Origin of the sequence: Roseivivax marinus, from assembly GCF_900109705.1 — a bacterium.
In the GTDB taxonomy this organism is placed as follows: domain Bacteria; phylum Pseudomonadota; class Alphaproteobacteria; order Rhodobacterales; family Rhodobacteraceae; genus Roseivivax; species Roseivivax marinus.
This window is the reverse complement of the sequence record NZ_FOAI01000016.1, coordinates 1-94,559: the sequence shown is the minus strand read 5'-3', so window position 1 is coordinate 94,559 and position 94,559 is coordinate 1. Positions and strand designations below refer to the sequence as shown.

97 protein-coding genes and 2 tRNA genes are annotated in these 94,559 nt (G+C 68.7%); 53 read left to right on the top strand and 46 right to left on the bottom strand.

Annotated features, from left to right (window positions below; all coding sequences use genetic code 11):
* The first annotated feature begins 309 nt into the window (after positions 1 to 309).
* The gene (locus BMX29_RS16710) at positions 310 to 1,071 is read left to right on the top strand and encodes an NAD kinase (protein ID WP_092815091.1); all 762 of its coding nucleotides are present in this window, start codon (positions 310 to 312) and stop codon (positions 1,069 to 1,071) included.
* 55 nt (positions 1,072 to 1,126) lie between these two features.
* Here the strand turns inward: BMX29_RS16710 and BMX29_RS16705 are convergent, their stop codons facing one another.
* A complete protein-coding gene (locus BMX29_RS16705; RefSeq protein WP_092815088.1) occupies positions 1,127 to 2,587 on the bottom strand; it encodes a calcium-binding protein in 1,461 nt (486 codons plus the stop codon).
* A gap of 327 nt (positions 2,588 to 2,914) precedes the next feature.
* Here BMX29_RS16705 and BMX29_RS16700 point away from each other — a divergent pair, with 327 nt between their 5' ends.
* On the top strand, positions 2,915 to 3,412 hold the full coding sequence (locus tag BMX29_RS16700) for a DUF421 domain-containing protein (RefSeq protein WP_175471222.1): 498 nt from the start codon (positions 2,915 to 2,917) through the stop codon (positions 3,410 to 3,412).
* A 241-nt stretch (positions 3,413 to 3,653) separates the two neighbouring features.
* Here BMX29_RS16700 and BMX29_RS16695 read toward each other — a convergent pair whose 3' ends face one another.
* The 4 genes from BMX29_RS16695 to BMX29_RS16680 all read right to left on the bottom strand — a co-directional run bounded on the left by BMX29_RS16695 (position 3,654) and on the right by BMX29_RS16680 (position 8,622).
* A complete protein-coding gene (locus tag BMX29_RS16695) occupies positions 3,654 to 5,546 on the bottom strand; it encodes a propionyl-CoA synthetase (protein ID WP_092815082.1) in 1,893 nt (630 codons plus the stop codon).
* 176 nt (positions 5,547 to 5,722) lie between these two features.
* Positions 5,723 to 8,002 (bottom strand): NADP-dependent malic enzyme, encoded by a 2,280-nt coding sequence (locus BMX29_RS16690; protein ID WP_092815079.1) that lies wholly within the window; start codon positions 8,000 to 8,002, stop codon positions 5,723 to 5,725.
* Between the two features lie 103 nt (positions 8,003 to 8,105).
* Positions 8,106 to 8,300: a DUF3072 domain-containing protein gene (locus BMX29_RS16685; RefSeq protein WP_043846847.1), complete on the bottom strand. Its 195-nt coding sequence runs from the start codon at positions 8,298 to 8,300 to the stop codon at positions 8,106 to 8,108.
* Between the two features lie 64 nt (positions 8,301 to 8,364).
* Positions 8,365 to 8,622, bottom strand: a complete 258-nt coding sequence (locus BMX29_RS16680) for a DUF3072 domain-containing protein (protein WP_092815076.1) — start codon at positions 8,620 to 8,622, stop codon at positions 8,365 to 8,367.
* Between the two features lie 130 nt (positions 8,623 to 8,752).
* On the opposite strand from BMX29_RS16680, the gene BMX29_RS16675 reads away from it, so the two are divergent.
* The 6 genes from BMX29_RS16675 to BMX29_RS16650 all read left to right on the top strand — a co-directional run bounded on the left by BMX29_RS16675 (position 8,753) and on the right by BMX29_RS16650 (position 14,572).
* A complete protein-coding gene (locus tag BMX29_RS16675) occupies positions 8,753 to 9,154 on the top strand; it encodes a cytidine deaminase (RefSeq protein WP_092815073.1) in 402 nt (133 codons plus the stop codon).
* The gene (locus tag BMX29_RS16670; protein ID WP_092815070.1) at positions 9,151 to 10,458 is read left to right on the top strand and encodes a thymidine phosphorylase; all 1,308 of its coding nucleotides are present in this window, start codon (positions 9,151 to 9,153) and stop codon (positions 10,456 to 10,458) included. Before BMX29_RS16675 ends, BMX29_RS16670 begins: the two co-directional genes overlap by 4 nt.
* A 115-nt stretch (positions 10,459 to 10,573) precedes the next feature.
* Complete coding sequence (locus tag BMX29_RS16665) at positions 10,574 to 11,800, top strand: phosphopentomutase (RefSeq protein ID WP_092815067.1); 1,227 nt, start codon at positions 10,574 to 10,576, stop codon at positions 11,798 to 11,800.
* On the top strand, positions 11,800 to 12,828 hold the full coding sequence (locus tag BMX29_RS16660) for an adenosine deaminase (protein ID WP_425314281.1): 1,029 nt from the start codon (positions 11,800 to 11,802) through the stop codon (positions 12,826 to 12,828). The genes BMX29_RS16665 and BMX29_RS16660 overlap by 1 nt, the downstream gene beginning before the upstream one ends.
* Positions 12,813 to 13,445, top strand: a complete 633-nt coding sequence (gene upp / locus BMX29_RS16655; protein ID WP_043846839.1) for a uracil phosphoribosyltransferase — start codon at positions 12,813 to 12,815, stop codon at positions 13,443 to 13,445. Before BMX29_RS16660 ends, upp begins: the two co-directional genes overlap by 16 nt.
* Before the next feature lie 68 nt (positions 13,446 to 13,513).
* Positions 13,514 to 14,572 carry an SPOR domain-containing protein gene (locus BMX29_RS16650; protein ID WP_139197071.1) on the top strand — a complete coding sequence of 353 codons (1,059 nt, stop codon included), beginning with the start codon at positions 13,514 to 13,516 and terminating at the stop codon, positions 14,570 to 14,572.
* Positions 14,573 to 14,802: 230 nt separating this feature from the next.
* Here BMX29_RS16650 and BMX29_RS19345 read toward each other — a convergent pair whose 3' ends face one another.
* The 7 genes from BMX29_RS19345 to BMX29_RS16625 form a co-directional block, all read right to left on the bottom strand.
* Complete coding sequence (locus BMX29_RS19345) at positions 14,803 to 14,949, bottom strand: hypothetical protein (RefSeq protein ID WP_175471220.1); 147 nt, start codon at positions 14,947 to 14,949, stop codon at positions 14,803 to 14,805.
* Between the two features lie 83 nt (positions 14,950 to 15,032).
* Complete coding sequence (locus BMX29_RS16645; RefSeq protein WP_092815061.1) at positions 15,033 to 16,067, bottom strand: serine/threonine-protein kinase; 1,035 nt, start codon at positions 16,065 to 16,067, stop codon at positions 15,033 to 15,035.
* Between the two features lie 135 nt (positions 16,068 to 16,202).
* Positions 16,203 to 16,364: a hypothetical protein gene (locus BMX29_RS19340; protein WP_157835916.1), complete on the bottom strand. Its 162-nt coding sequence runs from the start codon at positions 16,362 to 16,364 to the stop codon at positions 16,203 to 16,205.
* Positions 16,365 to 16,768: 404 nt separating this feature from the next.
* On the bottom strand, positions 16,769 to 17,392 hold the full coding sequence (locus tag BMX29_RS16640; RefSeq protein WP_092815058.1) for a nucleoside/nucleotide kinase family protein: 624 nt from the start codon (positions 17,390 to 17,392) through the stop codon (positions 16,769 to 16,771).
* Between the two features lie 13 nt (positions 17,393 to 17,405).
* Complete coding sequence (locus BMX29_RS16635) at positions 17,406 to 18,185, bottom strand: ATP-binding cassette domain-containing protein (protein WP_092815057.1); 780 nt, start codon at positions 18,183 to 18,185, stop codon at positions 17,406 to 17,408.
* Positions 18,182 to 19,258 carry an ABC transporter permease gene (locus tag BMX29_RS16630; protein ID WP_043846835.1) on the bottom strand — a complete coding sequence of 359 codons (1,077 nt, stop codon included), beginning with the start codon at positions 19,256 to 19,258 and terminating at the stop codon, positions 18,182 to 18,184. The genes BMX29_RS16635 and BMX29_RS16630 overlap by 4 nt, the downstream gene beginning before the upstream one ends.
* Before the next feature lie 67 nt (positions 19,259 to 19,325).
* Complete coding sequence (locus tag BMX29_RS16625; RefSeq protein ID WP_043846833.1) at positions 19,326 to 20,348, bottom strand: sugar ABC transporter substrate-binding protein; 1,023 nt, start codon at positions 20,346 to 20,348, stop codon at positions 19,326 to 19,328.
* A 194-nt stretch (positions 20,349 to 20,542) separates the two neighbouring features.
* Between BMX29_RS16625 and BMX29_RS16620 the strand changes: the two genes are divergently transcribed.
* Together BMX29_RS16620 and BMX29_RS16615 are read left to right on the top strand one after the other, a co-directional pair.
* Complete coding sequence (locus BMX29_RS16620; RefSeq protein WP_342342398.1) at positions 20,543 to 21,775, top strand: ROK family transcriptional regulator; 1,233 nt, start codon at positions 20,543 to 20,545, stop codon at positions 21,773 to 21,775.
* Positions 21,776 to 21,970: 195 nt separating this feature from the next.
* Positions 21,971 to 22,624 (top strand): sulfotransferase family 2 domain-containing protein, encoded by a 654-nt coding sequence (locus BMX29_RS16615; RefSeq protein WP_092815051.1) that lies wholly within the window; start codon positions 21,971 to 21,973, stop codon positions 22,622 to 22,624.
* 7 nt (positions 22,625 to 22,631) lie between these two features.
* Here BMX29_RS16615 and BMX29_RS16610 read toward each other — a convergent pair whose 3' ends face one another.
* Positions 22,632 to 23,063 carry a hypothetical protein gene (locus BMX29_RS16610; RefSeq protein ID WP_051487917.1) on the bottom strand — a complete coding sequence of 144 codons (432 nt, stop codon included), beginning with the start codon at positions 23,061 to 23,063 and terminating at the stop codon, positions 22,632 to 22,634.
* Entirely contained in the window at positions 23,060 to 24,130 is a 1,071-nt protein-coding gene (locus BMX29_RS16605) for an alkane 1-monooxygenase (RefSeq protein WP_092815048.1), read from the bottom strand. The genes BMX29_RS16610 and BMX29_RS16605 overlap by 4 nt, the downstream gene beginning before the upstream one ends.
* A 260-nt stretch (positions 24,131 to 24,390) precedes the next feature.
* Between BMX29_RS16605 and BMX29_RS16600 the strand changes: the two genes are divergently transcribed.
* Positions 24,391 to 26,079, top strand: coding sequence for an NAD(P)H-dependent oxidoreductase subunit E (locus tag BMX29_RS16600; protein ID WP_092815045.1), 1,689 nt, complete (start codon positions 24,391 to 24,393; stop codon positions 26,077 to 26,079).
* Positions 26,080 to 26,181: 102 nt separating this feature from the next.
* Here BMX29_RS16600 and BMX29_RS16595 read toward each other — a convergent pair whose 3' ends face one another.
* The gene (locus BMX29_RS16595) at positions 26,182 to 26,712 is read right to left on the bottom strand and encodes an adenine phosphoribosyltransferase (RefSeq protein ID WP_092815042.1); all 531 of its coding nucleotides are present in this window, start codon (positions 26,710 to 26,712) and stop codon (positions 26,182 to 26,184) included.
* A 246-nt stretch (positions 26,713 to 26,958) separates the two neighbouring features.
* Here BMX29_RS16595 and BMX29_RS16590 point away from each other — a divergent pair, with 246 nt between their 5' ends.
* Positions 26,959 to 27,699 carry a hypothetical protein gene (locus BMX29_RS16590; RefSeq protein WP_092815039.1) on the top strand — a complete coding sequence of 247 codons (741 nt, stop codon included), beginning with the start codon at positions 26,959 to 26,961 and terminating at the stop codon, positions 27,697 to 27,699.
* On the opposite strand, the gene BMX29_RS16585 is transcribed toward BMX29_RS16590, so the two are convergent.
* Positions 27,696 to 28,556 carry an S-methyl-5'-thioadenosine phosphorylase gene (locus BMX29_RS16585; protein WP_043846823.1) on the bottom strand — a complete coding sequence of 287 codons (861 nt, stop codon included), beginning with the start codon at positions 28,554 to 28,556 and terminating at the stop codon, positions 27,696 to 27,698. The two genes, BMX29_RS16590 and BMX29_RS16585, sit on opposite strands and share 4 nt — an antisense overlap.
* 329 nt (positions 28,557 to 28,885) lie before the next feature.
* Here BMX29_RS16585 and BMX29_RS16580 point away from each other — a divergent pair, with 329 nt between their 5' ends.
* Entirely contained in the window at positions 28,886 to 30,517 is a 1,632-nt protein-coding gene (locus BMX29_RS16580) for a SulP family inorganic anion transporter (protein WP_043846821.1), read from the top strand.
* 506 nt (positions 30,518 to 31,023) lie between these two features.
* Here the strand turns inward: BMX29_RS16580 and BMX29_RS16575 are convergent.
* Positions 31,024 to 31,677 carry a CatB-related O-acetyltransferase gene (locus BMX29_RS16575; RefSeq protein WP_092815036.1) on the bottom strand — a complete coding sequence of 218 codons (654 nt, stop codon included), beginning with the start codon at positions 31,675 to 31,677 and terminating at the stop codon, positions 31,024 to 31,026.
* A gap of 352 nt (positions 31,678 to 32,029) precedes the next feature.
* Positions 32,030 to 32,635 (bottom strand): flavin reductase family protein, encoded by a 606-nt coding sequence (locus tag BMX29_RS16570; RefSeq protein WP_043846817.1) that lies wholly within the window; start codon positions 32,633 to 32,635, stop codon positions 32,030 to 32,032.
* Positions 32,636 to 32,770: 135 nt separating this feature from the next.
* On the opposite strand from BMX29_RS16570, the gene BMX29_RS16565 reads away from it, so the two are divergent.
* Both BMX29_RS16565 and BMX29_RS16560 read left to right on the top strand, forming a co-directional pair.
* Positions 32,771 to 33,280 (top strand): GNAT family N-acetyltransferase, encoded by a 510-nt coding sequence (locus BMX29_RS16565; protein ID WP_043846816.1) that lies wholly within the window; start codon positions 32,771 to 32,773, stop codon positions 33,278 to 33,280.
* 38 nt (positions 33,281 to 33,318) lie between these two features.
* On the top strand, positions 33,319 to 34,080 hold the full coding sequence (locus BMX29_RS16560; RefSeq protein ID WP_092815103.1) for an EcsC family protein: 762 nt from the start codon (positions 33,319 to 33,321) through the stop codon (positions 34,078 to 34,080).
* Positions 34,081 to 34,453: 373 nt separating this feature from the next.
* On the opposite strand, the gene ptsP is transcribed toward BMX29_RS16560, so the two are convergent.
* The 8 genes from ptsP to BMX29_RS16520 form a co-directional block, all read right to left on the bottom strand.
* Positions 34,454 to 36,691, bottom strand: coding sequence for a phosphoenolpyruvate--protein phosphotransferase (gene ptsP / locus BMX29_RS16555; protein WP_043846814.1), 2,238 nt, complete (start codon positions 36,689 to 36,691; stop codon positions 34,454 to 34,456).
* A gap of 119 nt (positions 36,692 to 36,810) precedes the next feature.
* Complete coding sequence (locus BMX29_RS16550; protein ID WP_043846813.1) at positions 36,811 to 38,067, bottom strand: aspartate kinase; 1,257 nt, start codon at positions 38,065 to 38,067, stop codon at positions 36,811 to 36,813.
* 98 nt (positions 38,068 to 38,165) lie between these two features.
* The gene (locus tag BMX29_RS16545) at positions 38,166 to 38,624 is read right to left on the bottom strand and encodes an SgcJ/EcaC family oxidoreductase (protein WP_244889266.1); all 459 of its coding nucleotides are present in this window, start codon (positions 38,622 to 38,624) and stop codon (positions 38,166 to 38,168) included.
* Positions 38,625 to 38,628: 4 nt separating this feature from the next.
* On the bottom strand, positions 38,629 to 39,276 hold the full coding sequence (locus BMX29_RS16540; protein ID WP_043846810.1) for an SDR family NAD(P)-dependent oxidoreductase: 648 nt from the start codon (positions 39,274 to 39,276) through the stop codon (positions 38,629 to 38,631).
* Between the two features lie 58 nt (positions 39,277 to 39,334).
* Complete coding sequence (locus tag BMX29_RS16535; RefSeq protein ID WP_092815030.1) at positions 39,335 to 39,757, bottom strand: DUF1178 family protein; 423 nt, start codon at positions 39,755 to 39,757, stop codon at positions 39,335 to 39,337.
* Between the two features lie 53 nt (positions 39,758 to 39,810).
* Positions 39,811 to 41,058 (bottom strand): 3-deoxy-D-manno-octulosonic acid transferase, encoded by a 1,248-nt coding sequence (locus tag BMX29_RS16530; protein ID WP_092815027.1) that lies wholly within the window; start codon positions 41,056 to 41,058, stop codon positions 39,811 to 39,813.
* A 215-nt stretch (positions 41,059 to 41,273) separates the two neighbouring features.
* Positions 41,274 to 42,419 (bottom strand): glycosyltransferase, encoded by a 1,146-nt coding sequence (locus tag BMX29_RS16525; RefSeq protein ID WP_092815024.1) that lies wholly within the window; start codon positions 42,417 to 42,419, stop codon positions 41,274 to 41,276.
* Positions 42,420 to 42,846: 427 nt separating this feature from the next.
* A tRNA-Thr gene (locus BMX29_RS16520) sits at positions 42,847 to 42,921 on the bottom strand.
* Between the two features lie 98 nt (positions 42,922 to 43,019).
* Between BMX29_RS16520 and BMX29_RS19335 the strand changes: the two genes are divergently transcribed.
* From BMX29_RS19335 to BMX29_RS16455, 14 genes are all read left to right on the top strand, one after another.
* A complete protein-coding gene (locus tag BMX29_RS19335; RefSeq protein WP_164490716.1) occupies positions 43,020 to 43,166 on the top strand; it encodes a hypothetical protein in 147 nt (48 codons plus the stop codon).
* 1 nt (position 43,167) lies between these two features.
* Positions 43,168 to 44,436: a UDP-N-acetylglucosamine 1-carboxyvinyltransferase gene (gene murA / locus BMX29_RS16515; protein ID WP_092815021.1), complete on the top strand. Its 1,269-nt coding sequence runs from the start codon at positions 43,168 to 43,170 to the stop codon at positions 44,434 to 44,436.
* Positions 44,436 to 44,900, top strand: a complete 465-nt coding sequence (locus BMX29_RS16510) for a DUF2948 family protein (protein WP_092815018.1) — start codon at positions 44,436 to 44,438, stop codon at positions 44,898 to 44,900. The genes murA and BMX29_RS16510 overlap by 1 nt, the downstream gene beginning before the upstream one ends.
* 101 nt (positions 44,901 to 45,001) lie before the next feature.
* Complete coding sequence (hisD, locus tag BMX29_RS16505; RefSeq protein ID WP_092815015.1) at positions 45,002 to 46,309, top strand: histidinol dehydrogenase; 1,308 nt, start codon at positions 45,002 to 45,004, stop codon at positions 46,307 to 46,309.
* 118 nt (positions 46,310 to 46,427) lie between these two features.
* Positions 46,428 to 46,907, top strand: a complete 480-nt coding sequence (locus BMX29_RS16500) for a UPF0262 family protein (protein ID WP_043846740.1) — start codon at positions 46,428 to 46,430, stop codon at positions 46,905 to 46,907.
* Positions 46,908 to 46,911: 4 nt separating this feature from the next.
* On the top strand, positions 46,912 to 47,361 hold the full coding sequence (locus tag BMX29_RS16495; protein WP_092815012.1) for an arsenate-mycothiol transferase ArsC: 450 nt from the start codon (positions 46,912 to 46,914) through the stop codon (positions 47,359 to 47,361).
* Positions 47,358 to 47,756 carry a ketosteroid isomerase-related protein gene (locus tag BMX29_RS16490; RefSeq protein ID WP_092815100.1) on the top strand — a complete coding sequence of 133 codons (399 nt, stop codon included), beginning with the start codon at positions 47,358 to 47,360 and terminating at the stop codon, positions 47,754 to 47,756. Before BMX29_RS16495 ends, BMX29_RS16490 begins: the two co-directional genes overlap by 4 nt.
* Positions 47,753 to 48,334 carry a GNAT family N-acetyltransferase gene (locus tag BMX29_RS16485; protein WP_092815009.1) on the top strand — a complete coding sequence of 194 codons (582 nt, stop codon included), beginning with the start codon at positions 47,753 to 47,755 and terminating at the stop codon, positions 48,332 to 48,334. The genes BMX29_RS16490 and BMX29_RS16485 overlap by 4 nt, the downstream gene beginning before the upstream one ends.
* Before the next feature lie 124 nt (positions 48,335 to 48,458).
* Positions 48,459 to 49,343: a carbon-nitrogen hydrolase family protein gene (locus tag BMX29_RS16480; RefSeq protein WP_092815006.1), complete on the top strand. Its 885-nt coding sequence runs from the start codon at positions 48,459 to 48,461 to the stop codon at positions 49,341 to 49,343.
* Positions 49,344 to 49,443: 100 nt separating this feature from the next.
* The gene (infA, locus tag BMX29_RS16475; protein ID WP_005978431.1) at positions 49,444 to 49,662 is read left to right on the top strand and encodes a translation initiation factor IF-1; all 219 of its coding nucleotides are present in this window, start codon (positions 49,444 to 49,446) and stop codon (positions 49,660 to 49,662) included.
* Between the two features lie 61 nt (positions 49,663 to 49,723).
* Positions 49,724 to 50,302: a Maf family protein gene (locus BMX29_RS16470; RefSeq protein ID WP_092815003.1), complete on the top strand. Its 579-nt coding sequence runs from the start codon at positions 49,724 to 49,726 to the stop codon at positions 50,300 to 50,302.
* Positions 50,299 to 51,327: a ribonuclease E/G gene (locus BMX29_RS16465; protein WP_092815000.1), complete on the top strand. Its 1,029-nt coding sequence runs from the start codon at positions 50,299 to 50,301 to the stop codon at positions 51,325 to 51,327. The genes BMX29_RS16470 and BMX29_RS16465 overlap by 4 nt, the downstream gene beginning before the upstream one ends.
* Entirely contained in the window at positions 51,324 to 51,515 is a 192-nt protein-coding gene (locus BMX29_RS16460; RefSeq protein ID WP_092814998.1) for a DNA gyrase inhibitor YacG, read from the top strand. The genes BMX29_RS16465 and BMX29_RS16460 overlap by 4 nt, the downstream gene beginning before the upstream one ends.
* Positions 51,516 to 51,541: 26 nt before the next feature.
* Positions 51,542 to 52,780, top strand: coding sequence for an aminotransferase class V-fold PLP-dependent enzyme (locus BMX29_RS16455; protein ID WP_092815097.1), 1,239 nt, complete (start codon positions 51,542 to 51,544; stop codon positions 52,778 to 52,780).
* A gap of 4 nt (positions 52,781 to 52,784) precedes the next feature.
* Here the strand turns inward: BMX29_RS16455 and BMX29_RS16450 are convergent, their stop codons facing one another.
* The 3 genes from BMX29_RS16450 to BMX29_RS16440 all read right to left on the bottom strand — a co-directional run bounded on the left by BMX29_RS16450 (position 52,785) and on the right by BMX29_RS16440 (position 54,960).
* Positions 52,785 to 53,411, bottom strand: coding sequence for a ferric reductase-like transmembrane domain-containing protein (locus BMX29_RS16450; protein ID WP_092814996.1), 627 nt, complete (start codon positions 53,409 to 53,411; stop codon positions 52,785 to 52,787).
* A gap of 12 nt (positions 53,412 to 53,423) precedes the next feature.
* Positions 53,424 to 53,918 carry a peptidase associated/transthyretin-like domain-containing protein gene (locus BMX29_RS16445; RefSeq protein ID WP_043846727.1) on the bottom strand — a complete coding sequence of 165 codons (495 nt, stop codon included), beginning with the start codon at positions 53,916 to 53,918 and terminating at the stop codon, positions 53,424 to 53,426.
* A 136-nt stretch (positions 53,919 to 54,054) separates the two neighbouring features.
* Positions 54,055 to 54,960, bottom strand: coding sequence for a lytic transglycosylase domain-containing protein (locus tag BMX29_RS16440; RefSeq protein WP_092814993.1), 906 nt, complete (start codon positions 54,958 to 54,960; stop codon positions 54,055 to 54,057).
* 106 nt (positions 54,961 to 55,066) lie between these two features.
* On the opposite strand from BMX29_RS16440, the gene ftsY reads away from it, so the two are divergent.
* Positions 55,067 to 56,416: a signal recognition particle-docking protein FtsY gene (gene ftsY, locus BMX29_RS16435; RefSeq protein ID WP_092814990.1), complete on the top strand. Its 1,350-nt coding sequence runs from the start codon at positions 55,067 to 55,069 to the stop codon at positions 56,414 to 56,416.
* Positions 56,413 to 56,808 carry a GNAT family N-acetyltransferase gene (locus BMX29_RS16430; RefSeq protein ID WP_043846723.1) on the top strand — a complete coding sequence of 132 codons (396 nt, stop codon included), beginning with the start codon at positions 56,413 to 56,415 and terminating at the stop codon, positions 56,806 to 56,808. The genes ftsY and BMX29_RS16430 overlap by 4 nt, the downstream gene beginning before the upstream one ends.
* Positions 56,809 to 56,823: 15 nt before the next feature.
* Here the strand turns inward: BMX29_RS16430 and BMX29_RS16425 are convergent, their stop codons facing one another.
* Positions 56,824 to 57,315, bottom strand: coding sequence for an MgtC/SapB family protein (locus tag BMX29_RS16425; RefSeq protein ID WP_043846722.1), 492 nt, complete (start codon positions 57,313 to 57,315; stop codon positions 56,824 to 56,826).
* Between the two features lie 120 nt (positions 57,316 to 57,435).
* On the opposite strand from BMX29_RS16425, the gene BMX29_RS16420 reads away from it, so the two are divergent.
* Complete coding sequence (locus BMX29_RS16420) at positions 57,436 to 58,341, top strand: EamA family transporter (RefSeq protein WP_092814987.1); 906 nt, start codon at positions 57,436 to 57,438, stop codon at positions 58,339 to 58,341.
* Positions 58,342 to 58,357: 16 nt separating this feature from the next.
* Positions 58,358 to 58,966: an inner membrane-spanning protein YciB gene (locus BMX29_RS16415; protein WP_092814984.1), complete on the top strand. Its 609-nt coding sequence runs from the start codon at positions 58,358 to 58,360 to the stop codon at positions 58,964 to 58,966.
* A gap of 211 nt (positions 58,967 to 59,177) precedes the next feature.
* On the opposite strand, the gene BMX29_RS16410 is transcribed toward BMX29_RS16415, so the two are convergent.
* Positions 59,178 to 59,615 carry an Lrp/AsnC family transcriptional regulator gene (locus BMX29_RS16410; protein ID WP_092814981.1) on the bottom strand — a complete coding sequence of 146 codons (438 nt, stop codon included), beginning with the start codon at positions 59,613 to 59,615 and terminating at the stop codon, positions 59,178 to 59,180.
* 102 nt (positions 59,616 to 59,717) lie between these two features.
* On the opposite strand from BMX29_RS16410, the gene BMX29_RS16405 reads away from it, so the two are divergent.
* The 5 genes from BMX29_RS16405 (at position 59,718) to BMX29_RS16385 (ending at position 66,058) form a co-directional block, all read left to right on the top strand.
* Positions 59,718 to 60,848, top strand: coding sequence for a type III PLP-dependent enzyme domain-containing protein (locus BMX29_RS16405; RefSeq protein ID WP_092814978.1), 1,131 nt, complete (start codon positions 59,718 to 59,720; stop codon positions 60,846 to 60,848).
* Between the two features lie 120 nt (positions 60,849 to 60,968).
* A complete protein-coding gene (locus BMX29_RS16400) occupies positions 60,969 to 63,266 on the top strand; it encodes a xanthine dehydrogenase family protein molybdopterin-binding subunit (protein WP_092814975.1) in 2,298 nt (765 codons plus the stop codon).
* A 262-nt stretch (positions 63,267 to 63,528) separates the two neighbouring features.
* Positions 63,529 to 64,254, top strand: coding sequence for a carboxyltransferase domain-containing protein (locus BMX29_RS16395; RefSeq protein WP_092814972.1), 726 nt, complete (start codon positions 63,529 to 63,531; stop codon positions 64,252 to 64,254).
* Positions 64,251 to 65,261 carry a 5-oxoprolinase subunit C family protein gene (locus BMX29_RS16390; protein ID WP_092814969.1) on the top strand — a complete coding sequence of 337 codons (1,011 nt, stop codon included), beginning with the start codon at positions 64,251 to 64,253 and terminating at the stop codon, positions 65,259 to 65,261. The genes BMX29_RS16395 and BMX29_RS16390 overlap by 4 nt, the downstream gene beginning before the upstream one ends.
* A 26-nt stretch (positions 65,262 to 65,287) precedes the next feature.
* Complete coding sequence (locus tag BMX29_RS16385; protein ID WP_092814966.1) at positions 65,288 to 66,058, top strand: LamB/YcsF family protein; 771 nt, start codon at positions 65,288 to 65,290, stop codon at positions 66,056 to 66,058.
* Between the two features lie 299 nt (positions 66,059 to 66,357).
* On the opposite strand, the gene BMX29_RS16380 is transcribed toward BMX29_RS16385, so the two are convergent.
* Together BMX29_RS16380 and BMX29_RS16375 are read right to left on the bottom strand one after the other, a co-directional pair.
* Positions 66,358 to 67,608: a glycerate kinase type-2 family protein gene (locus BMX29_RS16380; protein WP_092814963.1), complete on the bottom strand. Its 1,251-nt coding sequence runs from the start codon at positions 67,606 to 67,608 to the stop codon at positions 66,358 to 66,360.
* Between the two features lie 93 nt (positions 67,609 to 67,701).
* The gene (locus BMX29_RS16375; protein ID WP_043846709.1) at positions 67,702 to 68,091 is read right to left on the bottom strand and encodes a hypothetical protein; all 390 of its coding nucleotides are present in this window, start codon (positions 68,089 to 68,091) and stop codon (positions 67,702 to 67,704) included.
* On the opposite strand from BMX29_RS16375, the gene BMX29_RS16370 reads away from it, so the two are divergent.
* Positions 68,090 to 68,458, top strand: coding sequence for an I78 family peptidase inhibitor (locus BMX29_RS16370; protein ID WP_175471219.1), 369 nt, complete (start codon positions 68,090 to 68,092; stop codon positions 68,456 to 68,458). The genes BMX29_RS16375 and BMX29_RS16370 overlap by 2 nt on opposite strands.
* Before the next feature lie 75 nt (positions 68,459 to 68,533).
* Entirely contained in the window at positions 68,534 to 68,941 is a 408-nt protein-coding gene (locus tag BMX29_RS16365) for a universal stress protein (RefSeq protein ID WP_043846706.1), read from the top strand.
* A gap of 69 nt (positions 68,942 to 69,010) precedes the next feature.
* On the opposite strand, the gene BMX29_RS16360 is transcribed toward BMX29_RS16365, so the two are convergent.
* The 4 genes from BMX29_RS16360 to BMX29_RS16350 form a co-directional block, all read right to left on the bottom strand.
* A complete protein-coding gene (locus BMX29_RS16360) occupies positions 69,011 to 69,199 on the bottom strand; it encodes a PLDc N-terminal domain-containing protein (RefSeq protein WP_092814957.1) in 189 nt (62 codons plus the stop codon).
* 135 nt (positions 69,200 to 69,334) lie between these two features.
* The gene (locus tag BMX29_RS18950) at positions 69,335 to 69,952 is read right to left on the bottom strand and encodes a hypothetical protein (RefSeq protein ID WP_139197069.1); all 618 of its coding nucleotides are present in this window, start codon (positions 69,950 to 69,952) and stop codon (positions 69,335 to 69,337) included.
* A gap of 4 nt (positions 69,953 to 69,956) precedes the next feature.
* The gene (gene uvrB / locus BMX29_RS16355; RefSeq protein ID WP_092814954.1) at positions 69,957 to 72,158 is read right to left on the bottom strand and encodes an excinuclease ABC subunit UvrB; all 2,202 of its coding nucleotides are present in this window, start codon (positions 72,156 to 72,158) and stop codon (positions 69,957 to 69,959) included.
* Positions 72,159 to 72,253: 95 nt separating this feature from the next.
* A tRNA-Arg gene (locus tag BMX29_RS16350) sits at positions 72,254 to 72,330 on the bottom strand.
* A 192-nt stretch (positions 72,331 to 72,522) separates the two neighbouring features.
* Between BMX29_RS16350 and katG the strand changes: the two genes are divergently transcribed.
* Positions 72,523 to 74,838, top strand: coding sequence for a catalase/peroxidase HPI (katG, locus tag BMX29_RS16345; RefSeq protein ID WP_092814951.1), 2,316 nt, complete (start codon positions 72,523 to 72,525; stop codon positions 74,836 to 74,838).
* Positions 74,839 to 75,090: 252 nt separating this feature from the next.
* On the opposite strand, the gene BMX29_RS16340 is transcribed toward katG, so the two are convergent.
* The 4 genes from BMX29_RS16340 to BMX29_RS16325 all read right to left on the bottom strand — a co-directional run bounded on the left by BMX29_RS16340 (position 75,091) and on the right by BMX29_RS16325 (position 79,020).
* A complete protein-coding gene (locus tag BMX29_RS16340; RefSeq protein WP_092814948.1) occupies positions 75,091 to 76,035 on the bottom strand; it encodes an MYG1 family protein in 945 nt (314 codons plus the stop codon).
* 194 nt (positions 76,036 to 76,229) lie between these two features.
* Positions 76,230 to 76,886: an alpha/beta family hydrolase gene (locus BMX29_RS16335; RefSeq protein ID WP_092814945.1), complete on the bottom strand. Its 657-nt coding sequence runs from the start codon at positions 76,884 to 76,886 to the stop codon at positions 76,230 to 76,232.
* A gap of 188 nt (positions 76,887 to 77,074) precedes the next feature.
* Positions 77,075 to 78,361 carry an O-acetylhomoserine aminocarboxypropyltransferase/cysteine synthase family protein gene (locus BMX29_RS16330; protein WP_092814942.1) on the bottom strand — a complete coding sequence of 429 codons (1,287 nt, stop codon included), beginning with the start codon at positions 78,359 to 78,361 and terminating at the stop codon, positions 77,075 to 77,077.
* Positions 78,362 to 78,708: 347 nt separating this feature from the next.
* Complete coding sequence (locus tag BMX29_RS16325) at positions 78,709 to 79,020, bottom strand: ETC complex I subunit (protein ID WP_043846695.1); 312 nt, start codon at positions 79,018 to 79,020, stop codon at positions 78,709 to 78,711.
* A 148-nt stretch (positions 79,021 to 79,168) separates the two neighbouring features.
* Here BMX29_RS16325 and BMX29_RS16320 point away from each other — a divergent pair, with 148 nt between their 5' ends.
* Genes BMX29_RS16320 through BMX29_RS16305 form a run of 4 tightly spaced genes read left to right on the top strand, consistent with a single transcriptional unit; the run spans position 79,169 to position 81,628 of the window.
* Positions 79,169 to 79,357, top strand: coding sequence for a DUF6494 family protein (locus BMX29_RS16320; RefSeq protein ID WP_043846694.1), 189 nt, complete (start codon positions 79,169 to 79,171; stop codon positions 79,355 to 79,357).
* A gap of 2 nt (positions 79,358 to 79,359) precedes the next feature.
* A complete protein-coding gene (locus BMX29_RS16315) occupies positions 79,360 to 80,433 on the top strand; it encodes an Mrp/NBP35 family ATP-binding protein (RefSeq protein ID WP_092814939.1) in 1,074 nt (357 codons plus the stop codon).
* The gene (locus BMX29_RS16310) at positions 80,430 to 81,146 is read left to right on the top strand and encodes a biotin/lipoate--protein ligase family protein (RefSeq protein ID WP_092814936.1); all 717 of its coding nucleotides are present in this window, start codon (positions 80,430 to 80,432) and stop codon (positions 81,144 to 81,146) included. Before BMX29_RS16315 ends, BMX29_RS16310 begins: the two co-directional genes overlap by 4 nt.
* Entirely contained in the window at positions 81,143 to 81,628 is a 486-nt protein-coding gene (locus BMX29_RS16305) for a DUF6505 family protein (protein ID WP_043846688.1), read from the top strand. Before BMX29_RS16310 ends, BMX29_RS16305 begins: the two co-directional genes overlap by 4 nt.
* A 33-nt stretch (positions 81,629 to 81,661) precedes the next feature.
* Here BMX29_RS16305 and BMX29_RS16300 read toward each other — a convergent pair whose 3' ends face one another.
* On the bottom strand, positions 81,662 to 83,266 hold the full coding sequence (locus tag BMX29_RS16300; protein WP_092814933.1) for an AfsR/SARP family transcriptional regulator: 1,605 nt from the start codon (positions 83,264 to 83,266) through the stop codon (positions 81,662 to 81,664).
* A 336-nt stretch (positions 83,267 to 83,602) separates the two neighbouring features.
* Here BMX29_RS16300 and BMX29_RS16295 point away from each other — a divergent pair, with 336 nt between their 5' ends.
* Positions 83,603 to 84,790 (top strand): hypothetical protein, encoded by a 1,188-nt coding sequence (locus BMX29_RS16295; RefSeq protein ID WP_092814930.1) that lies wholly within the window; start codon positions 83,603 to 83,605, stop codon positions 84,788 to 84,790.
* 103 nt (positions 84,791 to 84,893) lie between these two features.
* Positions 84,894 to 85,139: a CsbD family protein gene (locus BMX29_RS16290; RefSeq protein ID WP_092814928.1), complete on the top strand. Its 246-nt coding sequence runs from the start codon at positions 84,894 to 84,896 to the stop codon at positions 85,137 to 85,139.
* Between the two features lie 34 nt (positions 85,140 to 85,173).
* Here the strand turns inward: BMX29_RS16290 and BMX29_RS16285 are convergent, their stop codons facing one another.
* A complete protein-coding gene (locus tag BMX29_RS16285) occupies positions 85,174 to 85,881 on the bottom strand; it encodes a hypothetical protein (protein ID WP_043846683.1) in 708 nt (235 codons plus the stop codon).
* A gap of 135 nt (positions 85,882 to 86,016) precedes the next feature.
* Between BMX29_RS16285 and BMX29_RS16280 the strand changes: the two genes are divergently transcribed.
* Positions 86,017 to 86,355 (top strand): hypothetical protein, encoded by a 339-nt coding sequence (locus BMX29_RS16280; RefSeq protein ID WP_092814926.1) that lies wholly within the window; start codon positions 86,017 to 86,019, stop codon positions 86,353 to 86,355.
* 13 nt (positions 86,356 to 86,368) lie between these two features.
* Here BMX29_RS16280 and BMX29_RS16275 read toward each other — a convergent pair whose 3' ends face one another.
* Positions 86,369 to 86,575 carry a hypothetical protein gene (locus tag BMX29_RS16275; protein WP_043846682.1) on the bottom strand — a complete coding sequence of 69 codons (207 nt, stop codon included), beginning with the start codon at positions 86,573 to 86,575 and terminating at the stop codon, positions 86,369 to 86,371.
* A gap of 143 nt (positions 86,576 to 86,718) precedes the next feature.
* On the bottom strand, positions 86,719 to 88,677 hold the full coding sequence (gene parE, locus BMX29_RS16270) for a DNA topoisomerase IV subunit B (protein WP_092814923.1): 1,959 nt from the start codon (positions 88,675 to 88,677) through the stop codon (positions 86,719 to 86,721).
* Between the two features lie 457 nt (positions 88,678 to 89,134).
* Between parE and BMX29_RS16265 the strand changes: the two genes are divergently transcribed.
* Positions 89,135 to 90,034: a DMT family transporter gene (locus BMX29_RS16265; protein WP_092814921.1), complete on the top strand. Its 900-nt coding sequence runs from the start codon at positions 89,135 to 89,137 to the stop codon at positions 90,032 to 90,034.
* Here BMX29_RS16265 and BMX29_RS16260 read toward each other — a convergent pair.
* Positions 90,031 to 90,840 carry a glycosyltransferase gene (locus BMX29_RS16260; RefSeq protein WP_092814918.1) on the bottom strand — a complete coding sequence of 270 codons (810 nt, stop codon included), beginning with the start codon at positions 90,838 to 90,840 and terminating at the stop codon, positions 90,031 to 90,033. The genes BMX29_RS16265 and BMX29_RS16260 overlap by 4 nt on opposite strands.
* Before the next feature lie 452 nt (positions 90,841 to 91,292).
* Between BMX29_RS16260 and rpsL the strand changes: the two genes are divergently transcribed.
* The 4 genes from rpsL to BMX29_RS16240 all read left to right on the top strand — a co-directional run.
* A complete protein-coding gene (gene rpsL, locus BMX29_RS16255; protein WP_043846677.1) occupies positions 91,293 to 91,664 on the top strand; it encodes a 30S ribosomal protein S12 in 372 nt (123 codons plus the stop codon).
* A gap of 12 nt (positions 91,665 to 91,676) precedes the next feature.
* Positions 91,677 to 92,147 carry a 30S ribosomal protein S7 gene (rpsG, locus tag BMX29_RS16250; protein WP_043846675.1) on the top strand — a complete coding sequence of 157 codons (471 nt, stop codon included), beginning with the start codon at positions 91,677 to 91,679 and terminating at the stop codon, positions 92,145 to 92,147.
* Between the two features lie 28 nt (positions 92,148 to 92,175).
* The gene (gene fusA / locus BMX29_RS16245) at positions 92,176 to 94,317 is read left to right on the top strand and encodes an elongation factor G (protein ID WP_092814915.1); all 2,142 of its coding nucleotides are present in this window, start codon (positions 92,176 to 92,178) and stop codon (positions 94,315 to 94,317) included.
* Positions 94,318 to 94,407: 90 nt separating this feature from the next.
* The coding region (locus tag BMX29_RS16240; protein ID WP_244889267.1) for a GTP-binding protein at positions 94,408 to 94,559 on the top strand (152 nt) is incomplete at its 3' end.

Here is a 94,559-nt window from a genome sequence, read left to right as displayed (position 1 = left end):
CGCCCTCCATCGCCGCGAAAAGCTCGGGATCGCGGGACGAAAGGCTCTCGGTGAAAAAGCCGTCGTCGCGGTGCGGTGCGTTCATGGGATCCTCCGGGATCTGGGGCCCCCGACGGGGCGCGTGTTTCCGATCGGAAACTAGACGATGCTCGCGCGGCGTAAATCGCCGCGTGCGACGGGACTAGCGCAGAAAGCGGCACGGTGCGAGGCCGCGTGGTGCCGCACCGCTTTCGCCACCCCGAAACTTGTGCTTGTTTCGGCAGCAGTTCGACGCCGACCGGAAACGGAATCCACCGACATGACCCAACGATGACCCTCCGCATCGCCTTCGCCGCGTCGAACGCCCCCATCGCGCAGGCCGCGCACGCCGCGCTGACCCGGGCGTATGGCGACCATGCCGAGGAAGGCGCCGATGTCATCGTGGCCCTCGGGGGCGACGGCTTCATGCTGCAGACCCTGCATCGCACGCAGGCGCTCGAGGCGCCGGTCTACGGCATGAACCGCGGCACCGTCGGTTTCCTGATGAACGAGTATTCCGAGCACAATCTCGCGGAGCGACTGGCCGAGGCGGAGGAGGCCGTGCTCAACCCGCTCTCGATGGTCGCCCGCACGGTGGACGGCAGCACCCACCACGAGCTTGCGATCAACGAGGTGTCGCTGCTGCGGCAGGGCCCGCAAGCGGCGCGGTTGCGGATCGTGGTGGACGGTCGCGTGCGAATGTCCGAACTGGTCTGCGACGGCGCGCTGGTGGCGACGCCCGCGGGATCGACCGCCTACAACTACTCGGCGCACGGCCCGATCCTGCCGATCGGTGCGGATGTGCTGGCGCTGACCGCGATGTCCGCGTTCCGGCCCCGGCGCTGGCGCGGCGCGCTGCTGCCCAAGGATGCCGAGGTGCGGTTCGAGGTGCTCGACGGCGACAAGCGCCCGGTCATGGCCGAGGCCGACAGCCGCGCGGTGCGTGACGTGGTCGGCGTCGATATCCAATCCGAGCCGAAGGTGGCGCACCATGTCCTGTTCGATCCGGGCCACGGGCTCGAGGAACGGCTGATCCGAGAACAGTTCGTCTGACGCGCCCGCCCGTGGCGCGGTGGCCCGGCCCCCGACGGGGCCGGACCGGGACCGATCAGACGAAGACGAAGTCGTCGAGGCCGAGCTCTGCCGCCGAGACACCCGCGACGAAGATCGTCTGCCCGTCGTAGTCCAGCGTCGTTCCGGCGACGCCGTCCAGCGTGACGTCGGTGATGTCGAGCGACGCGAGCTTGCCCGCCAGACCGGTGCCCGGTGCGTTCTGGACGCCCGCAAGCCGGACCATGTCGAGGCCGACCTCGAAGTCGGTGATCACGTCGACCGCTCCGGCTTCGCCCGAGGTCCAGACGAACACGTCCGCCCCTGCGCCGCCTGTCAGGACGTCGTCGCCGTCACCGCCGTTGAGCGTGTCCGCGCCGGTGCCGCCGTCGATGGTGTCGTTGCGTCCGCCGCCTGCGAGGAAGTCGCTTCCCGTGCCGCCGCGGATCAGGTCGTCGCCTTCGCCGCCGCCGACGGAATCGTTGCCGTCGCCCGCGTCGATGGTGTCGCGCCCGGTGCCGCCGCCGATGTCGTCGTCCCCGAGGCCCCCGGCCACAAGGTCGTTGCCGTAAGAGGCGCCGATCACGTCGCCGCCCGCACCGCCGTCGATGCGGTCGTTGCCGGCGCCGCCTGCGACCACGTCGTCGCCGTCGCCGCCCGCGATGGTGTCGTCACCGAAGCCGCCGCCGATGGTGTCGTCGCCGGTTCCGCCGCCCATCAGGTCGTCGCCCTGGCCGCCGCCGAGCCGGTCGTCATCCGCGCTACCGTCGAGCGTGTCGTCGCCATCGCCCGCCGCGAGCACGTCCTCGCCGGCTCCGCCGAGCAGCGAGTCGTTCCCGTTGCCGCCGATCAGGCCGTCATCGCCCGCGCCGCCGACCAGCACGTCCTGCCCGTCGAGCCCCTCGAGCCGGTCGTCGCCGCCCGCGCCGCGCAGGGTGTCGTCGTCCGCGGTGCCGGTGAGGGTCTCGGCCTCGGGTGTGCCGGTCAGCTCGATGCCGGGGACCGGAACCGGCGCAGGCTCCGGGGTCGGCTCGGGCTCGGGCTGCGGGGCCGGGGTGGTGTCGTCGATCGACACGAGGCCCGCGACCTCGGTCAGGTCGAGCGGCGACGCGTCGAGGTTGCCGATCCCCTCGAGGCTGTCCTGCAGGGCGAAGTAGTCGGCGACCGTGTCGACCTCCGGCAGCGGTGCGCCGCCGAGTTGGATGATGTAGTCGGCGACATCGTTCAATTCGAGAAGGAGCACCTCGCTGCGGGCGCCGCCTTCGAAATAGAGTTCGGCGAAATACGGGTCGATGCCCCTGGCCGCCACCTCGGTGCCGTCGATCAGGACGCTCTCGGGGATCGTGTAGATCTCGGCATTGCCGTCATAGCTGTCGAAGCTGCCGACGATGTCGTAATACAGCGCCTCGGTGTCGTCGGCGAAGGTCAGGGTGATCTCGCTGTCGCCCACGGCGATGACGTCATTCATGTCGCTCTGGCCGTAGCGGACCTCGAGCGCCGAGAAGGTGTAGGCTCTCATATTCGGAAATTCCTGCATGTATTCAAAGTCTTCCGGCACAATGTACCGGAAGCTCACAAAGACGCGTGCCGCGGCCCCCGTCAACCGTGAAGCGACATCGTCCGGAACGGTGCGTTTCCGCGCGGGAAACTTGGCTTGGGCGCGGCGGCCCGGAACCCGAATATCGAATGTGACGTTCGCCCGGAATGAAGCCTCGCCGCGCGGTCATTCGCGGCGCGGGGCGCCGGCCCCGCGATGCGGGTGTTCCGGCCGAAACGATGGCTCCGGCGCGCTAGAGGATCACGCGCCCTTGCCCGGGACCGATCCTCTGGCGCACGAGGAACACACATGACCTGGGCGGACGCTTTCGACATCTTCATCCGCATTGCGATCCTGATGGCGGTCATCATCGCGTTCAGTCGCGTTTTCGGCCTGCGCTCGTTCTCCAAGCTCTCGGGCTTCGATTTCGCGGTAACCGTTGCCCTGGGCTCGGTTCTGGCCAACGGGATCACCGCCCTGGACAAGAGCCTCTGGGTGCCCATCCTCGCTATCGCCGCGCTGTTCGTGTGGCAGATGGTGGTGGCGCCGATCCGCACGCGCTGGACGTGGTTCGAGAACACCCTCGACAACCGTCCCCTGGTCGTCGTCGAGAACGGCGAGATCCTCGAAGCCAACCTGCATCAGGCCGACATGACCCGCGCGGACCTCTGGGCCAAGTTGCGCGACGCGAATGTCGGCGGCCTCGCGCAGGTGCAGGCGGCGGTGGTCGAGACTACCGGTGTCTTCACCGTGCTGCACGGGCACGACAGGATCTCTCCGGAGCTTCTGGAGGACGTGCGCCGCTAGCCGCCGTTGGTGCCGAACCCGGTCTCCGCCAGGCGCTCGAACGCAACCGGCCGCAGCGCGCCGGGGGCCGAGACGGCGAAATTGGCGGACATCACCAGCCCGGTGAACCCGCCATGAGCGCTGAGCAGCGCGATGGTGCCAGCACGAAGGTGGCGGCGATCAGCAAGGGGGCGAGCACCATGTCGTCGGTTTCCGAGCACGGCGCGCCGGGCGGACCGTCCGCCCCGCCGGCCGGCCCGCTTCAGGCGCGCGGGTAGCCCATCGCCGCCACGTCGTCGCGCACCTCGTCGAGGATCGCCGGATCGTCGATCGTGGCAGGTGTCTTGAACTCGTCGCCATCGGCGATCGCCGCCATCACCCGCCGCAGGATCTTGCCCGAGCGCGTCTTGGGTAGGCGCTCGACGACCTTGCACAGCTTGAACGCCGCCACCGGCCCGATGCGGTCGCGCACGAGCTTCACGCACTCGGCCTCGATCTCCTCCGCAGGGCGGTTCACGCCCTTGGTCAGGCAGACGAACCCCATGGGCAGCTGGCCCTTCAGCTCGTCGCGCACGCCGATCACCGCGCATTCGGCCACGTCGGGATGCGAGGCCAGCACCTCTTCCATGCCGCCGGTGGACAGCCGGTGCCCGGCGACGTTGATGACGTCGTCGGTGCGCGCCATGATCCAGAGATAGCCGTCCTCGTCCTTCATGCCGGCATCGCCGGTCTCGTAGTAGCCGGGGAAGGTCGTCAGGTAGGACTTCCGGAACCGGTCCTCGGCATTCCAGAGAGTCGGCAGCGTGCCCGGCGGCAGCGGCAGCTTGATCGCGATGGCGCCCAGCTCGCCCGCGGGCTTCTCGGTGCCGTCCTCGGCGAGGATGCGGATGTCGTAGCCCGGCATCGCCACCGTGGGCGAGCCGATCTTGACCGGCAGAGGTTCGAGCCCCGCGGGGTTGCCGGCGATGGTCCAGCCGGTCTCGGTCTGCCACCAGTGATCGTAGACCGGCTTGCCGGTCATCTTCTGCGTCCACTCGATGGTGTCGGGGTCGGCGCGTTCACCGGCAAGGTAGATCGCGCGCAGGCCCGACAGGTCGTACTTGCGAATGAACTCGCCGTCGGGATCCTCGCGCTTGACCGCCCGGAACGCGGTTGGCGCGGTGAAGAAGCTTTTCACGTCGTGGTCCGCGATGACCCGCCAGAAGGTGCCCGCGTCGGGCGTGCCCACCGGCTTGCCCTCGAACACCACCGTGGTGTTGCCGTGGATCAGCGGCGCGTAGCAGATGTAGCTGTGGCCCACGACCCAGCCCACGTCGGAGGCGGCCCAGAAGACCTCTCCGGGGTTCACGTCGTAGATGTTCTTCATGGTCCAGTTCAGCGCCACGAGGTGCCCGCCCGTGGGCCGCACCACGCCCTTGGGCGCGCCGGTCGTCCCCGAGGTGTAAAGCACGTAGGCCGGGTGATCACCCTCGACGGGGACGCAGTCGGCCGGCTCCACCCCGAACTGGAAGCCGTGCCAGTTCACGTCGCGCCCCTCGATCAGCTGCGCGACCTCGGCCTCGCGCTGGAAGATCACGCAGAAGTCCGGCTTGTGCCGTGCCTGGTCGATGGCGGCGTCCAGCAGCGGCTTGTAGTGCACGGTGCGGCCGGGCTCGATCCCGCAGCTTGCCGCGATGATCGCCTTGGGCTTGGCGTCGTCGATCCGCACCGCCAGCTCGTTCGCCGCGAAGCCGCCGAAGACTACCGAGTGGATCGCGCCAAGCCGGGCGCAGGCCAGCATCGCCTCCAGCGTCTCGGGGATCATCGGCATGTAGATGACGACCCGGTCGCCCTTTTCGACGCCCTTGGCGCGCAGCGCGCCGGCCAGCGTGGCCACCCGGTTGCGCAGCTCGTGAAACGAGATGCGGCGCACGGTGCCGGTCACCGGGCTGTCGTAGATGATAGCGATCTGCTCGCCGCGGCCGGCCTCGACGTGGCGGTCCACCGCGTTCCAGCAGGTGTTGACCATGCCGTCCGCGAACCACGAATAGCGCCCGTCCTCCTCCTCGAAGAGCGCCTTCGACGGGGCGCGATCCCAGTCGATGGCCTCGGCCTGCTGCATCCAGAAGGCCTCGGGATCGGCCTTCCACGCGCCGTAGGTGTCGCTGTAGGACATGAACGGGCTCCTCCTCCGCGTTACGTCGCAAGAGTGTTACGGAACCGGAGGCCGCCGGGGCAAGACCGCAGACGAAGCACAGGGCACAGGCCGAAAAGAAATTTTCCGCCGCGCGCCGGGGGAGTGGAGGACTTTTCAGCCCCCGGCGCCCCGCGACGGGCGCCGGGGCAGGGGCGTCAGCCGTATTCGGCGACCGGGGTGCCCGCGATCGCGGCCATGTTCAGAAGGCCCCGCGCGGTGATCGACGATGTGACGATGTGCGCGCGGTTGCCCATGCCCATGAGGATCGGGCCGACCTCGAGACCGCCGGCCTTGGCCTTGAGGATGTTGCGCACCCCCGAGGCCGCGTCGGCCGTGCCGAAGACCAGCACGTTCGCCGCGCCCTCCATGCGGTTGCCGGGGAACAGGCGGTCGCGCAGACCGGCGTCGAGCGCGGCCTCCACGTTCATCTCGCCCTCGTAGCAGAAGTCCCGCGGGCTGCCGTCGAGGATCGAGATTGCCTGCCGCACCCGCTCGGCCGGGCCGCTGTCCTGCGTGCCGAACTGCGACTGCGAGCACAGCGCCACGTTCGGCGTCAGTCCGAAGCGGCGCACGTGCCGCGCGGCGCCGATGGCCGCCAGCGCGATCTGCTCGGGCGTGGGTTCGACGTGGACATGGGTGTCGGCGATGAACAGCGGACCGTCCTCGAGGATCATCAGCGACAGCGCCCCGTGCGGTCTGAGCGACGGGGTGCCGAGGACCTGCGTGATGTAGTTGAGGTGCCAGCGATACTCGCCGAACGTGCCGCAGATCAGCGCGTCGGCCTCCTCGCGATGGACCATCACCGCGCCGATGGCGGTGGTGTTGGTGCGCATGATCGCACGGGCGAGGTCGGGCGTGACGCCGCGCCGCGCCATGAGCTGGTGGTAGGTCTCCCAGTAGTCGCGGTAACGCGGGTCGTTCTCGGGGTTCACGATGTTGAAGTCGCGCTCGGGCCGGATCTCGAGGCCCATGCGCTCGCAGCGCATGGCGATAACCTCGGGGCGGCCGATAAGGATCGGCTGTTCGGTGGTCTCCTCGATGATCGCCTGCGCGGCGCGCAGCACGCGCTCGTCCTCGCCCTCGGCAAAGACGATCCGGCGCGCGGCGGTGGCGGCGGATTCGAAGACCGGACGCATGAGCAGCGCCGACTTGTAGACGTTGGCGTTGAGCCGGTCGCGATAGGCGTCGAGAGCCTCGAGCGGCCGGGTCGCCACGCCCGAGTCCATCGCCGCCTTCGCCACGGCCACCGACACCGTCGCCGACAGCCGCGGGTCGAAGGGCTTCGGGATCAGGTAGTCGGCGCCGAAGGTCAGCTGCTCGCCGCGATAGGCGGCCGCGGCCTCGGCGCTGGTGGTCGCGCGCGCCAGCGCGGCGATCCCCTCGACGCAGGCGATCTGCATCTCGTCGTTGATGTCGGTCGCGCCCACGTCCAGCGCGCCGCGGAAGATGAACGGAAAGCAAAGGACGTTGTTGACCTGGTTCGGGTAGTCCGACCGCCCCGTCGCGATGATCGCCGTCGGGTCGGCCTCGCGGGCGACGTCGGGCATGATCTCGGGGTTGGGGTTGGCCAGCGCGAAGATCACCGGACGATCGGCCATCTTCTTGACGTGCTCGGGCTTTAGCACGTTCGGCCCGGACAGTCCGAGGAACAGGTCCGCGCCCTCGATCACGTCATCCAGCGTGCGCGCGCCACCGGGCTGGGCGTACTCCGCCTTCTGCGGGGTCATGTCCTTCTCGCGGCCTTCGTGGACGAGCCCCTCCAGGTCGCACAGCCAGACATTCTCGCGACGGACGCCGAGCTTCAGCAGCATGTTGAGACAGGCGATGCCCGCCGCGCCGCCCCCGGTCGAGACGATCTTGATGTCCTCGAATTTCTTTCCGGCCACGCGCAGCGCGTTGGTCGCCGCCGCGCCGACGACAATGGCGGTGCCGTGCTGGTCGTCGTGAAAGACGGGGATGTTCATCCGCTCGCGGCAGAGCTTCTCGACGATGAAGCAGTCCGGGGCCTTGATGTCCTCGAGGTTGATCGCGCCGAAGGTCGGCTCCAGCGCGCACACGATGTCGGCCAGCTTTTCGGGGTCGGGTTCGTTCAGCTCGATGTCGAAGCAGTCGATGCCCGAGAATTTCTTGAAGAGGACCGCCTTGCCTTCCATCACCGGCTTCGACGCCAGCGCGCCGATGTTGCCGAGACCCAGAACCGCGGACCCGTTCGAAACTACGGCCACGAGGTTTCCGCGCGCGGTGTAGTCGCGCGCCGTCTGTTCGTCGTCCCGTATCTCGAGGCAGGCCTCGGCGACACCGGGCGAGTAGGCCCGCGCGAGGTCGCGGCCGTTCGCCATCGGCTTGGTCGCCCGGATTTCGAGCTTACCGGGTTGAGGGTTGCGATGGTAATCGAGTGCCTGCTGCCGCAGCGTCTCGTTGCCCTGATCCGACATGTGGTGTCCCCCGCGCGAGTGTCACCGCAGGGCTAGCCCAAATGTCGCGGGGGCGGAACCCGGCATGCGCGCCATCGGCGGCAAAGCCGGGTGTCGGAGCGGTCTACTGGCCCGCGCGCTCGCGCAGCTCTTCGAGATAACGCTCGGCCTCGCGCTGGGTCATGTTGAGCGTGACGTCGGACCCGGTGGCGTCGGCCAGCCGGCGGATCTCGGCGGCCTGCGCGTCGGTCATCGGCTCGCGCGGGTCGTCCGGCAGATCGTGGGCCGGGTCGTTGGCATCCTTCTGCGTATCGGTCATGTCAGCATCTCCTTGGGTCGTGCCGGGAACGCCCCCGGACCGGGGCGGTTCCGGCGGGGCGGGCTCAGCCGCGCCCGGTGGCCGATTGCAGCGCGTCGATGCGGCGCGAGGCGTCGGCCTTGGTCATCTCGGGGTCGAACTGCTCGCCCGCCTCCTCGCAGAGCGTCTTGAGGTAGGAGGCCTGCGCGCCGGTCATCGGCTCGTCGCCCGTGGTCCAGGACGACACCGGCTTGTCGGCATTGCCCGGCGCGTCCTGCTTGGGCGTCGTCGTGTCGGTCGCCTCGTCGGCGGTGTCGGGCGTCTGGTCGGTCTGATCGGTCATGGTTCGTGTTCCCATATTGTTCGCCTCCGGAACGCGGGCCGCCGCCAGCCGGTTCCCGGCCTGCTTGCACCCACCCGGCGCCCATGTGCACGATATGGCCAACCTGTCCCCGCCCCGAGGAGCGCCCCCCATGACCGATCTGCGCGAGGCCGCGCTCGCGGTGCGTGAAAACGCCTACGTGCCCTATTCCCGCTTTCGCGTCGGCGCCGCCCTGCGCGATGCGACCGGCGCCACCCATTCCGGCTGCAACGTCGAGAACGTGGCCTACCCCGAGGGCACCTGCGCCGAGGCCGGCGCCATCGCCGCGATGATCGCGACCGCCGGGCCCGGCGCCCGCATCGCGGAGATCTACGTCGTCGCCGATGCCGACAGTCCGGTGCCGCCCTGCGGCGGCTGCCGTCAGAAGATCGCCGAGTTCGCCGATGCGGGCGTATCGGTGACGCTCGCCACCGTGGACGGCACCGAGCGACGCACGACCGTCGCCGAGCTTCTGCCCGGCGCGTTCGGAGCCGATCACATGGACCGCGCGTGAGCGTCGTCCGCGAGGTCCTGTCGGCCCTGCGCGCGGGCACCGCGCCGCCGCCCGATGCGCTGGCGCGGTTCGCCACCGGGATCGGCCGGGGCGAGGTCGGCGACGCGCAGGCCGGAGCCTTCGCCATGGGGGTGTGCCGCACGGGCCTCGGGCCAGCCGGCCGCGCGGCGCTGACGCTTGCCATGCGCGACAGCGGCGCGCGGCTCGACTGGGGCGACGGGGCGCCGGCGCTCGACAAGCACTCGACCGGCGGGGTGGGGGACTGCACCAGCCTCGTGCTGGCCCCGGCGCTGGCCGCCTGCGGCGTGAGGGTGCCGATGATCTCGGGCCGCGGGCTGGGTCACACCGGCGGCACGCTCGACAAGCTCGAGGCGATCCCGGGCGTGTCCACCGATCTCGACGCGACGCGCCTGCGCTCGGTGGTCGACTCGTGCGGCTGCGTGATCGCCGGAGCGACCGCCGACCTCGCGCCGGCGGACCGCAAGCTCTACGCCGTGCGCGACGCCACATCGACGGTCGAGAGCGTCGATCTCATCGTGGCCTCGATCCTGTCCAAGAAGCTTGCCGCCGGGATCGGCGGGCTGATCCTCGACGTGAAGGTCGGCTCGGGCGCGTTCATGAAGACCGAGGCCGCCGCGCGGGACCTGGCCGAGGCGCTCGTCTCGACCGCGCGCGAGGCCGGCTGCACCGCCACCGCGATCATCACCGACATGGACCAGCCGCTTGCGCCCGCGCTGGGCAACGCGGTCGAGGTGCGCGCCGCGCTGGACGTCCTGACGGGCCGCGCTCGCGGCCGCCTGCGCGACTGCACGGTGGCTCTGGGCGCGCGGCTCCTCGCGGCAGCCGGGCTGGCGGCGGACGAGGCGCAGGCCGCCACGCGGCTCGAGACGGCGCTCGACGACGGGTCCGCCGCCGAGCGCTTCGGACGCATGATCCACGCCATGGGCGGCCCGGCCGACCTCGCGGAGCGCGGCGCGGACCTGCTGCCCCGCGCGCCGGTCGAGATGTCGGTCGCAGCGGAAACGGACGGCCACGTGACCGCCATCGACGGCGAGGCGCTGGGCCACGCCGTCGTGGATCTCGGCGGCGGCAGGGTCCGCGAGGGCGCGTCCATCGACCCCTCCGTGGGCCTCACCGACGTCGCCCCGCCGGGAACGCGGGTCGCGCGCGGCGATCCGCTGGCCGTGGTCCATGCCGCGGACGAGGCCTCGGCGGCCCGCGCGGTGGAGGCTGTGCGCGCGGCGGTGACGCTCGGCGCCCGGCCGGTCGAACCGGCGCCGCTGGTGCGGGGGCACGTGGGATGAGCGCGCCGCGCGGATGCCCGGCCGGGGAGGGGGCGCTGCCCCCGTCGCCTGCGGCGACTCCCCTGGAGTATTTTGACCGAGAAGAAGCCGGGCCCTGTGCCCGGGAGGGGCAAGCATGAGCCGGGCATTTCTGGTGGTGATGGATTCCGTGGGGATCGGCGGCGCGCCGGACGCGGACGCGTTCTTCAACGACGGCGTGCCGGACACCGGCGCCAACACGGTCGGTCACATCGCGCGGGCCTGCGCCGAGGGGCAGGCCGAGGACGGGCGATCAGGTCCGCTGCGCATGCCGGTGCTCGACCGGCTGGGACTGGGCGCGGCGCTCGAACTTGCCTCGGGCGCGGCCGCGCCGGGGCTCGACGCCACGCCGGACGGGCTCTGGGGGGCGGCGACGGAGGTGTCGCGCGGCAAGGATACGCCCTCGGGCCACTGGGAACTGGCCGGCCTGCCGGTGCCGTGGGACTGGCACACCTTCCCGGTCGCCACACCGGCCTTCCCCGAGGATATCCGCGCACGGGTCTGCGAGCTGGCCGGCACCGGGGGCATCCTCGGCGATTGCCACGGATCGGGCACGGTGATGCTCGACCGGTTCGGGGCCGAGCACGTCCGCACCGGCTGGCCGATCTGCTACACCTCGGCGGATTCGGTGTTCCAGATTGCCGCGCACGAGGACCCGGAGATTTTCGGACTCGACCGGCTTCTGGCGCTCTGCGAGGGCCTCGCGCCGATGCTGCACGCGCGCCGCGTCGGCCGGGTGATCGCGCGGCCCTTCATCGGTGCGCCGGGCGATTTCCGCCGCACGGGCAACCGGCGCGACTACGCCATCCGCCCGCCGGAGCCGGTGCTGACCAACTGGGTGCAGGACGCCGGGCGGCCGGTGATCGGGGTCGGCAAGATCGGCGACATCTTCTCGATGGAGGGAATCGACCGGGTCGAGAAGGGCGACGATGCGACGCTCATGACGCATCTCGGCGACCTCGTGGACACCGCCCCCGACGGCGCGCTGGTCTTCGCCAACTTCGTGGAGTTCGACAGCCTCTGGGGGCACCGCCGGGACGTGTCGGGCTATGCACGGGCGCTGGAATGGTTCGATGCCGAGATCGGGCGCCTGCTGCCACGGCTGCGGGGCGGGGACCTCTTGTGCCTGACCGCCGATCACGGCAATGACCCCACCTGGCACGGCACCGACCACACCCGCGAGCGGGTGCCGGTGCTGATCGCCGGGCGTGGCGCGGGGACCATCGGGCAGGTGGCCTTCGCCGACGTCGCCGCCTCGGTGGCGGCGCATCTGGGCGTGCCGGCGCAGGGACCGGGGCGCAGCTTCTTGCAGGACGGGGACTGATGGACGAGGCGATGAACGAGGAGCGGCTGGAGGCCATCGCGGCCCTGCCCAAGGTCGAGCTGCACCTGCACATCGAGGGGGCGGCCCCGCCGTCCTTCGTGCGCGGGCTCGCCTCCGAGAAGCGCACCGACCTGTCGCGCATCTTCCGGCCCGACGGCTCCTACGATTTCCGCGGCTTCGTGCCCTTCCTCGAGACCTACGAGGCCGCCACCAGCGTCATCAAGGGGCCCGAGGATTACGCCCGCCTGACCCGGGCCGTGCTCGAAGAACAGGCCGCAAACGGCGTGCTCTACACGGAAACCTTCATCAGCCCCGATTTCTGTGGCGGCGGGGATGTGGATGCCTGGACGGACCACGTGGCCGCGATCCGAGAAACCGCTGACGCCGCGGAACGCGACCTCGGCGTCACCTTGCGCGGGATCGTCACCTGCGTGCGCCATTTCGGGCCCGACCGTGCCCGCAAGTCCGCCCGCTGCGCCGCCGAGACGGCCGGCGACTGGATCGTCGGCTTCGGCATGGGCGGGGACGAAAATGCGGGCGAACAGAAGGACTTCGCCTGGGCCTTCGACTGCGCGCGCGAGGCCGGGCTGCGGCTGACCACCCATGCCGGCGAGTGGCGCGGCCCCGCTGAGGTGCGCGCCGCCATCGAGGACCTCGGCGTCGAGCGCATCGGCCACGGCGTCCGCGCCATCGAGGATCCCGCGCTTGTGGACAAGTTGGTGGATAAGGGCATCGTTCTGGAGGTCTGCCCCGGCTCGAACGTCGCTCTGGGCGTCTATTCCGACCTCGCGCGGCACCCGGTCGAGCGGCTGCGCGCGGCGGGCGTGACCGTCACCGTCTCGACCGACGACCCGCCTTTCTTCCACACCACCATGCGCGACGAGTACCGTGCCCTCGCCCGCACCCACGGCTGGGACGAGGCGGCCTTCGCGGACCTCGCCCGCACCTCGCTCGACGCCGCGTTCTGCGACGCCGCCACCAAGGACCGCATCGCCAAGACACTGGAGGACACATGCCCCCGCACCTGACCGTCGTCGAACACCCGCTGATCCAGCACAAGCTGACCATCATGCGCCAGAAGGACACCTCGACTGCGTCCTTCCGCCAGCTGCTACGCGAGATCAGCCAGCTGCTGGCCTACGAGATCACCCGCGATCTGCCGATGACGCAGCGCACCATCGACACGCCGATGCAGGAGATGGAAGCGCCGGTCCTCGCCGGGAAGAAGCTCGCGCTGATCTCGATCCTGCGCGCGGGCAACGGGCTTCTGGACGGCGTGCTCGAGCTGATCCCCTCGGCGCGCGTGGGCTTCGTCGGACTCTACCGCGACGAGGAAACGCTGCAGCCCGTGCAGTACTACTTCAAGGTGCCCGACAGCCTGCAGGACCGCCGCGTCATCGCCGTGGACCCGATGCTGGCGACCGGCAACTCCTCGGCGGCGGCGATCGACCTGCTGAAAGAGGCGGGCGCCACCGACATCCGCTTCCTCTGCCTGCTGGCCGCCCCCGAGGGCGTCGCGAAGATGAAGGAGGCGCATCCCGACGTGCCGATCGTCACCGCGGCTCTGGATAGCCGTCTCAACGAGAAGGGCTATATCGTGCCCGGCCTGGGCGATGCGGGGGACCGCATGTTCGGCACTAAATAGGCGGGGCGCGCGCTTTACAGGCGCAATCCCTTGCGGCACTCTGGAAGGACCTGTGGGGGATCGAGATGATGCTACGACGACTTTCCGTGCTCGGGGCCGCGCTTGTGGCGCTCGGGATGGCCGGAACGGCGGGGGCGCAGCAGCGCTCCACCGACATCCCGGCAGAGTTCCCGCCGTCGAGCTACGAGGGCCGGCAATATGTTGACAGCCGCGGCTGCGTCTACGTGCGCGCCGGCATCGACGGCACGGTGAACTGGGTGCCCCGCGTGTCCCGCTCGCGCGAGCAGGTCTGCGGCCAGCGGCCCACCTTCGCCAACGGCACGGGCACCTCGGCCGGCGCGGCGCGCGTCGCCGAGGCGCAGCAAATCCGCCCGCCCGAGCCCGAACCCGCCGCGGCACCGCAGCCGGCTGCCCGTCCGGCCACCGCACCGGCGGCCCAGCCGCAACGCGTCGTGCGCAGCGCGCCGGAACCCGCGCCGCAGGCCCAGCCGCAGCGCGTCGTGCGCCGCGCCCCCGCGCCGCAGCCGCAGCCGCAGGCCGAGCCCGTGCGCCGTCAGGTTGTCAAGACCGCCCCGCGCGTCGTGCGTTCGGTCCCCGAGGCAGCCGCCGCGCCGCAGCCGCGCGAGGTGCCCGCGCCCCGCACCATGGTCGTGCGCAAGGGCAAGGGGCAGCCCGCCTGCCAGGGCGGCTCGGCGATCTCGAACCGCTACATCAACGACGGCTCGCGCTACCCCGTGCGCTGCGGCCCGCAGGAGACCAGCCCGGTCACCGTGATCCGCCGCGGCGAGGCGCCCGGACCGGGCAAGAACGTCTACTACCTCAAGCCCTATCAGGACAGCCGCGCGGCACCCGAGACCGAGCCGAAGGCCCGCGCGGTCGCCACCACGCTGCCGCCCGAGACGCGGATCCTGCCGCGCCATGTCTGGCTCGACCAGAGCGACGACACCGTGCACATCCCCGCGGGCTACCGGGCGGCATGGGACGACGGACGGCTCAACCGCCATCGCGCGAACATGTCGATCCGGGGCTACTACCAGACCCGCGAGGTCTTCACCGACACCGTGCCGCGCCGCGCGCTGGGCCGCCGCTCGGTCCCGGTGGAGCCGCCGCGCATCGTCCAGCGCTGAGGGCCCGAGCGATCCGCATGACCGAGGCCGGTCCCCGCGGGGCCGGCCTTTCTGCGTGACGCTTCGAGCACCCGCGATCCGCGTCGGCCGGAGGCGTGCCGAACATGAGGCGCTGCGAAGTCTGCCTCCTGGAATGACACCCGGGACGATGGGCGCGCAGGCCCGGTGGCCAACTCCCGGCACATGACCGACCGCTTCAGCAGAAGGCTGCGCGCCGAAGCCCGCTAATTTCAGACGCCGCCAAGCCGGAGCCGGCGGATATCCATACGTCTGTCTGCCACCCGGCGCATGAGCGGACCCGTGCGCGCGTCCTTCACCATCAGAACGTATTCGGACCCCGGCGTCACGCCCGAGGGGGCGACGACACTGGTCCCCATTTGAAGGCTCCCGTTGACGCGGTGACAACCAGCGTCGCCCGGGCGAAACCGACAGCCCGTGGCCGAAGTCGGTGGGCCCGGTCTCAACCGCCGCAGATGGACTGCAGGCGCACCCAGTCGGCGTCGGTCAGGACCTGCCGGCTGCCCGAGGCGCGGCGGGGGTCCGCTTCGATCAGGGGCAGCGTGCTCTCGCCGGTGACATCGAGCCAGTAGGCGTAGGGCTCCGAGCGCAGCTCGGCTCGCGAGAAGGCGGCCAGAAGCGTGTCGTGGGCCACCGGCTCGGCGCGGGCGCCGGTCAGCAGGCTTTCGGCGTAGTCGTCGAGCGCCCCCTTCGGCAGCTCGCCGGTGGTCAACAGTTGCAGCGATGCGCCGAGGCCCGCGTGCCGCAGAAGGTCCTCGAGCGGGTCGGTCTGCGCCGCGCGCACCGCCTCGGCCAGCACGAAGCCCGCGGGCACGTCCGGGTCCTCGGGGTCCTCGATCAGCGACCGGCTCAGCAGGATGCGTCCGCCAGGCAGGTGCGCGGTGTCCGTGAGCCCCTGCGGCAGCACCACCAGCGCGTCGCGCCGGCCCTCGCCCAGCACCCGCTCGGCCAGGCGGCGGAGCGGCTGGCGGGCCTCCTGCGCCGAGCAGGGCTGCCCGGTGACGCGGGTGATCCGCTCGGTCAGGGCGGTGCCGATCTCGGCGCGCTTCACGGCGGGGACGATGTGGGTGGCGTAGGCGATGAGCGCGCCCGGCAGCCAGAACACGGCCAGAAAGATCACCACGGCGGCGATCGAGCCCGACAGCCAGACCCGCAGCTTGCCGGGGCGGGGACGGCGGCGATCGACGGCGCGCAGGATCCGCTCTAGCGCCTCGATCATCGCATCCGCCTCGGCATTGCTCAGCTCGAGCGTCTCCTCGGGGTCGCCGTCGGGGTGGTAGAGCGCGGGGTCGTGCCCCGCGGACGTGGCCCGCGTGATCGCTGCCAGCGACCAGTGCGCGAGGACCCGGTCCTGCATGTCCTTGATGGTCAGCGTGGCATTGCCGAGGGCGACGACGACTTCACGACGCTGCGCACCCGTCTCGGGCCGCCAGAGGCCGGTGGCCTCGAGCCGCTGGTATTCGTCGAGTGCTGTCATCCCCTGGGCTGCTCTGCCTTTTGTCACAAGACCGTAGCACGCCCGTCCGGGGGCGTCCATCGCGTGCGACAGGGCGCGGGGACCGCGTGTCGGACTGCCCGGCGCGGACTGAAAACAGCGCGCCGGGCGGGACGATCAGGCCAGCAAATCCTCGTAGAGCCAGGCGTAGCGGCGATGCTCGGACTGGTCGTAGCGCGTGGTCTGGCGGCCGCGGATGTCCTCGGACGTGCGGGTGTGGGCCGAGACGTCGGGACGCGCCTCTTCGGGTTGCGGGGTGGCAGGGGCGTTCGGGGTCATCGCGTGAACTCCTCTCGTGACGGCCCCGCGGGGATACGCCGGGCCGGACTGGCGGAAAGGGTAGGGGGGCCATTCCGCCGGACGAGACCGGCGCGATGACATTGCCGCGACCGTCGCGAGGGGGCAGGTCGGCTCCGGGCCCGGACACGCAGCGGCCGGTGGTCATCGCGGGGTGGCCGGAGGGAACCCCTCGAAGCCGGTCGCGGCAGATTTGCCAGAGCGTGCAAGCCGCGATCACCGCGCGGGCGATCACGACGCGGAGCTGCGTTGGCTGCGCAGCGTCCGCTCCACAGGGGGCACGACGAAGGGCCGGCCGACGCAGATCCCGCTACGGCGATCTTTCCGGACGCCGAACCGGTCGCAGAGCCCGCCCTAGCGCCGATGCCTCGACCGCCCCGCGCCTTTCAGCGCAGCTCGTCCAGCGTGCTCACCCCGGGCAGGCGCCGTGCGAGGATGCGTCGCGCGTTCGGCAGGTCGTTCTCCTCGGCGCGGCGCCGGGCCTGCGCGTCGTCGAGCCCGTGGTCGCGCCAGCGCGCGATCAGCCGCTCGGCCAGCACCGGCTCGGGCACGTCGAGGAACACCGCGAACTGCCACAGCGGGGCCAGCGTATCCCAAGGCGCCTCGTCGAAGGTCAGGTAGTTGCCTTCCACCACGGCCACCTCGGTCTCGGGGCCGACGGCGATGCTGCCGGCGATGGCGATGTCGCGCGCGCGGTCGAAGCTCGGCAGCACGACCTCCTCCTCGGTGCCGAGCCGCCGCATGGCGTGGACGAAGCCCGCGGCGTCGAACGTTTCGGGCGCGCCCTTGCGGGCGAGAAGTCCGCGCGCCTCGATCACCGGGTTGTTGAGGTGGAAGCCGTCCATCGGCACGTGCCGCGCGGGGCGGCCGAGCGCGCTGATCCGCGCCGCGACCTCGGCGGCGAGGGTGGTCTTGCCCGAGGCCGGCGGCCCCGCGATGGCGACCAGTAGGCGCGGGCGGACCGCGGGCAGTGCCGCGATCCGCGAGGCGAGACGATCGGCGTCGGTCATGGCGGGCGCGGGCTCAGGCAGCTTCGGCCTCGCCCGGCTCCTTGGCCCCGGTCATGAACGCCACGGCGTCGTTCATCGAGTGCGACTTCGGGTCGATGACGCACAGCCGCTTGCCCAGCCGGTGCACGTGGATGCGGTCGGCGACCTCGAAGACGTGCGGCATGTTGTGCGAGATCAGCACGATGGGCATACCGCGCTCCTTCAGGCCCTTGATGAGTTCGAGCACGCGGCGGCTCTCCTTCACGCCGAGTGCGGCGGTGGGCTCGTCCATGATCACGACCTTCGACCCGAACGCCGCGGCGCGCGCCACCGCGACGCCCTGGCGCTGACCGCCGGACAGGGTCTCGACCGGCTGGTTGATGTTCTGGATCGTCATCAGTCCCAGCTCGGACAGCTTCTCGCGGGCCATCGCCTCCATGCGCTTGTGGTCGAGCATCCGGAAGGTGCGGCCCAGCACGCCGTCCTTCACGATCTCGCGCCCGACGAACATGTTGTCCACGATCGACAGTGCAGGGGACAGCGCGAGGGTCTGGTAGACCGTCTCGATCCCGGCGTCGCGCGCCTCCAGCGGCGAGCGGAACGAGATCGGCTTGCCCTCGAGCCTGATCTCGCCCGCGTCGATCTGGACCGCGCCCGAGATCGCCTTGATGAGAGAGGACTTGCCTGCGCCGTTGTCGCCGATCACGGCAAGCACTTCGCCCGGGTAGAGATCGAAGTCGCAGTTATCGAGGGCGGTGACGCGGCCGTAGCGCTTGACGAGGCCGCGCGCGGTGAGAACGGGTTCCTGTGTCATACCGAGACCTTCCTGATCCACTGGTCGATGGCGACCGCGATGATGATGAGCCAGCCGATGGCGAAGACCTGCCACAGCACGTCCACCCCGGCGAGACGCAGGCCCGACTGGAAGACGCCCACGATCAGCGCCCCGAACAGCGCGCCGAGGATCGAGCCGCGGCCGCCGAAGAGCGAGATGCCCCCAATCACAACGGCGGTGATGGATTGCAGGTTGCCCTCGTAGAATGCCTGCGGAGAGATCGAGCCGACGCGGCCGATCGAGGCCCAGGCGGCGATGCCGCAGACGAGGCCCGCCAGCGCGTAGACCGAGATCAGCATCCGGTCGGTGCGGATGCCGGCCAGCTCGGCCGCCTCCTTGTCGTCGCCCACGGCGTAGACATGGCGGCCCCAGGCGGTCTTGTTCAGCATGTACCACAGCGCCACGAAGACCAGCACCATCAGGATCACGCCGAAGGTGATGCGGGCGCCGCCGATCTCGATGACGTTGCCGAAGAACTTGAGGAACGGCGCGGACTCGTCGATGTCCGAGGACCGGATCGACTGCGCGCCCGAAAGCCACAGGTTCAGCGCGTAGAAGATCGACCAGGTGCCGAGCGTGGTGATGAAGGGCGGCAGCTTGGCCTTGGTGACCAGAAGGCCGTTCATCAGGCCCGCCGCCGCTCCGCCGGCCAGCGCCACCAGCACCGAAATCGGTGCCGGCACGCCCAGGTCCACCGACAGCTTGCCCGCGATCACCGCCATCAGCACCATGATCGCGGCCACCGACAGGTCGATGCCCGCCGACAGGATGATGAGTGTCTGCGCCGCGGCGAGGATGCCGATGATCGACACCTGCTGCATGATGAGCGTGAGGTTGAAGGCCGAGAAGAACCGCTCGCCCGCGACCAGCCCGAAGATGATGGTCGCGGCGATCAGCACGATCACCGGCACCAGCGTCGGGTTGCCGTGCAGGACGTGCTGCAGCGTCTCGATCGGCGTGTGGGTCCGGGCGAAGCTGGCGACGCTCTTGTCGCTCTCGGCGAGGCTGGATTCGTAGTCCTGCCCGCCCCGGTTGGCGCTGTCGTCGGTCATGGCATCCTCTCACGTCGCGGGGGAAAGACGGGCGGAGCGCCGCGCGCTCCGCCCCGCGGGGCAGGTGTCAGCCCCAGCACTGCTCCAGCGCTTCTTCCGAGGTGATCGACTCGATCCCGTCCACCGGCTGGTCGGTGACGAGGGTCACGCCGGTGTTGAGGAAGTCGAGCCCCTCGGTCGGCTCGGGCACCGTGCCGTCCTTGGCGTACTGGACGATCGCGTCGATCCCCATCGAGGCCATCTTGAGCGGGAACTGCATGGAGGTCGCGCCGATCACGCCGGCCTGCACGTCCTCCACGCCGGGGCAGCCGCCGTCCACGGACACGATGGTCGCCTGGTCGGCCATGCCGAACGAGGACAGCGCCTCGTAGGCGCCGGCGGCGGCGGGTTCGTTGATCGTGTAGACGACGTTGATGCCGCTATCGACCTGCAGGAGGTTCTCCATCGCCTGCTGGCCGCCCTGCTCGTTGCCGTCGGTGACGTCGTGTCCGACGATGCGCGGATCCTCTTCGTCACCGATGTCGGTGGGATCCTTGATGTCGATGCCGAAGCCGCTGAGGAAGCCCTGGTCGCGCAGGTAGTCGACCGACACCTCGGAGGGGTTGAGGTCCAGCAGCGCGATCTTGGCGTTCTCGGGATCGTCGATGGTCGCGGCGGCCCACTGGCCGATCAGCTCGCCCGCCTTGAAGTTGTCGGTGGCGAAGGTCGCGTCAGCCACCGAGGCCGGCTCGAACGGGGTGTCGAGCGCGATCACGAGGACGTCGTTCTCCTTGGCCTGCTCGATCACCGGCACCAGCGCACGGCTGTCCGACGGCGTGATGAGGATGCCGGAGGCCCCGGCGGCGATGCAGCTCTCGACCGCGGCGACCTGGGTCTCGACGTCGCCGTCCAGCTTGCCGGCAAAGGTGTTGAGCGTGATGCCCTGGGCCTCGGCGGCCTCGGACGCGCCCTCCTTCATCTTCACGAAGAACGGGTTGGTGTCCGTCTTGGTGATGAGGCAGGCGGTGATGTCGTCCTGCGCGGCGGCGCCGCCGGCACCGAGGGCGAGGGCGAGCGCGGACGCGCCCGAAAGAGCGAAGAAGCGGGTCATGGAAGTCCTCCCTGTGCGCCCCTCCTCAAGGGCGCGGATCATCAGAATCGGCAAGGCCGGGTGCTGCATAGCCCGCGTGCCTCAACCACAAGCTGACCGATCCGGCGGCCTCCTGTCAATAAATAAATAAGAGTGATTTAAGATTGACGGACAGGCTCCGCCCGGCAAGGATCGAAGGCGAGGAGGAGCGTGCAGTGAGCCGACAGTCGATGGAACAGGAGGCAGGGCAGGGCGTGCTGACGTCGGTCCTGCGCGGCGCGACCCAGAGCGGTCTGCGCGCACAGAACGAGCGGCTGGTGCTGACGCTCCTGCGCCGGCACGGCTCGCTCGCCAAGGCCGAGATCGCCCGGCTCACCGGGCTCTCGGCGCAGACCGTGTCGGTCATCATGCGCGCGCTCGAGGCCGAGGGCCTGATCGCCCGCGGGGAACCGCGCCGCGGCAAGATCGGCCAGCCCTCGGTGCCCATGCACCTCGCGCCGGGCGGGGCCTGCTTCCTCGGGCTCAAGGTGGGGCGCCGCAGCCTCGAACTGGTGGCCATCGACTTCACCGGGCAGGTTCTGGCCGAACGGCAGGTGACGCACGCCTTCCCGACGCCGGGCGGCACGATGGATTTCGTGCGCCAGGCCCTGCCCGAGGTCATCGCGGCGCTCCCGAAGTCCCTGCGCGCGCGCATCGCGGGCATGGGGATCGGCCTGCCGTTCCACCTGTGGGACTGGGCCGGATCGCTCGGCCTGCCCGAGGATGCCATGGCCGAGTGGCGGCAGACCGACCTGCGGGCCGAGATCGCCGCCGAAGTGCCCTTCGAGGTCCACCTGGAGAACGACGCCTCCGCCGCCTGCAACGCCGAGATCGTGCTCGGGGACCGGCAGGGCGCCGAGGGACTGCGCGACTTCGCCTACGCCTATATCGGGTTCTACGCCGGGGGCGGGCTGGTGCTGAACGGCACGCTGATGCGCGGCCGCACGGGCAATGCCGGCGCACTGGGCTCGGTGCCGGTGCCCGACGGCTCGGGCGGCTCTGCGCAGCTCTTGCAGGTCGCCTCGCTCTCGACGCTCGAGGCCGCGCTGATGGGAAAGGGCCACGACGCCACGGGCCTGTGGGAAAGCGCGAGCGACTGGAACATCGACGCGGACATCCTCGAGGCCTGGATCGTCCGCACCGCCTCCGCCCTCGCGCAGGCCGCGGCGGCGGCCGGCGCGCTTCTCGATCTCGAGGCGCTGGTGATCGACGGCTGGCTGCCCGCCCCGGTGCGCGCCCGCATCGTCGAGGCCACCCGCCGCGCGCTCGACCGCATCGACCTGTCGGGCACCACGCCGCCCGCCATCCTTCCTGGCACCATCGGCCCCCGCGCCCGGTCCCTCGGCTCGGCCTCGCTGCCGCTGTCGCAGCGCTTCATGGTGGAGCCGAGCGCGGACGTGCTGGCCTGAGGGCGGGGGGCGCACGCCGCTGTGCCGTGATCTGCCGCCCCCGTAGACGGTCCGCGCCGGACGGCACCGCGTCCGGGCAGGCCGTGTCTCCCGGAGATCGAGGCTCGCGCGCGGCTGTCAATCGAAAGGGCCGTCCCGTCCGGATCACTTCCGTTCCCGGTTCCGCCGTCCCGGCCCCCACGCTATGACCGAAACATGATCCTCTCGCCCGGCCGACGCTACGTCTTCGTCCACATCCCCAAGACCGGCGGCACCTCCATGGCGCTGGCGCTCGAGGCGCGCGCGATGGCCGACGACATCCTGATCGGCGACACCCCCAAGGCGCAGCGGCGCAAGCGGCGGCTGGAGGGGCTGACCCCGCGCGGGCGGCTCTGGAAGCATTCCACGCTGGCCGACATCGAGGGCGTGCTGCCCGACGACGTGCTCGCGGGGCTGCTCCCGTTTACGCTCGTCCGCAACCCGTGGGACCGGATCGTGAGCTACTACCACTGGCTCCGGGCGCAGGCCTTCGACCACCCCGCGGTGCGGCTCGCGCAGGATCATGGCTTTGCCGAGTTCGTCGCCCATCCGCATACGGACCAGAGCCTGTCGCGCGCGAGCTACGGCAGCTACCTGCGCGGGTCGGACGGGCAGGAGCGGCGGGCCCTCTTCCTGCGGCTGGAGCACCTCGCGACCGACATGGCGCCGCTGTCCGCGTATCTGGGGTTCACGCCCGAAGTCGGACGGACGAACGCCTCGGACCGTCGGGCCGACTGGCGCGGCTACTACGACGACGCCACCGCCGAGCGCGTCGCCCGCATCGCCGCCGAGGACATCGCGCGCTTCGGCTACGCCTTCGACCCGGACTGAGCCTGTCTCAGACGCCCAGGTCCGGCCCCTGGCAGATCATCGGTTCCTCGTCCTGCTGCGCCTCGTAGAGCGTCGTCGCCTGCGGATCGTTCTCGAACACCGCGCGAAGACCGCTTTCGGCGCGGTAGAAGCTCCAGCATTGCGGCACGGGGTTGTCCTCGTAGACGAAGCAGATCTGCCCCCGGTCCTCGAACCAGCGGCCGTCCTTGCATTCGCCGTCGAGGAACGACCACTGCACGCGCCTGTCCTCGAGGTAGCGCTCGACCCCGTAGGCGGTACCGTCCTGCCCGAAATAGAGCGTCTTGCCGGTGACGTAGGCCTCGAACTCGCTGGCGGTCAGCGCGCCCTGCGATTGCTGCGCGGCGGCGGGGGCAAGGGCCACGAGAGCGGCGGCGAAGGCGAGCCAGAGCGAGGTGGCGAGTCGGCGAAGCTGTGTCATGGGCCGATCGTGGCAGAGCCCGGCGCCACAGGGAAGCGCCCGGGCCCGCCGGTGCCGGAGGCGTGAGGCGCCGACCATGCCCGCACGCGCCGGTCCATCACCCGGCGCCAGAGCGGTGGGACCAGCGCGATCACCGCCATCACCGGCAGCGCGTGGGGCAGCATCGGCATCATCTCTCGGTCGAGCCGCAGGCCCGGATAGGCGCGGCCGGGATGGGCATGGTGGTCGGAATGGCGCGGCGCGTTCAGCATCAGCCCCGAGGTGAAGCCATGCGGCGCGTTCCAGCTGTGCGCGGGCCCCACCGGCGCCCAGCCCCCGTCCGCCCTGCGGGTGCGGCGCAGGCCGTAATGCTGCACGTAGTCCGACAGCAGAAGCTGCAGCTGCGCGTAGACGCAAAGCCCGACATACCACGCCAGCGCCGTCCCGCCCCCGATCGCCCAGACGCAGGCAAGGCTCGCCACGCTGCCCGCGGCGTAGACCCGGTAGGGATGCACGCCCCGCCCGCGCCGCAGCGCCGTCTCGGCCCGCCGCCCGGCCAGGTAGGACCCCCACCACGCCCGCGGCGCGAAATGCCAGAAGCCCTCGCCTGGTCGCGCCGAGTTCGGATCGCGGTCGGTGGCCGCCCAGACATGATGCACCCGCCGGTGCGCCGAGACGTGGTGCCCGAAAAGCAGCGTCACGTAGACCGCCACCCCGAGCGCCCGCAGCCGCCGGTCGCCGCGGTGGATCAGCTCGTGCGCGTTGGAGTTCGAGACCTGCCCGAGAAACAGCGCCAGCGCCACGAACAGCGCCAGCGCGTCGGCCGACACCGGCCGCGCGGCCAGCGCCAGCGCGCCGCCGTAGAGCAACGGGACATGCACCATGCCCAGAAGCGCCGACAGCCCGGTGCCCGCGGGAAACTCGGCCCCGGCGGGCGCGTCGGGCGCGGCCAGCGCCGCGATCTGGTCCATCCCGGCGGCGAACAGTGTCACGAAGGCCAGCGCCGCCCATGCCGCCGCCGCCCCGCCGGTGACGACGGCGAGGCCCAGCAGGGCGGCAAGGCTGAGGGTGATCGCGGCGAAGCGCATGGGCGGGTCATCCGATTGGCTGTCTTGGGCCGGGGCCCGCGTCGATGATACGCATGCCATGGCATTCCGTCACCGATGGGGCCGGACCGCGGCGCGGAGGTGCCGTGCTCCGGTCGCGATGGGTCGCTTTTCCCTTACCGCCTCCGGGCCCCGCGGGATAGGACGGATGGACGGGCGCGGGCCGCGGGGCGCCGCGCCGGAGGAGACAGGCGCGGGGCCGCACGGCATCCCGCGCGCGAGGCAGGTGAAAAGGGGCGCCGATGGCACTCGACGACGGCGATCGCAAGATCTGGAAATCCGGGCGCGGCAAGGGCCGCGGCACGCCCAAGGGCCGGCAGCTGGACGAGGCCGCCTGGGCCGAGGTCCGCGCGCTTCTCGGCGACCGACCGCGGCGGCGCGACCTGCTGATCGAGTTCCTGCACCTGATCCAGGACGCGTACGGCCACCTCTCGGCCTCGCATCTGAGGGCGCTCGCCGAGGAAATGAAGCTCGCCATGGCCGAGGTCTACGAGGTCGCGACCTTCTACGCCCATTTCGACGTGGTGCGCGAGGACGACACCCCTCCGCCCGCACTGACCATCCGGGTCTGCGATTCGCTGTCGTGCGAACTGGCGGGCGCCGAAGCGCTGCGCGCGGCGCTCGAGGACGGCACCGACCCCGCGCAGGTCCGCGTGGTGCGTGCTCCCTGCATGGGCCGCTGCGACACCGCGCCTGTCTGCGAGGTCGGCCACGCCCACGTGGACCACGCCACCCCCGAGGCCGTGGACGCGGTGATCGCCAGCGGCCACCTGCACCCGCACATCCCCGATTACGAGACCTACGACGCCTACGTCGCCGGCGGCGGCTATGCCGCGCTCGCCGACCTGCGCGCCAACGGCAACTGGGAGAAGGTGCAGGAGACCATCCTCGACGCCGGCGTGCGCGGCCTCGGCGGCGCGGGCTTCCCCTCGGGGAAGAAGTGGGGCTTCGTGCGCGCCGAGGAGGGGCCGCGCTACCTCGCCGTGAACGGCGACGAGGGCGAGCCGGGCACCTTCAAGGACCGCTACTACCTCGAGCGCATCCCGCATCTCTTCCTCGAGGGCACGCTGATCGCCGCCTGGGCGGTCGAGGCGGACCGCGTCTATCTCTACATGCGCGACGAATACCCGGCGGTGCTCGAGATCCTGCGCCGCGAGATCGCCGCGCTCGAGACGGCGGGGATCGTCGAGCCGGGCTACATCGAGCTGCGGCGCGGCGCCGGCGCCTATATCTGCGGCGAGGAAAGCGCGATGATCGAATCGCTCGAGGGCAAGCGCGGCATCCCGCGCCACCGCCCGCCCTACGTCGCGCAGGTGGGCGTGTTCGGACGCCCCACGCTGGTCCACAACGTCGAGACTCTGCACTGGGTCGCGCGGGTCTGCCGCGAGGGGCCGGGCATCCTCAAGGACGTGGAGAAGAACGGCCGCAAGGGCCTGCGCTCCTACTCGGTCTCGGGCCGGGTGAACGCGCCGGGCGTCTACCTGCTGCCGGCGGGCTCGACGATCCGCGACGTGATCGCGGCGGCGGGCGGCATGCCCGAGGGACATACGCTCAAGGCGTTCCAGCCGGGCGGGCCGTCCTCGGGGCTGCTGCCCGCATCGCTGGATCACATCGCGCTCGACTTCGACGTGCTTCAGGATCACGGCTCGTTCATCGGCTCGGCGGCGGTGGTCGTCCTGTCCGACCGCGACAGCGCGCGGGACGCGGCGCTCAACATGCTGCGCTTCTTCGAGGACGAGAGCTGCGGCCAGTGCACGCCGTGCCGGGTGGGCTGCGAGAAGGCGGTCAAGCTGATGCAGTCCGACCGCTGGGACCGCGACCTGCTGGAGGAGCTGAGCCAGATGATGGTCGACGCCTCGATCTGCGGCCTCGGCCAGGCCGCGCCGAACCCGATCCGGCTGGTGATGAAACACTTCCCCGACGAGGTCTGAGGCCGGGGCAGGGCGAAAAATCTTAGATAAGATTTTTCGGGCCGGGCGCGGCGGGCGCAAATTCTTAGTTAAGAATTTGCCGCCCCTCCCGGCCGCCGCGCGTCAGTCGCCCTCGAAGGCGCACAGCGCGTGGACATCCATGCCGAGCTTCTCGAGCCGCGCGCGGCCGCCGAGATCGGGCAGGTCGATGATGAAGGCGCAGCCGATGATCTCGGCGCCCATGCGCTCCATCAGCTTGATGCCGGCCTCGGCCGTGCCGCCGGTGGCCAGAAGGTCGTCGACGATCAGCACCCGCTCGCCCGGCTGCACCGCGTCGTCGTGGACCTCGACGACAGCCTCGCCGTATTCCAGCGTGTAGCTTTCCGAGATCACCGCGCCCGGCAGCTTGCCCTTCTTGCGCACCGGCACGAAGCCCGCCGACAGCTGGTGCGCCACCGCGCCGCCGAGGATGAAGCCGCGCGCCTCGAGGCCGACGACCTTGTCGAAGCGGGTGCCCGCATAGGGATGCAGGAGCTGGTCGATCGCCATGCGGAAGCCCCGCGGATCGGCGAACAGCGTGGTCACGTCGCGGAACATGATCCCCTCGTGGGGGAAGTCGGCGATGGTGCGGATATAATCGCGCACGGAGCTCATATCGCGCTCCGGGGGCATTCAGGGGGCGTCATTTCGCGCCCAGCTTGTGCGAATCGCATGTGAGGCCTTATTATCCACAGGCATATTTAGCTGTTTTACATCCGAGGAATTTCACAATGCGCCCGATTTGGCCACTGCTTCTGATCCTGTCCTGCGCCGCGCTGCCCGCGTCCGCCCAGGCCCAGTGCCCCGACACCCATTATCCCTGCGGCGACGACAGCTGCTGTTCCCGCTGAGGAGGCTGCCATGCCCCGCCTTCGGACCCTTGCCATCGGCGCGCTGCTCTTCGTCGCCGGATGGATCTCGTATTACTGGATGACCAAGATCGATCATCCCGACGTCTACGCCTACCACGAATACACCTACTGGACCGAGCCGCGCAGCGCGCTGCGCCCCGGCGACATCGTCACCGTCGGCAGCAGCGGGCAGCTTCTGCGGCTCTGCTCGCTCGACCCGGTGGAGAACGAGGACCGGCGCTTCATGACCGCGGCCTATTTCAACGGCTACGGCGCCGCGGCCGGCGCTTTCGTCGGACTGGTGGGCTCGGTGCGCGACGCGCTGCTGGGCGTTGGCGACGAGGACCCCGGCACGGTCGCCGTCGCCGCCGACGGCCGCCGGGTGATCCTGACCGCCGCCAATCTCGAGATGGAGGACCCGCCGCGCTGGAAGACCTTCGACAACGGCGAGAGCTGCGAGGTCGCCATGGCCCGGGCGCTCAGCGCTGCGGACCGGCGGTTGCCCTGCATCGTGCAGAAGTCGCTGTTGGTGCGCTCCGAGGAGGCGGACGGCGGCGATCCCTTCACCTACGCCGTGCGGCTCGCGACCTATGCCAACATCCCCGGCGCCAAGCACTTCGAGGCCATCGCGCGCGAGCCGGTCGTCTTCGACGCGGCCCGGGCCGAACAGTTCGAATGCCCGCGCAAGGCGTTCCCCAGGGACGTGCGCGTGCGCCAGTGGCTGCGCGCGATCCAGCGCGAAGAGCTCTAGAGCACCCGGCCCGCCACCGCGTCGAGCCGCGCGAGCAGCTCGGGGTCGCGGGCGTCCGCGGCGGTGATGATGGCGTGGTCCAGCGCCCGGTCGCAGCCCTCGGGGCAGGGCGCGTCGCGCGCCGGAAGCCGCTCGGGCAGGCCGCGCACCAGCCCGCGGGCGGCCTCGGCGTTGGCGGTGAGGGTGCGGACCACCGTGGCCACGTCCACCGCGCCGTGGTCGTCGTGCCAGCAGTCGTAATCCGTCACCATCGCCACCGAGGCGTAGCAGAGCTCGGCCTCGCGGGCGAGCTTGGCCTCGGGCATGTTGGTCATCCCGATCACGTCGCAGCCCCAGGCGCGGTACATCTCGCTTTCGGCGCGGGTCGAGAACTGCGGACCCTCCATCGCGAGGTATGTCCCGCCCTCGTGCACGGTGACGCCTGCGGCGCGGGCGGCCTCGGCCGCGGCCCTGGACAGCCGCGCGCAGGTCGGGTGCGCCAGCGACACGTGGGCCACGCAGCCCGGTCCGAAGAACGACTTGGCCCGCGCGAAGGTGCGGTCGATGAACTGGTCGACGATGACGAAGTCGCCCGGCGCCATTTCCTCGCGGAACGACCCGCAGGCCGAGACCGACACCACCTCGGTCACCCCCAGCCGCTTCAGCGCGTCGATGTTGGCGCGGTAGGGCACGTCCGAGGGCGTCAGCCGGTGGCCGCGCGCGTGGCGCGGCAGGAAGGCCATGTCGCGCCCGCCCAGCCGCCCGGTCAGGATCGCGTCCGAGGGCGCGCCCCAGGGCGTCTCGACCTCCTGCCAGCGGGCGTCCTCCAGCCCGTCGAGGTCGTAGACCCCCGAGCCGCCGATGATTCCGAGGGTCATGCGCTCTCCCGTCGTCCGTGTCTGCCGTGTGCGTGTTCCCCTGCGACACTGGCGGAACTGGCGGCGAGGGCAAGCCGCACGGGCCCCGTCGGGGACCATCCGCCACCCGAATGCCCGGGCCGTCGGCACCTGGTCCGGGTGCCGCCGCGGCACCCACGTTGCCCGGGGCAGGGGCCAAAGCCGCGGATCCAATCTTTTTTGTCTGGTCCGGTATGCGCTGAGTGCATGCCGGCCTTGGCTGTGTGCCTGTGGTCAGAGCCGCCCGCGTGCAGTATGCGGCACCCTTCAAAGCCCCCAGCCTTGCCAATTCCAGCGCCAGGAGTCGTTTCATGGCCCGCTCTCTCATGGCCCGCTATGCCGGCCGCCTGACACCGCCCGACCTGTCCATCGCGCCCACGACGGGCCGCGTCACGCCCGCGCGCCTCAAGACCGAGGTCCTGTCGGGCCTGACGGTGGCGCTCGCACTGGTGCCCGAGGCCGTGGCCTTCGCCTTCGTCGCGGGCGTGCACCCGCTGGTGGGCCTCTACGCCGCCTTCATCGTCGGCCTCATCACCGCACTGATCGGCGGACGTCCGGGCATGATCTCTGGCGCGACCGGCGCGCTCGCCGTGGTCATGGTGGCGCTCGTCGCCGATCACGGGGTCGAGTATCTCTTCGCGACGGTGGTCCTGATGGGCCTTCTCCAGATCGCGGCGGGGGTGTTCCGGCTGGGCAAGTTCATCCGGCTGGTGCCGCACCCGGTGATGCTGGGCTTCGTCAACGGGCTGGCCATCGTCATCTTCCTCGCGCAGCTGTCGCAGTTCCAGGTGCCGGGCTCGGGCGAGGTCGGCGCGCACGGCGCCACCGGCGGCGCATGGCTGCCTCCGGCAACGATGATCCCGATGCTGGTGCTGGTGGCGCTGACGATGGGCGTGATCTGGCTGCTGCCGCGCTTCACCAACATCGTCCCCGCGCCGCTTGCCGGCATCGCCGTCACCGCGATCATCGTGATCGCCTTCGGCATCGACGTGCCGCGGGTGGGCGACCTCGCCTCGATCCAGGGCGGGCTGCCGGCCTTCCACATCCCGTCCGTGCCGCTGAACTTCGAAACGCTCGAGATCATCCTGCCCTACGCCGTGATCCTCGCGGCCATCGGCCTGATCGAAAGCCTGCTGACCCTCAACCTCGTGGGCGAGATGACCGGCCAGCGCGGCGGCGCGAGCCAGGAATGCGTGGCGCAGGGCGTCGCGAACACCGTCACCGGCGTCTTCGGCGGCATGGGCGGCTGCGCGATGATCGGCCAGTCGATGATCAACGTGAAGTCCGGCGGCCGCACCCGCATCGCGGGCGTGGCGGCCGCGCTGTTCCTGCTGGCGTTCATCCTCTTTGCCGCGCCGCTGATCGAGCTGATCCCGCTCGCCGCCCTCGTCGGCGTGATGTTCATGGTGGTGATCGGCACCTTCGCGTGGAACTCGATCCGCATCATGGCCCGCGTGCCGCGCATCGACGCCTTCGTGATCGTGCTGGTGACCGTGGTGACCGTCTACGAGGACCTCGCCGTGGCGGTGGTGGTGGGCGTGATCGTCTCGGCGCTGGCCTATGCGTGGAACAACGCCACGCGCATCCACGCCAAGACCTACCACACGCCCGAGAACGCCAAGGTCTACCAGGTGCAGGGCCCGCTGTTCTTCGGGTCGGCCGAGGGCTTCTCCGAGATGTTCGACGCCGAGAATGATCCGGCCGTGGTGATCGTGGACTTCGCCGACAGCCGCGTCGTCGACCAGTCGGCACTTCAGGCGATCGAGGCCGTGGCCGCCAAGTACGAGGCCGCCGGAAAGCGGATGCAGCTGCGCCACCTGAGCCGCGACTGCCACCGCCTGCTCAAGAAGGCCGGGCACCTCGTGGTCGATGCCGACGACGATCCGGAATACGGGCTCGCCGTCGATTACGGCATCCGCACCGGGATCATCGGCGGCCACTGAGCGCGCCCGTCCCGAGGGACAGGACGGCCGCCCCGGACCTCCGGGGCGGCCTTTTTTTGTCCGGTGGGAGGCGAGCGGACGACCCGGGGCGCCTGATCCCCCGCTTCGTGCCCTGTGTTCACGCCTCGGAGGCGCGAACGCCTACAGTGTCCCGCAACGCCCGGCCCGCCTGCGGCAGCCTCCGAAGGTATCCGCCGACGGGTTCGGGCCGTCGGCAAAGCGTATCGCCGCGACGATCTGCCGAAACCTTGCGGACAGGTCCGTTCCCGAGGCGCGACCACGCGTCGGCGGTAGCCCCTCCGCCTTCTTCGCGTGCCCGTACGAAGCGAACGGACAAGGCAAACTGACGCGCCGCGCCCGGAGGAGCCCGGGAGCGGGGTGTCAGCGGCCTCGTTCCGCCCCCTTCGCACCCCGGAAGGCCGGAAAGTGACACGCCGCCGGCGATGCCTCGCCGGCTCCGGTGCACGAGGCAGCACGTGCCCGACCGTCCCGAGACGGACCCCGCCTCAGGGCGCCAGTGCCGCCAGCGCCTCCACGTCCCCGGCCTCGAGCGCCGGCTGCGCGCGGGCGATGGCCTCGGGCGGCCAGTCCCACCACGCCAGCCGCAGAAGCGTCGCGATCTCGGCATCGGAAAAGCGCATGCGCACCACCCGGGCCGGGTTCCCCATGACCACGGCGTAGTCGGGCACCGTGCCGCGCACCACCGCGCCCGCCCCGACGAAGACCCCGTTGCCGATGCGCGCGCCGGGACAGACCAGCGCGCCGTATCCGAGCCAGACGTCGTGGCCGACCACGGTGTCACGGGTGTCGGGCGCGTAGCCGTGCATCCGCTCGGGCGAGAACACCTGGAAGGGAAAGCTGCTCAGCGTCCGCGTCGCATGGTTCGCGGCGGAGCCGACGAACCGCACGCCGTGGGCGATCTGGCAGAACCTGCCGATCCGCAGGCGCTCTTCCGCGAAGTCGAAGAGATAGGGCGCCAGCCGCGCGGCCCAGCCCTCCTCGGGGCCGGGCGGGTCGAAATCGGAGGCGTAGGTGTAGTCGCCGATCTCTATGCGCGGATGGTCGATGACCGCGTTCAGGAAGACGGTGCCGGAATGGGGAGTGCCATCGGGCAGGACGATGGGATGCGCGGTGCGCGCGTCGGGAAGCGTGGCAGGCATGAAGAGCCTCCTTTGACGAGACGTGTCAGGTCGTATCGGTCAAAGGTTCTGGTCCATCGCTCCCTCCCTCGGTGCTGCGTGGGGCATACCACGCTGCGGCGCCTCCGCCCAGACCGCCGCCGACCCTGCGCGAACTGGTGCCGCCGTGACCTGTCGGCGGCCGGCCTCGAACCGGACCGCGAGGGCTGGAACCGGGCCCCCGTGACCGGCGGTCCGGTGGGGCCCGCCTCTGTTTCACGGCCCCCGCGGCGGGCCCCGCGATCAGGCCTCCGCTCGGGGCCGAGCGGCCGTCATTCGCGGACGCTTCGGCCCGACGCGACAGCTGGACCGAAGCCATACGCAAGCCATACGCTTACTGGCCCGGCCGTTTCAGGGCGAATTTCTCCCGGACCACGGTGTAGTCCTGGTAGCCCATCCGCGAGAGCGGGTTGAACTTCAGCACATCGAAGATTCCGTCCACGAGGCAATCGTCGCGCAGGTGAACGCCCACCACCTCGCCGAACACCACGAAGTTCGCTTCGCCCGGCAGCTTCACGATCTGCGTCAGCCGACATTCGAGACTCGCCGGACTGTCGGCCACGCGCGAACACGGAATCGCCTCGCAGTCCGCCCGCGGCGCGCCCGAAAGATCGAACTCGTCCTCGTCCTTCGGCCACGGCCCCGAGGTCGTGTTCATCACATGGCGCTGGTCGTAAGCCACTATATTAACGCAGAAAACTTCGGTCTCGCGGATGTTGGCGACGCTGTCCTTGGTGTCGCCGCGATCCTCCTTGGCCGAGGTCGAGGCGAACATGACCTGCGGCGGGACATAGGCGACCGCGTTGAAGAACGAGTAAGGCGCGAGGTTCTCCGAGCCGTCCGCGCCACGCGTCGAGATCCAGCCGATGGGCCGCGGCGTGACCACCGCGTTGAACGGATTGTGCGGCAGGCCGTGGCCGTCTTCGGGGCGGTAGAACATGGTCTCTCCTTGCCGGGCGGCCCGGGCGGCCGCAGTTTGCGGGGCGCGCGCGCAGGTGCTACGCGCCCCCGGGGCGGAGCTTGCACGGCGCGCCGCCGATTTCAACGCTCCGCACCGCTTGGGGATCCGGGCACCATGTACCGCATCGCGATCGAGACGCCCGAGGATGCCTGGGAGATCGAGGCCCTTTATGACCTGTGCTTCGCGCCCGGGCGCACGGCGCTGTCGTCCTATCGCCTTCGCGACGGCGTAGACCCCGTGCCCGATCTCTGCCGCACCGCCCGCGCCGCCGAGGGTGGCTTTCTCGGCGGTGCCATCCGTTACTGGCCGGTGCTGGCGGGCGGGGCCCCGACTCTGTTGCTCGGGCCCGTCGCCGTGCACCCGACCGCGCAGGGCGAGGGGCTGGGCGGCGCGCTCATTCGCGACACACTGGCGGCGGCCGAAGCCGCGGGATGGGCGCGTGTGCTGCTGGTGGGCGACCGACCCTACTACTCGCGCTTCGGCTTCGATCGGCTGGACGGCATCGAGATGCCCCCGCCCACGAACCCGGACCGTGTTCTCGGCGTGGAACTGGCCGCGGACGCGTGGCAGGGCGTGTCAGGTCCGGTGACCCGTTTCGACGGCGTGCATCCCGTCCAGGATTGAAACATCGCAGCGGAATCCCGATCTTGAAGCCCATGGACATGCCCGAGATCGACCACGCCGCACCGCTTGTCACCGCCGATGCCGACCGCCGCCTGACGTCGCTTGCGCGACGCCACAAGCGCGCCGGAGGCGTGGGCCTGCAGGTGCTGAACGTCATTGGCAGTCAGGCCGAGAACCTGCTCGAACGCCTGCCCGACCGGATCAAGGACCGGCTGGAATCGATCACCGAGCGGGCGCTCGAGAATGCGCTGTCCATGGCGCAGCGCTCACGCGGGGTGGTCCCGGATCAGCGCAGTTGGCTGAACACCGCGCTGACCACGGCAATGGGCGCCGCGGGCGGGGCAGGCGGCCTGCCCACCGCGCTGGCCGAGGTCCCGGTGACGACCACCGTGCTTTTGCGCGCGATCCAGGGCGTCGCGGCCGAGAACGGCTACGATCCCTCCGATCCCGAGATTCAGAAAGAATGCCTGAGCGTCTTCGCCTCCGCCGGTCCGCTAGAGGCCGACGACGGCGTGGACATGGCGTTCCTCTCGGCCCGGGTCGCGCTGACCGGTGCGACGGTGCATGGCATGATCGCCCGCGTCGCGCCGCGTCTCGCGACCGTGATGGGTCAGAAGCTTGCCGCGCAGACGGTGCCGGTGCTGGGCGCCGCCGCCGGGGCAGCGACGAACTATGCCTACACCAGCTACTATCAGGAGATGGCCGCGGTGCATTTCGGCCTCCGCCGGCTTGCCGAGGACACCGGGCGCAGCCGTGCCGAGATGACCGAAGCGTTCCGCCTCGCGCTCGAGAAGGCGTGAGCGCCGGCGCGGGGCGTCCACGTCCTTAACGTCGTATTAGGCATCCCGAGGCATCTTGAACGGGCCACGTGGCGCGGGGAGGTGAATGGCCCCGGTCACCGGCACGCGGCCGAAGCGCCGCATGCGCCCGCCCCAGAACGGGGCGAGTTCTGCGGGATCCGCAGGTCAGAACGGCCGCAGGATCCGACCGCAAGGAACGGGCGCCCGGTCGCGGCGAAGCCCGCTCCGGGCGTTTCCCGTGCCGACGTCGCCGGATCTCGATCCGGGTGGCGTGTCCGGCCGCATGACGCTGCCAGACGGATAGTTCGACCACGAGACATGCCACCGGCCTTTCCGCCTGGCAGCACGCGGCTCGGCCATCGTGAAATGGGGTTCACCCCGCCCCGCGCAGGTATTCCATCACCGCGGGCCGCACCGACTGGGCGTCCTGGGCCCGCGCTTCGAGGATGACCTCGCGCACCTCGTCGAGGTTCGAGCGCAGCATCAGATGCTTCACCGGACCGATGGACGGCGCGCGCATGGACAGCGACCGCAACCCGATGGCGGCAAGACAAAGCGCCTCAATCGGCCGGCCGGCATCCTCGCCGCAGAAGGACAGCGGCGTGCCGGCCTCCTCGCAGCGCATCACCACGCGCTCGAGGAAGGTCAGGAACGACGTGTTGAGCGTGTCGTAGCGCCGGCGCACCCGCTCGTTCTCGCGATCTGCGGCAAAGAAGAACTGCTTGAGGTCGTTGCCGCCGATCGAGATGAAATCCACCTCGCGGAAGAACCCGTCCGGTGCGTAGGCGAGGCTCGGGGTCTCGAGCATGGTGCCCACCTCGATCCGTTCTGGCAGCTGGTGGCCCAGCCGCGTTTCTCGGGCGATGGCCTTGTCCATCTCGGCGCGGGCGGCGCGGAACTCGTCGAGCTGGGCGACGAAGGGGAACATGATCGACAGTGGGCGGCCCTTGGCGGCCCTCAAGAGCGCCTGAAGCTGCATCCGCAGCACGCCCGGCTTGTCGAGCCCCACCCGGATCGCCCGCCAACCGAGCGCGGGGTTCGGCTCGTCATTGGGTTTCATGTAGGGCAGGACCTTGTCCGAGCCGATGTCGAGCGTGCGGAACACAACCCGCTTGCCGCCGCTCGCGTCGAGGACGCGGGCATAGAGCGCGGCCAGCTCGTTGCGCTTGGGCATCTGGTTGCGGATGAGGAATTGCAGCTCGGTGCGGAAGAGACCCACGCCCTCGGCGCCGGAATTGTCGAGGCTCGGCAGATCGGCCATCAGGCCCGCGTTCATGTGCAGGTTCACCCGGGCGCCGCAGGCGGTCACGCACTCGGTGTCGCGGATCGAGGCATAGCGTTCCAGAGCCTGCGCCTGCATCGCCATCTTGTCGCGGAACGCCGTGACGACGCTGTCGTCCGGCCGCAGGTGCACCACGCCCTGATCGCCGTCGAGAAGGACGTGATCGCCGTTCAGCGCCTCGGTGGTGATCCGCCCTGCGTGGATCACCAGCGGGATCGCCAGCGCGCGGGCGACGATGGCCGCGTGACTGCCCACGGACCCCTCCTCGAGGATCACGCCGCGCAGCGATCGTCCGTATTCCAGAAGCTCGCCGGGCCCGATGTTGCGGGCCACCAGAACGGGATCGGGCGGCAATTCCGCACCGGTCTCCTTTCCCTGTCCGGTCAGCAGGCGCAGCAGCCGGTTCGACAGGTCGTCGAGGTCCTGCAGGCGCTCGCGCAGGTAGGCGTCGGTCACCTGGCTCATCCGGGCGCGGGCGTTCGACTGCTCTTTCTCCACGGCCGACTCGGCGGACAGCCCGCGCTCGATGTCCTGCTCCATGCGCCGCAGCCAGCCCTTGGAGTTGGCGAACATCCGGTAGGCCTCGAGCACCTGCACCTGCTCGGGATCCTGCGCCGAGGCGACGATCTGGTCGACGCTCACCCGCAGCTGATCGACGGCTTCGTGCAGCCGTTCCATTTCGCGCTCGGGATCGTCGGCCACGAGGTTGGTGACCACCACGCGCGGTTCGTGCAGCCAGACATGGCCCTCGGCGGCGCCCTCCTGTCCCATCGTGCCGCGGAACATAACCGCCTGCGTGTGACGCGCCTTCAGCGCCGCGCCCTCGCCGACGAAGGCGCCGAGCTCGGCCATCTCGGCCAGCACCATCGCCACCACTTCGAGGGCGTAGACCTCGTCGTCTGTGAACGCGCGCTGCTGCTTGGACTGCACCACCAGCACGCCCAGCTTCTCGCCCAGCCGCTGGATCGGCACGCCCAGGAAAGACGAGTAAATTTCCTCGCCGGTTTCGGGCATGTAGCGGAAGCCGCGTTCGGCCGGTGCGTCGGCGGTGTTGATCATCTTGCCCGACCGCGCCACCCGGCCGACGAGGCCCTCTCCGAGCCGCATTCGGGTGTGGTGGACCGCCTCGGCCTTGAGGCCCTCGGTCGCGCAGAGCTCGAGCGTGTCCTCGTCCCGGAACAGGTAGATGGAGCACACCTCGGTGCCCATCGAGTCCGCCGTCAGGTGGGTGATCTTGTCGAGACGCTCCTGTCCCGCGGCCTCCTCCGCCATCGTGTCGCGGAGGCGGCCGAGCAGCTTTCGGCTCTCGGTTTCGGTGCGGTCCGGCATAGCGCCCCGTTCTGGAATCAGCGTTCCAGCTATAGTCGACACATTCGGTCCGAGGAAAGGGCCGCGGGCCTTGTCCGACGCCCGAAGGCGTCAGATCGCGCGTCTGTGCCCTCCGCGGGTCAGGCCCGTTCCAGTTCGAACGCGTCGTGCAGCGCCTGGACGGCGAGTTCGAGGTACTTGCGCTCGATCAGCACCGAGATCTTGATCTCGGAGGTCGCGATCACCTTGATGTTGATGTTTTCGGCGGCGAGCGTCTCGAACATCTTGGCGGCGACGCCGGCATGGCTGCGCATGCCGATCCCCACCACCGACACCTTGGCCACGTCGGTCTCGGCCCAGAGCTGATCGAATTTCAGGCGGCCCGCGTCGCGCGCGGCCTCGAGCGCCTTCTCGGCGCGCTTGAGCTGATCCGTCGGGCACGAGAACGTCATGTCCGTCACACGGCCCTCGTGACCCTGGTAGTCGGTCTCGGACACGTTCTGCACGATCATGTCCACGTTCACGCCTGCCTCGGCCAACGTGCCGAAGATGGCAGCGGCGATGCCGGGCTGGTCGGCGATGGTCACCAGCGTGACCTTGGCCTCCTCGCGCGAGAAGGCGACGCCCGAAACGATGTTCGATTCCATGATCTGATCCTCTCCGCAGACGAGGGTTCCGGCCTCGTCGGATGGCTCCTCGAAGCTCGACAGAACCCGCAGCTTCACGTTGTAGCGCATGGCCAGCTCGACCGAGCGGGTCTGCAGCACCTTGGCGCCAAGCGAGGCAAGCTCAAGCATCTCCTCGAAGGCGATGCGGTCGAGCTTGCGCGCCTTGGCGCAGACACGGGGGTCGGTGGTGTAGACGCCGTCCACGTCGGTGTAAATGTCGCAGCGCTCGGCCTCGAAGGCGGCAGCGAACGCGACGGCGGTGGTGTCCGAGCCGCCCCGGCCCAGCGTGGTGATCCGGCCCTCGGGGCTGATCCCCTGAAAACCCGCGACCACGGCCACGCGCATCCCCTCGCCGAATTTCTGCATGATGTTGGCGGGGGGGATGTCCTCGATCCGCGCGGCACCGTGGGCGGACGTGGTGAGAAGCGGCACTTGCCAGCCCTGCCAGGACCGTGCGGGCACTTCCATTTCCTGCAACGTCAGCGCCATCAGGCCCGCGGTCACGTTCTCGCCCGAAGAGACGACGGCATCGTATTCGCGCGCGTCGTAGAACGGCGAGGTCTCGTTGACCCATCCCACGAGCTCGTTGGTCTTGCCGGACATGGCGGAGACGATGACGATCACGTCGTAGCCCTTGGAGACCTCGACGGCCACGCGCTTGGCGGCGCGGCGGATGCGGTCCAGCGTGGCAACGGACGTGCCACCGAATTTCATGACGAGGACGGGCATCTCGGGCTCCCGAACATGTGGTGTGGCGCGGTGTATGCGCGCCGCATCGCCTTCGCAAGATGATCCGCGCGCACGGGCCGGGGCGTGTCGCCACGGCGTCAGGTGCCGCGGTAATCGGTCGGGGTCAGGGCGCCGTCCCGGTCGCGTGCCAGCGTCTCCGCCCCCTCGACCACGTCGGTGTTCTGCGCCGCCACGGCGATCCATCCATCGGTTCGGCGTTCGACGACGAAAGTGAGGATCGTGCGGCGCGCGGCCGCGGTCCTGCCATCAGGGGTGCGCTGGCCGGTCAGACGAAAACGGCACTGCACGATGGCGTGGTCGTCAGACAGCCTTTTGACCCGCGTGGCCCCGGGCCGCAGCTCGGTCTCGGCGAAAAAACTGCCGAGCGCGTAGCCATGCGCGTCCGCGATGGCGTCTCGATCGTGCCACCAGAGACCGACCACGTTCACGAACTCCGCATCTTCGGAAAAAAGCGCGCCGACCTCGGCGCCGTCCCGGGAGGCCCAGGCGCGGGCGAAGGCGTGCGGCATGTCCTCGGGGGAGGGGGGCAGGCTCACACCCTCAGACCGTCATCGCCCGACCATCCCAGGCTTCGAAACAGCCGGTGCTGTCGAGGTCCAGTGCCTCGATCCGGTCGGCGAGCCCGGTCGCGGACTCCGAGCGGGTGAGCTTGCCGCCGGTCCCGCCCATGTCCGTCTGCACCCAGCCGGGGTGGTAGACCCCCACGGCGATGCCGTCTTTCTTCAGGTCCTGGGCGAGGTTCAAGCCGAGGTTCAGCACCGCGGCCTTGGACGCGCGGTAGATATACATCCCGCCGTTCGCGCTGGCGGACGACCCGAGGTCCGAGCCGATGATCGCGATCCTGCCAATATCCTCGGCGCGGCGCAGCATCGGCAGAAGCGACTGGATCGTCAGGAAAACGCCCGTGACGTTGACCTCGAAGGTCTTGGCCCATGTCTCGGAGGAAAATCCGTCCTCGAGCTTGTCGTTCTTGTCTTGGAAGACACCCGCATTGCAGATCAGCGTATCGATCGTCTCATCTGCCAGCCGCCGCGCAAGGTCGCGCTGCGATCCGGGGTCCGTGACATCCAGCGAGACCAGCCCGTCATAGTGGCGCGCGGTCGGCAGCACCTCGTGCCCGCGATCCTTGAGGGTGTCGCACAGGGCGGCGCCGATGCCGCGATTCGCTCCGGTGACGAGGGTGCGCATTCACGTTTCCTTTCCGGGGACGCGAGCGCCCGGACCCGCCGTCCCGCGCAGACGTCCCTCAGTTGGTCTTGCGCGCCGGCAGGAGGGGCAGGGGCGCGACGGGGACGCCGTCTTCGGCCAGGGCGCGCGCGTCTTCGATCCGCGCCTCTCCCCAGATGGAGCGTTCCGGCGCCTCGCCAAGGTGCATCGCCCGCGCCTGGGCGACAAAATCATGTCCGACGTAGTCAGAATTTTCGGTCAGGTGCTTTCTGAGCGCCGCCGCCGCATTGGCGAGCGGCGAGGCCGGCTCTGCCAGCGGGCGCGCCTCGGAACGATCGGATGCGGCGACCCGGGGGGCCATCAACGATTTCTCGACATGGGTCGAGCCGCAAGTGGCGCAGGACAGGAGTCCCTTGCCCCACAGCGCATCGAAGGCTGCGGCGGACTGGAACCAGCTGTCGAATTCGTGCCCGTCGGCACAGCGGAGCGCGTATTGGATCATGTGTCTGGGATCGTTGGCGGACTCGGGCCACAATAAGCTCTTCGTGGGCCGGTTCAAGCGCCCTCGGAAGCCCGCGACGCCTTGCCGCCCGAAGGCGGGAACAGGGCACCGAGATCGGCGCTAATCGCGTCGAGGGGCGCCTCCGGGCGCAGCAGTTCTTCAGCCCGCCGGGCCATGCCGTCGCGGCGCGCGGGGTCGCCGAAAGACACGAGCGCTTCGGCCAGTCCCGATGCATCGCGGATGGCCAGCGCGCCGCCATTCCCGTCGAGCGTTTCGAACGGGGCGGCGAAGTTGCGCGTGTCCGGGCCGTGGATCAGCGCCGCGTCGAACTGCGCCGGCTCGAAAGGCGTGTGGCCGCCTCGGTCGGTCAGCGTGCCGCCGATGAACACGACGCCGGCAAGCGCATACCACAGCGGCATCTCGCCCAGCGTATCGGCGACGTAGACCGCGGCACCTTCGGGCGCCTCAACGACCGAACGGCGTGCGGTCTTGAACCCGGCGGCTCGGGCTTCAAAGGCAATCTCGGCACCGCGGTCGGGATGACGCGGCGCAAGGATCAGGCGCAGGTCAGGGCGCTTCTGTCGCGCAAGACGGTGGGCCTTCAGCACGATAACGTCCTCGCCGGGATGGGTCGACGCGGCGAGCCATGTTTCGCCCGGGGGAAACGCGACACGCAGGGCGTCATCCGGCACGACGTCCTGCGGAGGCACGTAATAGACCTTGAGGTTCACCACGGGACCGAGCGCCTGTGCCGGTACGCCAAGAGCTTTCAGCCGCTCGCGCGAGCCCGTGTCTTGTGCCGACGCGTAGCCAACTCGTCCCAGCGTGGCGCGCGCGAGCCGGGGGAACCGGCCCCATGTCCGCGCTGTGCCCTCGGACATCCGCGCGCCCAGAAGCGCCACGGGGCCGGGAACGCATGCGAACCGGTTCGGCCAAATCTCGGATTCCATCGCGACGTGGCCGGCGACTTGCCAGGCCTCGCAGAACCGCCGCACGGCTCGGCCCAGGTCGAGCGGCGCGCGAGCAGCCGGCACGCCCATGCGACGGGCCAGGGCGACCCCGCTCTCGGAATTGCAGGTGATGACGAGCGGAAGGTCGGGACGGTCCCTCTGCCACACCTCGATCAACGGGCGGGCGGAGGCCAGCTCCCCGTTGGACGCGGCATGAAGCCATAGGTGCGGAATGTCGGCACCGCGCGCATACCCCAACCTTTCGCGCAAGGCCGCGTGCTCACCCTTCAAGGCCAGTCGCAACAGGACCCAGCCGGCGAAAATCGAAATGAGCAGGCGGTAGAGCATCATGCAAGCCGCCGTTCAGCGAAAATGGTGTTCGCCGAGGGTCTTACACCCATCACGTGATCCATTGCCTCAAGGTCAACCGGCGAGGAGTGCGGCGTCACGGGGACGATATCAGGTCGCACATATCCGACACTTATGTGCTCCCGGTACGCTGATAATACCTTGCGACTTGCACAATCCGAACAATTCCCCGGCTTATCCCCGATCATATCCACAGATCACACCCCGCCCGGTGTCAGCGTCTCGCGGATCATGTTTTCGAGCCTGGCGAGAAGGCGATCGTTGTCGAAGCGCTCTTCCGCGACGGTGCGGGCACGGGTGGCCATCGCGTCGGTGTCCGGCGCCGTGAAGGCCGAGCGGATTGCCGCGGTGAAGGCCTCGGCGTCTCGCTCCTCGACGAGAAAGCCGGTCTCGCCCTCGTCGATGGCTTCGGGAATGCCGGCGTGGCGCGTCGACACGGTGATGCAGCCCGCCGCCATCGCCTCTTGGATCGCGGTGGGCAGGCCCTCTGTGTTTCCGTCGGCGGCGGTGACCGAGTGCTGCAGGAAAAACTGTGTCGTCTCCAGTCGCTCGCGCACCGCATCATGCGGTTGCGCTCCGTGAAAGATCACCTTGTCTGACGCATCGAGACGCTCGGCGAGCGCCTTCGCATCCCCCAGAAGCGGTCCATCGCCGATGAAGTCCAGCCGGGCGTCGGGCATGTCGCGCGTGGAGTCCACGAAGCTTTGCAGCGTGGTGAGCGGCGCCTTCTTTTCGACGAACCGGCCCACGGCAAGGCACGAGCCCGGCCGCTTCTTCCCCGGTCGGAAGCGGCGCACGTCGACGCCCGAGGGGATCACGTGCGCGTTCGGATGCGTCACACCGGCACGCGCGAGGTTGTCGAGAAGGAACTGCGACACCGACACCACGCCGGCAAGGCGCGGCATCATCAGGCGGTAGGCCCTCTGGATGCGCTTCGATTGCAAAGCCTTGGACGCGTCTGTGCCGCGGTAGTACGTGAAGATCGGAATGCCGGCGGCGTTCGCCAGCGGGGCAAGCGCCAGTGCCTGGGTGCCGAACTCGGCCAAGATCACGTCGACATTCTCGCTGCGCAAAAAGGCAAGCAGGTCGCGCCGGGCCGAGCCGAAAGGCAGGCGCGAGGTACCGTGCCGCGCCCGGTTCCACACCGAAACGGCAGACAGCCGAGCCATGTCCCCGGCGCTGAGGCGCCGGCGGCGGACGAACAGAGGTTTGTGATAAGGATCTTCGCCGTTGGAACGTCCGGCGATGACGACGGTGTTTCCGTCGAAGAGATGCGCGATGTGCCGATTGATGAACGTCTCGCCCATCACGTGGTAGTCGCTCGTGGCGATGGCTGCGCGCATGTCCCGCTCCGACCTGTCAGACGCGCCCGTCTAGCAGGTGGGGCGCGGACCGGGCAAGGTGCCCGGTCCGGCGACCGCCTGGCTTCAGAGAACGAAGCCCACGATGGCGACTACGATGACCACGAGGCCGACGATATAGATGATGCGGTTCATTGCGCGCTCCTTTCACGCTGGTGTGAAAGGATAATGCGCGGCCCGTGCGCTGGTTCCGGCGAGAGGCGGCGAAACGCTCACGAGCGTGGCAAAGGAACAACGCCGACGCAGGGCGGCGTGGCGAGATGCAAAGGAAAGTCCCGTCCGCCGTGAGCATTTTGGGAACGCCGCGGCAGGACGGCACCACGCGGTGTCGCAAAATGGACCACGCGGTGTCGCAAAATGGAAGGTCGGCCAACAAAGGCCGGTCAACGCTCGTTATCTCGGAGAAGGGTGGTGCTGCTGGACAGGATTGAACTGTCGACCTCTCCCTTACCAAGGGAGTGCTCTACCACTGAGCTACAGCAGCGCCGGGCACCTTGCGGTGTGGGCGGCTCTCTAACCACATCGCGACGGGGGTGCAAGCGCAATCTGGACGCATTTTCCCGCCTCCTGTAGAGAGCGTCCATGGAGCAGAAACGAGGCACCCCACCGCCCGCCAAGGACGACCGTGGCGACCGGCTCAAGTCGGCGCTCAAGTCCAATCTGGCGAAGAGAAAAGCGCAGGCAAAGGCGCGTTCTGGCGACGGGGACGAGCAGGACAGGGACAGCTGACATGGATTCGATCGTCGTGACCGGGAACGGCCCCCTCTCGGGCCGCATCGCCATTGCGGGCGCCAAGAACGCGTGCCTTACGCTGATGCCCGCGACACTTCTCACCGAGGAGCCGCTGACGCTTCTGAACGCGCCGCGGCTGTCGGACATCCGGACGATGGCGCAGCTGCTGCAGTCTCTCGGCGCGGAGGTTTCGGCGCTGCAGGACGGCAAGGTGCTGGCGATGTCGAGCCACGCGCTCGACAATCACCGCGCGGATTACGACATCGTTCGCAAGATGCGCGCTTCGATCCTCGTGCTCGGTCCGATGCTGGCGCGTGATGGACACGCCGTGGTGTCGTTGCCCGGCGGGTGCGCCATCGGCGCGCGGCCCGTGGACCTGCACCTTCAGGCGCTCGAGGCGCTGGGCGCCGAGCTGGACCTGCGCGACGGCTATGTGCACGCGAAGGCACCCTCGGGCGGTCTGAAGGGCGGGCGCGTGCGCTTCCCGCTGGTTTCCGTGGGCGCGACCGAGAACGTGCTGATGGCGGCGACGCTGGCACGTGGCACGACGGTGATCGAGAACGCCGCGCGCGAGCCCGAGATCGTCGACCTGGCCCAGTGCCTGCGCAAGATGGGCGCGCAGATCGAGGGCGAGGGCACCCACACGATCACGGTCGAGGGTGTCGAGCGCCTGGGCGGTGCGACCCACCGCGTGGTCACGGACCGCATCGAGCTTGGCACCTACATGCTGGCGCCTGCGATCTGCGGCGGCGAGGTCGAGTGCCTCGGCGGACGGCGCGATCTCGTCGGAGCGTTCTGCGAGCGGCTCGAGGCGGCCGGAATCAGCATCGAGGAAACCGAATCCGGTCTCAAGGTCGCCCGTCGAAACGGCCGCGTGCAGGCCGTCGACGTCACCACCGAGCCGTACCCCGGCTTCCCCACCGACCTGCAGGCGCAGATGATGGCGCTGCTCTGCACGGCCGAAGGCACGTCGGTCCTTGAAGAAAAGATCTTCGAGAACAGGTTCATGCATGCGCCCGAGCTGATGCGGATGGGCGCGCGAATCGACGTATCGGGAGGCACGGCCAAGGTGCATGGCGTGGAAAATCTGAAAGGGGCGCCCGTGATGGCGACCGACCTGCGCGCAAGCGTGTCCCTGATCCTCGCGGGCCTCGCCGCCGAGGGCGACACCATGGTAAATCGCGTCTATCACCTCGACCGCGGCTACGAGCAGGTGGTCGAGAAGCTTGCCGGCGTCGGCGCCAAGATCGAACGCGTGGCGGCTTGATGGTCGACGATGCGCGCTTCGAAGACGCCGGACCGCGGCCGCTTTATCTCGGGGCGATGGACCCCGACGATCTTTCGGTGATCTCGGCGCTCGTGCAGGACTCGGTCCTTCCGGCGTCCGAGATGCGGTGGGACCGCACCGACCGGCGGCTGGCCTTCCTCGTCAACCGCATCCGGCGCGAGGAAGAGACCGGCGCCGAAGTCGAGCGGGTGCAGTCGATCCTGGCCATCGAACACGTCCTCGGCGTCCAGAGCCAGGGCGTGGAGCGCGGCGACGCGGACACGGTTCTGCAAATCCTGTCGATCGCGTTCGAGCCGGGCGAGGATGCCTCGGGCCACGTCGAACTGACCTTCGCGGGCGACGGCGCGATCCGCGCGCGCGTCGAGGCGCTGGAAGTTTCGCTCAAGGACGTGACGCGGCCGTACCGCGCGCCCTCGGGCAAGCGCCCGCATCATCCAGACTGATCTTCTCCGATTGCCGGCGGCGGCCTCGGCGTGCCCCGTGCGCCGCTTGAGCCCCCGTGCGCGGACGCTATAAGGCCTCCGTCAGCCGAAAGGACCGATCCATGCCCGTCTTTCTCGACACGCGCGATGCCGACTTCGAGGCGGAGTTCGTCAAGCTTCTCAGCGCCAAACGCGAGGAGTCCGAGGACGTGAATGATGCCGTCGGCAAAATCATCGCAGACGTCCGCGCCCGCGGTGACGCGGCGCTTTGCGAGCTGACCGCGCACTTCGACCGGCTGGAGCTGTCGCCCGAGGGCCTTGCCCTGAGCCGCGCCGAGGTCGATGCCGAGGTCGCGAAGGTCACGCCCGAGGACCGTGCCGCGTTGGAGCACGCCGCGCAGCGTATCCGCGCCTACCACGTCCGCCAGATGCCGCAGGATGTGGAGTGGACGGATCCCGAAGGCGCGCGACTGGGTTGGCGCTTCACCCCGGTGGCGGCGGCAGGGCTCTACGTGCCGGGCGGGCTTGCCTCGTATCCCTCATCGCTTCTGATGAACGCGATCCCGGCCAAGGTGGCGGGCGTCGAGCGGCTGGCCATCTGCGTGCCGACCCCGGATGGGGTCATCAACCCGCTGGTCATGCTGGCTGCGCGGTTGTCGGGCGTCGACGAAATCTACCGCGTGGGCGGGGCACAGGCGATCGCCGCGCTGGCCTACGGCACCGAGACCATCCCGGCGGTGGACAAGATCACCGGGCCGGGGAACGCCTACGTCGCCGCTGCCAAGCGGCGGGTGTTCGGGCGCGTCGGCATCGACATGATCGCGGGGCCATCCGAGATCCTCGTGATCGCCGACGGCGACAACGATCCCGACTGGGTGGCGCTGGACCTGCTCAGCCAGGCCGAGCACGACGAAAGCGCGCAGTCGATCCTGCTGACCACCGATCCCGAATTCGGGCAGGCGGTGGCGCGCGCGGTGGAGGCGCGGCTCGAGACGCTCGACCGACGCAAGATCGCCGGTGCGGCATGGCGCGACTTCGGGGCCGTCATCACGGTGCGCGACCTGGAAGAGGCGGCCAGGCTCTCGGACCGCGTGGCACCCGAGCATCTCGAGCTCTGCGTCGAGGACCCGAAAACGCTGTCCGAGCGCATCCGCCACGCCGGCGCGATATTCCTTGGCCGCTGGACGCCCGAGGCGATCGGCGACTACGTGGGCGGCCCGAACCACGTCCTGCCCACCGCACGCTCGGCACGGTTCTCGTCTGGTCTGTCGGTTTTGGATTTCCTCAAGCGTACCACGCTCGCCGAGATGACGCCCGAGGCGCTCAAGGCCATCGGCCCCTCGGCCGAGCGGCTGGCACACGCCGAAAGCCTGCAGGCGCATGGACTTTCGGTGACGGCGCGCTTGGAGCAACTGAACCGCGAGGACTGAGCGCGCGGCGTCGCATAGGCGTTTCCAGCCGCGAAAAACGCTCATGCTGCACTGCGGCATTGCGGCGCCCACGGTGCACGGCTAGGATCCACTGGATCGACGCCCGGAAGGCACGCCCATGAGTCACATCGCCCAGATCGCCCTCGACGACGCAGCACTCCCACCGCCCACGCCCGAGATCGAGCAGGAGCGGCGGGTCGCGATGTACGACCTCATGGAGCAGAATCGCTTTTCCCTGCCGCCACGCAACGGCCACGCCGTGCCGGAGGGGCCGTATTCCGTCGGTCTCGCCATCCGCGAGAAGCGTCTGGTCTTCGACGTGGCCACGGAGGGCGGCGAGCATGCCGCCGCCTTTCACCTGTCGCTGTCGCCCTTCCGGCAGGTGGTCAAGGACTACTTCTCGATCTGCAAGAGCTACTACGACGCGGTGAAGACCCTGCCGCCGAGCCAGATCGAGACCATCGACATGGCCCGGCGGGGCATTCACGACGAGGGCGCGCGCATCCTGCGCGAGCGTCTCGAGGGCAAGGCCGAGATCGACGAGGACACGGCGCGGCGGCTCTTCACGCTGGTCTGCGTGCTGCACTTCGGGGGCTGAGGCGGTGCCAGACCGGCTGCCGCAATCGGTGCTCTTCGCCTGCGACCACAACGCCGTCCGGTCGCCGATGGCCGAGGGCATCATGAAGAAGCTCTATGGCAACGACGTCTACGTTCAGTCCGTGGGTGTGCTCAACGACCTCGAGATCGACGGTTTCGCCATCGCGGCCTGCGCCGAGATCGGCGTCGAACTGGCGCGACACCGCACACGAAGTTTCGAGGAGATGGAGGGCATGGGCGAGGCGCTGTCGGGCTTCGACCTGATCGTCGCCATGTCGCCCGCCGCGCAGCGCCACGCGCTCGACCTCACCCGATTGTTCCACTTGTCGGTGGAGTACTGGCCCGTCATGGATCCCACCGGGCTGGGCGAGGACCGCGAGCAGAAGCTGAACGCCTACCGCCAGACCCGGGACCAGATACACGACCATCTCAAGGGAAAATGGGGACGCCGATGACCACCGCCACGCTCGACCGCTACTTCGACGCTTTCAACCGCAAAGACATCGACGGCATGATCGACTGCCTGTCCGATGACGTGGCGCACCACGTGAACGAGGGTGATGTTCGGATCGGCAAGGAGAAGTTCCGCGCGTTCTGCCACCACATGGCGCGGTGCTACGACGAGAAGCTGACCGAGATGGTGGTATTCTCCGCCGAGGACGGCGCCCGTGGTGCGGCGGAATTCATGGTGAACGGGACCTATCTCGAGACCGACGAGGGCCTGCCCGAGGCGCGCGGCCAGAGCTACCGGCTGCCGGCGGGCTCTTTCTTCTCGCTGGCGGACGGCAAGATCACGCGTGTCGTCACCTACTACAACCTCTCCGACTGGATCGCACAGGTGTCGCGGTGAGGGTCGAGACCCTCACAGGTGATGCGCTCGAAGCCGCACTGGACGACGTGGCGCGGCTTCGGATCGAGGTGTTCCGCGCCTTCCCCTATCTCTACGATGGATCGGTGGAGTACGAGCGGTCGTACCTCCAGACTTACCGGGACAGCGATGATGCGGTGGTCGTCGGCGCCTTCGACGGCGACCGGCTTGTCGGCGCGGCCACCGGCACGCCAATGGAACATCACGCCGACGATTTCCGCGCGCCCTTCGCGCAGACGGGCCTCGACCTGTCCGCGATCTTCTACTGCGCCGAATCGGTGCTGCTGCCCGAGTATCGGGGCCGCGGCATCGGGCACGCCTTCTTCGACCGGCGCGAAGAGCACGCCCGCCGGCTGGGACGCAGCTACGCGTGTTTCTGCAGCGTGCAGCGCCCGGAGGATCACCCGCTCCGGCCGGCGAACTACGTCCCGCTGAACGGTTTCTGGCGGAAGCGTGGCTACGAGCCGCTGCCGGGGGTCGTGGCGCAGTTCTCGTGGAAGGACGTGGATCGCGAAACCGAAACCGAGCACCCGCTCCAATTCTGGATCCGGGAGATCTGAGTTGGGCGGCGCAAAATCTTAATTAAGATTTTGCGCGCCGGGGGTCGCGCGACGGGGCACCAAAATCTTAACTAAGGTTTTGGACGCCCCGACCAGCGGGGCGGCAGGCAGACGGAGGACGCGCATGAAGATCGCCACGGCCGCATATCCGATGGACGTTTTCGACACCTGGTCGGACTACGAGACCAAGATCACCGACTGGGTGTCCGAGGCGGCCGGACAGGGTGCGGACCTGCTGGTCTTTCCCGAATACGGCGCGATGGAGCTGGCGACGCTCGCCGGGCTCGATGTCGCGGGCGACCTCGAGGCGTCACTCGGCGCCGTGTCCGAACGGATCCCCGACGCCGATGCCCTCCACCTGCGCCTCGCGCAGGACCACGGCGTCCATATCGTCGCGGCCTCGGCCCCTGTCTTCGACCCGGCCCTCGGCCCCCGCCCCGTGAACCGCGCGCGGTTGATGACGCCCTCGGGCACCGTCGGTGTTCAGGACAAGCAGATCATGACCCGCTTCGAGCGCGAGGAATGGGGCGTCGTTCCGGGTGGGCCGCTGCGGCTCTTCGACACTGCGCTGGGCCGAATCGCCATCCTGATCTGCTATGATTCGGAGTTTCCGCTGCTCGGGCGGGCGCTGGCCTCGGCCGATCTTCTGCTGGTGCCGTCCTGCACCGAGAAGCTCGCAGGCTACTGGCGCGTGCGGATCGGCGCGATGGCGCGCGCGCTCGAATCGCAGTGCATCTCGGTGATGTCCTCCACAACCGGGGATGCGCCGTGGTCCTACGCCGTGGACACGAATTGTGGCGCGGGGGGCGTCTTTGGTCCGCCCGACACGGGTTTTCCGCCCACCGGCGTGCTCGCGGAGGGCGAGATCGACGCCCCCGGCTGGACCTATGCAGAGGTCGATACCGCCAAAGTCGCCCACGTGCGCGCCGACGGGGTGGTGTTGAACCGCCTTCATTGGGACGAACAGGGCCCCCGCGCGGGCGCGCCGCAGGTGGTTCCTCTGGCCTGAACGCGGTTTGGGCTTGAAAATCGCCGCGTTTGGGACAATTAAGGCCCATCTGGAGGGACGTGCAGCGCATGCGCCCTCTTTACGCAATCCAGGAGAGACCATGGCCAAGGAAGATACGCTCGAATTTCCCGGTGTCGTGAAGGAACTCCTGCCCAACGCGACGTTCCGGGTCGAGCTTGAAAACGGCCATGAGATCATCGCGCACACGGCAGGCAAGATGCGGAAGAATCGCATCCGTGTCCTCGCGGGCGACAAGGTGCAGGTCGAGATGACGCCCTACGACCTGACCAAGGGCCGCATCAACTACCGCTTCAAGTGACCCGCACCACCGCGGGCGCGCCGGGGCCTTCGGGCCCCGTTCGCATGTTCGGGGGCCACGTATGAAGCTTATCCTCGGATCCGGGTCGCCGCGCCGGCGCGAGCTGATTGCTCAGCTCGGGCTGGATGCGCACGACATCCGGCCCCCCGATATCGACGAGTCTCCCGCCAAAGGTGAGCTGCCGCGGCCCTACTGCGTCCGAATGGCACGCGAAAAGGCACAGGCCGTCCACACGGAGGGTGATGACGAGGTGGTGCTGTCCGCCGACACGACCGTCGCGCTCGGCCGTCGCATTCTTGGCAAGCCTGCGGACGAGGAGGAGGCCGCGGAGTTTCTGCGCGCTTTGTCCGGGCGGCGTCATCAGGTTGTCACCGCCGTGGCGGTGCGCCGCGGCGACCGGATGTGGGAGCGTGACGTCGTCACGAAGGTCCGCATGAAGCGGCTTTCGACCGAGGAAATGCGCGGCTACCTCGCCACCGGCGACTGGCATGGCAAGGCCGGGGGCTACGGCATACAGGGGCCCGCCGGGGCGCTGGTGCCGTGGATCTCGGGATCGTTCACCGCGGTCGTGGGCCTTCCGCTGGCCGAGACCGCGCATCTTCTGGCGGCCGCGGGGCTGCCGGTCTGGAGGCAGACATGAAGGGCGCCAGCATCGCGCTCGACCGAGTCGCGGACCGCGAGGCGGCGGCACTGATCGTGGACGGCCGGCTCGAGGACCTGTTCCTCGACGGCGACACAGCCCTGCCGGGGACCATCTATCGCGGCGTCGCGGGGCGTCCGATGAAGGGGCAGGGCGGCATCTTCTTCGACACGCCAGACGGGCCGGCCTACCTGCGGCAGATCAAGGGCATCTCGCCGGGCGAAGCGCGTTTGCTGCAGGTCACGGGCTACGCGGAGTCGGGCAAGGCATTGCCGGTCACAGATCGCGTGCTCTTCAAATCCCGCTTCGCCATCGTCACGCCGGGTGCGCCCGGCATCAATGTCTCGCGCCAGATCCGTGACGACGACATGCGTGAAGCGCTGCTGGAGATAGCGCATGACGTGATGGAAGGCGATTTCGGCCTGATCCTGCGCTCGTCCTGTGCCGGCGCCGACGAGGATGCCGTGGCCGAGGACATCCGAGAGATGGTCGCCCTGGCGCAAGCGGTGACGGCAGACGTCCCCGGTGGGCCGGAAGTGCTGGTCGAGGGCGACGGCGCCCATGCCCGCGCGTGGCGCGAGTGGACCATGCCGGCGAGTGTGGATCAGGGTCCGGATGCGTTCGAACGTCTTGGGGTCTGGGACGCGATCGAAGACCTCAAGGCCGCGCATGTGCCGTTGTCTTCGGGCTCCATGGCGGTCGAACTGACCCGCGCGCTGGTGGCGGTGGACGTGAACACCGGTGGCGAGACCTCACCGGCCGCGGGGCTCAAGGCGACCATCGCGGCGCTTCGCGAATTGCCACGACAACTGCGCCTGCGCGGTCTTGGCGGGCTGGTCACGGTCGACCCCGCCCCGATCCCGAAGAAGGAGCGCAAGCAGATCGAGGCCGTCTTGCGCGCCGCGCTCAAGACCGACACGGTGGAGACCGTCTTTGCCGGGTGGACGCCAATGGGCAACATCGAGCTTCAGCGCAAGCGCGACCGTCCGGCTCTCGCCGACATCCTGAGAGAGGCCCGCCGATGAGCTGTCCGATCTGCCAGAACCTGACCGATCCGGCGTTTCGACCGTTCTGTTCGAAGCGGTGCGCGGACGTGGATCTCGCGCGGTGGATGAACGGAGGCTACGCCGTGCCCTCGACGGATCCCGAGGACGTGGAAGAAGCCATGGACCAGGCCGCGCGCGCGGCCGAGCGACAGGAGAAACCGCATTGAGCCCGCTCGATACCGACCCCGCCCTCATGGCCGCCATCCGCGACCGCTTCACCCACGTGGAGACGTGCCCCTTCGCCGGGCCGCGCGTTTTCTTCGAGAACGCCGGTGGCGCATTGACGCTGAAATCGGTTGTCGAGACCACCGCCACCTTCGCCGCGATTCCCGACAACCAGGGCCGTGCCAATGCCGCGAGCCACGCGCTGGTGAGCGTGATCGACCGCGCGAAGGGTGACATGCGGGTGCTGCTGAACGCGCCGGACGGCAAGATCTTCGTGGGCGAGAGCGGCACCGAACTGCTGTTCCGGATGCTGCGAGACGCCTGCCTCGGCGCGCCCGAGGGTGGAATCGTTCTCGGCTCGACGGTGGAGCATCCCGCCTCGCGGTCGGCCGCCGCGCGCTGGGCCGGAGTGTCGGGCCGCGAGCATGTACTCATCCCGCACGATGACGCGCTTGGCCTCGTCACGCCAGAGGCCTACGCCGAGCACGTCACGCCCGACGTTCGGGTCGCGACGATCCTGCACACGTCGCCCGTGACCGGCATGGCGATGGACGTGGGTGGGATCGTGAAAGCGATCCGTGCCGTCGCGCCGGAGGCTCTCATTATCGTGGATGGCATCCAGCACGCCTGCCACGGACATATCGACATCGCGGGGCTGAACGTCGACGGCTACGCGATCTCGCCCTACAAGGTGTTCTCGCGCCACGGTTATGGCATAGCCTGGGCCTCGGACCGTCTCACCGCACTCGAACATGACGCATTGGCCGGTGGCCCGGAAGGCAACTGGGAACTCGGCACCCGAGACACCGGTGCGTATGCCACGATGTCGGACGTGGTGGCCTATTTCGAGTGGCTGGGCGCGCAAGTGTCGCACGCCGAGGATCGCCGCGACCGGATCGAGGCCGCCGCGGAAGCGATCCATGCCCACGAGGCGTCGCTCACCGACGCGATGCTGCACGGTATCGGCAACCTGCCGGGCCTCGCGCAGATCGAGGGCGTGACCGTCATCGGCGGAGAGGACAACCCCGCGCGCGAGGGGCTGGTGACCTTTGCCCATGCCGAGCGTCCCGCGGTCGACCTCGTCTCGGCGCTGGATGCGGCGGGCATCCGGGTGCACACACGCAAGGCGGATCACTACTCGGGGAACGTCCTGACGCCGCTTGGTCTGGACGCGGCGGTGCGCGTGTCGCTCTGCCACTACAACACGCTCGACGAGGTGCGGACCTTCCTCACTGCCATGCAGGATCTCGAGAAGGCCGTGGCCTGAGCGCCTAACCGCGGGCGCGCCGCACGAGCGGCGCCACCACCCGCAGCCCGAGCACGGTGATCAGCGCGGCGGCGAGAACCGCCGCGCAGAGCGCCCACTTCGACACAGGCTCCATCGCGCCCTGGATTTGAACCGCGTGGACGACGGTGCCGATGACCACCACCAGTGCCACCGCGTTGTGTACCAGCCGCCAAGTGCCGTAGCGCAGGCCCATGCGCCGCCGCGCGGCGACGAGGACCGCGGTCACGATCCCGGCCCACATCGCGGTCACCCCGTAGATCGAGAACGTCGTCGGCGCCACGAACAGCAGCGCATCGACCGTGTCAGGCGGACTGGTGATCCAGAGCCCGCCCACGTGGATCGCGATTGCGGTGAGGATCGCCCAGCCGAGCCACCGATGCCATCGCCTCTCGACCGCCGGCCGCGCTCCAGGCAGGAGCCCCGCCGCCAGAAGGGGTTGCGCCAGCAACAGCGCCAGACCGACGATACCTGCGAAGCCGCCGATGATGTAAGCTGGTCCGCGATAGGCCAGCCAGGGACTGAATGCAGCCAGAGCCACCGGGACCATCATGGCGAGGATCAAGGCACTCCATGCGGCGGCGACCCGCAGGCGGGGGCGTCGTTCGATCATCGCGGGCGCGGATCAGGCCGGGGCCAGCACGAAGTCCGCCCGGACCGAGGTGTCCTCGGGGCTGGGCATCACGGGCCGCAGGAAAACGGTCTGAAAATCCGCGTCGTCGTAAGCGAGGTGCGCGTGCGGCTGGCCGAAATTCGGCACGATCTGCGCCGTCTCCAGCCGGAAGGCCCCGTCGGGGCCGGTCAGAACGCTGCCGTGGTTTTGCGGAGCACGTTCGCCGCCGAGCGTGGTGGCGGCCCAGATCTGGATGCGGACGTTTTTCAGCGGCGCACCGTCGCCGGCGCGGCGTACGGTGCCGTGGACCCAGAATCCGTTTCCGAGCTTCTCGACCATCGGCGCGTTGGGGCGATAGTTGTTGCTGCCCCCGCGCATGCTCTGCGTCGGCGCGAGGCCACTTTGGGCAAAGGCCCGTGACGAGAACGAACCACCCGCAAGGACGGCTACGCTCGCCAGACCCGCGCTGACGAGAAAGGAACGACGGGTGTAGAAAGGCGTCTGCATGAGAGGTCACTCCTCTGGCTGGGCGCCGGGCGCACCCCGCGCGTCGGGCACAGCCTACAATCGCAACCGCGGATACGGGAACGCTTGTGGGCCTCCCGGTCTCGCACGATCGCGTTATGCGGGCGCGAGGGGCGGGTCAGTCGTTCTTGTAGACCGCGCAGATGCATCCTGCGCTGCGCAGCGCCGAGCAAAGCCGATGCGCGGCCTGTGCGCTGTCGCGGCCGTAGCGGGCCATGTAATAGGGCTTGCGCCCTGACACGCGGTTGCGCACCCGGATGATGTCGAGTTGCACGCCCTCGGTCTGCGACCGGCACGAGGCGGTGCGGGTCTGGGCCTGCGAACGGGCGCGCGATTCCGACGTTCCGAATGCCACCTGGACGCCGTAAGGTTTGTAGGGCGGCGTCAGCGGCGGATAGGCGGTCAGCGTCCGGTTCCGGGCGAGGTCGCGGCAGGCCTCCTGGAACGGCACGTCGCCCTGCAGGCGGAAATCGTGATCCTCGGGCGGCTCGTCGCGCCAGTCCTCGGCCCAGAGACCGGTGATGATCTGCACGTAATCCACCGTTTCCTGCGCCAGCCCGGCGGTGCCCGCAATCAGTCCCTCGGCGCGGCGTTCGCCGCCGTTGTAACCCACCGCAGCAAGGCCCTGGTTGCCGTAGCGCCGGGTCATCTCGCCCAGGTAGTGAGCCGAATGCTCCAGCGCCTCGGCAGGATTGTGGCTGTCCTGAAGGCCGCGCAGTAGCGCCGTGGAGTCGATGAACTGCGCGATGCCGCGTGCGTCCGCGGGGGACACGGCATTGGGGTCGAAGCGGCTTTCCTGCCAGATCAGCCGCGTGAAGAATCCGGGGTCGAGGTCGTTCTCGCGCGCGAAGAATTCCAGCGCCTGGCAGGTGTCGTGGACGAAGTAGGACGGCCGGATGCACTGCACGTGGTTCCATTTGCCGGTGGAACATTGCGTGCCGGGCTCGGGCGGCGCCGCGGTCGCGGGGCCGGGCAGGGCGGTCACGAGGGCCAGCACGGCGGCAAGGAGCAGGGCGCGGATCATGGCCGGAGCATAGAGGCCGGCCCGCCCGGTCCGTCAACGGGCCTTTTCCCCGACGCGCTTCCCGATTAGGTGAGGGCGGTGGCTGAATTCACGGAGGCCCGCCCCCATGTCCTTTTTCGGCAAGCTCAAGACCCGTCTCTTCCGCTCGTCCTCGAAGCTCGAGGAGGGGCTGGACGCGATCGTCGAAGAGGGCGGCAGCGCCGAGCCGGACGCGCCGGACACTCCGCCCGCGCCGCAACCCGACGATCCGCCGGTCGATCCCGCGCCGGGCAGCCCGGACGCGACGCCGCCGGTCGAGCCGACGCCGACGGCTCCCGATGCTCCGATCGAGACACCGCCCGGCGCGCCGGAAGAGGCTCCGGTGCCGGGCGATCCTGCGCCCGACTTGCCGCCCGAGCCCGGCCCCGAGGGACCGGCTCCGGTCGATCCGGTCCCCGAGGATCCCGCGCCGCAGCGCCCCTCCGAGACGGTGCCGTTGACGCCCATGGAAATTCCCCCGGCCGAGGTGCCAGACGCCCCCCAGCCGCCCGCCGAGGTGCCCTCGGACGCGCCGGAAGAGAACCGCAATACCGGCTTGTTCGGGCGCCTTTTCGGGCGCGGCCCGTCCGAAGCGCCGGTGGTGCGCCGGGTCCTTGACGACGAGATGGTCGAGAGCCTCGAAGAGCTGCTGATCTCGGCCGACATGGGCGTGGACACCGCGCTGCGTGTCGCGGGCAACATGGCCGAGGGCCGCTACGGCCGCAGGGTTTCGACGCAGGAGATCAAGGAACTCCTGTCCGAGGAGATCGCGCGCATCATGGAGCCCGTGGCCAAGCCGCTGCCGCTCTACAAGACAAAGCCGCAGGTGGTGCTGGTCGTGGGCGTGAACGGCTCCGGCAAGACGACGACCATCGGAAAGCTGGCAAGTCAGTTCCAGCAGTCGGGCAAGAAGGTCGTGATCGCCGCGGGCGATACGTTCCGCGCCGCGGCGGTCGAGCAGTTGCAGGTCTGGGGCGACCGCGCCGGGGTACCGGTGCTGACCGCACCAGAGGGATCGGACCCGGCCTCGCTGGCCTTCGACGCCTTCGGCAAGGCACAGGCCGATGGTGCGGATCTGTTGATGATCGACACGGCCGGGCGGCTCCAGAACCGGCAGGACCTGATGGAGGAGCTGGCGAAGATCGTCCGCGTCCTGCGCAAGAAGGACCCCGACGCACCGCACAACACGTTGCTGGTCCTCGACGCGACCACGGGCCAGAACGCTCTGAGCCAGGTCGAAACCTTCCAGAAGCTTGCGGATGTCACCGGCCTCGTGATGACCAAGCTTGACGGCACGGCCAAGGGTGGCGTGCTGGTGGCGCTCGCCGACAAGTTCGGGCTGCCGATCCACGCCATCGGGGTGGGAGAGCAGCTCGACGACCTCGCGCCGTTCGACCCCGAGGAGTTCGCCGCTGCGCTGACGGGGCTCGAACAGTGAGCCTGTCGTGGTCTGACGAAGCGCCTGCGGTCGGCGAATACATCGAGTTGCGCCGCATCACGGGTATGGAGCGGCGTGCCCCCTCTGCCGCGGCCGAGGGGCTGCGCAACTCCCTGCACGTCGTGACGGTGCGCGAGCGCGCGCGGCTGGTCGGCATGGGACGGCTCGTCGGAGACCGCGGCTGCTTTGCACAGGTCGTGGACATCGCCGTGGACCCCGAGTTCCGGGGGCAGGGGCTCGGCACCGAGATCCTGCAGCGCCTGATCGACTGGTCCAAGGCTGAGCTGCCGGCCTCGTGTCACGTCAACCTGATTGCCGAGCCGGGCGCCTTCGCACTCTACAAGAAGCTGGGTTTCGAAATTCGCACCGGCATGGAGCTGTCGGTCTCATGATGTCGGCCGCTCGCGTCAGCGGTATTCGCCCCCGCTCTCCGGCACGACCTTGCGCAGGATCCACATGACGACAAGCGCAAGGCCGGTCGCCAAAGCGGCGAGCGGCACATTCCCGGTTCCGCACGACAGCCCGACTGCACCGGCCATCCACATGCCCGCGCCGGTGGTCAGCCCGCGGACGCGCGCGCCCTGGGTGATGATCGAGCCTGCGGCGAGGAAGGCCACGCCCGCCGTAACGGCCTCGATCACGCGTATCGGGTCGACGCGCAGCGCGCCGTCCTCGGCCATCTCGTCCAGCGCCATCAGGTCGAAGGCGATCAGCGTAAAAAGACACGCCGCGATCGAGATCAGGATGTGCGTCCGCAGACCTGCCGGCTTGTCATGGGCTTCGCGTTCCCAGCCGATGATCGCGCCGAGCGCGGCCGCCGCGACCAGCCGCAGCGTGGCGACGGAGAGCGGCGTTGCGGTGAAGGTGGTCAGCAGTTCGTCCCGAACGATGTCGAGCATGGGTGTGCCTGTGGGTTCTGATTGCGTAGGTGGGTACCAAACGCCCGGCATGGCCCGGCGTTTCCGTGCGCTGTCACAAAAACGTCATGTGAGCCGCATCCGCGGTGGGCAGACAGCGGCTTGACCGACTGGCTGCTCTCTCTCGAAGGGACCGAGGCCGGGCACACGCTTGCGCTGATCCTGGCGCTGACGGCCGCTTTCCTTCACGCCGTGTTCGGCGCGCTCCAGAAGGGGCGGCACGATCCGTGGGTGTCGCGCGGGGCCATCGACCTGAGCTACGGGCTCATGGCGCTGCCCTTCGCGCTGTTCGTCGTGCCGTGGCCCGAGTCGCACATGTGGCCGATCTTCGCCGACGCCTTCGCCATCCACGTCACCTACAAGGTGCTTCAGGGACTGGCCTATACCCGCGGCGCCTACACCGTGGTCTACCCCGTCGTGCGCGGCACGGGTCCGTTCTTCGCGGTAATCGGCGCCTACCTTTTCTTCGGCGAGACTTTCGGCCCGCTGCAGTGGGTGGGCGTGCTGGTGCTGATGTCGGGGATCTTCGGCCTCGCCGTCTACAACTACCTTTTCCTCGAGACCGAGCGCGCGACGCTCGGGCCTGCGCTGGCCTTCGCCGTGGCGACCGGCCTTCTGGTCGCGCTTTATACAACCTACGACGCCTTCGGCATCCGGTCGGCCGCGAACCCCTTCACCTTCCTCGCGTGGTTCTTCACCATCGACGGGCTGGGGTTCGCGCCGCTGGTGATGATCTTCCATCGCAAGGGCTTCGCCGCCGTCGACGACTGTGCGGCGCTCATCCGGCGCGGGGTGACGGGGGGCTTCGTGGCCTTCTTCAGCTTCGGCTCGATCATGATGGCGACGCGCCTCGACAAGGTGGGCGAGGCGGCCGTGCTGCGCGAGACGTCGACGGTGTTCGCCGCGTTGATCGGCTGGCTTGCCCTTAAGGAAACCGTGGGCCCGCGCCGCATCGCCCTGATGACGCTGATTGCCGTGGGCGCGGTGATCGTTGAGTTCGGGGGCTGACCCCCAAGGAGTTCGCATGTCCGAAAGCAAACCCGATCCGAAACTGAAGACCGCGCTCGAGCTGGGGCCGGTGCTGGCGTTTTTCGTTGCCTATCTCTGGCTCAAGGACCGCACTTTCACCATCGCGGGCACGGATTATGACGGCTTCATCGTGGTGACGGCCATGTTCATTCCGGTGATGGTCGCGGCGACTGGCGCGCTCTGGTGGCTGACCGGGCACCTGAGCCGGATGCAGGTCGTGACGGTCGTGCTGATCGTGGTTTTCGGCGGGCTGTCGGTGTGGCTCAACGACGAGCGCTTCTTCAAGATGAAACCGACCCTGATCTACCTGATCTTCGGTGGCGTGCTGGGCGCGGGACTGCTGCAAGGCAAAAGCTATCTGCGGCTCGTCATGGAAAGCATGGTGCCGCTCCGCGACGAGGGCTGGATGATCCTGACCCGGCGTGTGACGGCGTTCTTCTTCGCGCTGGCGCTGGCCAACGAACTGGTGTGGCGCACGATGTCGACCGAGGCTTGGGTCTACTTCAAGACCTTCGGTCTGACGGCGGCGCTGTTCCTGTTCTTCATCTTTCAGGGCAAGCTCTTCCAGACCTACGGCATAGAGGACGACGACACCGCCAGCTGAGGCGTTGACGTCACCCCTGGCGGCTCCGTCGATCCGGATCATCGGCGTCGTCGCGTCGGACGCACGCTGCGCCTTCGCCCGACCGACAGATTGGACAGAGATAGAGGACGTCGCGGTGACGATGGGAGCGCTTGCCCGCGGCTATGCTCAGGCTCGGCCGGGTCAGCGACTCGGACAAGGCTGGCGTGCGGCGGCGCGTCCGGACGGCGGCTCAGCGCCGATCGATCTTGGTCGAGAGGTGGATGAGGCTTTCCGAGCTCTTCACGCCTGACTCCTCGCCGATCCGGTCGAGCGTGCGATCCAGATCCTCGGTCGTGGAGGCCGTGACCTCGACGATCAGGTCCACCCGCCCGCTGATCGTGTGTGCCGCGACGATGCCGGGCAGCGCCTTGAGCCGGGCGAGGACGGAGGCGCCGGCCCTGGGTTCGACCGACACCAGCACGGTCGCGCGGAGAGCGGGTGACAGTTTGGCGCCGGGTTTCAGCGTGTATCCGGCGATGGCACCCTGCGCCTCGAGCCGGTCGATCCGCGCCTGAACGGTGGTCCGCGCGATCCCGAGTTTTCGGGCCAGCGCCGCGACTGGCGCGCGCGCGTTTTCGCGGAGCGCGTTCAGCAGGGCGGCGTCGGTATCGTCGATCTGAAGCGTCATGTCGTCATCCTGACCGCACTTTGAGTCATCCTGCCAGAAGTGACGAGCGACTTCGACAGGGCTGCGCCCCACCCTGAGAAAAAGACCGAGCAGGAGAGGCCCATGTCCCACACCCGTCCCGCGCCCGCCGATCCGGTGGCCGACCTCGTACGCCGCGCGCCCGACCGTCCCGTGCTTTATTTCGAGCCGGCCGCCCTTCACGCTGCGGCGGCCCGGTTCCGCGCCGGTTTTCCGGGCGAGGTGACCTACGCGGTCAAGGCCAACCCGGCCCCGGAAGTGGTCGAGACGCTGGCCGCCGCCGGTCTGGCGGCGTTCGACGTGGCCTCGCCGGCCGAGATGACGCTGGTGCGGGGGATCGCGCCGGGGGCCGTGCTACACTATCACAATCCGATCCGCTCGACCGCGGAGATTGCCGAAGGCCTGCGCCATGGCGCGCGCTCCTGGTCGGTCGACCGGCCGGGCGAGCTTCGCAAGCTCGACGGGCTGCCCGAGGGTACCGAGATCGCCGTTCGCCTCAAGCTGCCGGTCCCCGGCGCCGCCTATGATTTCGGCTCCAAGTTCGGGGCTGAGCCCGCCGCAGCGGCGGAGCTGCTGCGGGCCGTCGCTGCACGCGGTTTCACACCTTCGCTGACCTTCCATCCCGGCACCCAATGCCCCGACGGAGCGGCCTGGGCGCGCTATATCCATGTCGCCGCCGACGTGGCACGCGCCGCGGGCGTGACGCTTCACCGGCTGAACGTCGGCGGGGGCTTTCCCTCGCGGCGCGACGCCGCGGCACCGGACCTCGAGGCGATCTTCCGCGCCATCGCCGAGGCCACCGCCGCGGCCTTCGACACGCCTCCGGCGCTGGTCTGCGAGCCCGGCCGCGCGCTCGTGGCAGACGCGGTGACGCTGGCGCTGCGGGTGAAAGCGGCCGAGGACGACACCGTCTTCCTCAACGACGGGGTCTACGGCGCTTTGGGGGAATGGCGTGACCTGCCGGCGCCTGGGCGCATCGGCGTGCACGGCCCGGACGGCAAGCCTCGGTCGGGGACAGCGCGGGAGCGCATCGTATTCGGCCCCACCTGCGATAGCGTCGACCGGCTGCCAACCACGCTGTCCCTGCCCGAGGACCTCTGCGAAGGCGACTGGCTGGTGGTGCCGGGCATGGGAGCCTACGCGGGGGCGCTGGTTACAGGGTTCAACGGGTATGGCGCCCGCGACGTGGTGACACTCTCGACGCCCGCCGGGTAAGCGCCTGACCGGGCTGCCCGCCCGGTGGCGGGCGGCGTTGCGCGGGCGTCGCTTTGACACCGCGCCGGGGGTCCCTATGGTCCGGCTCTGACGCCAGCCACCATCCCCCGGAGGAATGCCATGGACACGTTCGGCAAGAGCCAGCCCGTAACCCGGCGCGAGGACGTCCGCTTTCTGACCGGAGGCGGCAACTACATCGATGACGACGCGCCCGAAGGCGCACTTTTCGCCCATGTGGTCCGTTCGCCCGTGGCTCACGCCGACATCACCGGGCTCGACGTGTCCGAAGCGCGCGCGGCGGAAGGCGTGGCACTGGTCCTGACCGCCGAGGATTACCATGCCGCAGGTATCACCAAGGGCCTGCCGACGGTCATGGTGCCGAACCGCGATGGCACCAAGTCCGAGCCGCCGCGCCGGCCGCTGCTGGCCGAGGGCCGTGTGCGCTTCGTCGGTGAGCCCGTTGCGGTGATCGTTGCCGAAAGCCGGCAAGCGGCCATGGACGCGGCCGAACTGGTGGAACTCGACCTCGATGACCGTCCCGCGCACATGGCGCTGGAGGCCGGAGGCGAGCCGTTGTTCGATAGCTTCGAGAACAACCGCATCTTCGATTTCGGGCTGGGTGACGCGGACGCGACCGACTCGGCCTTTGCCAATGCCGCGCGCACGGTTCGGCTGACCGTCGAAAACAGCCGCATTATCTCGAACACCATGGAAGGCCGAGGCTGTCATGCCCACTGGGATGGCGCGCGCCTGCACGTGGGTTTCTCAGGCCAGGGCGTCTGGGGGCTGAAATCGCTTATGTCGGATGTGCTGAACCTAGATGCCGAGGCGGTGCACGTCACCACGCCTGACGTGGGCGGCGGCTTCGGGACCAAGACGATGCCATATCCGGAATACTTCGCCGTGGCCCATGCCGCGCGCGTGCTCGAACGTCCGGTGCGCTGGTTCTCGGACCGGGGCGAGGCGATGCTGTCGGACAACCAGGGCCGCGACCTCGTCTCGGACGCCGAACTGGCCTTCGATGCCGACAACCGCATTCTCGGCTACCGGGTACACACGCGTTCGAACCTCGGGGCCTACCTGTCGGGCTTCGGGCCGCTGATGCAGAGCCAGCTCTTCTCGCGCGTGCTGACCGGCGTTTACGACATCCCCACGGCCTACCTGCGGACAGAGGGCATCGTGACCAACACCGTGCAGGTCGACGCTTATCGCGGGGCGGGCCGGCCCGAGGCGAACTACCTGCTCGAGCGGATGATGGACCGCGCCGCGCGCGAGCTGGGCGTCGATCCCTGGGAGCTGCGGCGCATCAACTTCATCAAGCCGGCGCAGTTTCCCTATGACACCGTGTCGGGCGAAACCTACGACGTCGGCGACTTCGCGCGGGTGCTGGACCACGCGGCCCGGGCCGCCAATGCCGACGGGTTCGCCGCGCGCCGGTCCGAGTCCGAGGCGCGTGGCAAGCTGCGCGGGCAGGGCATCTGCTACTACATCGAGTCGATCCTGGGCGCTCCGAACGAGGACGTGCGGATCGAGTTCGTGGACGACGGTGCCATGATCTTCGTCGGCACCCAGTCCAACGGACAAGGCCACGAGACCGTGTTTGCCCAGTTTCTCGCCGACCAGTCCGGAATCCCGGTCGACAAAATTCAGGTCGTGCAGGGCGACAGCGACCTGATCGCCAGCGGCGGGGGCACCGGCGGTTCGCGCTCGGTCACGGTGCAGGCCAACGTGACCCTGGTCGCGGTGTCCGAGATCGTCGAGAAGTTCCGCGCCTTCCTCGCTCCCGAGATGGGCGTCGCGCCAGAGGCCATCGCATGGGACGACGAACGTTTCCGGGCCGAGGGGTCGAACGTGTCGCCGACGATGATCGAGGCCGCTGCCATGGCCCGCGAGGCGGGTCGAGAGGACCTGCTGGTGCACACCTCCACCGCGACGCTGCCAGCGCGCTCTTTTCCCAACGGCGCACACGTGGCTGAGGTCGAGATCGACCCGGAGACCGGGCAGGTCACGCTGGACCGCTACGCCATCGTCGATGATTTCGGGAACCTCGTGAACCCGCTCCTGGTCGAGGGGCAAGTCCATGGGGGCGTCGCGCAGGGCGTGGGACAGGCATTGTTCGAAAGGGTGGTATACGACGAGGACGGCCAACTCCTGACCGCGAGCTTCATGGACTATGCCATGCCGCGCGCCGACAACCTGCCGATGATTGCCTTCGAGACCGAGCCGGTGCCCTCGACCGCGAACCAGCTTGGCATGAAGGGCTGCGGTGAGGCCGGAACGGTCGGCGCCATCGCGGCCACGGCGAACGCGGTGCAGGACGCGCTCTGGGATCGCGGCGTCCGACAGGCAGACATCCCGTTCACTCCGATGCGTGTTTGGCAAATGCTCTCGGACGTAGAAGACGCGGCCGCTGCCTGATCACATCCCAAAGGTCAAGGGAAAATCATCACGAAACGTTGAGGGGGCTTCCAACTGTGGCTTTGCCGCCCATATCCCTATCAGGTCGCAAGATCGGAACCCTTGCGAACCCTTCACTGTCCCTCGTTCCGTACCTGGCGCCCAAGCATTGTCTTGGGCGCTTTTTTCGTTTCAAGGGAGATCGATGAACGCGGCCGCCGACACGCCAGCGGGGCCCAGATGACCCCTTGCGCCTGCTTGCGCCCGGGGGTTTCCTGCGCCCATGACCGCCACTCTGCCCCGCATCGTTCCCGCCGGACTGGACGGCCTGATCGTCCGCTTCGGCGACATCCTGAGCGAGCCTGCGAATCGCGCGGCACTGGCATACCGGGCGGCCTTCGATGCCGAGGGCGTGGACGGTGTGGCCGAGACCGCGACCTCTCTGGTCTCGACCTTCGTGCGCTTCGCCCCGGGCGCCGACCCGGATGCCGTGCAGGCCCGTGCGGCTACGCTCATGGACAGCCGCGACTGGACCGAGGCCGCGCTGCCCTCGGGTCGGCGTCTGGTGCGGGTGCCAACCCTTTACGGCACGGATCGCGCGCCACAGCTTGCCGCCGCGGCCGAAGCCGCGGGTCTGAGCGAGGCCGACGCGGTAACGTCCCTCTCGTCGGCGCGCCTGCGGGTGACGGCCATCGGCTTCGCGCCTGGGCAGCCCTATCTGGGCACGCTGGGCGAAGAATGGGACATCCCGCGCCTGACCGACCTTGCGCAGGTGCCTGCCGCGGCGCTGGTGGTCGCGGTGCGCCAACTCGTCCTCTTCGCGCAGGCGAGCCCGACCGGATGGCGGCACGTGGGTCAGACACGATTGCAATTGTTCCGGCCCGAGGCGGACACGCCCTTCGTGCTGCGCCCCGGAGACGAGGTGACCTTTGCCTCGATCTCGGAAAACGCCTTCGACGATCTGCCGGACGGCCCCGACGGCGGCGCCGAGTGGGAGGACATCGCGTGAGTGCGCGGCTGAAGATCGTGCGCGCCGGTCCGCAGGTCACCGTGCAGGACCTCGGCCGGACGGGCTATGTCGCCTTCGGGCTGTCGCGTGGCGGCGCGGCCGACCGGTTGGCGCTCTATGAGGGGGCGGCGCTTCTGGGGCAGGATTCCTGGCTGGCCGCGCTCGAGATGGCGGGCGCCGGGGGCGTGTTCGAGGCGACCGCCGACATCCGCATCGCGTTTACCGGTGCGCCCATGACGGCGAGCCTCGACGGAAAGGCGCTGACCTGGCCCGGCAGCCACGACATGCCGGCCGGTTCGCGTCTCGAGATCGGGGCGGCGCGGCGCGGCACCTACGGGTATCTGCACGTGGGCGGCGGGATCGACGTTCCGGTGATCCTCGGCGCGCGGTCGGCGCATCTTGCAGGCGGCCTCGGTGCGGCGCTGGACGCGGGCACCGAATTGCCGGTGGGTGAGGACCCCGGCGGGCCGACGGGCCGGACACTGCCTGCCGACGACCGGTTCTCGGGCGGCGAAGTGCGGGTCGTGCCCAGTGTTCAGACCGATTTCTTTCCCGAGGAAACGCGCGACCGTCTGGTGCGGACGGCCTTCGAGAAGGACCCGCGCGCCAACCGCATGAGCGCGCGGATGCGGTTCGAGGGCGACGGCTTCGGTGTCGAGGGCGGGCTCAGCGTCGTCTCCGAGGTCATCGTGCCCGGGGACATCCAGGTGACCGGCGACGGCGTTCCGGTCGTCCTGCTGGCCGAATCCCAGACTACGGGCGGCTACCCCCGCATCGGCACGGTTATCCACTCGGACGTCGCGCGCGTGGCACAGGCCCAGCCCGGCGCGCCGTTGCGCTTCCGCTTCGTGACGGCAGAGGAGGGCCGCGGGGCAGAGGCAAAGGCGGCCGAGGCCCGCGCGGCGCTACCGAAGCGGATCACGACGCTGGTGCGCGACCCGGCCGACATGGCCGATCTGCTGTCCTACAACCTCGTCGGCGGCGTCACCCGCGGCGACGATATCTGACCCTCGCACACACGAACGGAGGCGACATGGCACGCGTGGATTTGAACGCGGATATGGGCGAAAGCTTCGGCCCCTGGCCGATGGGCAACGACGCGGCCCTTCTCGAAGTCATAACCTCGGCGAACATCGCCTGCGGCGCCCATGCCGGCGACCCCGACGTGATGGCAGAGACCATGACGCTGGCCGCGCGCCATAACGTCGGCATCGGAGCGCATCCCGGTTTCTCCGATCTGCAGGGCTTCGGCCGCCGCAGGATGCATGTGCCTGACGCGTCGCTCGGAAACCTCGTCCGCTACCAGGTGGCGGCGTCCGTGGGCATGGCCCGCGCGGCTGGCGGGAGGGTGCGGCACGTCAAGCTGCACGGCGCCATGGCGAACATGGCCGCCGAGAACGAGGCGATGGCCCGTGTGGCATACGAGGCGGCGCTGTCGGTCGATCCGGACCTGATCGTCATGGTGCTTGCCGGCACCGCGCAGGAGGCCGCCGCCCGATCGCTGGGCTGTCTCTGGGCGGGCGAGATCTTCGCAGACAGAGCCTACGAGGACGACGCCACGCTGGTGGACCGGTCGAGGGAGGGCGCAGTGATCCACGACCCAGAAGAGGCCGCCGCCCGCGTTGTCGAAATGGTGCAGGCCGACGCAATCATCGCGCGCTCGGGCAAGCAGATCCCCGCGGCCATCGACACGATCTGCCTTCACGGCGACGGCAAGACTGCGCTGGAGATCGCGCGGACCGTGCGCGACCGCCTGACGGCTGCCGGCGTCACGCTGCAAGCCTTCGACGGGCGCCGCGACTAGCGCAGGCATTGGTCCCGCCGCTCTGCTGGCAGGAGAGGTCTGGCGGCACGTGTGTTTCCAGTGCGAGGGTTAAATCGGCCCGCTCGGTGCTCGTGGCCAAACGACTGTGCCCGATCGCACTTCAGGTTCATCCGGATACGGTCTGCCCGAATCCGCAGAATTCCAGACCGGGCGGGATGGACCTATGCTTCAAGGTTGAGCTGCCCAGTCCCGGTTTCGGCTCTGCGATCCGGCGCGCGCTTGGGGGCATCCGGTTGCGGGGTGACGTGACGGGTCCTGCTCTGCCCGCGCCGCCCGGCCTAGAGCAGAACCAGAGCCTGCACGTCCGCCACGTTCGTGCCGGTGGCCTCCACCTTCAGAAGGTCTCCGGCGAGGTCGAGCGCCCGGTAGCTGTCATTGTTCGCGAGAAGGGCCGCAGCGTCGCCTCCGGCTTCGGAGATGCGGCCCGCGGTGCCCGCATCCACGATCCCGCCGGCGGCGTCCGTGGGGCCGTCGCGGCCGTCCGTGCCACCCGACAGGAACGCCCAGCGACGACCCGGAGCGCGGGCGCCCATGGCGACCCGCAGCGCCAGTTCCTGGTTCCGGCCACCCCGGCCATCGCCTCGGATCGTCACCGTGGTCTCCCCGCCGAACAACAGCACGCCGGGGCCCTCGGGGGCGTCGAATGAGTCGAGGATTTCCGCCGCCGCGTCGGCCACGTCGCCGACCAGCGCATCGTTCACCACCCGCGTGGACAGGCCAGCCTCTTCGGCGGTGGCTGCCATGGCATCGAGCGCGTGCCGGTTCGATCCTATGAGTACGTTCGTGGCCTCCGGCAGCGGTTCGGGCGGGGGCGCATCGGTCAGTCGGCGGCGTGCGGCCGCGGGGATGCGATCCCAGAGACCCGCCTTCTTCAAGGTCGCGCAGGCGTCCTCCGCGGTGCCGACCGGGCCGACTGTCGGGCCGGACGCCACCGCCCGCAGGTCGTCTCCGATCACGTCCGACAGGATGTAGGCGCTGACGGACGCGGGTGCGGCGTGGCGCAGGAAGCCGCCGCCCTTCAACTCGGACAACTGCTGCCGAACGAGGTTCATCGCAACGATGTCGAGGCCGCCCGCCAGCAGCGCCTCGTTGACGGCCTTCTTGTCGGCAAGCGTCAGGGGCGGCACCGGCGCGGGCACCAGCGCCGAGCCGCCGCCAGAGATCAGCGCGATCACCGCGTCGTCCGGCCCGGCCTGATCGAGCATCGCCATCACCTCGCGCGCCGCCGCGGCGCCCGCCTCGTCCGGCACCGGGTGACCGGCGCGCAGAACACGGGCGCCCGGCACCTCCGCGCGGTTTTCGTGGTGCGTGACGGCAAGCGCGCGGCAGGGACCGTCGATGTGCGGCAGAAGCGTCGCGACCATGCGCGGTGCGGCCTTGCCGATGCCGATCACGTAGGTCCGTCCTTCGGGCCGGGGCAGGGGATGCCCCGCGAGAGCGGCTTCGAGCGCGCGGCCCGGATCGGCAGCGCGCACCGCGGCGTCGTAAAGGGCACGGGCGAGGGCGCGGGGGTCGGTGGCGTCTGTCATCGGTCTCTCCTGCACGTCCGCAGGAGAGGAGCGCACGGGGTGCGGCAATGTCAATTCGGCCTAAGGTGGGCGGCGCACCGGTCCTGCGCGCGATCAGCCCTCCTGCGCGGCGATCTGGGCGTAAGTGGCGCGACACTGTCCGGCCCCGCGATCGGCCGAGGCGCTCAGGGCCGGGATCCGGGCCCGCAGATCGGCCGCGCGGCGGCGCACCTCGTCCATGTTCACGTTCACCCGGCGCGGCACACGCTGGACGCGGTCGCGCCAGCACGGGTGAATCGTGCCCTTGTAGCCGCGGCAGGTCGTATAGACCGGGTAGGTCCGGACGCGGTACTCGATGGCATAGCCACGGGCGATCGTGCGTTCGAGATCGCGCAACTCGGTCTCCGCGGCGGTGAGGCTGGATCTCGCCTGCGAGACGCAGCGTTCCAGAGGAGTGGCGCAGGCCGCAAGCAGAAGGAGGCCGAGAATGGGAAGGGCACGCATGGCAAGAGATCCGATTTTTCCCCACCTTACCGCGCGGGGGCGCGCCGTCGACCCCGCCAGTGGGCGGGGCGTTCACGAAGCGGCGACGGGGAGGCGGCGTCTTGGGCTCTTCGCAGCGGGGCTGGTGGCGCTGACCGCGTGCACCGACATGCCCGCGCCCCGGCCCGAGGCCCCCGGTCCGGACGCCTGCGGCGCGTCGGGCTACCAGTCGCTGATCGGGCGTCCGCTCGCCGCGGTCACGCTGCCGGCCGACCTTGACGCGCGCACCTACGCGAAGGGCGACCCGGTGACGATGGACTACCGCGCGACACGGCTCAACATCGTGACGGACGACGACGGCACCATCATCGAGGTGCGTTGCGGCTGATCCTGTGGGCGCGTTCTGACATGGATCAAGGCGCACCTTCCGTGGCTCTGCCAGAAGCGGGTTAGGAGGTGCGCCATGTACAAGAAGATTTTGATTCCAATCGCTCCCGATCACATCGAGGCACTCGAAGACAGTATCGCTCCGGCCCGAGCGCTGGCCGACGAGGGGGCCGAGATCCACGCGCTTTGCGTGGTCGAGACGATCCCGCTCTACGTCGCTGCCGAAGTGCCGGCGACGGTCTACGAGAAGGCCTCGCACGAGATGGAGCAACAGCTCGAACAGGCGTTTGCCGAGATGCCCGATGTGAAGGTGCGCGCGGTGAACGGCTCGCCGGCCTCGAAGATCGTCGAGATCGCGGGCGACGAGGGCTTCGACCTCGTTGTCGTGCGCTCGCACAAGCCGGGGATCCAGGACTGGTTCCTCGGCTCCACCGCCGGACGGGTGGTGCGACACGCGCCCTGCGCCATCCACGTGGTGCGCTGAACGGGCAACCCATGGAAAACGGGCGGCCCTTCGGGGCCGCCCGTCGTCGTTCGGGTTTCTCGCCCTCGATCAGACGTGGGCGGTCTTGCCACCACGCGGTCCGAACAGCAGCCAGGCAATGAAGCCAAGGACCGGCAGGATGAGGATCGCGAGGGTCCAGACGATCTTGGCCAGCGTCGAGGCCGACGAGGTGAGGGTCTGGTAGATCGCGTAGATGTCGAGGATCAGGACGATCAGTCCGAAAAGGCCATATTCCATGACGTGGTCTCCGAGATGAGGGTGCGTATCAGCTTATCCTCATAACGCTGCGGCGAGGTGTCGCGTTCCCACAGGAGATATGTCGTTGAGGGTTGGCTATATTTTGGACGGAGAAACAAAAAGATAATCCGTCAGCTAGCTGCTCGCGATCGAACTCCATCGCCGGACATAATACTCAATCGACTCGATGAGAATTCTTGCTTCACGCGCATCGTGGCGGCTGCTTCTCTTGCCTTTTATCCCTTCAAGCTCACGAATTGTATCGATCGTATCTATACAGGCAGTAATTACATAGCCGACCGAGAAACTGGAAGAACCAGGTCTGGGGTGGGCGAAATAGTTTCTCATTTCCTTCATGAAACCTAAGCCGCGGTTAGGGCTCTTGTGGGCGTGGGCGTCGCACTTTGGAATGATCGCGCCGGACTGAAGATTAGCTCTATCGAGCAACGCACCGATCCCAGCTACACGTGCGGAGGCTTGAGACTCTAAGAGCTCAATGAATTCTGGGGACTTCGAACTGCGGCCTGCATTGTAGTTTGAATAGGCCTTTTCCTCAAATTCTTTGGTGAAAGCGCCGAAGCCGTCCGTGCGAGTGAGCTTCTCAATAAGCAGGGCGTATAACGCATCGTGTAGTGAAATCACAATCCATCGCACGTTCGTTTCGTCTTTGATGCCTTGGCGCAATTGTTGGTCGGCAAGCAGTAGGCAACTTATGAAATGCGATCCCTCTTCAAAGGAGTGATACTCGGCCAAAAAGTCACCCTTTCTTTTTCCGCTGCACGTTGCCGCCTCTTTGTCCCGGCCGTCCCGCTGTCGACCGGCCCTTGGACTTGGTGGCCTCGGCGGACGCCTTGTCGACCGCCTGCTGCCGCGCGAGCGGGTCGTCGGCGACGGCGAGGTCCACCGCTTCCAGTCGCTTGACCTCGTCGCGCAGACGGGCGGCTTCCTCGAATTCGAGGTTCTCGGCGGCCTTGCGCATGTCCTCGCGCAGGCCCTCCAGAACGGCCTGCATGTTCGACCCCTGCCGCTTGTCGTCGATCTTGGCGGTCACCCGGTTCATGTCCACGTCGCCCTGGTAGAGGCCCGCGAGGATATCCTCGACGTTCTTCTTGATTGTGGCCGGCGTGATGCCGTGTTCCTCGTTGTAAGCGATCTGCTTCTCGCGGCGGCGCTCGGTCTCGTTCATCGCCCGCTCCATCGAGCCGGTGACGCGGTCGGCGTACATGATGACCCGGCCCTCGGCGTTCCGCGCGGCGCGGCCGATGGTCTGGATCAGCGAGGTCTCGGACCGCAGGAAGCCTTCCTTGTCCGCGTCGAGGATGGCCACCAGGCCGCATTCGGGAATGTCGAGCCCCTCGCGCAGGAGGTTGATGCCCACCAGCACGTCGAAGGCACCGAGACGCAGGTCGCGCAGGATCTCGATCCGCTCGATCGTGTCGATGTCCGAGTGCATGTAGCGCACGCGAATACCCTGCTCGTGCAGGTATTCGGTCAGGTCCTCGGCCATGCGCTTGGTCAGCACCGTGGCAAGCGTCCGGTAGCCCGCCTGGCTGACCCTGCGGATCTCGTCGAGGAGGTCGTCGACCTGCGTCTCCACGGGCCGGATCTCGACCTGCGGGTCGAGGAGGCCGGTGGGGCGGATGACCTGCTCGGTGAAGACGCCGCCGGACTGGTCGAGCTCCCAGTCGGCCGGGGTGGCCGACACGAAGATCGACTGCGGGCGCATGGCGTCCCATTCCTCGAACTTGAGCGGACGGTTGTCCATGCACGACGGCAGGCGGAAACCGTGCTCGGCCAGCGTGAACTTGCGCCGGTAGTCGCCGCGATACATCCCGCCGATCTGCGGCACGCTGACGTGGCTTTCGTCGGCAAAGACGATGGCATCGTCGGGGATGAACTCGAACAGGGTCGGGGGCGGCTCGCCCGGGGCACGGCCGGTGAGGTAACGCGAGTAGTTCTCGATGCCGTTGCAGACGCCGGTGGCCTCCAGCATCTCGATGTCGAAATTGGTGCGCTGCTCGAGCCGCTGGGCCTCCAGCAGCTTGCCTTCGCCGACGAGCTGGTCGAGCCGCTGGCGCAGCTCCTTCTTGATCTTCTCCACCGCCTGCTTGAGCGTCGGACGCGGCGTGACGTAGTGCGAGTTGGCGTAGATGCGGATGCGTTCGAAATCGCCGGTCTTCTGGCCGGTCAGCGGATCGAATTCGGTGATCGCCTCCAGTTCTTCGCCGAAGAAGCTGAAGCGCCAGGCGCGGTCCTCGAGGTGGGCGGGCCAGACCTCGAGCACGTCGCCGCGGACACGGAACGAGCCGCGCTGGAAGGCCTGGTCGTTGCGGCGGTACTGCTGGGCCACGAGGTCGGCCATGACCGCGCGCTGGTCGTATTCGCGCCCGACGAACAGATCGAGCGTCATCGCGCCGTAGGTTTCGACCGAGCCGATGCCGTAGATGCACGAGACCGAGGCCACGATCACCACGTCGTCGCGTTCGAGCAGGGCCCGGGTGGCCGAGTGGCGCATCCGGTCGATCTGCTCGTTGATCTGTGATTCCTTCTCGATATACGTGTCCGAGCGCGGGACGTACGCCTCGGGCTGGTAGTAGTCGTAGTAGCTGACGAAGTACTCGACGGCGTTCTCCGGGAAGAACTGCTTGAACTCCCCGTAGAGTTGGGCCGCCAGCGTCTTGTTCGGAGCGAGGATGATCGCCGGTCGCTGCGTCTCCTCGATCACCTTGGCCATGGTGAACGTCTTGCCGGTGCCCGTCGCGCCCAGCAGCACCTGGTTGCGCTCGCCGGCGCGCACCTGTTCGGCCAACTCCTTGATCGCCGTCGGCTGGTCGCCCGCCGGGGCATATTCGGTGTGCATGACGAACGTCTTGCCGCCCTCCAGCTTCTCGCGCTGCCGCACGTCGCCCGCGGGGGCGTGCGTCAGGGCTGGCATGGCATCGGGGCGGTTGTTGTGCATCGGTGGGGCTCCTCGGATCGCCCTCCACACTTGAGCGCGGAGGCGCCGGGTTCAAGGGCTGGCGGGGCAGGGGAACGGGGCGCAGGCGCGGTGTCTGGCGATCCCTTGAGGACTCGAACCCCAAACCTGCTGATTAGAAGTCAGCTGCTCTATCCAGTTGAGCTAAGGGACCGCGCTGCCCTCGTCATGCCGCGAGCGAGCCGCGTATGCAAGCCGCGGCGGTCCGTCGCGGGGGCGGGTTTCTCCGGCGCCACGGTGGCCGGGGGCGATCAGCGCGCCATGTTCCGGCGTGCAACGGGCGCGGCCCCCCCCTCAGCTTGGACCCTTCCGCGCCACGCGACCTCTTCGGCGAAGGAGCATTTCCATGAAGGACGAACACGCAGCGACGCAGGGCGCCTGCCCGTTCCGCGGCACGCGCATCGGCGGAGCCACGGGATCCGAACCGCAGCTCGACCACTGGTGGCCGAACAGGCTCAAGGTCGAGCTACTGCACCAGGACCCCGTGCAGGCCAATCCGTTCGGCGCGCACCACGACTACGCCGAGGCGTTCTCCAAGATCGACTACGACGCGCTCAAGGCCGACATCCGGTCGTTCCTGACCTCGTCGGTGGACTGGTGGCCGTCGGACTACGGGCATTACGGCCCGCAGATGATCCGCATGGCCTGGCACTCCGCCGGCACCTACCGCATCGCCGACGGCCGCGGCGGCGCCGGGCAGGGGATGCAGCGCTTCGCGCCGATCAACTCGTGGTGGGACAACGGCAACACCGACAAGTCGCGTCGCCTGCTCTGGCCGATCAAGCAGAAATACGGTGAGGGCATCTCGTGGGCGGATCTCATGGTTCTGACCGGCAACGTCGCGCTCGAGATCATGGGGCTCAAAACCTTCGGCTACGGCGCCGGGCGCATCGACGCGTGGGAGGCCGACCGGGCCACCTACTGGGGTCCCGAGGGCTGGAACGGGAAGCGTCCGAGCGAGGCCCCGTCGGGGCCGCTGGAGGGCCACCCGAACCAGATGGTCACCCGTGACATCCGCTGGGAGGGTGACGTCGAGGAGGACTATTACGACCTCGAGAACCCGCTCGCCGCGTCGCACCAGTCGCTGATCTACGTCGATCCCGAGGGCCCGAACGGCAACGGCAACCCGATCGACTCGGCCCGCGATATCCGCGAGACTTTCGCTCGAATGGCGATGAACGACGAGGAGACCGTGGCCCTGATTGCCGGCGGTCACGCCTTCGGCAAGTCCCACGGCATGGTCACGCCGGACAAGATCGGTCCCGCCCCCGAAGGCGCTCCGATGAGCGCCATGGGTATGGGCTGGAAGAATCCCGAAGGTCCGGGCTTTGCCCAATACACCATGACCAACGGCATCGAGGGCTCGTGGACGCCGGAGCCGACGCGCTGGGACAACGACTACCTCACCAACCTCTTCGCGTTCGAGTGGGAGAAGACCGAGAGCGCCGCAGGCGCGGTGCAGTGGAAGCCCAAGGATCCCGAGGCCCCCAAGACGCCGGACGCGCATGTGGACGGTCAGATGAACGAACTCATGATGATGACCTCGGACATCGCGCTGAAGGAAGACCCGGCCTACCGCGCGATCTGCGAGAAATTCCTGAACGACTTCGACTACTTCTCGGATGCCTTCGCGCGGGCCTGGTACAAGCTGACCCACCGCGACATGGGCCCCAAGGTCCGCTACATGGGCCCCGAGGTCGCCTCCGAGGACCTGCCGTGGCAGGATCCGATCCCGGCGCTGGACCACCCGGTCGTCGACGCCTCGGACATCGAGGCGCTCAAGCGGAAATGCCTCGACACTGGGCTCGGCGTGCCGGCGCTGGTGTCGGCGGCGTGGTCCTCGGCCGCGAACTATCGTGACAGCGACAAGCGCGGTGGCGCGAACGGTGCGCGCGTGCGCCTCTGGCCCCAGAATGGCTGGGAGGTGAACCGGCCCGCCGAGTTGTCCAAGGTGCTCGACGCGCTGGAGACGATCCAGTCGAAATTCAACGGCAGCGCCTCGGGCGGCAAGCGTATCTCGATGGCCGACCTGATCGTGCTGGCCGGCTGCGCCGCGGTCGAGAAGGCGGCGAAGGATGGCGGTATCGATGTCGAGGTGCCCTTCGTCCCCGGCCGCATGGACGCGAGCCAGGAGTGGACGGACGAGACCTTCGAATGGCTCAAGCCCGTCTCGGACGGCTTCCGCAATTACCACAACGAGCAGGTCGGCTATAACGTCGCGCCGGAGCAAATCTTCCTCGACCGCGCAATGCTGCTGAAGCTGACGGCGCCCGAGTGGACGGCTCTGTCGGGTGGCATGAAGGTTCTGGACCAGAACTGGGACGGCTCGAAGCACGGCCTTTTCACCGATCGCCCCGGCGTCCTGTCGAACGATTTCTTCCAGGTCCTGACCTCGCCCGAATACGAGTGGGAGCCGCACGACGACCGCGAGATGATGTTCAACCTCAAGGCCCGGGCATCCGGCGAGACCGCCTTTACCGCCACACGCTGCGACCTGGTGTTCGGCGCCAACGCGCAACTGCGGCAGGTGGCCGAGGTCTATGGCGCGAATGACGGCAACGAGCGGCTGGTGCGCGACTTCGTGAAGGCGTGGCACAAGGTGATGATGCTCGACCGCTTCGACGCGAAAGAAGAGCGCGAAAAGGTCATGTCGGTCTGCTGACCGATCCGGCCCGAACAGGAGTGCGCGCGTCCGCCGAAGAGGCGGGCGCGCGTTTTCGTTCCGGTGGGAACCGGGCTGGCGTCAGGTCATGCGGAAAGGCCAGTTCTTACGGCGCCCGCGGCTCGCTCGGAGCCGGCCGGAAGAAGCGAGGCTTATCCGGCGCGCGCCGCGCACGCACCGAAAACTGGAGAAGCAGGCACTGTCCGCGAGGCCGTACCGCCGAGTGGCACACGGACAGGCCCGCAACCCACCTTACCCGGCAGCCGTCGCCGCCTCGTCGCGTTCCGCCGCGGCGACGGCCTTGTTGGCCATCTCCAGAGCCGCGTCGCGGGTCGCCGCAACGGCGATGAAACGGGCGTTGTGGCAGAACTTGGCGCCAGTCACGCCCGAAGCCTCTTCGAGCGCGGCATCGGTCAGGCCGGCCCACGGCTCCGGCAGGTCCGCGCGGTTCTCGAAGGTGTCGCCGCCTTTGCGGATCGTGGTCAAGGCCCAGTCTCCGTCACGCGGGTTGACCACGAAAAGCAGGTGGTCCGCGCCCGCCTTCTCGACCGCCGAACGGAACGGCATGCCCTGCGGAAGCTCCAGCACCCGGCCTTCACCTGCGGCCGCGATGGCGTCGGTCACCATCGCCTCCGCCCGGCGCTTTGCCGCCTTGACGCGGATCGAGGCCTCCACGAAGGTCCGCGCTACCGCCATGGCCTCGCCGAAAGCGGCGTCGTCAGCGCCGGCCTCGCGGGCGTCAAAGGGGGGCTTCAGGCTTTCCAGAAGCGCCGGCAGGGTAAGGCCCGACAGCGGTCCGGCGGCCGAGGGCTCGACTGCCCCGTTGTCCACGAGGTCCACCGGCAGAACGAAGCTCGCGTCGAAGCTGCGGTGGATATCGTCCACATGCGCCTCGGGCACCGAGAGCGCGCGCAGGTAATCGTGGCCGAACCGGGCCCAGATCAGCCCGAACGAGCTGTAGGGGTGGCCGTCCTCGCGCAGCGGCACCGGCGACTGGTGGTGATCGAAGATGCCGGCCTCGGCGTCGTAGTCCCGTCCCACGTCGTAGATGATCTTCCCCGCGCCGGGCGTGATCCACTCCTTCGCGCGCGAACGGACAAGTTCGGCCTCTGGGTAGAGCCGGGTGAGGATCACCGACGACAGGAGTTCGTCGGCGTGGAAGCCACCGGAATGGGTGACGAGGTGGGTGATGGTCATGGGGAGCCTCGCGCGTTTGGCGTCGGGTCGGTCGAGCGCATTCGGCGCGCCGGTTCGGGCTGACCTTTCGCGAATCCGGGGCGCGCGCGCAACCGGGGACTGGCGCGCGGACCGACCGACGTGCAGCCCGTCGCGCAGGATGTGCCCGCGCATTGCCGTGTCGTGACCTTCGGCCAAAACGTAAGGCAGCCCGCTCAGACGGTCTTGGCCTTCACCATTTCCGCGCACCATTGCGCCACCACGCCGCAGACCTCGGTCAGGTGATCGGACTGCCGCAGCCCCGTGACCGTGACGCGCGGGGCGAGGTCGTGATCGCCGTCCTCCAGCCAGTGCAGCCGGATCGCGTCGGACAGCCCGTAGCCGGCCACGTCCCGGGGCGTGCCGAAGGGATCGCGCGTCCCCTGACAGATCAGCGCCGGGGTCCGGAGCCCGACCAGGTGCGCGGTCCGCAGATTGTCCGGCTTGCCGGGTGGGTGAAACGGGTAGCCTAGACAAAGCACACCGGCGATGCGGCTCGACTCGAAGGCTTCGTCGGCAATCAGGGTGGCGACGCGACCGCCCATGCTCTTGCCGCCGATGAGCAGGGGGCCGTCCACGTCGACCTCGGCGAGGGCCGTGCGAAACTCCTCTTCCAGGATAGCCATGTCGGGTGGAGGACGCTTGGCGCCCCCGGTGCGGCGGTCGGCCATGTAGTCGAATTCAAAGCGCAGGACGGAGACGCCGCGTGTGGCCAGACCCTCGGCCACCTCGGTCATGAAGGGCGTGTCCATGGGCGCACCCGAGCCATGTGCGAGGAGAAGCGTGGCCGTGGGTTCTGCGGCCGGCGTACGGAGGAAGGTGGGGGTGCTCATGTCACCGGATCGCTGATCGGACCGCGCAACGGGGCGCGTTGGGCGATGCGATACGGTGCCGGAGAGACTGGCGCAACATCGGAGGTATCGGAGCCACGTGCCGGGCGCGGGAAGGGCTGTCTCCCGGCGCACAACTGGGCGAGGGAGGTCCGGCTGCATGGAATAGCCGAACCTCCGCCTTTGCTGTCTCAGGCGCCCGCGGCCGAAAGGCCCTGGTCGAGATCGGCGATGATGTCGTCCACGTCCTCGATGCCGATGGAGAGCCGCACCACGTTCGGCGCGGCCCCGGCGCGCATTTGCTGCTCCGCCTCGAGCTGGCGGTGCGTGGTCGAGGCGGGGTGGATGATGAGGCTGCGCGTGTCGCCCAGATTGGCCACGTGGCTGAAGAGTTTAAGGCTGTCCACGAGTTTCACGCAGGCGTCGTATCCGCCCTCGAGGGCTACGGTGAAGAGCGCGCCCGCGCCCTTCGGCACGATCGCCTTGGACCGTTCGTAATAGGGCGAGGATTCGAGGCCGGCATAGGTCACCGCCTCGATCCCGGACCGCTTTTCGAGCCACTCGGCGACGGCGCGAGCGTTGGCGACATGCCGCTCCATGCGCAGGCCGAGCGTCTCGATGCCCATCAGGCTGTAATGGGCCGCCTGCGGGTTCAGCGTCATGCCGAGGTCGCGCAGGCCCACCGCCGTGGCGTGGAAGGTGAACGCCATCTCACCGAGCGCCGCGAAGGTCAGGCCGTGATAGGCCGGCTCGGGCTGCGAGAGGGACGGGAACTTGTCGCTGGCGCTCCAGTCGAACTTGCCCGAATCGACGACGACACCGCCTGTGACCGTCCCGTTGCCGGTGAGGTACTTCGTCGCCGAATGCACGACCAGCGTCGCGCCGTGGTCGATCGGGCGGCAAAGCCACGGCGTCGCGGTGGTGTTGTCCACTATCAGCGGCAGCCCTGCCTTGTCGGCGATCTTCGCCATCGCGTCGAGGTCGGTGACGTAGCCGCCCGGGTTGGCGATGGTCTCGCAAAAGATCGCACGGGTGTTCTCGTCGATGGCGGCCTCGACCGCATCGAGATCGTCGGTGTCCACGAAGGTGGCCGACCAGCCGAAGCGGCGGATCGTGTGGCTGAACTGGGTGATCGTGCCGCCGTACAGCCGCGAGGACGAGACCACGTTGCAGCCCGGTCCCATCAGCGGGAACAGCGCCATGATCTGCGCCGCGTGTCCCGACGAACAGGCGATGCCGCCCGCCGCGCCCTCGAGCGCCGCGACCCGGTTCGCAAGGGCGTTCACGGTCGGGTTCGTCAGCCGCGAGTAGATGAATCCGACCTCCTCGAGGTTGAAGAGCCGGGCGGCGTGATCCGCGTCGCGGAACACGTAGGATGTGCTCTGGTAGATCGGTATCTGCCGCGCGCCGGTGGCCGGGTCCGGCTCGGTGCCGGCATGGACGGCCAGGGTGTCGAAGCCGGGTGTCTTGTCGCTCATCGCTGTATCCTCCTCGTTGCCGCGGACACTACGGAAACCGAGTGCCGGTGAGAAGGCGCGGAAGCACGTTTTCGCGTGGCGGCAAGGTCATGCGATGCGGTGGCAGGGATCCGCGTCAATCTGCGGATTTTGCAGCCGATCGGCGCACTTGCAGAAAGGCCCTTCCGGGCCCGGCCGGGGCGGGCGAGGGAATGGGGTGAACGCCGCGGGCTTCGGCTGGTTTGCTTTCCGGCAGCACCACAGGTGATCGATCAGCCGCGGGGGCAAAGCCAAAGAGAGACCTCTAGAAAGCAAAAGGCGCCCCTAGCGGGACGCCTCGCACCTTGGCCGCCGACAGTTGACGACGATCAATGCGTCCACGCGTTCCGGCGATCGTGGGCGAAGTTCTCGGCGTATCCCCGAGGGCGGACGTTAGGCTTGCGCTGCTTCGGCTCGAAGACGTCCGCGTCGATGCCGTGGTCGCGGGCGTATTCCTCTGCTTCCTCCCGGGTCTCGAAGCGGATCTTCACCTGCGCCTGAGTGTCGTCCGACGACGTCCACCCCATCAGGGGGTCGATGCGGCGGGCATTTTCGGGCATGAACTCCAGCACCCAGTGCCGGGTCCGGGCCCATCCCGAGGACATGGCCGTCTTGGCGGGCTGGTAGATACGTGCGCGCATGGATCGTCTCCGGTATCTTGGACGGGTGATATATCGTCAATCACGGCGCCGGGATCAAGCGCCGGGCGCATCCCCTCCCGGCTTGCATGGTCCCGGGGCCTCCACTACACCCGGCCACGCCTTGCGAGCAGCCCGAAGGAGGGGTGTCATGAGCGACGATTTCAACATGTCCATGCGGAAATTCCTGAAGCAGGTCGGCGTGACCTCGCAACAGGCCATCGAAGAGGCGGTGCGCGACGCCGGCGGTCCCGAGGGCCGCACCTACGAGGCCCGCGCCGTCATCACCGTAGACGGGCTCGATGTCGAGCACGTCGTCACCGGCACCATCAAGGGGTAATCGTGGCGCTTTCCCGTGACGCGGTCCTGACCGCTCTGAAAGAAATTTCCGACCCCGTGAGCGACGGCGACATCGTCGCTGCGGGACGCGTGCGCGCATTGAACGTGGACGAGGCAACGGGCGACACCCGCTTCGTCCTCGAGGTCGATCCGAACAAGGCCGAAGCCTACCAGCCCGTTCGCGACGCCGCAGAGGCGGCGGTGGCCGGACTCGACGGGGCCGGCAAGGTGTCGGTCGTGATGACCGGTCACTCGGCGCCGAAGCCGCCGCCGGACCTCAAGGCAGCGACCAAACCGAAACCGCAGGGGCCGCAGGCCGTGCCGGGCGTCGATCGCATCATCGCGGTGGCCTCGGGCAAGGGCGGCGTGGGCAAGTCCACCGTCTCCGCGAACCTTGCCTGCGCGCTGGCCGCCGAAGGGCGCCGCGTGGGCCTGCTTGACGCCGATGTCTACGGGCCGTCGCAGCCGCGGATGCTGGGCGTGTCCGGCCGGCCCGCCAGCCCCGACGGCAAGACCATCCTGCCGCTGCGGAACTACGGCGTCACCATGATGTCGATCGGCCTGATGACCAACGAGGGTCAGGCCACTGTCTGGCGCGGGCCGATGCTGATGGGTGCGCTGCAGCAGATGATGAACCAGGTTCAGTGGGGCGCGCTCGACGTGCTGATCGTGGACCTGCCGCCGGGCACCGGCGACGTTCAGATGACGCTGTCGCAGAAGTTCAAGGTGGATGGCGCGGTCGTGGTCTCGACGCCGCAGGACGTGGCGCTTCTGGACGCGCGCAAGGGCATCGACATGTTCGCGCGCATGGAGGTGCCGATCCACGGCCTGATCGAGAACATGTCCACGCACATCTGCTCGAACTGTGGCCACGAGGAACACATCTTCGGCCACGGTGGCGTCGCGGCCGAGGCCGAGAAGCTGGGCGTGCCTCTGCTGGCGGAGATTCCGCTGCACCTTGACATCCGCACCGCCTCCGACGGCGGGGCGCCGATCGTGGTGTCGAAGCCCGACAGCCCGCAGGCCGGGGCGTTCCGTGCGCTTGCCCGCACCCTTGTCGACGCGGGGCAGGCATGAGCACGGCAGAGACGCTTTCCTTCCCGCCGCTGCTCGACGGCCACGCCGCGGCCGGATCGCCGCTCGAGGAGGCCGTGTCGGCCGCCGCGCGCGGCGCCGAGGCGGGGCTCCTGCTCTATGACGCCGTGGCGGCGGACGTGGACGTGGCGCTGGTCCTCGTGCCCGAGGTCTCGCGCCGGAGCGCGGCGCAGATGATCCCGCTCGCGGGCGTCGCCTTCCAGAATGCGCTGGGCGCGCTGGGGCCGTCCGAGGTCGCGGTTCATCTCGCCTGGGACGGCCGCATCATGGTGAACGGGGCGGAGTGTGGCCGCGTGCGTGCCGTGGCGCCATCGTCCGAGGGCGACGCGGCGCCGGACTGGCTGGTGCTGTCGTTAACCGTGCGGGCGACGTCGCCCGAGGGTGTGGACGGGGGGAAGACGCCCGATATCACCGCCCTCGACGCCGAGGGTTGCGGCGACGTGGCCCCGCTTGACCTCGTGGAGGCCTGGGCGCGCCACGCGCTCAACTGGATCCACCGCTGGGAAGAGGACGGCGCGGCCGAACTGCATCGGGAATGGACCAACCTTGCTCATGGCATCGGCGATCCGGTTAACATCGGCGGGGTAGAGGGCACGGCACTCGGTCTCGACGAAGACATGAACCTGCTCGTGAAGACGCCCGAGGGCACCCGCGCGGTGCCGCTCGTCGCGCAACTCGAGGCGCCGACATCGTGAAGCTCGCCCGCGCGATCCATTTCGACGAAAGCGACCGGCGCGTGTTTTCGAACGCGGCGCGCACCGGCGAATGGTGCATCGCCGGCGGTTTCGAGTTCTCGGACTGGACCGAGGGTGATCTCGTCGGAAAGGCGCGGCAGGCGTTCTCGAACGGCTGGCTCGGCACCGAGACCTTCGGTCGCGTGACCTTCGTGGCCGTCACGGTCTGTCAGCCGGCAGAGCGCGAGGCCGCCATAGACCGGCTCGCGCAACACTTCGTCGATGTCTATGGCGCCCCGTCCGTGGACGCCGCCCGTCCCGTGGCGAAGACCGAGATCGACGACATGGTCGAGCTTTGCGAGGATCACGATCCCAACACGCTCCTCACGGTATCGCGCGAGCTGACCGGCAGTGGCGTCCGCGAAAGCTTCCGCACGATCCATGCCCCCGACGCCGATCTCACGCAGGTCGCGATCCACGGCTCGCTCGACGAGGACGGCTGAAACCAGCGTCCCGGGCGCTCCGGGACGAGAGGCTCAGAGCATCGCTCGCACCGGGTCGAGCAACCCCTTCGTCCGCAGCGTGCGGACCGGGTAGGTATCGTCGTTCACCAGCCTGTCGAGGGTGAAACCAGGCTCGATCCTCTCCAGCCGCTCGGCGATCTTGATCGCCCGGTCGAACCGTCCCTGCTGCGCGTAAAGCGCCACGAGATGCCGATAGGCCGGGCGGAAGAACGGAGCCTGCCGCACCGCCGCCTCGGCCGCCTCGATGGCCAGTTCGGAGTGGTCGTTCGCCACGCAGGTGATGCAGTGGTAGAGGTCCCACCAGTGGCGGAAGGGCGAATATCGCGCGATCTCGCGCGCCCTCAGGGACAGCGCCATGGCCTGCGACGGTTCTCCCGCCAGCATCCGAGAAACGGACAGGGACAGCCACCCGAAGCCCGAGGACGCGTTGCGCTCCACCGAACGCTCGGCAAGGTCGACGCCACCCGCGGCATCGCCGAGGGCCATGATCCGCACCTGGCTCAGCAGCGCCAGCACGAGCGCGTTGTTGGGGGCCTCCGACAGGGCGGAGTAGTTCAATTCCTGGATCTCGTCGATCAGCGCCTCGCGGTCGGGCTCCAGAAGCTCGATCAGCTGGATCGTCCGCGCAAGGCTGCGCCACGCGGTGTAGATGCCGTTGCCCTCGATCTCGTGGGCCTGCGCGAGCAGCGCGTCGGCCTCGCGCAGCGCGCCGGGCTGGAAGCTGAACATCCGCGTAAGCGCGCGCCGCTGCAGGTCGGTCGCCTGTGCCTTGGGCCGGGCGCGGTCGAGCGTCGCGGGCAGTGCGGTCAGCGCCCAGTCGGCAGCTTCGAAAACGATCGCCGAGACGCGCGCCGAGGCGCCGAGGATTTCCTGGACGTCATCGACCTCGATCAGCCGAGAGTAGAGAATGCGCCGCGTGGCCGGGTGCAGGATGCGGACATAGACCCGTCCGCCCTCCGCGGTCTCGATCATGTCGCACGAGATATCGAGGTCGCCGACGATCTCGGCGCCGATGCCGTCGGTGGTGCCGGCATGGCGCCATGCGCGCACCTGCTCCGAGATCGCGTCACCGATGCGGTCCGCCAGAACCTCGCCCACGAGCGACGGCATCGCCTCGGTGCGGACCTGCGTACGGCACATCAGCGTGAGGCCGGCCGGACGATGCAGCGCGGCATTGCCGTGGCGGTTCTCGTGCCGGGTGCGCTCGTCTCGGAGCCATTCGTCGAACTCGGGATCGCGGGCATCGAGGCCCTCGAGCAGTTCGCGCGGCATCTCGTAGTCGTTCTGCCGCAAGATCACCTGCACACGGGTCGGGTCGAGACCGATCGCGGTTCGCTCGGCCTCGAGCGCATCGGACCAGTCACCAAATGCGCCACGGATCTTGACGAGGGCCTGCCGCAGGCTCGCCCCGGCCTGCTTCTCCGGCGACGTGCTCCAGAGCTTGTCCTCGAGCCAGCGCCGCGGTCTGCGCATCCCTGGGCTGAGCGCGAGCATGGCGATCAGCGCCTGCGGCTTCGCGCCGAGCGGCGTGAGGTCGGTTCCGTCGGCAGCGGTCACGCTGAACGGTCCGATCACGTTCACGCGGACGGAGGCTGGATCCGGTGCAGGAAGGCTCACGGCGCGCCCTTTCGGTTGGGGTTCGCATCACGATAGCGTGCGATCGGGCGTGAGGGAATGTGAAACCCGCGTGAACGCGGCGTAGGTCCTGGCCAACGCGCGGTTCTGCAGAACGACAGCGGACGTGACGGGAAACGAATCGTTCACCACCTCGCGGCAAATCGCGTCGCAACTTCAGGATGTTATTTTTCTGGCGGTATATACCCTAAAGGGTGATGTGCTTGGTCAAAGCCGGTCACGCACTCGAATTGCAGGATGTGACGGTACGGAACAGTGTTGGATTCACGGGCAAATCACGCGTTCTGGCCATTGTGCCGTCTGACGCCGACCCGCGCCATGCGGGTTCCCGACTGCCTCCAGACCATGAGCGCCATGACCGAAAACGCTTCCCGCTCCCGCAGAGCCACTGCAGCCCCGCTTGGCCTCGTCGACGCTCCCATCGTGGCGGGGGACGAGACCGGCGAGACCGCGATCGTGCGCAAAACGGCCGCCGAACTCGCGCAGCTCTATGCCCTGGCGCTGGTACGCACCGTGCCGTTCGGGGCCCGGCCGTCCGGGGACGAGGACGACGCCCCGGGCCTCGGCGTACTGCACGGCGCAGCCTCCGGTGGACGAGTGCACCAACTGGCGAATATCTGGTCCTGGGCGGCGCCGTACCGCCCGGTGGCCAATCGCGGCGATTTGCGCCGACCGGGTGATACCGCGCCGCTGTCGGCCTGGGTGCGCTACTTGCGGGACCGCCACGGCGCCGCTCTCGCGCTCACCGACCACGAAAGCGGACAACCGCCGCGCGATCCGCTGGCGCTGGCGCGAATGATCCACGACGAGGGCCCGGCGCGTCCGATCCTGGTTCTGGCCCTTGCCGCCTGCGCGCGCGGCGCGCGACCCCGCGGCGGGCGGACGCCCCGAGGCGCGCTGTCTGGCCTGGCGCGGGTGGCCGAGGAAATGCCGGCGCGGCGCCCGGACCGGCCGCGGCCGAACCGACCGGGGCTGCTCGCAGGGCAAATCTCGCTTCTGGCCGCGGGTGAGCCGCAGAGCGCGTTGCCCGGCGGCGGGCACCGGGCCGGCGCGGTGCTCGAGGCGCTCCGGCGGGACTATCCGGGCCTCCTGTCCTCGATCGCCGAGCATAACGCGACGGCGCCGTTGTCCGGAACCGTGGCCGGTCTGGATGCCGCTGCGTGCGCCGGCTGGGCACCCGTGGCGATCGAGCGCAACTACCGCATCCCCGCGCTGCCCATCCTGCGCCCGAACCTTCACCCCGCCGGGGGAGAGCGCTCGGTCTACCGTGCCGCGTTTCTTGCCGCTGTGGCGCGGCAGACGATCGCCTTCAGCCCCGAAGAGCACGCGGAGCTCGACCGGATCGTCGGCGACGTGGCACTTGGCGTGGCCGTTCTGGGCGGCAGCTGGCCGTCGGAACTGACCGCCGAAACCCTGCGCGGGACGGCGGAGGGCGCGGCTTTCCAGCAGGGTGAGCCGCGACCGAAGCGGTCATGGCTCGGATGGCGGCGGCGTTACTCCAGCTGAGCAAGGGCCCGCGTTTCGGTTGATCACGATTCCCGTGCCACGGGCAACCAAAGCGACCAGCTGCGCGTTCTCCACCGAACCGCAATGCAAGGAGGCATGTGCCATGAACTGGGATCAAGTCGAAGGAAACTGGAAACGCTTCACCGGCTCCATCCGCGAGCAGTGGGGTGATCTCACGGACAACGATGTCCAGGAGGTCAAGGGCAACCGCGAGCAACTCGAGGGCAAGATCCAGGCCAAGTACGGCAAGACGAAGGAAGAGGCCTCGCACGAGGTCGACAAGTGGCTGGCGAACCAGAAGGACGATCAGCACACGGACCCGAACGACCCTCACACCCGGTCGGCATGAACCTGATTTCTGGCGCGGGCCATTCCGGCCCGCGTCACTCCCGGCAGATTCCCTCGACCTTCGCGTCCGCCCACGGGATCGCCACATCCACCCCTGTCAGTGCGTCGTCGAGCCGAGAGATGTTCATCTCGGCAGATATCATGCGACGCAGCCGGTCGGTCCGCGGCGCCTCGGGGTCGAGAAGACGACAGCACACGAACTCCTCGACGATTGCCCCTTGCTGCTCGTAGCCATGGGCCAGAAAATCCGCTGTGCCCTCGTCGGGCTCAAAGAGGTAGGGGTCTGCGCTCCGCGTGTGTTCGAGTGCCGCGCGAAGCGGGTGATAGCGCGTCCGCTTTCGGTTCTGCCATTGCCAGACATGCGTCATCTCGTGCGCGAAGAGCATGACCGACACGAGGTCGACCTGATCGGGGAAACCTTCGAGGAAGTCGTCCCGGTAGAGATCCTCTCGATACAGGACGCGGTTGAAGAACGTGGTAGCGCCCGGCGACACGGTGATCTCGTCGTCGGTCGCAGGGGGCCAGATCCTCTCCTGGCAGGTCAGGCGCGGCCGCTTCGGTCGCGAATAGGTGATCGAGCCGGCGAAATGGCCGTCGTGGAAGCGCACGCGGGCCGGATTGACCTCGTCGCCCTGCAAGGCGTCGGCGAAGCGCGCCTCGTTTTCAGTGAGGGGACGGCCGCACGAGGCCGCGAAGAGCATGGCGAACAGGGTCAGACAGAGACGAAGGCGGGCAGGGATCATGGCGTGGAAGGAAGCGCCGCAAGCGAGTGCGCGCAAGGGTCTGCGGGCTCGAGCATTGAAAGTTTGCGCTTGAAGGCGCAGATTGATGCTTTAGGGCCAGCTTCAGAATGAAACCGGCCGGATTGGAGACCACACGTGGCCGTCGCCGACGACATGTCGCTGCTCGCGGGTGAGTACGCACTCGGGCTTCTCGATCGGGAGGAGCGCGACCGAGTCGCGCGCCGTATCGTCACGGACGCTGACCTCGCCGCGGAACATGCGTTCTGGCAGCGCCATTTGCTGGCTTTGATCGGACGAGTGCCGTCCGTCGCCCCATCCCCGCGGGTGAAGGCCGGCCTCGAAGAGCGCCTCTTCGGCATCGAAGAGCGGACCCTTTGGCAGGACCTGCTAGCGCCCGAGCATCGTGGGATCCTTGTCCTCGTAGTCGGGGCCAAGGTCGCCGCGATCGGAGTGCTTCTCGCGCTTCTGCTCTGACGGCCGTACGGTTTCAGACCTCGGACGTCCTTTGCGTCGATGACAGCGACCGTTCCAGCACCCCCCACACCATCAGCGCCGTTCCCAGCGTGGCCACGAAGGCAACGATGACAAGGTCGTACTGCGCCTTGGGCAGGGCGAAGGCGGCGATCGCGATCAGGGGCACGTGAACCAGGCCGAAGCAGGCCAGTTGAACCTTACGCAGCACGGTTCGGGTCATGTGGGTCCTCCTCGCATCCTGAGCCGTGTCGGAATTCGGCTCTCGGTTGTGTCAGTCTTCCGCAGTAAGCGAACGCCTGCAACCGGTAACGACCCTATCGGGCCCCCTGCGGCGGGATGCCGCTGCGTAATTACACGAACGGTTCAGACGTCCAGTTCTTCAACGAAACGCGCATTCTCCTGGATGTACTGGAATCGCAATTCCGGTTTCTTGCCCATCAGACGCTCCACCAGGTCACCGGTCTCACCCGCGGCCTCCTCGTCGATGGTGACGCGGATCAACGTCCGGGTCGCGGGGTCCATCGTCGTTTCCTTGAGGTCCTTGGCGTCCATCTCGCCCAGGCCCTTGAAGCGCTGCACGTCGATCTTGCCCTTGCCGCCAAGACCCTTCTGCATCCACTCGTCCTTCTCCGCATCCGAGGCGACGTACATCCGCTTGGCGCCCTGCGTCAGTCGGTAGAGCGGCGGGCAGGCGAGGTAGAGGTGCCCGTTGTCGATCAGCGGGCGCATCTGGGCGTAGAAGAATGTCATCAGCAGGGAGGCGATGTGTGCGCCGTCCACGTCGGCGTCGCACATGATGATGATCTTCTCGTAACGCAGGTCGTCGATATTGAACTTGCTGCCGAGTCCCACGCCGAGCGCCTCGCAGAGATCGCGGATCTCGGCATTGGTGGTCAGCTTGTTGGACGCGGCGCCCATGACGTTGAGAATCTTGCCCTTGAGCGGCAGCAGGGCCTGCGATTCGCGGAACCGCGCGCCCTTGGCCGAGCCGCCCGCCGAGTCGCCCTCGACGATGAAGATCTCGGTGCCTTCGCGGTTCTTGTTCGTGCAGTCGGTCAACTTGCCGGGGAGGCGAAGTTTCTTCGTGGCCGACTTTCGCGCGGTCTCCTTCTCCTGCCGGCGGCGGAGGCGTTCCTCGGCGCGCAGCACGAGGAAGTCGAGGATCGCGCCGGCGGACTTGGTGTCCGATGCCAGCCAGTTGTCGAAGTGGTCGCGTACCGCACCCTCGACCAGCTTGGCGGCCTCGGTGGTGGCCAGCCGGTCCTTGGTCTGGCCCACGAACTCGGGTTCGCGGATGAAGCACGAGACCAGCGCGCAGCCGCCCGTGATCAGGTCGTCGCGGGTGATCTGCGCGGCCTTCTTGTTGTTCACCAACTCGCCGTAGGCGCGGATCCCCTTGAGGATCGCCGACCAGAAGCCCGCCTCGTGGGTGCCGCCCTCGGGGGTGGGCACCGTGTTGCAGTAGGACTGCAGGAAGCCGTCGCGCGAGGGTGTCCAGTTGATCGCCCATTCGACCTTGCCCGGTGCATCGAACTTCTCGCGGAAGTCGACGCGGCCGGCGAAAGGCTGTGCCGCGTAGGTCGTCGCACCGCCCAACACTTCCTGGAGGTAGTCCGCAAGACCGCCGGGGAAGTGGAAGGTCGCCTCGCGCTCGGTCTCGCCGTCGTCGATCGCGGTTTTCCAGCGGATCTCGACGCCCGAGAACAGGTAGGCCTTGGACCGAACCATCTTGAACAGCCGCGCGGGGCGGAACCGGTGGTGGCCGAAGATTTCCTCGTCCGCGTGGAAGGTCACGGTGGTGCCGCGCCGGTTCGGTGCCTGGCCGACCTTCTCGACCGGCCCGAGCGGCTTGCCCCGCGAGAAGCGCTGCTCGACCAGCTCGCGATTGCGCGCGACCTGCACGACGAGGCTGTCCGACAGCGCGTTCACGACCGACGCACCCACGCCGTGCAGGCCGCCCGAGGTTTCGTAGGCCTTGCCCGAGAACTTGCCGCCCGCGTGCAGCGTGCACAGGATCACCTCGAGCGCCGACTTGCCGGGAAACTTGGGGTGCGGATCGGTGGGGATGCCGCGGCCGTTATCGCTGATCGAAACCGAGTAGTCGGCGTTCAGCGTAACCTCGATGCGATTGGCGTGCCCGGCAACGGCCTCGTCCATCGAGTTGTCGAGGATCTCGGCCACCATGTGGTGCAGCGCCCGTTCGTCGGTGCCGCCGATATACATGCCCGGGCGCTTGCGGACGGGCTCGAGCCCCTCGAGCACCTCGATGGAGGACGCATCGTAGTCGCCGGGCTCTGCGCCCGAGAGAAGGTCTTCGGCCATGGGGTGCTGCTCTTGTCGGATTATTTACGGGTTATGGCGCCGGAGTATGTCAGAGCGACCGGCCCGCGAAAAGGCCTGCTCGGGACTTGCAAGGGCGTGAAACACTGCTAGCGTCTGGTTTCCGGTGCGCTCTGATCAGGAGGAGGTCATGCCCGCAACCGCTTATACATACGTCCCGCCGCGCGACACGCGGCTTCCGGTGCCGGGCGCGGCGCCGCACGCAGCCTGGCAAATGGTGAACCCCCGCCGGGGCGGTTGCGCCAAGAGTGGTTGCGCGGGCTTCCGAGAAATCCCCGAGAGCCCGATCTGCTCGGGGTGCGGGCATCACAACCGCGAGCACGACTCCTTCTGAACCCCCGCCAATCGTGCGAGTGCCGAGCGGCGCGCGTCCGACCCGGACGCCGCGCCCAGCCGATCGCGCTTGCCGCCGGCGAGCCGCCGGGCGATAGCGCGGGGCATGGCACGACTTGGCGACAATGCGCGTGGCGCGCTTCTGATGATGGCCTCCATGGCGGCCTTCACCCTCAACGACACGCTGGTCAAGGCCGCGGGGGCGTCGCTGCCGCTCATGCAGATCCTTGCGATCCGGGGGCTCGTCGCTTCCTGCGCCATTGCGGCCCTCGGCTGGGCCTTCGGGGCTTTCCGCACGCGGGTCTCGCGCCGCGACGTCGGACTGATCGTCCTCCGCAGCCTGTGCGAGCTCGGCGCGGCCTTTTTCTTTCTCACTGCACTGATGAACATGCCGCTCGCGAACGTGACGGCGCTACTGCAGACGCTGCCGCTGACCCTCACGTTGGTGGGGGTGCTCTTTCTGGGCGAGCGCGTGGGATGGCGGCGCTGGTCCGCGGTGGGTCTCGGGTTCTTCGGGATGCTACTGATCGTGAAGCCGGGGATGGACAGCTTCGACGCCTGGTCGCTCTACGCCCTCGTCGCCGTGGGCTTCGTGACCGCGCGCGACCTGACCGTCCGGGGCCTCTCGCGAAACGTGCCGTCGATCCTCGTCACGCTGGCCGCCAGCGTTACGGTCACCGTGTTCGCCGTAATCTGGACCGCAATCACCGGAGGCTGGGCGCCGGTGACGGGACAGAACGGACCGCTGGTCCTGGGCGCGGCGGTGCTGGTGAGCCTTGCCTACCTTCTGTCGGTTCTGGTCATGCGCGTGGGCGACGTGAGCGCGGTCGCTCCGTTCCGCTATACCGGCCTCGTCTGGGCGCTGATGCTGGGCTGGGCGGTGTTCGGCGACTGGCCCGTGGCCTCGACGCTGATCGGGGCAGCGCTGATCGCGGTCGGAGGTCTCGTCACCTTGTGGCGCGACCGGCGGCCGCCGGTGTCGCCCACGCGATCCCCGGTGCGTTAGGTTCCGGCGAAGACGCTGCGCACGCGGTCTGCGTCGATGGCGAACCGCTCGGCAAAGATAGCCTCGCCCGCGGCATCCAGCCGGGGCAGGGAGACCGGAGTCACGTGCTTTGCCTGCCGCGAATCGTTGTGGTCGTTGTGCCCCCGCACGTACATCGGCCGGTCGCAGAAGGTCAGCGTGGGCATGAACCGGTTCAGTTTCTGGTGCCCGAAATTCATGATCGACTGCCGCACGCCACCGCGCACCGCCACCGCCTGCGCGACACCCCAGTAGGGATGCACCACCTCCTCGGCGGCGAGGCCACGCGCGTCGGGGCGCGCGACGAATCCCCGCCCCCAGTCGAGGCCGACAAGTCGGTGCGCATCGACGATCGGCGCGGCGTCCTGTGCGGTGCGACGCAGCGTCTCGACGAAGTCCACCGCCACGGCGTCGTCGTCGTCGTGCCGGAACTGCAGGCAGGGGGCTCCGATGTCGTCGCGCGCGGCGTTCAGCACCTCCTGACAGACCTTTCGGTGAGGTCCGGGCGCGCGTGCGACCACCCGCGCCTGAGGAAGGCCCGACAGAAGCGCATCAAGACGGGCACGCGCGACCTCGGGCAGATCCTCGCCCACGAGGACCACGAAGATGAAGTCAGGATCGGTTTGCGCGGCAAGGCCCGGCAGGCAGATCGTCTCGAAGTGGCGGAACCTTTCGTCCAGCCGCTCAGGTGCATAGAGATAGGCGGCTCGCGTGGCGGTGTCGTCGTGTTCCACCTGAAAGCCGCCCTCGGCGGGATAGGAGAATCGGCAGAGCCCGATTACCTGCATGTCGTACTCCTTCCGCGGACGATCCGGCAGGACCCTGGCGGTGCCGGATCGGGCAGGCAAGCGGCCGACCGGAAATGGGCCTCTCGCCCTCCTGCCAGGGCTTGCGCTTTTCCGCCGTTTTCCCGCGTGGGGGCGCTGTTGACAATGAAATCGCAACCCCATATACGCGCCGTCATCTTGGAACCCGGGAGCAGGTCCGTCCCGCGCCCGGTTTCCGAAACAGCAGAACCGAAGCGGTCACGATCCGGGTTACCGAACGCCCCGATCCTCTGATACCCCCGCGTCGCCCCCGTGTTCGGGAGCGTATGCGGTTTTTTGCGTCCCCGTGGTGTCTCGCGATGCGTGGCAGGGGGCGGAGGATGCGGGCCGCGCCGGCGACGTGAGATCATTCGCGAGGGGGCGCGTGCCCCGTTGCATCACCGATGTGAGAGACAAGACGGGATAGAACCGGAATGCCAACGATCCAGCAGCTGATCCGCAAGCCGCGGCAGCCCAAAGTCAAGCGCTCGAAATCCATGCATCTCGAGCAGTGCCCGCAGAAGCGTGGCGTCTGCACGCGCGTTTACACGACCACCCCGAAGAAGCCGAACTCGGCAATGCGGAAGGTCGCGAAGGTGCGTCTGACCAACGGCTACGAGGTGATCAGCTACATTCCGGGCGAATCCCACAACCTGCAGGAGCACTCGGTCGTGCTCATCCGCGGTGGCCGCGTGAAGGACCTTCCGGGCGTCCGCTACCACATCCTGCGCGGTGTGCTCGATACGCAGGGCGTCAAGGATCGCCGCCAGCGTCGCTCGAAATACGGCGCCAAGCGTCCGAAGTAAGAGGATAACCAGATGTCCCGTCGTCACTCCGCTGAGAAGCGCGAAATTCTCCCCGACGCCAAGTACGGCGATCGGGTTCTGACGAAGTTCATGAACAACCTCATGGTGGACGGCAAGAAGTCGACCGCCGAGGGGATCGTCTACAACGCGCTCGACCGCGTCGAGAGCAAGGTGAAGCGCGCGCCGGTGGAAATTTTCCATGAGGCGCTCGACAACATCAAGCCATCGGTCGAGGTCCGCTCGCGCCGCGTCGGCGGTGCCACCTACCAGGTGCCCGTCGAGGTCCGCCCCGAGCGCCGCGAGGCGCTGGCGATCCGCTGGCTGATCGACGCGTCGCGCAAGCGCAACGAGAACACGATGGAAGAGCGCCTCGCGGGTGAGCTTCTGGACGCGGTGAACTCGCGCGGCACGGCCGTGAAGAAGCGCGAGGACACGCACAAGATGGCCGACGCCAACAAGGCGTTCAGCCACTACCGCTGGTAACCCATCTCTAGCCTGAGGACCGACCCCAATGGCACGCGAATATTCGCTCGACCGCTACCGCAACTTCGGGATCATGGCGCACATCGATGCGGGCAAGACCACCTGCACCGAGCGCGTCCTGTTCTACACCGGCAAGTCGCACAAGATCGGCGAAGTCCACGACGGCGCCGCGACCATGGACTGGATGGAGCAGGAGCAGGAACGCGGGATCACCATCACTTCGGCGGCGACCACCACGTTCTGGTTCCGCACCGAGGACGGCGAGAACCCGACCGGCATCTACGGTGACACGCCGCAAGAAGCCAAGTTCCGCTTCAACATCATCGACACTCCCGGCCACGTGGACTTCACCATCGAGGTCGAGCGTTCGCTCGCCGTGCTCGACGGCGCGATCTGCGTTCTCGACGCCAACGCCGGTGTCGAGCCGCAGACCGAGACCGTCTGGCGCCAGGCCGACCGCTACCACGTCCCGCGCATCGTGTTCGTCAACAAGATGGACAAGATCGGCGCCGACTTCTTCAACTGCGTGAAGATGATCAAGGACCGCACCGGCGCGACTCCCGCCCCGATCCAGCTGCCGATCGGTGCCGAGGACAAGCTCGAGGGCATCGTCGACCTGCTCACCATGAAAGAGTGGGTGTGGAAAGGCGAGGACCTCGGCGCGAGCTGGGTCATCCAGGACATCCGTGACGAGCTGAAGGACCAGGCCGAAGAGTACCGCGCCAACCTCGTCGAGCTTGCTGTCGAGCAGGACGACGACGCGATGGAAGCGTATCTCGAAGGCGAAGAGCCCGATCTGCCGAAGCTGCGCGAGCTGATCCGCAAGGGTACGCTGTCGCTGTCCTTCGTGCCGATCCTCGCGGGCTCGGCGTTCAAGAACAAGGGCGTGCAGCCCCTCCTGAACGCGGTCATCGACTACCTGCCCGGTCCGCTCGACGTGCCGCCCTACATGGGCTTCGCACCGGACGACGAGACCGAGACCCGGAACATCGAGCGTCGCCCCGGCGACGAGCAGCCGTTCTCGGGCCTTGCGTTCAAGATCATGAACGACCCGTTCGTCGGCTCGCTGACCTTCTGCCGCATCTACTCGGGCCTGCTCGAGAAGGGCGGGTCGGTGATGAACTCGACCAAGGGCCGCAAGGAGCGTATCGGCCGGATGATGATGATGCACTCGAACTCCCGCGAGGAGATCGATTGGGCCGGTTCCGGCGACATCATCGCTCTGGCGGGTCTGAAGGACACCACCACCGGTGACACGCTCTGCGACCCGAACAAGCAGGTCGTGCTCGAGACGATGACCTTCCCGGACCCGGTGATCGAGATCGCCGTGGAGCCGAAGACGAAGGCGGACCAGGAGAAGATGTCGGCAGGCCTTCAGCGCCTCGCGGCGGAAGACCCCTCCTTCAAGGTGGAGACCGACCTCGAGTCCGGTCAGACCATCATGAAGGGCATGGGCGAACTCCACCTCGACATCCTCGTCGACCGCCTCAAGCGGGAGTTCAAGGTCGAGGCGAACATCGGTGCGCCGCAGGTCGCGTATCGCGAGACCATCCGCCAGAAGATCGAGCACACCTACACCCACAAGAAGCAGTCGGGTGGTTCGGGTCAGTTCGCCGAGGTCAAGCTGGAGATCAGCCCGACCGAGCCGGGCGAGGGTTACTCGTTCGAGAGCCGCATCGTCGGTGGTTCGGTGCCGAAGGAATACATCCCCGGCGTCGAGAAGGGCATCAAGTCCGTGATGGACAGCGGCCCGCTGGCCGGTTTCCCGGTGATCGACTTCAAGGTCGCGCTGGTGGACGGCAAGTACCACGACGTCGACTCCTCGGTCCTCGCGTTCGAGATCGCATCGCGGATGGGCATGCGCGAAGGTCTTCGCAAGGCCGGCGCCCAGCTGCTCGAGCCGATGATGAAGGTCGAGGTCGTGACCCCGGACGAGTACACCGGTTCGATCATCGGCGACCTGACTTCGCGTCGCGGTCAGGTGACCGGGCAGGACCCGCGCGGCAACGCCGTGGCGATCCACGCGATGGTGCCGCTCGCCAACATGTTCGGCTACATCAACAACCTGCGCTCGATGTCCTCGGGCCGCGCGCAGTTCACGATGCAGTTCGACCACTACGATCCGGTTCCGCAGAACATCTCGGACGAGATCCAGAAGCAGTACGCCTGATCGGGACGGCGGGGTGAGCCCCGCCCTACCACCCAACACCCGTAGGGCGGGGCCCGGCCCCGCCGCCCGCAATGAGAGGGAGCCAGACGCATGGCAAAGGAAAAGTTCGAACGCGGCAAGCCGCACTGCAACATCGGCACCATTGGCCACGTCGACCACGGCAAGACGACGCTGACGGCTGCGATCACGAAGTATTTCGGTGACTTCCGGGCGTATGACCAGATCGACGGTGCGCCGGAAGA

Excerpts from the sequence above, each read along its gene's own strand:
- BMX29_RS16710 (WP_092815091.1), top strand. The coding sequence starts at position 310 with ATGACCCTCCGCATCGCCTTCGCCGCGTCGAACGCCCCCATCGCGCAG.
- BMX29_RS16705 (WP_092815088.1), bottom strand. The coding sequence starts at position 2,587 with ATGAGAGCCTACACCTTCTCGGCGCTCGAGGTCCGCTACGGCCAGAGC.
- BMX29_RS16700 (WP_175471222.1), top strand. The coding sequence starts at position 2,915 with ATGACCTGGGCGGACGCTTTCGACATCTTCATCCGCATTGCGATCCTG.
- BMX29_RS16695 (WP_092815082.1), bottom strand. The coding sequence starts at position 5,546 with ATGTCCTACAGCGACACCTACGGCGCGTGGAAGGCCGATCCCGAGGCC.
- BMX29_RS16690 (WP_092815079.1), bottom strand. The coding sequence starts at position 8,002 with ATGTCGGATCAGGGCAACGAGACGCTGCGGCAGCAGGCACTCGATTAC.
- BMX29_RS16685 (WP_043846847.1), bottom strand. The coding sequence starts at position 8,300 with ATGACCGATACGCAGAAGGATGCCAACGACCCGGCCCACGATCTGCCG.
- BMX29_RS16680 (WP_092815076.1), bottom strand. The coding sequence starts at position 8,622 with ATGACCGATCAGACCGACCAGACGCCCGACACCGCCGACGAGGCGACC.
- BMX29_RS16675 (WP_092815073.1), top strand. The coding sequence starts at position 8,753 with ATGACCGATCTGCGCGAGGCCGCGCTCGCGGTGCGTGAAAACGCCTAC.
- BMX29_RS16665 (WP_092815067.1), top strand. The coding sequence starts at position 10,574 with ATGAGCCGGGCATTTCTGGTGGTGATGGATTCCGTGGGGATCGGCGGC.
- BMX29_RS16660 (WP_425314281.1), top strand. The coding sequence starts at position 11,800 with ATGGACGAGGCGATGAACGAGGAGCGGCTGGAGGCCATCGCGGCCCTG.
- upp (WP_043846839.1), top strand. The coding sequence starts at position 12,813 with ATGCCCCCGCACCTGACCGTCGTCGAACACCCGCTGATCCAGCACAAG.
- BMX29_RS16650 (WP_139197071.1), top strand. The coding sequence starts at position 13,514 with ATGCTACGACGACTTTCCGTGCTCGGGGCCGCGCTTGTGGCGCTCGGG.
- BMX29_RS19345 (WP_175471220.1), bottom strand. The coding sequence starts at position 14,949 with ATGGGGACCAGTGTCGTCGCCCCCTCGGGCGTGACGCCGGGGTCCGAA.
- BMX29_RS16645 (WP_092815061.1), bottom strand. The coding sequence starts at position 16,067 with ATGACAGCACTCGACGAATACCAGCGGCTCGAGGCCACCGGCCTCTGG.
- BMX29_RS19340 (WP_157835916.1), bottom strand. The coding sequence starts at position 16,364 with ATGACCCCGAACGCCCCTGCCACCCCGCAACCCGAAGAGGCGCGTCCC.
- BMX29_RS16640 (WP_092815058.1), bottom strand. The coding sequence starts at position 17,392 with ATGACCGACGCCGATCGTCTCGCCTCGCGGATCGCGGCACTGCCCGCG.
- BMX29_RS16635 (WP_092815057.1), bottom strand. The coding sequence starts at position 18,185 with ATGACACAGGAACCCGTTCTCACCGCGCGCGGCCTCGTCAAGCGCTAC.
- BMX29_RS16630 (WP_043846835.1), bottom strand. The coding sequence starts at position 19,258 with ATGACCGACGACAGCGCCAACCGGGGCGGGCAGGACTACGAATCCAGC.
- BMX29_RS16625 (WP_043846833.1), bottom strand. The coding sequence starts at position 20,348 with ATGACCCGCTTCTTCGCTCTTTCGGGCGCGTCCGCGCTCGCCCTCGCC.
- BMX29_RS16615 (WP_092815051.1), top strand. The coding sequence starts at position 21,971 with ATGATCCTCTCGCCCGGCCGACGCTACGTCTTCGTCCACATCCCCAAG.
- BMX29_RS16610 (WP_051487917.1), bottom strand. The coding sequence starts at position 23,063 with ATGACACAGCTTCGCCGACTCGCCACCTCGCTCTGGCTCGCCTTCGCC.
- BMX29_RS16605 (WP_092815048.1), bottom strand. The coding sequence starts at position 24,130 with ATGCGCTTCGCCGCGATCACCCTCAGCCTTGCCGCCCTGCTGGGCCTC.
- BMX29_RS16600 (WP_092815045.1), top strand. The coding sequence starts at position 24,391 with ATGGCACTCGACGACGGCGATCGCAAGATCTGGAAATCCGGGCGCGGC.
- BMX29_RS16595 (WP_092815042.1), bottom strand. The coding sequence starts at position 26,712 with ATGAGCTCCGTGCGCGATTATATCCGCACCATCGCCGACTTCCCCCAC.
- BMX29_RS16590 (WP_092815039.1), top strand. The coding sequence starts at position 26,959 with ATGCCCCGCCTTCGGACCCTTGCCATCGGCGCGCTGCTCTTCGTCGCC.
- BMX29_RS16585 (WP_043846823.1), bottom strand. The coding sequence starts at position 28,556 with ATGACCCTCGGAATCATCGGCGGCTCGGGGGTCTACGACCTCGACGGG.
- BMX29_RS16580 (WP_043846821.1), top strand. The coding sequence starts at position 28,886 with ATGGCCCGCTCTCTCATGGCCCGCTATGCCGGCCGCCTGACACCGCCC.
- BMX29_RS16575 (WP_092815036.1), bottom strand. The coding sequence starts at position 31,677 with ATGCCTGCCACGCTTCCCGACGCGCGCACCGCGCATCCCATCGTCCTG.
- BMX29_RS16570 (WP_043846817.1), bottom strand. The coding sequence starts at position 32,635 with ATGTTCTACCGCCCCGAAGACGGCCACGGCCTGCCGCACAATCCGTTC.
- BMX29_RS16565 (WP_043846816.1), top strand. The coding sequence starts at position 32,771 with ATGTACCGCATCGCGATCGAGACGCCCGAGGATGCCTGGGAGATCGAG.
- BMX29_RS16560 (WP_092815103.1), top strand. The coding sequence starts at position 33,319 with ATGCCCGAGATCGACCACGCCGCACCGCTTGTCACCGCCGATGCCGAC.
- ptsP (WP_043846814.1), bottom strand. The coding sequence starts at position 36,691 with ATGCCGGACCGCACCGAAACCGAGAGCCGAAAGCTGCTCGGCCGCCTC.
- BMX29_RS16550 (WP_043846813.1), bottom strand. The coding sequence starts at position 38,067 with ATGCCCGTCCTCGTCATGAAATTCGGTGGCACGTCCGTTGCCACGCTG.
- BMX29_RS16540 (WP_043846810.1), bottom strand. The coding sequence starts at position 39,276 with ATGCGCACCCTCGTCACCGGAGCGAATCGCGGCATCGGCGCCGCCCTG.
- BMX29_RS16535 (WP_092815030.1), bottom strand. The coding sequence starts at position 39,757 with ATGATCCAATACGCGCTCCGCTGTGCCGACGGGCACGAATTCGACAGC.
- BMX29_RS16530 (WP_092815027.1), bottom strand. The coding sequence starts at position 41,058 with ATGATGCTCTACCGCCTGCTCATTTCGATTTTCGCCGGCTGGGTCCTG.
- BMX29_RS16525 (WP_092815024.1), bottom strand. The coding sequence starts at position 42,419 with ATGCGCGCAGCCATCGCCACGAGCGACTACCACGTGATGGGCGAGACG.
- BMX29_RS19335 (WP_164490716.1), top strand. The coding sequence starts at position 43,020 with ATGGAGCAGAAACGAGGCACCCCACCGCCCGCCAAGGACGACCGTGGC.
- murA (WP_092815021.1), top strand. The coding sequence starts at position 43,168 with ATGGATTCGATCGTCGTGACCGGGAACGGCCCCCTCTCGGGCCGCATC.
- BMX29_RS16510 (WP_092815018.1), top strand. The coding sequence starts at position 44,436 with ATGGTCGACGATGCGCGCTTCGAAGACGCCGGACCGCGGCCGCTTTAT.
- hisD (WP_092815015.1), top strand. The coding sequence starts at position 45,002 with ATGCCCGTCTTTCTCGACACGCGCGATGCCGACTTCGAGGCGGAGTTC.
- BMX29_RS16500 (WP_043846740.1), top strand. The coding sequence starts at position 46,428 with ATGAGTCACATCGCCCAGATCGCCCTCGACGACGCAGCACTCCCACCG.
- BMX29_RS16490 (WP_092815100.1), top strand. The coding sequence starts at position 47,358 with ATGACCACCGCCACGCTCGACCGCTACTTCGACGCTTTCAACCGCAAA.
- BMX29_RS16480 (WP_092815006.1), top strand. The coding sequence starts at position 48,459 with ATGAAGATCGCCACGGCCGCATATCCGATGGACGTTTTCGACACCTGG.
- infA (WP_005978431.1), top strand. The coding sequence starts at position 49,444 with ATGGCCAAGGAAGATACGCTCGAATTTCCCGGTGTCGTGAAGGAACTC.
- BMX29_RS16470 (WP_092815003.1), top strand. The coding sequence starts at position 49,724 with ATGAAGCTTATCCTCGGATCCGGGTCGCCGCGCCGGCGCGAGCTGATT.
- BMX29_RS16465 (WP_092815000.1), top strand. The coding sequence starts at position 50,299 with ATGAAGGGCGCCAGCATCGCGCTCGACCGAGTCGCGGACCGCGAGGCG.
- BMX29_RS16460 (WP_092814998.1), top strand. The coding sequence starts at position 51,324 with ATGAGCTGTCCGATCTGCCAGAACCTGACCGATCCGGCGTTTCGACCG.
- BMX29_RS16455 (WP_092815097.1), top strand. The coding sequence starts at position 51,542 with ATGGCCGCCATCCGCGACCGCTTCACCCACGTGGAGACGTGCCCCTTC.
- BMX29_RS16450 (WP_092814996.1), bottom strand. The coding sequence starts at position 53,411 with ATGATCGAACGACGCCCCCGCCTGCGGGTCGCCGCCGCATGGAGTGCC.
- BMX29_RS16445 (WP_043846727.1), bottom strand. The coding sequence starts at position 53,918 with ATGCAGACGCCTTTCTACACCCGTCGTTCCTTTCTCGTCAGCGCGGGT.
- BMX29_RS16440 (WP_092814993.1), bottom strand. The coding sequence starts at position 54,960 with ATGATCCGCGCCCTGCTCCTTGCCGCCGTGCTGGCCCTCGTGACCGCC.
- ftsY (WP_092814990.1), top strand. The coding sequence starts at position 55,067 with ATGTCCTTTTTCGGCAAGCTCAAGACCCGTCTCTTCCGCTCGTCCTCG.
- BMX29_RS16425 (WP_043846722.1), bottom strand. The coding sequence starts at position 57,315 with ATGCTCGACATCGTTCGGGACGAACTGCTGACCACCTTCACCGCAACG.
- BMX29_RS16415 (WP_092814984.1), top strand. The coding sequence starts at position 58,358 with ATGTCCGAAAGCAAACCCGATCCGAAACTGAAGACCGCGCTCGAGCTG.
- BMX29_RS16410 (WP_092814981.1), bottom strand. The coding sequence starts at position 59,615 with ATGACGCTTCAGATCGACGATACCGACGCCGCCCTGCTGAACGCGCTC.
- BMX29_RS16405 (WP_092814978.1), top strand. The coding sequence starts at position 59,718 with ATGTCCCACACCCGTCCCGCGCCCGCCGATCCGGTGGCCGACCTCGTA.
- BMX29_RS16400 (WP_092814975.1), top strand. The coding sequence starts at position 60,969 with ATGGACACGTTCGGCAAGAGCCAGCCCGTAACCCGGCGCGAGGACGTC.
- BMX29_RS16395 (WP_092814972.1), top strand. The coding sequence starts at position 63,529 with ATGACCGCCACTCTGCCCCGCATCGTTCCCGCCGGACTGGACGGCCTG.
- BMX29_RS16385 (WP_092814966.1), top strand. The coding sequence starts at position 65,288 with ATGGCACGCGTGGATTTGAACGCGGATATGGGCGAAAGCTTCGGCCCC.
- BMX29_RS16380 (WP_092814963.1), bottom strand. The coding sequence starts at position 67,608 with ATGACAGACGCCACCGACCCCCGCGCCCTCGCCCGTGCCCTTTACGAC.
- BMX29_RS16370 (WP_175471219.1), top strand. The coding sequence starts at position 68,090 with ATGGCAAGAGATCCGATTTTTCCCCACCTTACCGCGCGGGGGCGCGCC.
- BMX29_RS16375 (WP_043846709.1), bottom strand. The coding sequence starts at position 68,091 with ATGCGTGCCCTTCCCATTCTCGGCCTCCTTCTGCTTGCGGCCTGCGCC.
- BMX29_RS16365 (WP_043846706.1), top strand. The coding sequence starts at position 68,534 with ATGTACAAGAAGATTTTGATTCCAATCGCTCCCGATCACATCGAGGCA.
- BMX29_RS16360 (WP_092814957.1), bottom strand. The coding sequence starts at position 69,199 with ATGGAATATGGCCTTTTCGGACTGATCGTCCTGATCCTCGACATCTAC.
- uvrB (WP_092814954.1), bottom strand. The coding sequence starts at position 72,158 with ATGCACAACAACCGCCCCGATGCCATGCCAGCCCTGACGCACGCCCCC.
- katG (WP_092814951.1), top strand. The coding sequence starts at position 72,523 with ATGAAGGACGAACACGCAGCGACGCAGGGCGCCTGCCCGTTCCGCGGC.
- BMX29_RS16340 (WP_092814948.1), bottom strand. The coding sequence starts at position 76,035 with ATGACCATCACCCACCTCGTCACCCATTCCGGTGGCTTCCACGCCGAC.
- BMX29_RS16335 (WP_092814945.1), bottom strand. The coding sequence starts at position 76,886 with ATGAGCACCCCCACCTTCCTCCGTACGCCGGCCGCAGAACCCACGGCC.
- BMX29_RS16330 (WP_092814942.1), bottom strand. The coding sequence starts at position 78,361 with ATGAGCGACAAGACACCCGGCTTCGACACCCTGGCCGTCCATGCCGGC.
- BMX29_RS16325 (WP_043846695.1), bottom strand. The coding sequence starts at position 79,020 with ATGCGCGCACGTATCTACCAGCCCGCCAAGACGGCCATGTCCTCGGGA.
- BMX29_RS16320 (WP_043846694.1), top strand. The coding sequence starts at position 79,169 with ATGAGCGACGATTTCAACATGTCCATGCGGAAATTCCTGAAGCAGGTC.
- BMX29_RS16310 (WP_092814936.1), top strand. The coding sequence starts at position 80,430 with ATGAGCACGGCAGAGACGCTTTCCTTCCCGCCGCTGCTCGACGGCCAC.
- BMX29_RS16295 (WP_092814930.1), top strand. The coding sequence starts at position 83,603 with ATGCGGGTTCCCGACTGCCTCCAGACCATGAGCGCCATGACCGAAAAC.
- BMX29_RS16290 (WP_092814928.1), top strand. The coding sequence starts at position 84,894 with ATGAACTGGGATCAAGTCGAAGGAAACTGGAAACGCTTCACCGGCTCC.
- BMX29_RS16285 (WP_043846683.1), bottom strand. The coding sequence starts at position 85,881 with ATGATCCCTGCCCGCCTTCGTCTCTGTCTGACCCTGTTCGCCATGCTC.
- BMX29_RS16275 (WP_043846682.1), bottom strand. The coding sequence starts at position 86,575 with ATGACCCGAACCGTGCTGCGTAAGGTTCAACTGGCCTGCTTCGGCCTG.
- parE (WP_092814923.1), bottom strand. The coding sequence starts at position 88,677 with ATGGCCGAAGACCTTCTCTCGGGCGCAGAGCCCGGCGACTACGATGCG.
- BMX29_RS16265 (WP_092814921.1), top strand. The coding sequence starts at position 89,135 with ATGGCACGACTTGGCGACAATGCGCGTGGCGCGCTTCTGATGATGGCC.
- BMX29_RS16260 (WP_092814918.1), bottom strand. The coding sequence starts at position 90,840 with ATGCAGGTAATCGGGCTCTGCCGATTCTCCTATCCCGCCGAGGGCGGC.
- rpsL (WP_043846677.1), top strand. The coding sequence starts at position 91,293 with ATGCCAACGATCCAGCAGCTGATCCGCAAGCCGCGGCAGCCCAAAGTC.
- rpsG (WP_043846675.1), top strand. The coding sequence starts at position 91,677 with ATGTCCCGTCGTCACTCCGCTGAGAAGCGCGAAATTCTCCCCGACGCC.
- fusA (WP_092814915.1), top strand. The coding sequence starts at position 92,176 with ATGGCACGCGAATATTCGCTCGACCGCTACCGCAACTTCGGGATCATG.